114 protein-coding genes and 2 tRNA genes (2 of these 116 only partly in view) are annotated in these 115,343 nt (G+C 48.0%); 63 read left to right on the top strand and 53 right to left on the bottom strand.

The annotated features are described in order from the left end of the window. From C8D98_RS09170 to C8D98_RS09140, 7 genes are all read left to right on the top strand, one after another. Nucleotides 1-1,661, top strand: partial view of a CHASE2 domain-containing protein gene (locus C8D98_RS09170; protein WP_132873831.1) — the 3' portion only. It extends 424 nt beyond the left edge of the window; the window shows 1,661 of its 2,085 coding nt (coding positions 425-2,085); the start codon falls outside the window, past its left edge; it ends in the stop codon at nt 1,659-1,661. A gap of 12 nt (nt 1,662-1,673) precedes the next feature. Continuing rightward, complete coding sequence (pfkA, locus tag C8D98_RS09165) at nt 1,674-2,636, top strand: 6-phosphofructokinase (protein WP_132873830.1); 963 nt, start codon at nt 1,674-1,676, stop codon at nt 2,634-2,636. Next, the gene (locus tag C8D98_RS09160; RefSeq protein ID WP_132873829.1) at nt 2,636-3,133 is read left to right on the top strand and encodes a cob(I)yrinic acid a,c-diamide adenosyltransferase; all 498 of its coding nucleotides are present in this window, start codon (nt 2,636-2,638) and stop codon (nt 3,131-3,133) included. The genes pfkA and C8D98_RS09160 overlap by 1 nt, the downstream gene beginning before the upstream one ends. Next, nucleotides 3,133-3,585, top strand: a complete 453-nt coding sequence (locus C8D98_RS09155) for a GatB/YqeY domain-containing protein (RefSeq protein ID WP_132873828.1) — start codon at nt 3,133-3,135, stop codon at nt 3,583-3,585. Before C8D98_RS09160 ends, C8D98_RS09155 begins: the two co-directional genes overlap by 1 nt. Next, nucleotides 3,572-4,270, top strand: coding sequence for a CvpA family protein (locus C8D98_RS09150; RefSeq protein WP_165871260.1), 699 nt, complete (start codon nt 3,572-3,574; stop codon nt 4,268-4,270). Before C8D98_RS09155 ends, C8D98_RS09150 begins: the two co-directional genes overlap by 14 nt. Beyond that, nucleotides 4,270-6,543, top strand: coding sequence for an endonuclease MutS2 (locus C8D98_RS09145; RefSeq protein WP_132873826.1), 2,274 nt, complete (start codon nt 4,270-4,272; stop codon nt 6,541-6,543). Before C8D98_RS09150 ends, C8D98_RS09145 begins: the two co-directional genes overlap by 1 nt. 62 nt (nt 6,544-6,605) lie before the next feature. Next, the gene (locus C8D98_RS09140) at nt 6,606-7,196 is read left to right on the top strand and encodes a helix-turn-helix domain-containing protein (RefSeq protein WP_132873825.1); all 591 of its coding nucleotides are present in this window, start codon (nt 6,606-6,608) and stop codon (nt 7,194-7,196) included. A gap of 276 nt (nt 7,197-7,472) precedes the next feature. Here the strand turns inward: C8D98_RS09140 and zapE are convergent, their stop codons facing one another. Further along, a complete protein-coding gene (gene zapE, locus C8D98_RS09135) occupies nt 7,473-8,540 on the bottom strand; it encodes an AFG1/ZapE family ATPase (protein WP_132873824.1) in 1,068 nt (355 codons plus the stop codon). A 64-nt stretch (nt 8,541-8,604) separates the two neighbouring features. Here zapE and C8D98_RS09130 point away from each other — a divergent pair, with 64 nt between their 5' ends. Continuing rightward, nucleotides 8,605-9,375: an inositol monophosphatase family protein gene (locus tag C8D98_RS09130; RefSeq protein ID WP_132873823.1), complete on the top strand. Its 771-nt coding sequence runs from the start codon at nt 8,605-8,607 to the stop codon at nt 9,373-9,375. A 410-nt stretch (nt 9,376-9,785) separates the two neighbouring features. Further along, complete coding sequence (locus C8D98_RS09125) at nt 9,786-10,319, top strand: response regulator transcription factor (RefSeq protein WP_165871259.1); 534 nt, start codon at nt 9,786-9,788, stop codon at nt 10,317-10,319. 204 nt (nt 10,320-10,523) lie between these two features. On the opposite strand, the gene wrbA is transcribed toward C8D98_RS09125, so the two are convergent. The 6 genes from wrbA to C8D98_RS09095 form a co-directional block, all read right to left on the bottom strand. Then, the gene (wrbA, locus tag C8D98_RS09120; protein WP_132873821.1) at nt 10,524-11,138 is read right to left on the bottom strand and encodes an NAD(P)H:quinone oxidoreductase; all 615 of its coding nucleotides are present in this window, start codon (nt 11,136-11,138) and stop codon (nt 10,524-10,526) included. Nucleotides 11,139-11,207: 69 nt separating this feature from the next. Then, nucleotides 11,208-12,155, bottom strand: a complete 948-nt coding sequence (locus tag C8D98_RS09115) for a hypothetical protein (RefSeq protein WP_132873820.1) — start codon at nt 12,153-12,155, stop codon at nt 11,208-11,210. Beyond that, nucleotides 12,152-12,793 (bottom strand): ABC transporter ATP-binding protein, encoded by a 642-nt coding sequence (locus C8D98_RS09110; RefSeq protein ID WP_132873819.1) that lies wholly within the window; start codon nt 12,791-12,793, stop codon nt 12,152-12,154. The genes C8D98_RS09115 and C8D98_RS09110 overlap by 4 nt, the downstream gene beginning before the upstream one ends. Next, on the bottom strand, nt 12,790-13,953 hold the full coding sequence (locus C8D98_RS09105; protein ID WP_132873818.1) for an ABC transporter permease: 1,164 nt from the start codon (nt 13,951-13,953) through the stop codon (nt 12,790-12,792). Before C8D98_RS09105 ends, C8D98_RS09110 begins: the two co-directional genes overlap by 4 nt. Further along, nucleotides 13,950-14,192 (bottom strand): hypothetical protein, encoded by a 243-nt coding sequence (locus C8D98_RS09100; RefSeq protein ID WP_165871258.1) that lies wholly within the window; start codon nt 14,190-14,192, stop codon nt 13,950-13,952. The genes C8D98_RS09105 and C8D98_RS09100 overlap by 4 nt, the downstream gene beginning before the upstream one ends. Further along, nucleotides 14,192-15,304, bottom strand: a complete 1,113-nt coding sequence (locus C8D98_RS09095; RefSeq protein WP_132873816.1) for a nitrous oxide reductase accessory protein NosL — start codon at nt 15,302-15,304, stop codon at nt 14,192-14,194. Before C8D98_RS09095 ends, C8D98_RS09100 begins: the two co-directional genes overlap by 1 nt. A gap of 189 nt (nt 15,305-15,493) precedes the next feature. Here C8D98_RS09095 and C8D98_RS09090 point away from each other — a divergent pair, with 189 nt between their 5' ends. From C8D98_RS09090 to C8D98_RS09030, 13 genes are all read left to right on the top strand, one after another. Beyond that, nucleotides 15,494-16,252 carry a substrate-binding domain-containing protein gene (locus C8D98_RS09090; protein WP_165871257.1) on the top strand — a complete coding sequence of 253 codons (759 nt, stop codon included), beginning with the start codon at nt 15,494-15,496 and terminating at the stop codon, nt 16,250-16,252. 110 nt (nt 16,253-16,362) lie between these two features. Beyond that, nucleotides 16,363-19,455, top strand: a complete 3,093-nt coding sequence (locus C8D98_RS09085; RefSeq protein WP_165871256.1) for a PAS domain S-box protein — start codon at nt 16,363-16,365, stop codon at nt 19,453-19,455. A gap of 1 nt (nt 19,456) precedes the next feature. Continuing rightward, nucleotides 19,457-20,497: an HD domain-containing phosphohydrolase gene (locus tag C8D98_RS09080; protein WP_243640949.1), complete on the top strand. Its 1,041-nt coding sequence runs from the start codon at nt 19,457-19,459 to the stop codon at nt 20,495-20,497. 209 nt (nt 20,498-20,706) lie between these two features. Next, the gene (locus C8D98_RS09075; RefSeq protein WP_132873813.1) at nt 20,707-21,264 is read left to right on the top strand and encodes an HD domain-containing protein; all 558 of its coding nucleotides are present in this window, start codon (nt 20,707-20,709) and stop codon (nt 21,262-21,264) included. A 3-nt stretch (nt 21,265-21,267) separates the two neighbouring features. Further along, entirely contained in the window at nt 21,268-22,029 is a 762-nt protein-coding gene (locus tag C8D98_RS09070; protein WP_132873812.1) for a radical SAM protein, read from the top strand. Between the two features lie 221 nt (nt 22,030-22,250). Beyond that, nucleotides 22,251-23,732 (top strand): anthranilate synthase component I family protein, encoded by a 1,482-nt coding sequence (locus C8D98_RS09065; RefSeq protein WP_132873811.1) that lies wholly within the window; start codon nt 22,251-22,253, stop codon nt 23,730-23,732. After that, nucleotides 23,716-24,273, top strand: a complete 558-nt coding sequence (locus tag C8D98_RS09060; protein WP_132873810.1) for an anthranilate synthase component II — start codon at nt 23,716-23,718, stop codon at nt 24,271-24,273. Before C8D98_RS09065 ends, C8D98_RS09060 begins: the two co-directional genes overlap by 17 nt. Beyond that, nucleotides 24,273-25,262, top strand: a complete 990-nt coding sequence (trpD, locus tag C8D98_RS09055) for an anthranilate phosphoribosyltransferase (protein WP_165871255.1) — start codon at nt 24,273-24,275, stop codon at nt 25,260-25,262. Before C8D98_RS09060 ends, trpD begins: the two co-directional genes overlap by 1 nt. A gap of 1 nt (nt 25,263) precedes the next feature. After that, nucleotides 25,264-26,019, top strand: coding sequence for an indole-3-glycerol phosphate synthase TrpC (locus C8D98_RS09050; RefSeq protein ID WP_132873808.1), 756 nt, complete (start codon nt 25,264-25,266; stop codon nt 26,017-26,019). After that, nucleotides 26,016-26,543 (top strand): phosphoribosylanthranilate isomerase, encoded by a 528-nt coding sequence (locus C8D98_RS09045; protein WP_132873807.1) that lies wholly within the window; start codon nt 26,016-26,018, stop codon nt 26,541-26,543. The genes C8D98_RS09050 and C8D98_RS09045 overlap by 4 nt, the downstream gene beginning before the upstream one ends. After that, the gene (gene trpB, locus C8D98_RS09040; RefSeq protein WP_132873806.1) at nt 26,540-27,706 is read left to right on the top strand and encodes a tryptophan synthase subunit beta; all 1,167 of its coding nucleotides are present in this window, start codon (nt 26,540-26,542) and stop codon (nt 27,704-27,706) included. Before C8D98_RS09045 ends, trpB begins: the two co-directional genes overlap by 4 nt. Next, complete coding sequence (gene trpA, locus C8D98_RS09035) at nt 27,703-28,401, top strand: tryptophan synthase subunit alpha (RefSeq protein WP_132873805.1); 699 nt, start codon at nt 27,703-27,705, stop codon at nt 28,399-28,401. The genes trpB and trpA overlap by 4 nt, the downstream gene beginning before the upstream one ends. A gap of 104 nt (nt 28,402-28,505) precedes the next feature. Further along, on the top strand, nt 28,506-29,804 hold the full coding sequence (locus C8D98_RS09030; protein WP_132873804.1) for a metallophosphoesterase family protein: 1,299 nt from the start codon (nt 28,506-28,508) through the stop codon (nt 29,802-29,804). Between the two features lie 124 nt (nt 29,805-29,928). Here C8D98_RS09030 and C8D98_RS09025 read toward each other — a convergent pair whose 3' ends face one another. The 4 genes from C8D98_RS09025 to C8D98_RS09010 all read right to left on the bottom strand — a co-directional run bounded on the left by C8D98_RS09025 (nt 29,929) and on the right by C8D98_RS09010 (nt 32,689). Further along, on the bottom strand, nt 29,929-30,381 hold the full coding sequence (locus C8D98_RS09025) for a MarR family winged helix-turn-helix transcriptional regulator (RefSeq protein WP_132873803.1): 453 nt from the start codon (nt 30,379-30,381) through the stop codon (nt 29,929-29,931). A 122-nt stretch (nt 30,382-30,503) separates the two neighbouring features. Further along, nucleotides 30,504-30,905: a Fur family transcriptional regulator gene (locus C8D98_RS09020; protein WP_165871254.1), complete on the bottom strand. Its 402-nt coding sequence runs from the start codon at nt 30,903-30,905 to the stop codon at nt 30,504-30,506. Nucleotides 30,906-30,965: 60 nt separating this feature from the next. Further along, a complete protein-coding gene (locus C8D98_RS09015) occupies nt 30,966-31,913 on the bottom strand; it encodes a TAXI family TRAP transporter solute-binding subunit (RefSeq protein WP_165871253.1) in 948 nt (315 codons plus the stop codon). Between the two features lie 35 nt (nt 31,914-31,948). Then, nucleotides 31,949-32,689, bottom strand: a complete 741-nt coding sequence (locus tag C8D98_RS09010; protein ID WP_132873800.1) for a pseudouridine synthase — start codon at nt 32,687-32,689, stop codon at nt 31,949-31,951. Nucleotides 32,690-32,744: 55 nt separating this feature from the next. Between C8D98_RS09010 and C8D98_RS09005 the strand changes: the two genes are divergently transcribed. Genes C8D98_RS09005 through tadA form a run of 4 tightly spaced genes read left to right on the top strand, consistent with a single transcriptional unit; the run spans nt 32,745 to nt 35,441 of the window. Next, complete coding sequence (locus C8D98_RS09005; RefSeq protein WP_132873799.1) at nt 32,745-33,521, top strand: 50S ribosomal protein L11 methyltransferase; 777 nt, start codon at nt 32,745-32,747, stop codon at nt 33,519-33,521. Then, nucleotides 33,503-34,273, top strand: coding sequence for a metallophosphoesterase (locus C8D98_RS09000; protein ID WP_132873798.1), 771 nt, complete (start codon nt 33,503-33,505; stop codon nt 34,271-34,273). Before C8D98_RS09005 ends, C8D98_RS09000 begins: the two co-directional genes overlap by 19 nt. Then, a complete protein-coding gene (locus tag C8D98_RS08995; protein WP_165871252.1) occupies nt 34,270-34,956 on the top strand; it encodes an RsmE family RNA methyltransferase in 687 nt (228 codons plus the stop codon). The genes C8D98_RS09000 and C8D98_RS08995 overlap by 4 nt, the downstream gene beginning before the upstream one ends. Further along, nucleotides 34,953-35,441 (top strand): tRNA adenosine(34) deaminase TadA, encoded by a 489-nt coding sequence (tadA, locus tag C8D98_RS08990; protein WP_132873796.1) that lies wholly within the window; start codon nt 34,953-34,955, stop codon nt 35,439-35,441. The genes C8D98_RS08995 and tadA overlap by 4 nt, the downstream gene beginning before the upstream one ends. Here tadA and C8D98_RS08985 read toward each other — a convergent pair. From C8D98_RS08985 to C8D98_RS08945, 9 genes are all read right to left on the bottom strand, one after another. Further along, nucleotides 35,404-35,769: a PAS domain S-box protein gene (locus tag C8D98_RS08985; protein ID WP_132873795.1), complete on the bottom strand. Its 366-nt coding sequence runs from the start codon at nt 35,767-35,769 to the stop codon at nt 35,404-35,406. The two genes, tadA and C8D98_RS08985, sit on opposite strands and share 38 nt — an antisense overlap. Nucleotides 35,770-35,852: 83 nt before the next feature. Continuing rightward, nucleotides 35,853-37,799: a replication restart helicase PriA gene (priA, locus tag C8D98_RS08980; protein ID WP_132873794.1), complete on the bottom strand. Its 1,947-nt coding sequence runs from the start codon at nt 37,797-37,799 to the stop codon at nt 35,853-35,855. Continuing rightward, the gene (locus C8D98_RS08975) at nt 37,796-39,331 is read right to left on the bottom strand and encodes a long-chain-fatty-acid--CoA ligase (protein WP_132873793.1); all 1,536 of its coding nucleotides are present in this window, start codon (nt 39,329-39,331) and stop codon (nt 37,796-37,798) included. The genes priA and C8D98_RS08975 overlap by 4 nt, the downstream gene beginning before the upstream one ends. Beyond that, nucleotides 39,321-39,914 carry a Maf family protein gene (locus tag C8D98_RS08970; RefSeq protein ID WP_165871251.1) on the bottom strand — a complete coding sequence of 198 codons (594 nt, stop codon included), beginning with the start codon at nt 39,912-39,914 and terminating at the stop codon, nt 39,321-39,323. Before C8D98_RS08970 ends, C8D98_RS08975 begins: the two co-directional genes overlap by 11 nt. Beyond that, a complete protein-coding gene (locus C8D98_RS08965; RefSeq protein WP_132873791.1) occupies nt 39,899-40,435 on the bottom strand; it encodes a Gx transporter family protein in 537 nt (178 codons plus the stop codon). Before C8D98_RS08965 ends, C8D98_RS08970 begins: the two co-directional genes overlap by 16 nt. Then, a complete protein-coding gene (locus tag C8D98_RS08960) occupies nt 40,416-40,760 on the bottom strand; it encodes a NusG domain II-containing protein (RefSeq protein ID WP_132873790.1) in 345 nt (114 codons plus the stop codon). Before C8D98_RS08960 ends, C8D98_RS08965 begins: the two co-directional genes overlap by 20 nt. Continuing rightward, complete coding sequence (locus tag C8D98_RS08955; RefSeq protein ID WP_132873789.1) at nt 40,747-41,655, bottom strand: FAD:protein FMN transferase; 909 nt, start codon at nt 41,653-41,655, stop codon at nt 40,747-40,749. Before C8D98_RS08955 ends, C8D98_RS08960 begins: the two co-directional genes overlap by 14 nt. Then, nucleotides 41,616-42,593 carry an AmmeMemoRadiSam system radical SAM enzyme gene (gene amrS / locus C8D98_RS08950; RefSeq protein ID WP_132873788.1) on the bottom strand — a complete coding sequence of 326 codons (978 nt, stop codon included), beginning with the start codon at nt 42,591-42,593 and terminating at the stop codon, nt 41,616-41,618. Before amrS ends, C8D98_RS08955 begins: the two co-directional genes overlap by 40 nt. Before the next feature lie 4 nt (nt 42,594-42,597). After that, nucleotides 42,598-43,572 (bottom strand): polyprenyl synthetase family protein, encoded by a 975-nt coding sequence (locus tag C8D98_RS08945; protein ID WP_132873787.1) that lies wholly within the window; start codon nt 43,570-43,572, stop codon nt 42,598-42,600. Nucleotides 43,573-43,691: 119 nt separating this feature from the next. Between C8D98_RS08945 and C8D98_RS08940 the strand changes: the two genes are divergently transcribed. The 3 genes from C8D98_RS08940 (at nt 43,692) to C8D98_RS08930 (ending at nt 45,789) form a co-directional block, all read left to right on the top strand. Continuing rightward, nucleotides 43,692-44,366: a hypothetical protein gene (locus tag C8D98_RS08940; RefSeq protein WP_132873786.1), complete on the top strand. Its 675-nt coding sequence runs from the start codon at nt 43,692-43,694 to the stop codon at nt 44,364-44,366. Then, entirely contained in the window at nt 44,363-44,740 is a 378-nt protein-coding gene (locus tag C8D98_RS08935) for a Rid family detoxifying hydrolase (RefSeq protein WP_243640948.1), read from the top strand. The genes C8D98_RS08940 and C8D98_RS08935 overlap by 4 nt, the downstream gene beginning before the upstream one ends. Before the next feature lie 107 nt (nt 44,741-44,847). Beyond that, nucleotides 44,848-45,789, top strand: coding sequence for an AEC family transporter (locus tag C8D98_RS08930; RefSeq protein ID WP_132873784.1), 942 nt, complete (start codon nt 44,848-44,850; stop codon nt 45,787-45,789). Here C8D98_RS08930 and C8D98_RS08925 read toward each other — a convergent pair. Next, nucleotides 45,786-46,553, bottom strand: coding sequence for an NlpC/P60 family protein (locus C8D98_RS08925; protein WP_132873783.1), 768 nt, complete (start codon nt 46,551-46,553; stop codon nt 45,786-45,788). The genes C8D98_RS08930 and C8D98_RS08925 overlap by 4 nt on opposite strands. Before the next feature lie 115 nt (nt 46,554-46,668). On the opposite strand from C8D98_RS08925, the gene C8D98_RS08920 reads away from it, so the two are divergent. Together C8D98_RS08920 and C8D98_RS08915 are read left to right on the top strand one after the other, a co-directional pair. After that, nucleotides 46,669-47,343 (top strand): DUF2231 domain-containing protein, encoded by a 675-nt coding sequence (locus C8D98_RS08920; RefSeq protein WP_207891254.1) that lies wholly within the window; start codon nt 46,669-46,671, stop codon nt 47,341-47,343. Between the two features lie 49 nt (nt 47,344-47,392). Further along, nucleotides 47,393-47,464: transfer RNA gene (locus C8D98_RS08915), tRNA-Val, on the top strand. A gap of 44 nt (nt 47,465-47,508) precedes the next feature. Here C8D98_RS08915 and C8D98_RS13750 read toward each other — a convergent pair. Further along, nucleotides 47,509-48,357: a (Fe-S)-binding protein gene (locus C8D98_RS13750; RefSeq protein WP_165871250.1), complete on the bottom strand. Its 849-nt coding sequence runs from the start codon at nt 48,355-48,357 to the stop codon at nt 47,509-47,511. A gap of 47 nt (nt 48,358-48,404) precedes the next feature. Beyond that, nucleotides 48,405-48,827 (bottom strand): MarR family winged helix-turn-helix transcriptional regulator, encoded by a 423-nt coding sequence (locus C8D98_RS08905; protein ID WP_132873781.1) that lies wholly within the window; start codon nt 48,825-48,827, stop codon nt 48,405-48,407. Between the two features lie 102 nt (nt 48,828-48,929). On the opposite strand from C8D98_RS08905, the gene C8D98_RS08900 reads away from it, so the two are divergent. Beyond that, entirely contained in the window at nt 48,930-50,924 is a 1,995-nt protein-coding gene (locus C8D98_RS08900; protein ID WP_132873780.1) for an acyltransferase family protein, read from the top strand. 40 nt (nt 50,925-50,964) lie between these two features. On the opposite strand, the gene C8D98_RS08895 is transcribed toward C8D98_RS08900, so the two are convergent. From C8D98_RS08895 to C8D98_RS08845, 11 genes are all read right to left on the bottom strand, one after another. Further along, nucleotides 50,965-51,408, bottom strand: coding sequence for a hypothetical protein (locus C8D98_RS08895; protein WP_132873779.1), 444 nt, complete (start codon nt 51,406-51,408; stop codon nt 50,965-50,967). 37 nt (nt 51,409-51,445) lie between these two features. Beyond that, a complete protein-coding gene (locus C8D98_RS08890) occupies nt 51,446-52,771 on the bottom strand; it encodes a diaminopimelate decarboxylase family protein (protein ID WP_132873778.1) in 1,326 nt (441 codons plus the stop codon). After that, nucleotides 52,771-53,997, bottom strand: a complete 1,227-nt coding sequence (locus C8D98_RS08885; RefSeq protein WP_165871249.1) for an ATP-grasp domain-containing protein — start codon at nt 53,995-53,997, stop codon at nt 52,771-52,773. Before C8D98_RS08885 ends, C8D98_RS08890 begins: the two co-directional genes overlap by 1 nt. Further along, nucleotides 53,990-54,943 (bottom strand): GNAT family N-acetyltransferase, encoded by a 954-nt coding sequence (locus tag C8D98_RS08880; RefSeq protein WP_132873776.1) that lies wholly within the window; start codon nt 54,941-54,943, stop codon nt 53,990-53,992. Before C8D98_RS08880 ends, C8D98_RS08885 begins: the two co-directional genes overlap by 8 nt. Continuing rightward, nucleotides 54,943-55,365: an S-adenosylmethionine decarboxylase gene (gene speD / locus C8D98_RS08875; RefSeq protein WP_132873775.1), complete on the bottom strand. Its 423-nt coding sequence runs from the start codon at nt 55,363-55,365 to the stop codon at nt 54,943-54,945. Before speD ends, C8D98_RS08880 begins: the two co-directional genes overlap by 1 nt. A gap of 380 nt (nt 55,366-55,745) precedes the next feature. Next, entirely contained in the window at nt 55,746-56,636 is an 891-nt protein-coding gene (locus C8D98_RS08870) for a DMT family transporter (protein WP_132873774.1), read from the bottom strand. Nucleotides 56,637-56,683: 47 nt separating this feature from the next. Next, nucleotides 56,684-58,675 (bottom strand): methyl-accepting chemotaxis protein, encoded by a 1,992-nt coding sequence (locus tag C8D98_RS08865; RefSeq protein ID WP_132873773.1) that lies wholly within the window; start codon nt 58,673-58,675, stop codon nt 56,684-56,686. 188 nt (nt 58,676-58,863) lie between these two features. After that, complete coding sequence (gene pstB, locus C8D98_RS08860; protein WP_132873772.1) at nt 58,864-59,625, bottom strand: phosphate ABC transporter ATP-binding protein PstB; 762 nt, start codon at nt 59,623-59,625, stop codon at nt 58,864-58,866. Nucleotides 59,626-59,642: 17 nt separating this feature from the next. Further along, complete coding sequence (pstA, locus tag C8D98_RS08855) at nt 59,643-60,809, bottom strand: phosphate ABC transporter permease PstA (protein WP_132873771.1); 1,167 nt, start codon at nt 60,807-60,809, stop codon at nt 59,643-59,645. Between the two features lie 9 nt (nt 60,810-60,818). After that, nucleotides 60,819-62,060, bottom strand: coding sequence for a phosphate ABC transporter permease subunit PstC (pstC, locus tag C8D98_RS08850; protein ID WP_132873770.1), 1,242 nt, complete (start codon nt 62,058-62,060; stop codon nt 60,819-60,821). 76 nt (nt 62,061-62,136) lie between these two features. Beyond that, entirely contained in the window at nt 62,137-63,150 is a 1,014-nt protein-coding gene (locus C8D98_RS08845) for a PstS family phosphate ABC transporter substrate-binding protein (RefSeq protein WP_132873769.1), read from the bottom strand. A gap of 222 nt (nt 63,151-63,372) precedes the next feature. Between C8D98_RS08845 and C8D98_RS08840 the strand changes: the two genes are divergently transcribed. Then, nucleotides 63,373-63,446, top strand: a tRNA-Pro gene (locus C8D98_RS08840). A gap of 441 nt (nt 63,447-63,887) precedes the next feature. After that, on the top strand, nt 63,888-64,748 hold the full coding sequence (locus tag C8D98_RS08835) for a DMT family transporter (protein ID WP_132873768.1): 861 nt from the start codon (nt 63,888-63,890) through the stop codon (nt 64,746-64,748). Nucleotides 64,749-64,822: 74 nt separating this feature from the next. Here the strand turns inward: C8D98_RS08835 and hypD are convergent, their stop codons facing one another. The 10 genes from hypD to C8D98_RS08785 form a co-directional block, all read right to left on the bottom strand. Beyond that, nucleotides 64,823-67,177: a trans-4-hydroxy-L-proline dehydratase gene (hypD, locus tag C8D98_RS08830; RefSeq protein ID WP_132873767.1), complete on the bottom strand. Its 2,355-nt coding sequence runs from the start codon at nt 67,175-67,177 to the stop codon at nt 64,823-64,825. 4 nt (nt 67,178-67,181) lie between these two features. Beyond that, entirely contained in the window at nt 67,182-67,961 is a 780-nt protein-coding gene (locus C8D98_RS08825; protein WP_207891253.1) for a glycyl-radical enzyme activating protein, read from the bottom strand. Between the two features lie 58 nt (nt 67,962-68,019). Continuing rightward, the gene (locus C8D98_RS08820; RefSeq protein WP_132873766.1) at nt 68,020-68,736 is read right to left on the bottom strand and encodes an ABC transporter ATP-binding protein; all 717 of its coding nucleotides are present in this window, start codon (nt 68,734-68,736) and stop codon (nt 68,020-68,022) included. A 1-nt stretch (nt 68,737) separates the two neighbouring features. Next, a complete protein-coding gene (locus C8D98_RS08815; RefSeq protein ID WP_132873765.1) occupies nt 68,738-69,523 on the bottom strand; it encodes an ABC transporter ATP-binding protein in 786 nt (261 codons plus the stop codon). 3 nt (nt 69,524-69,526) lie between these two features. Further along, the gene (locus tag C8D98_RS08810; protein WP_132873764.1) at nt 69,527-70,468 is read right to left on the bottom strand and encodes a branched-chain amino acid ABC transporter permease; all 942 of its coding nucleotides are present in this window, start codon (nt 70,466-70,468) and stop codon (nt 69,527-69,529) included. Beyond that, nucleotides 70,468-71,373, bottom strand: a complete 906-nt coding sequence (locus C8D98_RS08805; protein WP_132873763.1) for a branched-chain amino acid ABC transporter permease — start codon at nt 71,371-71,373, stop codon at nt 70,468-70,470. Before C8D98_RS08805 ends, C8D98_RS08810 begins: the two co-directional genes overlap by 1 nt. Nucleotides 71,374-71,514: 141 nt before the next feature. After that, nucleotides 71,515-72,642 (bottom strand): branched-chain amino acid ABC transporter substrate-binding protein, encoded by a 1,128-nt coding sequence (locus C8D98_RS08800; RefSeq protein WP_132873762.1) that lies wholly within the window; start codon nt 72,640-72,642, stop codon nt 71,515-71,517. Nucleotides 72,643-72,755: 113 nt separating this feature from the next. Beyond that, nucleotides 72,756-74,390: an L-glutamate gamma-semialdehyde dehydrogenase gene (pruA, locus tag C8D98_RS08795; protein ID WP_132873761.1), complete on the bottom strand. Its 1,635-nt coding sequence runs from the start codon at nt 74,388-74,390 to the stop codon at nt 72,756-72,758. 30 nt (nt 74,391-74,420) lie between these two features. Beyond that, on the bottom strand, nt 74,421-75,326 hold the full coding sequence (locus C8D98_RS08790; protein WP_132873760.1) for a proline dehydrogenase family protein: 906 nt from the start codon (nt 75,324-75,326) through the stop codon (nt 74,421-74,423). A gap of 15 nt (nt 75,327-75,341) precedes the next feature. After that, the gene (locus C8D98_RS08785) at nt 75,342-75,872 is read right to left on the bottom strand and encodes a helix-turn-helix domain-containing protein (RefSeq protein ID WP_430717334.1); all 531 of its coding nucleotides are present in this window, start codon (nt 75,870-75,872) and stop codon (nt 75,342-75,344) included. A gap of 659 nt (nt 75,873-76,531) precedes the next feature. Between C8D98_RS08785 and fabF the strand changes: the two genes are divergently transcribed. Beyond that, a complete protein-coding gene (gene fabF, locus C8D98_RS08780) occupies nt 76,532-77,803 on the top strand; it encodes a beta-ketoacyl-ACP synthase II (protein WP_222426170.1) in 1,272 nt (423 codons plus the stop codon). An 80-nt stretch (nt 77,804-77,883) separates the two neighbouring features. Here the strand turns inward: fabF and C8D98_RS08775 are convergent, their stop codons facing one another. Continuing rightward, on the bottom strand, nt 77,884-79,095 hold the full coding sequence (locus tag C8D98_RS08775) for an Lcl domain-containing protein (RefSeq protein WP_165871248.1): 1,212 nt from the start codon (nt 79,093-79,095) through the stop codon (nt 77,884-77,886). Nucleotides 79,096-79,263: 168 nt separating this feature from the next. On the opposite strand from C8D98_RS08775, the gene C8D98_RS08770 reads away from it, so the two are divergent. Next, nucleotides 79,264-80,253, top strand: a complete 990-nt coding sequence (locus tag C8D98_RS08770; protein ID WP_132873757.1) for a Fic family protein — start codon at nt 79,264-79,266, stop codon at nt 80,251-80,253. A gap of 165 nt (nt 80,254-80,418) precedes the next feature. On the opposite strand, the gene C8D98_RS08765 is transcribed toward C8D98_RS08770, so the two are convergent. Then, complete coding sequence (locus C8D98_RS08765) at nt 80,419-80,808, bottom strand: winged helix-turn-helix transcriptional regulator (RefSeq protein ID WP_132873756.1); 390 nt, start codon at nt 80,806-80,808, stop codon at nt 80,419-80,421. 73 nt (nt 80,809-80,881) lie between these two features. On the opposite strand from C8D98_RS08765, the gene C8D98_RS08760 reads away from it, so the two are divergent. The 7 genes from C8D98_RS08760 to C8D98_RS08730 all read left to right on the top strand — a co-directional run bounded on the left by C8D98_RS08760 (nt 80,882) and on the right by C8D98_RS08730 (nt 89,774). Next, nucleotides 80,882-81,649, top strand: a complete 768-nt coding sequence (locus C8D98_RS08760) for an SDR family oxidoreductase (protein ID WP_132873755.1) — start codon at nt 80,882-80,884, stop codon at nt 81,647-81,649. A gap of 8 nt (nt 81,650-81,657) precedes the next feature. Continuing rightward, nucleotides 81,658-81,945 (top strand): DUF1330 domain-containing protein, encoded by a 288-nt coding sequence (locus C8D98_RS08755; RefSeq protein WP_207891252.1) that lies wholly within the window; start codon nt 81,658-81,660, stop codon nt 81,943-81,945. A gap of 179 nt (nt 81,946-82,124) precedes the next feature. After that, nucleotides 82,125-83,564, top strand: coding sequence for a diguanylate cyclase (locus C8D98_RS08750; RefSeq protein WP_132873754.1), 1,440 nt, complete (start codon nt 82,125-82,127; stop codon nt 83,562-83,564). An 85-nt stretch (nt 83,565-83,649) separates the two neighbouring features. Beyond that, nucleotides 83,650-84,237, top strand: coding sequence for a TetR/AcrR family transcriptional regulator (locus C8D98_RS08745; RefSeq protein WP_132873753.1), 588 nt, complete (start codon nt 83,650-83,652; stop codon nt 84,235-84,237). A 12-nt stretch (nt 84,238-84,249) separates the two neighbouring features. Beyond that, complete coding sequence (locus C8D98_RS08740; protein WP_132873752.1) at nt 84,250-85,395, top strand: efflux RND transporter periplasmic adaptor subunit; 1,146 nt, start codon at nt 84,250-84,252, stop codon at nt 85,393-85,395. A gap of 9 nt (nt 85,396-85,404) precedes the next feature. Beyond that, nucleotides 85,405-88,494: an efflux RND transporter permease subunit gene (locus C8D98_RS08735; RefSeq protein WP_132873751.1), complete on the top strand. Its 3,090-nt coding sequence runs from the start codon at nt 85,405-85,407 to the stop codon at nt 88,492-88,494. Continuing rightward, nucleotides 88,491-89,774 carry a TolC family protein gene (locus tag C8D98_RS08730; RefSeq protein WP_132873750.1) on the top strand — a complete coding sequence of 428 codons (1,284 nt, stop codon included), beginning with the start codon at nt 88,491-88,493 and terminating at the stop codon, nt 89,772-89,774. The genes C8D98_RS08735 and C8D98_RS08730 overlap by 4 nt, the downstream gene beginning before the upstream one ends. Before the next feature lie 38 nt (nt 89,775-89,812). On the opposite strand, the gene C8D98_RS08725 is transcribed toward C8D98_RS08730, so the two are convergent. Together C8D98_RS08725 and C8D98_RS08720 are read right to left on the bottom strand one after the other, a co-directional pair. Continuing rightward, nucleotides 89,813-90,349 carry a cysteine hydrolase family protein gene (locus C8D98_RS08725; RefSeq protein ID WP_132873749.1) on the bottom strand — a complete coding sequence of 179 codons (537 nt, stop codon included), beginning with the start codon at nt 90,347-90,349 and terminating at the stop codon, nt 89,813-89,815. A gap of 9 nt (nt 90,350-90,358) precedes the next feature. Beyond that, nucleotides 90,359-92,188 (bottom strand): ATP-binding protein, encoded by a 1,830-nt coding sequence (locus tag C8D98_RS08720; RefSeq protein ID WP_165871247.1) that lies wholly within the window; start codon nt 92,186-92,188, stop codon nt 90,359-90,361. Between the two features lie 217 nt (nt 92,189-92,405). Between C8D98_RS08720 and C8D98_RS08715 the strand changes: the two genes are divergently transcribed. Then, nucleotides 92,406-92,798, top strand: a complete 393-nt coding sequence (locus C8D98_RS08715) for a PepSY domain-containing protein (protein WP_132873747.1) — start codon at nt 92,406-92,408, stop codon at nt 92,796-92,798. A 35-nt stretch (nt 92,799-92,833) separates the two neighbouring features. Here C8D98_RS08715 and C8D98_RS08710 read toward each other — a convergent pair whose 3' ends face one another. Continuing rightward, entirely contained in the window at nt 92,834-93,529 is a 696-nt protein-coding gene (locus tag C8D98_RS08710) for a FecR domain-containing protein (RefSeq protein ID WP_132873746.1), read from the bottom strand. A 164-nt stretch (nt 93,530-93,693) separates the two neighbouring features. On the opposite strand from C8D98_RS08710, the gene C8D98_RS08705 reads away from it, so the two are divergent. The 5 genes from C8D98_RS08705 (at nt 93,694) to C8D98_RS08685 (ending at nt 96,987) form a co-directional block, all read left to right on the top strand. Further along, complete coding sequence (locus C8D98_RS08705) at nt 93,694-94,260, top strand: LPP20 family lipoprotein (protein WP_132873745.1); 567 nt, start codon at nt 93,694-93,696, stop codon at nt 94,258-94,260. A 64-nt stretch (nt 94,261-94,324) separates the two neighbouring features. After that, nucleotides 94,325-94,744 carry a hypothetical protein gene (locus C8D98_RS08700; protein WP_132873744.1) on the top strand — a complete coding sequence of 140 codons (420 nt, stop codon included), beginning with the start codon at nt 94,325-94,327 and terminating at the stop codon, nt 94,742-94,744. Then, nucleotides 94,741-95,928, top strand: coding sequence for a murein transglycosylase domain-containing protein (locus C8D98_RS08695; protein WP_132873743.1), 1,188 nt, complete (start codon nt 94,741-94,743; stop codon nt 95,926-95,928). The genes C8D98_RS08700 and C8D98_RS08695 overlap by 4 nt, the downstream gene beginning before the upstream one ends. 4 nt (nt 95,929-95,932) lie before the next feature. After that, entirely contained in the window at nt 95,933-96,571 is a 639-nt protein-coding gene (locus C8D98_RS08690) for an LPP20 family lipoprotein (protein WP_165871246.1), read from the top strand. Between the two features lie 98 nt (nt 96,572-96,669). Then, the gene (locus C8D98_RS08685; RefSeq protein WP_132873741.1) at nt 96,670-96,987 is read left to right on the top strand and encodes an STAS domain-containing protein; all 318 of its coding nucleotides are present in this window, start codon (nt 96,670-96,672) and stop codon (nt 96,985-96,987) included. 35 nt (nt 96,988-97,022) lie between these two features. Here C8D98_RS08685 and cybH read toward each other — a convergent pair whose 3' ends face one another. Both cybH and C8D98_RS08675 read right to left on the bottom strand, forming a co-directional pair. Next, complete coding sequence (gene cybH / locus C8D98_RS08680) at nt 97,023-97,724, bottom strand: Ni/Fe-hydrogenase, b-type cytochrome subunit (protein ID WP_132873740.1); 702 nt, start codon at nt 97,722-97,724, stop codon at nt 97,023-97,025. Nucleotides 97,725-97,826: 102 nt separating this feature from the next. Further along, the gene (locus C8D98_RS08675; protein WP_132873739.1) at nt 97,827-98,402 is read right to left on the bottom strand and encodes an HD domain-containing protein; all 576 of its coding nucleotides are present in this window, start codon (nt 98,400-98,402) and stop codon (nt 97,827-97,829) included. Between the two features lie 99 nt (nt 98,403-98,501). Here C8D98_RS08675 and C8D98_RS08670 point away from each other — a divergent pair, with 99 nt between their 5' ends. The 5 genes from C8D98_RS08670 (at nt 98,502) to fldA (ending at nt 102,274) form a co-directional block, all read left to right on the top strand. Further along, nucleotides 98,502-99,758, top strand: coding sequence for an EAL and HDOD domain-containing protein (locus C8D98_RS08670; RefSeq protein ID WP_165871245.1), 1,257 nt, complete (start codon nt 98,502-98,504; stop codon nt 99,756-99,758). 28 nt (nt 99,759-99,786) lie between these two features. Next, entirely contained in the window at nt 99,787-100,008 is a 222-nt protein-coding gene (locus C8D98_RS08665; RefSeq protein ID WP_132873737.1) for a hypothetical protein, read from the top strand. Next, nucleotides 99,998-101,338, top strand: a complete 1,341-nt coding sequence (locus C8D98_RS08660; protein ID WP_132873736.1) for an NAD-dependent malic enzyme — start codon at nt 99,998-100,000, stop codon at nt 101,336-101,338. Before C8D98_RS08665 ends, C8D98_RS08660 begins: the two co-directional genes overlap by 11 nt. Before the next feature lie 74 nt (nt 101,339-101,412). Next, nucleotides 101,413-101,628 (top strand): hypothetical protein, encoded by a 216-nt coding sequence (locus tag C8D98_RS08655; protein ID WP_132873735.1) that lies wholly within the window; start codon nt 101,413-101,415, stop codon nt 101,626-101,628. Between the two features lie 133 nt (nt 101,629-101,761). Beyond that, on the top strand, nt 101,762-102,274 hold the full coding sequence (gene fldA, locus C8D98_RS08650) for a flavodoxin FldA (RefSeq protein WP_132873734.1): 513 nt from the start codon (nt 101,762-101,764) through the stop codon (nt 102,272-102,274). 152 nt (nt 102,275-102,426) lie between these two features. Here the strand turns inward: fldA and hcp are convergent, their stop codons facing one another. Together hcp and C8D98_RS08640 are read right to left on the bottom strand one after the other, a co-directional pair. Further along, nucleotides 102,427-104,040, bottom strand: coding sequence for a hydroxylamine reductase (gene hcp / locus C8D98_RS08645; protein WP_165871244.1), 1,614 nt, complete (start codon nt 104,038-104,040; stop codon nt 102,427-102,429). Between the two features lie 88 nt (nt 104,041-104,128). Beyond that, the gene (locus C8D98_RS08640; protein WP_243640946.1) at nt 104,129-105,463 is read right to left on the bottom strand and encodes a S1C family serine protease; all 1,335 of its coding nucleotides are present in this window, start codon (nt 105,461-105,463) and stop codon (nt 104,129-104,131) included. A 73-nt stretch (nt 105,464-105,536) separates the two neighbouring features. Here C8D98_RS08640 and C8D98_RS08635 point away from each other — a divergent pair, with 73 nt between their 5' ends. The 9 genes in view from C8D98_RS08635 to glmM are tightly spaced (at most 18 nt apart) and all read left to right on the top strand, a layout consistent with a single transcriptional unit that may run on beyond the window. Beyond that, on the top strand, nt 105,537-107,312 hold the full coding sequence (locus tag C8D98_RS08635; RefSeq protein ID WP_132873732.1) for an ATP-dependent DNA helicase: 1,776 nt from the start codon (nt 105,537-105,539) through the stop codon (nt 107,310-107,312). Continuing rightward, a complete protein-coding gene (locus tag C8D98_RS08630) occupies nt 107,299-108,657 on the top strand; it encodes a glucose-6-phosphate isomerase (RefSeq protein ID WP_132873731.1) in 1,359 nt (452 codons plus the stop codon). Before C8D98_RS08635 ends, C8D98_RS08630 begins: the two co-directional genes overlap by 14 nt. After that, on the top strand, nt 108,641-109,876 hold the full coding sequence (gene tilS / locus C8D98_RS08625) for a tRNA lysidine(34) synthetase TilS (protein WP_132873730.1): 1,236 nt from the start codon (nt 108,641-108,643) through the stop codon (nt 109,874-109,876). The genes C8D98_RS08630 and tilS overlap by 17 nt, the downstream gene beginning before the upstream one ends. A gap of 16 nt (nt 109,877-109,892) precedes the next feature. Next, nucleotides 109,893-110,423 (top strand): hypoxanthine phosphoribosyltransferase, encoded by a 531-nt coding sequence (gene hpt, locus C8D98_RS08620; protein WP_132873729.1) that lies wholly within the window; start codon nt 109,893-109,895, stop codon nt 110,421-110,423. A gap of 18 nt (nt 110,424-110,441) precedes the next feature. Beyond that, complete coding sequence (gene ftsH / locus C8D98_RS08615) at nt 110,442-112,277, top strand: ATP-dependent zinc metalloprotease FtsH (protein WP_132873728.1); 1,836 nt, start codon at nt 110,442-110,444, stop codon at nt 112,275-112,277. Further along, the gene (gene folP / locus C8D98_RS08610; RefSeq protein WP_243640945.1) at nt 112,270-113,118 is read left to right on the top strand and encodes a dihydropteroate synthase; all 849 of its coding nucleotides are present in this window, start codon (nt 112,270-112,272) and stop codon (nt 113,116-113,118) included. The genes ftsH and folP overlap by 8 nt, the downstream gene beginning before the upstream one ends. Further along, nucleotides 113,106-113,891: a diadenylate cyclase CdaA gene (cdaA, locus tag C8D98_RS08605; RefSeq protein ID WP_132873727.1), complete on the top strand. Its 786-nt coding sequence runs from the start codon at nt 113,106-113,108 to the stop codon at nt 113,889-113,891. The genes folP and cdaA overlap by 13 nt, the downstream gene beginning before the upstream one ends. Further along, nucleotides 113,878-114,780 carry a CdaR family protein gene (locus C8D98_RS08600; protein ID WP_132873726.1) on the top strand — a complete coding sequence of 301 codons (903 nt, stop codon included), beginning with the start codon at nt 113,878-113,880 and terminating at the stop codon, nt 114,778-114,780. Before cdaA ends, C8D98_RS08600 begins: the two co-directional genes overlap by 14 nt. Then, nucleotides 114,780-115,343: the beginning of a phosphoglucosamine mutase gene (glmM, locus tag C8D98_RS08595; protein ID WP_132873725.1), read on the top strand. 801 nt of this gene lie beyond the right edge of the window; only the first 564 of its 1,365 coding nucleotides appear in the window; the start codon lies at nt 114,780-114,782; its stop codon lies beyond the right edge, outside the window. The genes C8D98_RS08600 and glmM overlap by 1 nt, the downstream gene beginning before the upstream one ends.

The following is a 115,343-nucleotide window of genomic DNA, read 5'->3' as shown; positions in this document are numbered from 1 at the left end:
AACAGGCCATAGACTATCTTGAGAACTGTGCTTACCTGAACTACGACATTCAGGGGAAATACGTCGGTGTAAAAGAGTTCAAATTTGCTGAGGTCAACATCCCCATTATTGCGGAATCAGGCCTGACCTGCGCCTCTTTCAGCACCGAGCCGGATGTGGACGGGCTTTACCGGAACTATCCGCTGGCCTATATACACAAAGGCTATATATTCCCGCCCCTTGCCGTGCAGATGATGCGCTACGGGCTGGACAAGGATGCCGAACTGGTTCTGAACGAAAAAGGGGTCAAATCCTTTAAAATAGACAACGTAAACCTTAAAAACAGCTCATATTTCCGCCTGAACTATTACGATAACGTTGAATACGTCTCTGCCTATAAGGTTATAAACGGCGAGATACCGCCTTCATTTTTCAAGGACAAGATGGTCATTGTCGGTGTGACAGAGGTCGGCATATATGATATGCGTCCGACACCTGTGGATGCCGTAACCCCAGGGGTTTCGCTTCACTATGCGGCACTCAGCAACCTTCTGAACAATGAATTTCTCACCACATCGGATGCCTACGACTATGCGTCTATAGTGGTTCTGATGCTGGTTATCCTTGCCATAAGCTACCTGCGAAAACAGCACTACAGGCTGATGCTCTATTTCGGATCTTTCACGCTGACAGCGGGAGTGTCCTATGCCATGTTCATCTTCGGAAACCACTGGCAGCATGAGTTTTATACTATGGCTCCGGCAATCCTTATGACTGCGACCCTTGAGTCGTTCGCATTCTTCACTGTCGAGCGGAAGGCGAAAGAGGTTAAAAAGGCTTTCGCATCCTACGTTTCCCCCGAACTTGTCGAGGAGATACAGAAAGACCCCGATAAGCTGAAACTGGGCGGCGAAGAGCGTTTCATAACGATAATGTTCTCGGACATCAGAGGTTTCACTACCCTTTCCGAGAAGCTTTCGGCCACCGAGCTGACATCAATGCTTAACAAGATACACGACCCTATGACAAAGGTCGTTCTTAGCAATAAAGGCATGCTTGATAAATACATAGGCGATGCCATGATGGCTCTGTTCAACACTCCGCTCGATCTGCCCGACCATGCCGACATGGCTGTTAAGACCGCTCTGGAGCTGATACGCACTCTGCACGAGATAAACGGACGCTTCACGGAAGCCGGACTGCCGAATATCGACGTTGGTGTCGGTGTTAACTCCGGTCCCGCCGTATGCGGAAACATGGGTTCCACCGTACGTTTCGAATATACTGCTATTGGCGACAGCGTCAATATTGCATCCCGTCTGGAAGGTCTCTGCAAGGCATATAAGACCCGCATCGTGGTGAGTGAATATACTCTGGCGCACTGCAAAATGCAGTTTCTGACCAGAAAGCTCGACAGCGTAAGGGTTAAGGGTAAAAAAGAACCTGTTGCCATTTATGAGGTCATGGAGAACACGCCGGAGAACAAAGCTATTGCCGACAGGTTCCATGCAGGCCTTGACATGTATTTTGCGAGGAACTTTGAGGGTGCTCTGGCTGTCTTTGAAGAGATGGAAGCGGCGGGAGACGCCACTTCATCAGTTTTCACCGAAAGGTGCAGGGAATATATTAAAGAACCGCCGGAAAGCGACTGGGACGGCACATATACCATGAAAACAAAATAACGGGAGATAAATATGAACAGAATAGCTGTTATGACCAGCGGGGGCGACTGCCCCGGGATGAATGCCGCCATACGAAGCGTAGTGCGCACCGGAATAGCCAACGGGCTTGAGGTGTTCGGCATTGAGCAGGGCTATAAAGGTCTTATGGAGAACAGAATAAAACTCCTTGAAAGCAAGGATGTTGCAAATATGATACAGCGGGGCGGCACATTTCTGAAAAGTGCCAGATCACTTGAGTTCAAGACCGATGAGGGACAGCAGATGGCAGTCGGAAACCTTGAGGCGAACGGCATCGAGGGGCTGGTGGTGATAGGCGGCGACGGTTCGCTCACAGGAGCAAGGATCCTTCACGAGAAATTCGGAATAAAGGTCGTGGGGCTTCCGGGGTCAATAGACAACGATATCTACGGCACGAGCATCTCCATAGGCGTTGATACCGCTCTGAACACCATCTGCCGTGCGGTGGATATGATAAACGAGACAGCCAGCTCACACGACAGAACGTTCCTTATAGAGGTCATGGGGCGCAACTGCGGCTATCTGGCTCTTATGTCGGCCATAGCATCCGGTGCTGAGGCGGTCATAATTCCAGAGGTCAAATATAACATCGAAAGCATAATCAATAAAATAAAGGTCAGATACGTTGAGGGAAAATCCAGAAGTGTGGTCATAGTTGCCGAAGGAGCCGGAAGCGCATACGACATAGGCAAGGCGTTTCAGCTCATCGGCGGGTTCGACACCAGAATAACGGTTCTGGGACATCTCCAGAGGGGCGGTGCACCGTCGGTGTTCGACAGAACACTTGCAACCCGTCTGGGTTCTGCCGCCGTTAAAGGGCTTATCGAAGGCCGCACGGGGGTAATGGCGGGGCTTGGCAACCGTGAGATATCTTTCACTCCTCTGTCGGAAGTTCTCACCAAAAAGAGAGACCTTGACGAGACCATGCTCAAAATAGCCGAAGAGCTGAGCCTCTGATGAGCGTCACCACCAAAGGCGGAGACAAAGGGCAGACTTCCCTTTTCAGCGGCGAGCGTGTTGGCAAGGACGACATCCGCATTGAGACGCTGGGAACCGGAGACGAACTGGTGAGCAATCTGGGTGAGCTGAAATTTATTCTGCCAAAATATGCGGGAACGATTGAACGCATTCAGAAGAATATCTTCACAATTAACTCCCACTGCGCCGATTCATCTGGAGAAAAATTCATCCCCGCTGAGGGCGAGGTGGAGTTTCTGGAAGAGTTCATCCGCAGCGGTGAAAAACAGCTTGATCTTAAAGGTTTTATAATTCCATCCGAAAATATAAGAGCGGCTAAGACCGATATATGCCGCACCATCTGCCGCAGATTTGAAAGACGATTGATTAGTCTTTCGGCATGTGCTAATGTAAATGCCGCTGTTTTAAAATATGTTAACAGGCTGTCGGACTTTTTATATATTCTGGCGAGGCTTGTTGGTAAGGAGAGTTTTTGATGTCACTGAAAGCTAAGATTACGGAAGATATGAAAACGTTTATGAAAGAGAAGAATCAGCTTGCTCTGGATACCGTGCGTATGCTCCGTGCTGAGATAAAGAACGCAGAGATAGACGCCAAGGCAGAACTTGACGATGCCGGCGTTCAGAAAGTTATCGCAACTGCAATGAAAAAACGCAGAGATGCCGCCGACCAGTTCAAGGCCGCAGGCAGAGACGACCTTGCGGACAAAGAGCTTGCCGAGGCAAAATTTCTTTCAGGCTACATGCCTGAGCAGATGAGCGAAGATGAGGTTAAAGCGGTCGTTGCGGCTGCTTGCGAGGGTGTTGACACATCCGATAAAAAGAATTTCGGCAAAGTTATGCAGGCTGTAATGGCTAAGACCGCAGGCAAAGCGGACGGTAAACTCATTAATCAGCTTGTTAAGGATGCTTTTGATGGGAATAATTGACGTTGTAGTCCTTGTAATAATCGGCATAGTCGCCTTCAAAGGCTTTATGAAAGGCCTTGTGATGGAGATCTTCGGCATGATAGCCCTTATGTTCGGCTTTCTTGCTTCGTTCCAGTATTCATCCGTATTCGGAAGCCAGCTTGCGGTTTTCGGCATGTCCGAAAAGACAAATCAGGCGCTGGGCTACGTTGCGGCGTTTCTGGTTTCATACGGAGTTGTCATGTTTCTGGGCACACTTCTGTCCAGATTGTTCAAAGAGGTTAAGCTCGGCTGGCTGAATCAGGGCGTGGGCGCACTCTTCGGCGGAATGAAGGCGGCGGCAATACTCAGCGTTTTCCTGAGCTTCATGCTGACCACCCTTGCTCCCGACAGCAGTGTCAGAGCCAGCATGAAAGACGGCTCGGTCTCCAGAAAACTGGCGGATTTTGCCCCCAGCGTTTACAACCTGATGAACAGGGCATCCACCGTTAAAAGAAACAATCCTTTCGAACTGCCCTCTGCGGAAGAGGTTCAGCAGGCCATAGAGGATGCGAACATGGAGGCTGTGAAACAGTCGGCGGAAGCTGTTAAGAACACTGCGAAAGCGGCTGTTAAAGATGCGGCGAAGGCAAAGGCCGAAGAGACGGTTAAACAGGCTCCAGCGAAGAAAAAGAGCATACTTGAGGAAGAATTCCAGAAAAACTGATGATTCATTTAGACACCTTAGAGTTCGGATTATTCAAAAAATATATGGAAAAGGGGTTCAGCTCAGCTCTGGCAAAGGGCAGGCTGAACGCCCTGAAACCCTACTACGCACTGGACAAGATAGAGAGGTATAAATCGGAGCTGAGCGAAGCTCTGAGCTATGTCTCCGTGTCCGATGTATACATACCGAAGGACGAAGATTTTCTAAATCTTCTTCCCCGTCTTAACGACCCCCTGCTTTTCCTTGAACCGGATGAACTGCTTATATTTGCAGGTTTTTTCAGCGGTGTGAGGGATATCAAAAAAGGGCTTATCGAGTTCGGAGCCAACAGCCTAAAGCTGTATCTGAGTGAGATATCCACCCTTTCGGAGATAACCGACCGGATAGAAGACACTGTGAACGACATGGGCGAGGTCAAAGACGGCGCATCACACAAGCTGTCCGAGATACGCAGTGAGCTGAAATCCCTGCGCAGACAGGTGCAGAGAGAGCTTGCGGGCGTTTTTGCCATGAACTCCGCATCAAAGTTCATTCAGGAACAGGTCATAACCGAGCGCAGCGGACGTTTCACCGTTCCCTGCAAAACCAATTTCAAACAGTATATTCAGGGTATCGTCCACGACCGTTCGGCCAGCGGACAGACCTTTTTTGTTGAGCCGTCATCAACTGTGGGGCTTAACAATGCCATACAGGAGTTTCTTGCCCTTGAGCGTGAGGAGACCGTTCGTCTGCTGAAAGAGATAGCCGACAGCATCTTCGAGGCTCACGGCAGGATAGAGACCACTGTGGAGGCGTACACCGAGGTTGTTTTCCATCTGGAAACGGCCGGATTTTATAAGAATAAAGATTTTGTGTTTCCTGATTTTTCCGATTCCGTGGTTTTCCGTGATGTGCATCACCCCGTAATCTTCCTTGAAAAGGGAAAGGATTCTGTTCCTCTGGATTTTTCCATGAAAGGCGGAGAGTTTACGGCTGTGATCACCGGACCTAACACAGGCGGAAAGACGGCGGCACTGAAATCCATCGGCCTGAACCATATTCTGGGCAAATGCGGGCTTCCGCTGTTCGGAAAATATGCCGAAATAGTCAACTTTAATCATATTCTGGCGGATATCGGCGATAACCAGTCACTTGTGATGGATCTGTCCACCTTCTCCGCCCACATGACGAATATCAGGGATATTCTGAAAACTGCAGACTCCCAGAGTCTCGTTCTGCTGGACGAAGCTGGAACGGGAACCGAACCCAGGGAGGGTTCCGCTCTGGCCGTTGCCGTCTGCCGGAAACTGTCTGCGAAACGGGCAAAGACCGTGGTCACAACCCACTTTTCCGAGCTAAAGACCCACGCTCTGAAAGAGGACGACGCCGTAATTTATGCGGTGGACTTCGACTATACCGATTTTTCTCCCCGCTACAGGCTGCTGAGGGGCGTGTCAGGCAAATCCGACCCCCTTGTCATAGCAAAGCGTCTTAAATTCCCTGCGGACGTTATAGAGGCCGCCAACGACATCATAGAACAGCATAAGAGCGATGCGGAGGTCTCCGTTGAGGAGATAGGCCGCATGCAGGCGGAGATAGTCAGCAAAACCAAAGACCTTGAGATTCTTCAGGCTCAGCTGAAAGAGAAAGAGGAGTTCATCGAACTGCGTGAGCAGGAACTGAACGAAAAACTGGCCAAGAAAGAGTCGGAACTGCTTGAGGAAGCACTCAGGCTGTATCACAGAGCTAAAAAATACGCCGAAAAACCCCACAAGGTCAAAGAGACAGTGGAAGAGGATATTCAGAAGGCGGAGACCAAGCTTGGCAAGGTCAAAAAGGTCATTAAGCCTGTTGAGGGCGTAAAGGTCGGCGATGTTATCCACCTTGAAAAATATGATAAATCCGGCAAGGTCTTAAGCATTGACGGCGACAGCGCCAGAATGGATATCGGCGGACTTAAAATCTCAATCAAGCTGAAAGAGCTTATCGGCAAGAAAATGGACAACAAGGACACGAAAAAGGATGTTCTGGTGTCCAAAAACGTTGCCCCTTCGGCTAAGCACGAGCTTCTGCTGGTTGGCAAGCGTGTTGAGGAGGCTCTGGACATTCTGGACAAGACTCTGGACGAATCTGTTTTGGCGGGACTGAACAGGCTCTATGTGGTGCACGGAAGGGGCACGGGACAGCTTCGAAGCGCTATTCAGGAGTTTCTCAGGAGCGATCCGAGGGTCAGGGCATATAAAACTGCTTCAAACGAAGAGGGCGGTCAGGCTGTCACTGTCATAGATTTTTAAATCTCCGTTGACAATCTAACAATATTCAGTAATACTTAACTCAAGATTTTCTTGGGGGAAGTATGGAAGACATAGAAATCAAGATCGGTGAACGTGTACGAAAAATCCGTAACGAACGAGGGCTGACCCTTCAGGACGTTGCAAACTTCACCGGTTTTTCAAAAGCACTCATATCTCAGATAGAGAACAACATTGTCATGCCCCCCATCAACACCCTTGGGAAAATAGCAAAGGTTCTAAACGTCAAGATGACATATTTCTTTGAAGAAGAAGTTAACCAGAACGATTTTTTCATCGTCCGAAGCGAAGAGAAAAAATTCATCTACAGGGAAGGTGTTAAGCACGGCTATATGTATGAAGAGCTTGCGAAGATAAAGTCGTTCGACTATATGGACTGGCTCCTTGTGACAGTTAAGCCGGAGAAGATGGACGAGAAGCTGTTCAGCCACGAAGGATTCGAATATATGTACGTTGTTCAGGGCGGAATAAAAATGAAGCTCGGCAGTGAAGATATAGACCTCAACGAGGGCGATTCCATAGCCTTCAACTCAAAGATACCCCATGCTGCCGTAACTCTGGACAACAGAACGGCACTTATCCTCAACGCTCACCTTAAGATAGAGAAGCTGACGGAAGCCATTAAGAACGGCTAGAGCAGATTTCGTCTTCGCGAGGAACATTTAATGTGACACTAGCCAAAGGCTGAACGAAACAGCGTAGCTGTGAGCTAAAGCGAACTTCCATGCACAGATACAGCGTAGGCATCATGTATTTGACTTGGAAGACTGCTTCACTCCGTTCGCAGAGACGTTATTTTAGTCACTCTGAGGATTCAGCCGAAGAGTCTCTACGCTTGAGACTCTTCACTTCGTTCAGAGTGACGAAGACAGAATGGTCTTACTCAAACGTTAATTATTACGAAAAATGCATTAGATCTTAAAGAACACCGCAAGCTCATCCAGTCTGGAGAGGCATCTGAGCAGTTTTTTCTGGAAGCTGGACTCTATCAGTTCCGGAGGGAAAATGTCAGAAAGCTGATGAGGGCTTCTGATGAAAAGCTTTGTGTTGTAGTAGTAGCAGTGGTCTATCAGCTGGTTGAACCTCAGCGCATTGTTCAGGTTAGGGAAGGGCATCAGTCCGTCAATGAATATCGCCTCCACCGCTTCAGGGATAACGAAATATTTGAACGGATGGGTGGATTCCAGTATTTTGATCAGATTTTCAAAGGTTATCTTGGATTTTGCCTTGCTTTCCGCAGTATACATAGCGAAAGCGTCCAGAAAACTGTCTTCCGATACGTTTTTCATCCATATCTTATTGCGTTTTCTGTAGTCCTCACCCTCAACTATGATGGTTTCAAAGCTTCCGGCGATATCTCCGAGCTGCTTTGTAAAGTTATCTGTCTGGAATCTCAGCTTTCCCAGTTCGTTGGGCAGGGTGTTGGAGGTGGTGATTATCAGTGTGTTTTTGTTTATCTCTCTGAAAAACTTAGCCATGATATGGGTCATGGCGGGGTCGTCCAGCTCAAATTCGTCTATGAGGAGCAGGCTGAGGTCTGAGAAGTGCTCAATGCATTTCTCAACGCCAAGATAATGGAAATAGTAGTTCATCTCGCCGAAGCTCATAAAAGCTTTGCTGCCCCGCTCACAGGTGTTGTAGCAGGAGCTTAAAAGGTGGGTTTTGCCTATACCGTAGCTTCCGTCGATATATATGTTGTTGGGCTTTTCCGAACCGTTTGAAGTCTTTTTACTTTTGAGGAATCCGAAAAGAGATTTTCCCTGTGTCTGCTGAGCGGGGGAGTATGTTTTCATCTGTTCCAGAGTGTTCTGGAGCAGAGACTTTATCTGCGATTGTGTGGGATAGTTCTCGTCGGGAATATAGTTTTCGAAGGTACATCTTGAGAACTTTGGATGGGGTCTCAGATTTTCAAAACATTGTTCCACTGATATGTCAAAGGATATACCGCTCAAGTCTATGTACTTTTCAGCATTAGTCATGTATAATTTCTCCCGGATGCCCGTCAGGCTGAACGAATATATAAAATAATTGAGAGAAAATCAAATGCTTTCAAAGATTGAAAAAGCTGTTTTAAAAGCAGGGGAGCACCTGCTTAAAGGATTCAACGGAACCAAAGAGGTTTCGCTTAAGGGTAAAATAGACCTTGTTACGCAGTATGATGTGGAAGTGGAGAGGATTCTTCTTAATGAACTGTCGTTCATGGGCGGCGAATACGGATTTGTTGCCGAGGAATCAGCCGCCGGGCGTACTGAGAAGAAAAAGGCTGTGTATATAGATCCTATAGACGGCACTACCAATTTTGTTCACGGTTTCCCCTTCTGCTGTATATCGGTGGGGGTATATAACGGTTCCGAGGGAGAATACGGCATTGTCTATAATCCTGTGATGAACGAGCTTTTCAAGGCAGAGGCCGGCGGCGGCGCATTTCTGAACGGAGAGAGGATACACTGCTCTGTAAAAACAAGGGCGGTGGATTGTCTGACGGCCACAGGCTTTCCATATGGGATTGCAGAAGGGAAGGGCGGCGACATACTGAAAATACTGGAAAGGATACTGGCAAACACCAGAGGCATACGCAGAGCTGGTTCTGCGGCTCTTGATCTGTGTTACACGGCAAGAGGAGTATTTGATGCTTACTATGAATTTAATTTAAGTCCATGGGATATAGCCGGCGGAGCGGTCATTGCCAGGGAGGCCGGATGTGTCGTTTCCGGAATGAAGCAGGGGGAGTCCCCCGATCTCTATGAAAAGTTTATTTTAGCCGCATCAGAAGGCGTTCACGGAGAATTTTTATCCATCATCAAAAACATATAATAATATACTATGGTTTATAAACAAATTATCGCTGAAAACGGTCAAGGCGATAATTTTTGTTTTCTAATAATTCACAAATATTATAATCACATAATGAAAAATAATTAATCTATTTTGATTAGTTAGATTTTTTAAGGAATGAAACTTTCTGTATTACTATGATTTTATACTATATAATAATCATGACAAAACTTTAAGAAATTTCTAAGATTTCACGCTTGGAAATTAATAGATAGTTAGGAGGGTAAGGAGAAATTCTTGAAATGCTAGTGTATTCAGTAAAATACATAATTGACAGTATTTACAATTGTGTTTAATAGCAGTAAAGTTTCGCTGTGTTTAATAATAAGGTGCAATATTATATGAGTTGTGTGCTTGTTTATAGCCGCGGAACTTTATTTCGTGAATGTTTGGCAAAAACCATACTCGATATGAAGTTTGTAAAAGATGTGCGCACGGTTGGAAATCCGGGGGAATTGCCTGATGCCATTAGAGAATTTAAACCTGATTCTCTTGTGGTTGATATCTATTCCAGAAACTACGGTGACGATGTTCTCGGTTCCATTTGCGCAAATCTTGCGCCCGAAAAGATAGTTTTACACACCACAAGAGAAAATAAGCACCTTAATTATTATAATGCGGTTCACGGCATCTGCCATTTTGTTTATGCCGAGGACAGTGTTGAAGTTATCAAATATTCACTGGAAAAATGCCTGTCCGGCGGCAACGGATTTATGGACGACAGCTTTCAGGGGATCCTTACCAACAGAGAGTGCGAGGTTCTTCGCCTGATAGCTCTCGGCAAAACAAGCAGAGAGATCGCCGAACAGCTCTGCATCAGCAAAAACACAGTGGATACCCACCGTAACAAGATGCTCCAGAAACTAAACATGGCCAATTCGGCTTCACTGGTTCAGTTCGCTTATAACACAGGTCTTATATAAAGAAGGCGGGTTTTTAATCCGCCTCAGACTGATGACAAACTGAAGTTTCAGGCACACCACCTTGATGAGACTGCCGCGCTACGCTCGCAGTGACAATTATTTACGTCATTGCGAGGAACGGAGTGACGTGGCAATCTCACAACACTAAGACTTTGTCAACAACCTGAGGCGGGTTTTTAACCCGCCTTAGTTTTGTCAGTGCTTCTATTTCAATTTAGCAGAAATTCTCGCCACATGCTCACCCTGAAATCTGGCTATCTCCAGTTCGTTTGCAGAGGGCATACGGCTTCCGTCCGCCGCCGCAAGGGTTCCGGCTCCATAGGGGCTTCCGCCTGTTATTTCAGACATAATCGTAAGTCCCGGCTGGCTGTAGGGAACACCCACGATAACCATTCCGTGGTGAAGCAGGGTTGTGTGGAAACTGGTTATTGTAGTTTCCTGTCCGCCGTGCTGTGTGCCTGTGGACACGAAAACACTTCCCACCTTGCCAATCAGCCCGCCCTTCGCCCAGAGACCACCTGTTCTGTCGAGAAAAGCACGCATCTGGGAGCTCATGTTGCCGAAGCGGGTGGGTGTGCCGAATATTACAGCGTCTGCATCCGCTAGCTGTGCAGGGTCTATCACGGGTATATGGGCAAACGCCTTCTGAGCATCGTATGCTCCGGCTTTTTTCAGCGTTTCCTCGTCAACTGTTTCAGGAACTCTGAACAGTGTCACTTCCGTATCCGCAACCTTGGCGGCACCTTCTGCCACTGCCTTTGCCATTTCAAAAACGTGTCCGTAAAAACTGTGGAAAACCACATAAACTTTATTTGCCATGATAACCACCTCGTGAAATGCTTATAAGACTAAGATGGTGTGGTTTAATGTTTTGTCAATGAAGAATGGTCACAGCCATGTGCTGTTTCTGAGATAATACGATAGCGGGAAACTGAGGCAGAGGAGCATATAGGCTGTGTTGAAAATAAGCGCATACCGCACAGCCTTTTCGGGTGTTTTTCCGGATATTATCGATATGAATCCCGCTGAAACTCCCAAAGCTGTTCCGGCATAGATAAGGACATAGAACACATATCCTATAAAACCGTATTCCGGCTGGAGAATGCAGAATGGGCATTTATGGGTAGGCAGTTCATAAATATATGGTGATACGGCATATGTCAGAACGGATATTCCCGCCGCAAGGTGAAGCAGGTTCGATAGGATGAGCAATTTTCGGGAGAGTGCAGACAGCGTGAGCAGAATGAAAGCGGCCGCATATATCTGAACTGAGTAATCCGCCGAAAAGGTTTTGAAAACAGAAGTGTTGTTGCCGAAGATGACATTACAGCAGCTAACCGCCACAGTGGGATCTATGGAGCCGAAATGGAGGATAAACAGTATAAGCTCTGACACAAACGAAACGAAAATTAACGGGATCAGTTTTGATTTTAAAGGAGTATATGCCATTGTTTCACTTTTCGAATCAAGACGGTTAAGCGACAGCCATGCGGCATAGAGGATCAGGTTAATTATTTTCACCGTTATCAGATATTTGCCGTAAACGGTGGCATTAACGACCCCTGCGGCGCACATCGCACCCTCAAGATAAGCCGAGAGCTTGTCGTTTGCGAAGATGAACAGCAGAAAAACGGGGATATTGATTATGAAGATATATTTCATCAGCACCGAAATCAGGTATGACTGCTTCTCCAGACCATACTGAACAGCCGAAGAACTGCTGAAATCCCATCGTCTTATGATTCTGATGCTGATAACAAAACCGACGGAAAGAAAGAACATTGAAACAGCGTAGATTATCAGCTGAATAAAGATTTCCGGTATCAGAAAGCTCATTTTTCCATCCGGATTATCGTGTCCGCAATTCCGCTCTCTATGATGGCTCTGTCGTGGGTGGCTATAAGTATGGTACGGCCTTCGGCCTTCATTCCTCTGAATATATCGAGAATGCTGTCGGTGAGTTTCGCATCCAGATTTGATGTGGGCTCGTCAGCCAGAACAACCGACGGGTTGTTTATGAGTGCCCTTGCGATGGCTACCCGCTGCTGTTCGCCGCCTGACAGCTTTTTGACCGTCTCGGCGCTTCTGTCGGCAATTTTCAGCCGCTCCATAACAGCCTGCGCACGTTCTTTCTGCTCTTTAAAGGGTACGCCGGAGGGGAGCAGGGGGATGGTTATGTTGTCGAAAACCGACAGATTGGGTATCAGGTTGTAGTTCTGGAATATTATGCCAACTCTCTGCCGTCTGAAAACTGCGGCAAATTCCTCAGGCAGCTTGGCTATGAGTTTTCCGCAGACCTCGATATCTCCGCTGTCGGGTCTGGTCAGTGCAGCGGCCAGAGCAAGCACGGTGCTTTTTCCGCTTCCGCTCCTGCCGTCCAGAATGACTGTTTTTCCGGCAGGGATATCCATGCTGAAATCTTTCAGCGGCACTATCTCGCCGTAGCTCTTGGTGACGTTGACAAATCTTATCATCTCAGGCTCTCATGGGCATCCGTTACCGATGCCCTCCATGCGGGAATGATGACCGCCGCCGCATAAACAGGTATCACCGTCAGACAGGTCAGCGCCATCTCCCTGGCCGGGAAAACAAACGGAAGGGCAAACTCAGGCCTCAGGTATGAATAGCCTGTGAAAACAGATTTCAGCAGAGGCGCCTGCATCCCGTAAACATAGAGCATGGCCAGCGAAACCGCCGTCAGTATGGCCAACACCGAGATTATCAGTGCTTCGTAGAGCCGCACTGTAATTATGTCGGACGGGGCATAGCCCACCGCCTTCAGAATAGCTGTCTCTCTGCGCTCCTCGGCTGTCAGGCCTGAAGCTCTGTCGAAAACTATTATGAAGAAGGTGAAAAGACTCACGGAGAATATCAGCATGAACACCCCTGATCTGAAATCAAAAAGGTTGCCCTCCGCCGCAAGCCGTTGTTTTTTTGTGGTGACCCTTGTGTCAGGGTACATTCCGGCTATTTTCTGTGCGATATTGTCAGTTTCATCGGGATTTCCGGTGTAAACGGCGATGTATGAAGCTCTTCCCTCAGGTATCCCCAGTATCTGTCTGGCGGAATCGATGTCGGTGAGGATGGCGGATGATGACATCATCTGTGATGCCGGCTTAAAAGTACCTGCCACAGGCAATTCCAGATATTCACCATTCGGCAGGGCGAAGCTGAATGACTGCTTGTTGTACATCGCTTTCAGAGTCTCGGACAGTTTTTCCCCTGTGACCATCCAGTTAGTTGTGGAGGGGAGTTTGGTAACCGCTTTTGAAAAGTCCTCGGAGTATTGCTCTGCAAATGGATCTATCCCGACTATTATGAGGTTGGATTTAAGATATTCAAAATGATACAGCCCCGTATACATGGGTGCGGCATATTCAACACCCGGAATAAGCAGTATCTCCTCCGCATAGGACTCCTTTATCAGCTCTGTCCGGCCGCCTCTGTCCGTGCGGACGGTTATGTCGGCGGCAGCATCGGCACTATAAACGCTTTCGGCTCTCAGCGAGGCAGTTATGAAAAAAACCGATGAGCAGATGAATATCAGCAGAGTGAGTATCAGGAAAACAAAGATTGATTTTGACCTTCGCCCGCTCAGAGAGGAGAGAGCAAGTTCGAAAAGTCCCGCTTTCATCTTCCGTATACCGCAGAGGAAAGGTTGGTATCGGGGGCAAAGGGTTCGTCCGGTAAAGGTTTATGCGTATATTCGCTGTAGACCGCCGGAAGGTATCTGTCGGTAAGTGCAGTGAAGGCCTGTTTTTCGGCCAGAGCTTCACTGTCGGGAGATAAAAGGGCGGTAAAAACTATTGTCTCCGCCGCCGTAAATGCTGTCAATATGGATAATATTATGAGAAACCTGCGTGCTCTCGGCATCACTTTATCTTTGAAGCCTTGATATCCGCATATTTCACGATCTCTTTTCCGTTATGGTCTGTCATGAATGTTTTTGCGTTCTTCTCTGATTCAAACGGGATAAGCTCGTGTCCCATCGGGCCGTAAACATCGGAGCCGGAAACATAAAACGCCGCAGTGCCGTCAATTGCCTTCCCACTGTAATAGTCGGTTACGAGCACCTTAGTTATTTTTATACCCTTATATTTTCCCCATTTTGCAGGGCTCTCTTTGAACTTGATGAGATCCTTCATGCCGTCAAAATAGAGGCTGTTTTCAGCACCTTTTTTGTCTGTATAGGTTATCTGTGCCGCCCATTTGGGATATTTCGCAACAAACATTCCGCAGACTGGGCATTTTGCTTTCTCAGGAACGGATATGACGCTGTAGCCGGGGGCGTTCTTTCTGCTTACCTCCCAGAGGTACAGAGATAGTGCTTGAAGCTGACCCTCTTTCAGTTCGCCGCAGACTGCGTTGTTCTTAATATATGCCTTCATTGCGCTGATGGTTTCAAACTCGGAAGGCTCAACGGGCTTACAGACAGATTTATATATCTTTTCACCCATGGGGTACATCATTTTGGTTTTGCGCTCGGCGGATGCGTCCCTGTCGGTCTGAATGGTGTCCAGAGTTGCCTTCATTACCTTGTCATAGTTGACTATCTCGCCGCCGTATGTCTTCTGGAAGGCCTTTGCATCGTTCAGGGAGGCGAAGGCATATTTGCTGACGTTTGTCATGGTACCGGGAGCGGAGCTTCCGATTACATAGTGAGCTGTTTTAGCATTAGTAAACTTTTCTTTGGCCGCATCCATGGTCAGAATCTCTTTTATGTTTTCGGATATATTGCCGGAATCCTCAGCAAAACACCTTATTGAGCAGTATTGTTTTGCTGTTCCGTTTTTCAGCTTAACGGCGAAATTGGTTTTGTAGTACATGGGCAGATTCATTCCACATACAGGGCACCAGCTCTTGTCTGCTCCGGTCTGCAGAAGTTCGGGAGTGCCTGTTGCGCTTCTGTCGAACTCATCGGCCATATCGGCCGCAAAGGCGAATAAGCTGAACAGAAGCATAACACCTAAAAATAATCTTTTCATATGTATCCCCTTGTGATGAATATATGGAAAATCATATACCTGTTTAACTGCTGGTGCAAGTTAAAAGCGATAAAAATATTCTTTTTATCCATAAATGCAAATTAACTTTCGCAGGTCACTGTTTTAGTGTAATCTTTAATAATTGCTTTCAGTGGTGAGAAGATGCGGATCATCCTTGCGGTTTATACATTGTTATTTTTTTGCCTTGCCGGATGCAGCCCGACTGAGCATCCTTTCGCTGAACAGAACGGCAAAAAGTATATTCTGGTCTACAGTTCACCTGTGCTTTCAGAACCTGTGGCAGAGATTGCGTCCGTTTATGAGAAGAGCGGCGATTGTGCCGTTGACATTCTCACCGGAGGGAGCGCACATCAGTTTCGGGCCATTGAGATAAGCAAAAAAGGTGATCTTTTCTTCACTTCCGTGGGGGAATATGCGGACGGTCTGAAAGAGAAGGGCATGGCTTCAGAGCCGTATACCCTTGGCAGAAACCGGCTAGTTTACTACGTTGCCTACGGAAACCCCATGGGTATTGACGGAAACCTCAGCTGGCTGGAAAATGACAGTATCAGGCTGGTCATCGGTTCGTATCTGACGAGCGGAGCAGGGGAGCAGACCCACAGAACTTTACAGAAAGCCGGTATTCTGGAAAGGGTATCCGAATCTATCGATTTTCTTGCGCCGGATTCAAAATCACTTCTGAAATCTGTAGCGGACAACGAAGCCGATCTCGCAGTCGGATGGGAATCGCTTAAATACAGTACGGTTTCAAAAGGAACCCGGACAATCCCTATCAAATCACCTTATTTCGGCTATGTTCCCGTTAAGGCTGCTCTGCTGAATTTTTCCGTTGAAAAGTCCTGCGCCGAGGATTTCCTGAAAATGGCGGTGTCTCCGCAGGGACTTCAGATATTCTCCAAATACGGCATTGAGAATAAGACCAAATGATAAATTTTTATAAATATAAAAGATATTTTCTATTTTTCGCAGGTTTTCTTCTGCTCTGTGTTACGGCCGTAACTGTTATGTTCGGCATGTATAACTTTGAAAGAGAAAGAATGCACTACCTTAAATCGCTTATGGACAACACCAAGTCCAGAGTCGACATCCACAGATTCATCCGGATCAGGGTCAGCGAGGTTAACAACTATCTCCATCTATACATTGAATCTAAAAAATTCAGCGAGATGGACAGATACGAAGCCAGAATATTTGAAGATCTGGACAGCATCCGTGAAGAGCTGAACGTTCTTGAGAACGGAGGGGTGCTGAACGAGAAACTGCCTTTGGGCGGTGCTTCTCAGGATGTTTTCACCAACGAATACAGATATCTGAAAAATGACGGAAAGCACTATGACCCCAGAATCATAGATATGCGGGCGAAGCTGGAGGAGCTCAGGATAATCGTCAGAAGCTACAGGAACTATCTCATAAACAGAGTTTCTGCAGAGGAGACGGGCTCTTTTGAGCTGGGCTTTGCATCGGAAAAATCCATCAGGGTCATGACCAAGGAGATAGATAACTTCTTTACCGATTTTCAGATGATAACCAACGAGGCCTACGCATCGGGGCTTTCTGACATGAAGGTTCTTAGTGACTATATCAACTCCGAGGGGCGCCGGATGGACAGACTTTCCATGTGGATATCCCTGTTCTTCGGCACAGCCATCGTTCTGTACGGTGCCAGACTGTCGTATGTTATCTGGTCGGTGCTCAAGGACGCTTCGGACATGAAGCGCAGCTACGATGATCTCAGCATGAACTTTGACACTAAGCTTAAATCCCGCACGCTGGAGCTCTTCGGCAGGCTGGACGAAATTATAAAAAGTGAAAGCGACTATAAACTCCGCTACGAACAGATGATGAAAGTGCTGGATTCTATGAACAGCTCTTTCTATGTTATAGACGTAAAAAATTATGAGATAGTCTACGCAAACAGCCATGCATCCGACCGTGAGAATATTCTGGGCAAAACCTGTCATTCCGCAACCCACAAACAGCTGCTCCCGTGCAGCGGAAAGGATCATCCCTGTCCTCTTCAGATAGTCACATCCACGGGGAAACCCGTTACTGTGGAGCATATCCACAGAACAGCCGACGGCACAGATCACTATTTTGAAATACGGGCATACCCGATAAAAGACGAATACGGCGAGGTTGTTAAGATGCTTGAGATATCGGTGGATATCTCCGAGTGGAAACAGACCGAAAAGTTCCTTATCCAGCAGCAGAAGGCACTGGAGGAAAAACTGGCGGACTATTCCAGAATAGCCAATGAGCAGTCAAGACTGAGGCAGAATGCAGAGGTCAGGCTGGAGGACAAGGAAAAGCGGTTCAGATATCTTATTGAGAATATTACGGATGTTATCGTGGTGCTTGATAGCTCCGGCAGAATAAAATATGCAAGCCCGTCTATGGACAGAATTGTGGGCTTTAACAGCAGACAGATACGCAGCAAATTCCTTGAGGATATAATTTTCGATTCCGACCGCCATTTCTTCAACGAATGGATGTCGGATATAAAATCCGGCGGAACGGAGACGAGATACGGCGAGTTCCGTATAGTCAAGCGGGGCGGGGACATAATGTTTGCGGAGGCCTCAGCCGTTAATATGTCCGAAGATCCTGTGGTTGCGGGAATAGTGTTTAACATCCGTGACGTTTCCGCCAGAAAAACAGCGGAAAAAGAGATACGTAAGCTGGCTCTGGTCATGGATCAAAGCCCTGTCAGCATACTGATAACCGATACGGAAGGGGTGATAGAGTACGTCAACCCCATGTTTGAAAAGGTCACCGGATATTCTCAGGCGGAAGCACTTGGCAAAAAGCCCAGCATCCTGAAATGGGACGAGTCTTCCACCCATATTTTCGTTGAGCTTTGGGACACCATTAAAAGCGGACAGGTATGGCAGGGAACCTTCACCAACAAGAGAAAGAACGGCGAAAAATATTATGAATCGGCAGTTATTGCCCCTATAACCAATACGGACGGGGAGATAATCAGCTTTGTTGCCATAAAAGAGGATATAACCGAGCTTCTGCTGGCCAGAAAACGGGCTGAGGATGCGAACATCGCCAAATCCCGCTTCATAGCCAACATAAGCCATGAGATACGCACCCCGCTGAACAGCATAATCGGTTTCAGCGACGTGCTGAAAATAACAGGTCTGAACGATAAGCAGAGGGGCTATCTGGCCACTGTGCGGTCAAATGCGGAGACTTTGCTGGACATATTCAACGGAATAATGGATCTGGCGGACACCGAGAGCGAGGAGTTCTCCATAGACAGCCACATGGTCAACGTGGACGTTATGGCGGAGACCGTAAACAGGGTGCACAGAAGGGCGGCAGAGGTTAAGAAAATATCGTTCCTCAACTACATCGACCCAGCAATTCCTAAAAAACTGAAAGGCGATTCGTTCAGGGTGGGGCAGGTGGTTTCAAACCTGCTGTCAAACGCTGTGAAGTTCACTGAAAACGGCGGCCGCATTGAGCTTAACATCCGCAAAACTGCGGAGACGGAGAACACTGTCAGCGTTGAGTTTGAGGTGAAGGATACCGGAATAGGCATCTCTGAGCAGAAGCTGGCAATAATTTTCGAAAATTTCGAACAGGGCGATTCCGGAGTAACACGCAGGTTCGGCGGTGCCGGTCTCGGCTTAAGCATTGCGGCGAACATACTGAAAAAATTCAATTCAGAACTTAAGGTTGAGAGCAGAAAGGGCGAAGGAAGCCGTTTCTGGTTCGAAATAGAGTTTGAGCGGTTCAGCGAGGAACCCAGACAGAATCAAACAGCGGGCGGGGCGGACTCAAAGCCGCTTTTCCGTTTTTCGCTGAATGAGCTTTCAGGGCAGATAGGGCTTGCGGCTCCTGTTCTGTCGGGGCTTTTGTCCGAGTTCTGCATCAACTCGTCTCAGGAGCTGAAAAAGGCCATGGAGGAGATATCCGCAGGAAACGTCCGGAACGCTTCCGACCTGCTCCACTCCGTTCGGAGTGCCGCAGGAAATCTCAGGCTTGAGATGCTGTCGGAAAAATTGAAAAATGCCGATGAATTTGTTAAGAAGAATAATGTTGATTATGTTAAAGAACTTATTCGGGAGATAACTGCTATGCTTGATCTGATTAAATTTGAAACCGAAAGGCGTGACTGAAATGGGCATTAACGGTAAAATTGTCTCTGTTGACGATAATAAACTGAACCTGATGCTCATAGAATCGATGCTGGAAAGCATGCATCTGGAGATAAAAAGTTTCACAGACCCCAGACAGGCGCTTCACTATATAAGATCATCCCAGCCGGATCTTATCCTTACGGACTACATGATGCCCGACATGGACGGCATATCTCTGATACGCAGTGTGCGTGAGTTCGACCATGACGTTCCCATGGTAATGATAACCGCTGTGGACGATGACGACAGCATCAAGCTTTCGGCTCTGAACGCCGGAGCTTCGGACTTTTTATATAAGCCTTTAAAGCTGTATGAGTTTCAGGTGCGGGTGAAAAACCTGCTGTCGCTCAGAAAAAATCAGCTTCTGCTGAAAGACCGTGCGGCTCTGCTTCAGCAGGAGGTGGAGATGGCCACGGAAAAGATCCGCATGCGGGAGTTTGAAACGCTGACCATTATAGGCCGTGCCAGTGAATATAAAGACACGGAGACAGGAAACCACATCAAGCGGGTTGCTCACTACAGCAAGGCACTTTCCGAGCATATCGGCATGGATCCGGAGTTTACGGATGCCCTCTATTTTTCCGCACCTCTGCACGACATAGGCAAGCTGGGCATACCCGACAGCATTCTGCTGAAACCGGGCAAGCTGGACGTTGAAGAATTTGCGGTGATGAAACAGCACACCACCATCGGCTATAAGATTCTGGCAGATTCCGAAGGTAAATATCTTAAATTCGGTGCTGAGATAGCCCTTTCCCATCACGAACGCTGGGACGGCAAAGGCTATCCGCAGGGGCTTGCAGAGGAAAATATTCCCATATGCGGGCGTATTGTCGCTGTCAGCGATGTTTTCGACGCGCTCCTTTCCAAGCGTACTTATAAAGAAAAATGGCAGTATGATGATGCCAGACAGTTTATAAAGGAGAACAGCGGGGTGATGTTCGATCCTTGTGTGGTCGATGCTTTCGACAAACTCAAGGGAGCTTTTCTGGACATAACCCGCAACTACGAGGACGACTAAATTTTAAGACAAAAAAGGTCTTGACAGAATTACAATAGCTCCTATCGTAGTTTCAAATACTCCTTTTGCAAAAAACGTCAAATATACGATTAGACGGTGCGGGGAAGGCAGACCCTGCACCGTTTTTAATCTACAGACAGCCAAAAAAGACATCTACCCAAAACCAATCTTTTTCATTATCATGTAAGAAAAAATGACCGGAGGACACCATGCAGGTCAACAGGGCTGATGCCTACAAAATTCTTACTGAATACACCAAATCCGATTCTCTCATAAAGCATGCCTTGAGCGTTGAACAGGCCATGAAAAAATATGCTGAAAAATTCGGCGAAGATGCCGAAAAATGGGGAGTTACAGGTCTTCTTCACGATTTTGACTACGAAAAATACCCCACACTGGAAGAACACCCCTACAAAGGAGTGGAAATTCTGCGGGGGATAGGATATCCGGAGGACATTCTGGAAGCCATCATGGGGCACGGAACATCAACGGGTGTTGCAAGGGTCACCCCTATGGCAAAAACCCTTTTTGCGGTGGACGAGCTTTGCGGTTTTCTGCTTGCCTGCGCATATGTAAGACCGGATAAGTCCATTGCAAACGTTGAGGTCAAAAGCGTTAAGAAGAAACTGAAAGATAAGGCGTTCGCCCGTGCGGTCAACCGTGAGGACATCACTCTGGGCATGGAGGAGATGGGGGTTGACGCCGACGAACATATTGCGTTTGTGATATCGGCTCTGGCTGAGATATCCGACGAACTTGGAGTGTAAACCATGAACAGGCTCACCGCTGTTGACTTGCATGACGGTCTGGCGGTGGAGACTGTCGTGTATCCATATGGCACCGTATGCATATCGTCTCAGGCAGGATGCCGCATGGCGTGCCCTTTCTGTGCGTCAGGCCGCAAGGGACTGGTCAGAAGTCTCACCGCAGAGGAGATGCTTTTGCAGGTTGAGACCGCACCGTCCGCAAAGCGGGTCACTGTTTCCGGCATAGGCGAACCTCTGGACAACTTTGATGAGGTGGCGAGGTTCATTGCCCTGTGTCCGCTTCCCGTCTCCGTGACCACTACGGCAAGCAGTACCGAACTGCTGAAAAAACTCCTGCTACTGCCACACAACGGAGTGATGATCTCCATCCACGGCGGCACTGAGGAAGCTCACAAAAAACTTGTGCCCAAGGCTCCTCCGCTAATAGAGATATACAGTGCACTTGCTTCCGCATGGGAGCAGATGTCTGTCAGAGCCAGAAAAAGGGTGGGGCTGAACTATCTGCCCGTGGCCGGAATAAATGACAGCGAAGAGGAGATTGAGCTTTTCGCTCAGGCGGCGTTGAAGTTTCCGGAATCGTCCGTTCATCTGCTCAGTCTCAACAAAGTGCCAAACAGCCCTTTTCAGCCTGTCAGCCATGCCCGCAGGGATGAGATATTTCAGCTTCTCAGGGGACAGGGCATAAACGTCCGCAGGGCTAACGCATTCCGCAGACAGGAGAAAGGAGGCTGCGGAACATTGTGGCTAAAAAAATATATTGACTAGGTGATAAATTTTATGCATTATACGTTCATGAATATTTTTGCAGCTAAATCAAACGTTAAAAATTGGTGGTGGCGTTCATCTTCTGAATAAGAGGTTTTCGCCATGAGTTTGTGTATAACAGCCGTGCGGTGAAAACCGCACGGCTTTTTTGTTGCCTTACAGGGCCGTGTTCTAACAAGACACGGCCTTTTTTTTTGAATTTTAAACCACAAGGAGATAAAATGAACCTCAGACAGCCCGTTTACCCCGACAGGGAATCGTTTCTGGAACTGGCGAAGGAATACGACAGAGTGACTGTCTACCGCGAGATAATGGGCGACACCTTCACCCCTATCTCCCTCCTGCGCAACTTCACCAACGAAGAGAATGTGTTTCTTCTGGAGAGTGCGAATCTGGATAAAACATTCTCCCGTTTCTCATTTTTCGGAAACAACCCCAAAAGGGTCATAACCTTTCAGAACGACACTGTAACAGAGAAATCCGGCGGCAAAAAGAAGACCTTTTCAATGAACCCCATGGACTACATGGCACAGCAATTTTATGCTGAAAAGGGTTACAATGACGGTAAATTCGGCGATTTCGCCGGAGGTTTTGCGGGATTTTTCGCTTACGAGTCCATAAACTACATGGGAGTGCTGAAACAGCCCGTAAAATGCTCAAAGGACAGCAAACTTCTGGGGTTCATGGAGGTTGACGAGTTCTTTGTATTCGACAACCATCTTTCAAAACTCTATGCCGCTGTGAGCATGAAAACCGCAAACGGTGAAGAGGCATACGAAAAGGCTCTGAAACGCACACAGAAAATGGCGGGTGAGCTTAACCGGTTCAACTTCGACAACTTCGATTCCGATCTTGACTGCGAAATAGTTAAGGACATGGAGCAGGAAGAGTTCATGAGAGCCGTTGAGCAGGTCAAGGGCGAGATAACCGAAGGCGAGGGCATACAGATAGTCATAAGCAACGCATACCGCATCAAGGGCAGTCTGAACCCTCTGAGCCTCTACAGAGCACTGAGAAACATCAACCCTTCGCCCTACATGTTCTTCCTGAAATTCGGAAAAGAGGTGCTTCTGGGTGCATCACCCGAGATACACCTTAAAATACGCAACAGAACAGCTACACTTAAGCCTATCGCAGGCACATATCCCATCACAGCGGACATTGAGGCGGCGAAGGCGGCACTGCTGGCGGACACCAAAGAATGTGCAGAGCACCTGATGCTGCTGGATCTTGCCCGCAACGACCTCTACACCTGCTGTAAGCCTGAAAGCGTGCAGGTTGTTCAGGAGTTCATTCCTGAGGTCTACAGCCACGTTATCCATATCGTCAGCGAAGTTCAGGGCGTTCTGGAGGACAGGGCGACACCGCTGGCTCTCTTCATGCGCAGTTTCCCCGCCGGAACGGTTTCCGGTGCGCCTAAGGTTCGTGCGATGGAGCTTATCGAGCAGTATGAAAAATCCGAGAGAGGTTTTTATGCGGGATGCGTGGGCTATTTCGGCTACAGCGGCAACATGGACACCTGCATAACAATCAGAAGCGCATTCGTAACTCCTAAAGAAACGGTGCTCAGAGCCGGTGCGGGGATAGTTTACGATTCAGTGCCCGAAAAGGAATTTAAAGAGGTCGAGAACAAGCTCGGCGCATTATTCGCCGCATACAAAAGCATTGCGGCTGCGGAGGGAAGAGATGTTTCTGTTAGTTGATAACTACGATTCGTTCACATACAACCTGTACGCACTGTTCAGACTGGCAGGCGCAGAGGTTGACGTTATAAAAAACACCGAGTTCAGAGAGGCTGATGGCTATAAGGGGATAATCCTTTCCCCCGGCCCATCAAGCCCCAAAAACTCAGGAACCACACTTAAATACCTAGAGCTTTACACAGGCAAAATTCCCATGATGGGCGTTTGTCTGGGGATGCAGGCAATGGGTTATCATCTGGGCTACGAGGTGCGCAGTGCGAAATCGGTTATGCACGGCAAGACCGACATTATGAAAAAGACCCGTGAGTCGAAACTGTTTGCGGGAATCAAGGACGGGTTCACAGCCGTTCGCTACCATTCCCTTGCGGTGTCCGCTCCCGAAAGCGTTATAACCTCTGTTGCAGGGTCGGACGGCGAATGTATGGCGATGGAGGACGAGGCAAACAAACTTTACGGGGTGCAGTTTCACCCCGAATCGGTGCTGAGTGCCCATGGCGACGTTATGGTCAGAAATTTCATGAACATCTGCGGGGTGAAGTGATGAGCGTTGAACTTGTAAAAAAATCATGCATGGGCGGAAGCCTGACCTTCGAAGAGACGTACAGCGCCTTCATCGACATGATGGACGGCAAGATGGAAGAGGCGGAAATAGCCGGAATACTCATCTCCATGCGCCTGAGAGGCGAGACCGTGGACGAGATAGCCGGAGCCGCCAGAGCTATGAACGAGAAAAAGATATCATTCGACACCGACACGCAGGTCTATGACACCTGCGGAACAGGCGGCAGCGGAAAATCCACAATGAACGTATCCTCCGCCGTTGCGGTTCTGCTTTCGGCGATGGGCTATCCCGTCGTTAAACACGGGAACCGTGCGGTGAGCGGCGTAGTCGGTTCTGCGGATATTTTTGAAATGTCGGGCGTTCCCGTCAGCAGTGAAAAGAACGATATGCAGGGTTATTTCCTGAAACATAATTTCGCTTTCCTCTTTGCGCCGATGTACCATCCCGCTCTGAAATATGCGGGAGCTGTGCGCAGAAAACTGCGTGTGCCCACCATATTCAACTTTCTGGGGCCGCTGGCAAACCCTGCCAACGTTGGCGGGCAGATTGTGGGGATGGCGATGCGCGACAAACTGGCAATTCTGGCCGAAAGTCTTCTGATGCTGGGGCGTGACAGGGTAGCGGTCTATTCGTCTCTGGATGGATACGATGAGATATCCTCTTTCGCCCCCACAGAGGTTCATGAGGTTTCCGCAGGCAGGATAATCAAGCATTTCATCAACCCTGCCGAATATTTTACACCCTTCCACATGCCGATTATAAAGGACAACAAAGAGGCGGAATATTACTTTAATCTGGCGATATCACCGAAGGGCGGTGAATATTCGAAGCTGATAGCACTGAACGCAGGACTTGCGCTCACGGTTTTCGGCAAAGCGGACAACATCCGTGACGGATTCGGACAGGCTCTGGCTGTTATAAACAGCGGCGCAGTGCTTGAGAAACTCTCCAGCCTGAAAGGAAACTGATATGTCTGTACTGGCAAAGATTCTGGAAAACAAAAAGAAAGAAGTTGCGGTTATGACAGTTCCCGCTTTTCAGAGAAAAAAGGCGGTTCTGGATTTTAAAGCCTCTCTGACTGCAAAGCCTTTCATCTGCGAGGTAAAAAAAGCCTCGCCGACACTGGGGGACATAAACGTGGGGGCTGATCCCGTGGTGACCGCCCTGCGCTATGAAAGGATGGGGGCAGGAGCAGTCAGCGTGCTGACGGATAAGGAGTTCTTTAAAGGAAGTTTTGAATATATGCGTGAGGTGGCGGAGGACATAAACGTTCCCGTGCTCTGCAAAGATTTCATTATAGACGAAAAACAGATAAACACAGCATACGTTTACGGTGCGGATGCCGTTCTTCTGATGGCAACGGCACTGTCGAAAGGTCAGTATGCGAGGCTGTACGACTGCGCAAAAACAAAAGGGCTGGCGGTGCTGACGGAGATTCACGAGGAGGAGGAATACGATATCGTAGCCTCCGTAAACCCAGATATTGTGGGAGTGAACGCCCGCAATCTGAAAACACTTGAGATAGATATGGACAAAGCGGCGGGGATAATCTCCCGTCTTGGAGGCGGTCATTTCAGGGTTGCCGAAAGCGGCATGAAGACTGCGGACGATATCAGAAAGATGCGTGCGGCGGGAGCCGATGCTTTTCTGGTTGGCTCGGGGCTTATGTCGTCTGAAAATCCGGAGGCTGTGTTTGCCGATATGGCATCGGGGCTTAAAGCGTGATAAAGATATGCGGGGTGAAAGACCTTGAAACCGCTGAAAAATGTATTGAGCTGGGTGCGGACATCATAGGTTTCGTTGCCCACAGGGCAAGCAGAAGATATCTTTCAGCGGATGACGTTAAAACTATAGTAAACGCTATCGGTGGCAGAGTAAAGACCTGTGCTGTCGGGTTTACTCTGGCCGAGTGCAAAGGCTATGAAACTGACTACGTTCAGGCAAACGATGCAAATTTTGCGGAGAACCACATTCTGAGCGGACATGAGAGACCATCCGGCACTTTCCGATACTTTCTGTTCGACAAGAGCAGCGGAAAGGGCGAAACCTGCGAATATCCGGAATGGACAGCAGAATTTGCAGACAGGCTGATCCTTGCGGGCGGGCTGACGCCTGAGAACGTGGGCGATGTCATCCGCAGATACAGGCCATTCGGTGTGGACGTTTCCAGCGGGGTCGAGACTGACGGCGTTAAAGATATAAAAAAGATAGCAGAATTTATAAAACGGGCTAATGAGGCGTTCAAATGATTAAAAAGGCTTTTTATGGAGAATACGGCGGGCAGTTTGTGCCTGAAACCCTGATTCCTGCTCTGGATGAGCTGGAATTCTGGTTCAATAAGCTGAAAAATGATGAAAAATTCAATAAAGAACTGGATTCACTGCTGAAATCCTATGCGGGAAGACCCACTCCCGTTTATAAGGCTGAGAATCTGTCGAAAGAGCTTGGCTGTGAGCTGTATCTGAAAAGGGAAGACCTGATGCACACGGGTGCGCACAAGGTCAACAACACTCTGGGGCAGGCTCTGGTGACCAAATATATGGGCAAAAAACGTGTGATAGCCGAAACAGGCGCAGGTCAGCACGGGGTGGCAACCGCCACTGCGGCGGCACTGTTCGGCATGGAATGCACGGTCTTCATGGGTGAGGTGGACGCCCGCAGACAGGAGCCGAATGTAAAGCGTATGCAGCTTCTGGGTGCGGAGGTCGTCCGTGTTCAGGACGGTCAGCGCACTCTGAAAGACGCAACAAACGCAGCTCTGCGTGAGTGGGTGGCCAGTGTCGAAACAACACATTACATAATCGGAAGTATCGTCGGCCCTTATCCTTTCCCTGAGATGGTGGCATACTTCCAGTCGGTGATAGGCATTGAGGCGAACGCACAGTGCAGAGAACTGGGGTTCGACCCCGACTGTGTTGTTGCTTGTGTTGGCGGCGGAAGCAACGCCATCGGAATCTTTCAGGGATTTCTGGACAACCCTGCCGTCAGCATCTATGGAGTTGAGGCGGGCGGAGTGTCCGACAAGGACGGTGAGCATGCCAGAACAATAGGCATGGGCAAACCGGGTATACTCCACGGTGCATATTCCTATCTCGTTCAGACCCCCGAGCATCAGGTGGCGGACGTACATTCCATTTCCGCAGGGCTTGACTATCCGGGCATAGGCCCCGTCCATGCCATGCTGAACGATTCCGGTCGTGTCACATACGGCTATGTGCGTGACGACCACGCTCTGAACGCATTCAAACTGCTCACCCGCAGAGAGGGGATAATTCCCGCTCTGGAATCAAGCCATGCTCTTGCGTATGTTATTGAGAACAAAGAGCAGTTCAAAGGAAAAAAAGTGCTCGTGAATCTTTCGGGCAGGGGCGATAAGGACATGGCATCCATCCTTGAAAGGGGGCTTGTATGAGAGGTTTTTATATTGTCGGCGGATACCCCGACAGGGAAAGTTTTAGAAAATGCCTGAACGCACTGGCGGAAGCGGGCTTTGAGTTCATAGAGATAGGCATTCCCTTCAGCGAACCTGTGGCGGACGGTCCCGTTATTGCATCTGCAATACACGAGGCTGTCACAAAGGGAGTGGATATTGAGGCTATCATGGCGGAAGTGCGGGAGATGAAGCAGAAATACCCGTCCGTGTGCGCCACTGTAATGACCTATGCAAACATTATCCACGGCTACGGCGAAAAGAAATTCTCCGAAGATTTCGGCGATATCCTGAGCGGGGTCATAATCCCCGATCTGCCCGCCAGAATGCACTACTGGATGAAGGAGAAGGGGCTGACCATTCCCGTTATCCCTTTTGTCACCCCTGTTTCAAGGGATGAGGACATCGAAGCCATAAAGGATACGGATGCGCCTTTCGTCTACTACATCAGCATCATGGGTGTTACAGGCTCTGACAGGCAGGGTACGCAGAACGACAGGGCGGAGCTGGCGAAAAAACTCACCGGGAAGACCGTTGTGACTGGTTTCGGTATCCGCACTCCGGAGGATGCATCAAAAGCCATAGCGGCAACGGGCGGTTTTGTGATCGGTACGGAAGTGGTTAAAAGACAAGGAAATTTTGAGGAGTTCTCAAAATACATAGCCGATTTCCGTTAAGCGGCATAATCAAATTTGTTCAATATTGAACAACCATCTGATACGCCCGTGAAATAAATAGGTTAAGAGACCTCAGATACTTTATTTATCCGGAGGTCTCTTTTATGTTCAGCATTTCAAGAAGAAATCTGCTCCGCTCCACTGCCGTAATCGGTACAGGCCTTTCTCTGGGTCTTACCACGGGCTGTTCCGATTCCGACACTCAGACACAGGCCAGATTCGCAGTCCTCTCCGATCCTCACGTTTATGACACATCGCTGGGAACAACAGGCACAGCTTTCGAAGACTACCTCGCCCACGACAGAAAAATGCTCGCCGAAAGCACGGAGATAATGGAAGCCATGGCGGCGAAACTTTCGGCTGTGGATAAGCTCGATTTCCTGCTTATCCCCGGTGATCTGACAAAGGACGGCGAAAAAGTGAGCCATCAGAAAATGGCTTCAATACTTGCAACTCTAAACAGTAAAGGGATAGCGACCTACGTTGTCCCCGGTAACCACGACATAAACAATCCCCATGCCGTCTCTTTCAGCGGCAGCACAACAACAAAGGTCGCTTCCGTTACCCCTGCTGAGTTTGCGGAGATACACAAAAACAGCGGCTTTAGCAATGCTATCTACAGGGATTCAAACTCACTGAGCTACATCGCCGAACCCGCTGACAACGTGTGGCTGTTCGCCATCGACTCATGCAAATATGACGACAACGGCACCTATCCGGAAACGTCCGGAGAAATATCCGCCGCAACACTCAGCTGGATCCTTTCCAAGCTGACCGAGGCAAAATCTAAGGGTAAACTCGTGATAGGCATGATGCACCACGGTATAATAGCCCACTTCGCCGCCCAGCCTCTGCTTTTTGCCGAATACGTTCTGGACGAATACACCACAGTGGGTGCGGCTCTCGCCAACGCAGGGATGAACATTGTTTTCACAGGACATTTCCATGCGCAGGACGTTGTTAAATACAGCTTCTCAAACAGCGTGATGTATGATGTTGAGACGGGTTCCGGAGTGACGGCTCCCTGTCCTTACAGAATAATAGATCTGGATATACCCGCTAAGAAATTCGATATCAAAAGCTACGAGATAGATTCAATCCCGTCAAAAACCGATTTTGCGACGTATAAAAAGGACTTTGTGGAGCAGGGGATGCTTGAGCTTTACACGGCTCTGGGACCTTCATACGGTCTGCCGACGGCATATGCTTCTGTGGGTGCAGAGATTCACGTTGCCCACTACAAAGGGGACGAGACCTTCGCCTCTCTCAGCGCACAGTCTCAGGGTGTGGTTCAGGCCATGATGGCAAGCACGGATGCTTCGGCACAGCAGCTGGGATATGCTATGTATGATTTTGCGCAGGACGGGGCACCCGGTGATAATGATCTGATAATTACTCTCTGACGAGATCCTTCAGCTAAGCCTCAGGATGACGGTTGTGTGGTGTCATTCTGAGCGCAGCGAAGAATCTCGCTAACGAGACCCTTCAGTATACAAAAAAAAGGTCATCCTTGGATGACCTTTTTTCTTATTCCAGCTCGATTTTTTTAATGTCCGGATCCAGTGAGTTGATGATAATATCCAGAGTGTTCAGGATATTCTGGAGATCCGCCGGCGACAGCTTATCCTTATCAAAAAAACAATCGTCTTCCATTTGTCTCATCAGCTGCGCCGTATAACTAATACCTTCTTCGGTCGCTTCCAGATAGATAGTTCTTCTGTCTGCGTCTTTTTTAACACGTTTAACAAAGCCCTTGCTCTCAAGTCTGTCAACAATACCTGTCAGGGCGCTGTTGTTCAGGTTGACGGATTTTGTAAGTTCGGTGAGGTTCATCGAACTCCTGCTAGTGATTTCATAAAGACACAGCATCTGCGGAAGCGTAACATGATACTGCTTATCGAGGTGCTTGGAATATTTGTCCAGGAAGCGTGAAAGCTTACGAATCTGGACGATGGTTTGCATGCAGGCATTTTTGCTCATATTACCCACCATAAGTAATGGAGAATCATAGACGAAAACAAAATATAAATCAATGGGCAGTTTTTAAAAGAATGAGAGTAAGATAGAAAAAGGAGTAAAAAAGACGTAAAAAGATTGTCAGATTAAGCGCAATCCGAACATTTGCCGTATACTGTGATTTTACAGCCTATAATATTTCTACCTGAAAGTGAAGCGATTTTTTCTCTGACGTCTTCAGTTTCGATATGAAGGTCTTCTATCTTTCCGCAGTTGTCGCAGATGTGGTGGATGTGCTGGTGTATATTTAGCTCGTATAAGGTTTTTTTACCTTCAACGTTCAGCTCGCTGACTATTCCCGCTTCCATGAGTGAGTGGATATTTTTGTATACAGTTGCAAGCGACAGAGATATTATCTTCTTTTTCAGCCTTGTGTAGAGCGTATCAATGTCGATGTGCCCCGCATCAAGTATCTCTCCGCAGATGAGAAGTCTTTGAGCCGTAGCTCTCAGGCCGTGGCTTCTAAGTATGTGTTCAACGTTATACATATTTTCCATGTCTAATGATATATTTTAGGACAAATTTTGTCAACTATAACCTAATAAAATTTATCTAATCATACCTTTTTCTCTCCAGAAACGGACAGCTCCGTCATGGGGAGGGATAAGCATGCGTTGCTGCTCATAGTTAAGCGGAATTTCAACTGCCGCCGGATGCTGGGTGGTCATATAGCTGACAGACGAAGGGTTATATATCATGTTCAGCATATCCCTGACCTCTTTTTCCGAAGTATAGAGGTTTGTCAGAAGTATAACATCTGATTCTACAGTATCAATATTTTTATTGACCCCGTTGTAGGTCCCTATGGGTATTTTGACCGAACGGTAATATCTGTTTGCGGCCAGAATCCGCTTCATATCGCTTTCCATGCTTATCAGGCGGGCATTGTTGTTGTTCAGCATATCGGTTACCGAGGGATTTGGCACTCCCGCCAGAATCCATACCGCATCTATTATTCCCGCTTTAAAGGCGGCTTCGGCCTGACGATAGCCTATGAAATATTTAGTTGTGCTGTTCCACACGCCTATGGACGAAAGAATCCTCTCCGCACTGCTGGCGGCTCCCGTTCCTGCCTCTCCCACAGCAACCCGTTTGTCAGCAAGATCGTGCAGGGTTTTTATTGTGGAGCTGTTCTGCACCAGAACGTGTGCCTTTGCTGTGAAAAGCAGGCCTGCGCCGTATATTCGGGTATATTTTGTGTTGTCGCCTTTCAGAAGTCCCCGTCTGGCCAGATATGCGTCTTCGGCATAAACAGTGGCAAAGCCAGCCTGTCCGCTGTTCAGCATACGGATGTTCTCTATGGAGCCTTTGGTGGGCACGGGTGTTATCTTCATTCCGTATTTTTCACCCAGTTTTGCTATCCCGTTGGCAAAATACATGAATGTGCCGCCGTCGGGGCCGCCGCAAAATCTGAACTCATTTGGCGCGGCAAAAGACTTCTGCACTGAAAATAAGGTTAAAACTGCGATGAGGGCTGAAAGGATATATTTTTTCATAAGATAAATTAACATCAAACAGTGCGGTTTACAAATCAATTTGAAAATAAGTAAAATGAGTCGGTGAGGCGGCTGTTTGCGGAAAATCCGTTTATTTCGGTGAATGCACAGTGGAGCATGATGCGGCAGTGTTCGGTTCCGCCGTATAGCGTGTCCCCTGCGATGGGGTGTCTGAGGTGTGCAAGAAAGGCTCTCAGCTGATGTCGGGCGGCTTTTTCTATCTCCGCCTGAACCAGTGTGAATCCGTTTTTGTATGACAGAGGGGTGAAGACCGTTCTGTTGCCGCCGGACAGGTCTGTAACTTTAACCTTTGTCCGTTTCCCGGCATCAATCAGATTATCCATGGTGACGGATCCTGTCATTTCGCCTGAAACATAAGCCAGATATATTTTTTTCTGGGAGACAACCTCAACCCCTTTGCGAACTGCGGCTATCACCCCGTCTGTGGTGAAATCCAGTCTTGAGATGAGTTCATGTTCATGTGAATAAGCCGCCAGAATATCCTCCATGGTGACGGGATCGTCTATCCTGTGGCGTTCTGAGTGCATGAAAACCGGCTTATCGAAGAAAATAACGTCGCCGGAATCCGCCAAAAGATACTTTTCCGGCTCTGTTTTCTGCTTTTCGGGTATTTTCAGCTCAAAATCCTCATCGATACAGTCTGTGTCCTTGCGGACTGGTTTTCCGTTAAGGGTTACAAGCCCTTCCAGAATATACTGTTTTGCGCTTCTTGCAGAAATTCCGTATTTTACCGACAATTTTTTTGAGATTTTCATATATTTTTAATCTCACATGCTTTAACTTTTTTCAAGATATGATATAAGGATTTCTATGTACGAATACAGATTTAAACAATTATCGGAGGAATCCGTAACAATTCTGGAAGATATGGGAATTTATCCCATAGAGGAAGACTTCAAAGGTCAGGAACTGTGCTTTGTGGTGTACTTTGGCGACGGGCTGGAGGACATCATTAAAGACGAATGGTATCAGAAGGTTGAGGTTGAAGAGACGGGATGGGACACCAAATGGAAGGAGTTCATCAAGCCCGGCAACCTGACAGACAGCCTGAAATACGTTTTCGACCTTGATGCGGTCTCCGACAGCGGAACAATAATCATCAACCCCGCCATGGCATTCGGCACGGGGACACACGCAACAACACGCTGTGCGGCACGCCTGCTTGAGGACGTGGTCAGCGGCAAAAATGTTGCCGATGTGGGCTGCGGAAGCGGCATTCTGGCCATTGCGGCGGCAAAGAGGGGCGCAAAGGACGTTTATGCGTTCGACATTGATCCTGAAGCCCTTGACAACACACTTGAGAACATCGAGCGCAACCATGTGAACGTTAAGGCATGGACAGGGGATATCGACAGCCTTACAGAGAAGGTTGACGTTATTGTGGCGAACATCATAACAAGCGTTCTGAAGGTCATCCATCCCCCCGTGCTTGAGATGAAACCGGAATACATCGTCTATTCGGGCATTCTGGCAGAGGAATATGAAGAGTTTATGAAAGAGATAGACATAAAGGATTACGATATCGTCCGCACGGTGAACGAGGCGGAGTGGTGCGGGGTGCTTCTTAAATGCCGTTCACAGCAGTAATCGGCGACATCCACGGGTGCATCCGCACTCTGGACAGGCTGATAAACCGCATTGAGGCACGCTACTCGGACGTAAACTACATCTCTCTGGGGGATATAGTCGACCGTGGATTCCACAGCCTTGAGGTCACGGAGCTGTTCATGGAGATGAAAAAGCAGGGCAGGTTCCGCATGCTTCTGGGCAACCATGAGGACATGATGCTGGACTACACTGGTCTGTCCGCCGTTTATGCGCCGAATGCGTGGTTCGGCACAGGCGGAAAGCTCACCGTTTCGTCATTCAGCAGGAAGGAACTGGATAACAAGCTGACTCTGGGAACCGTAACCAACTGGGATTTCAAACCCTATCTGGAGCCGTATCAGGAGTTTTTTGATTCGGCGGAGATGTATTTCGGCTACGACTATCCCAGAAACAAATATATGTTCTCCCATGCCGGCCTCGGCCCCTCAAACGGCAAGGTGGGCAGGGTGACAGAATACAGCCGCCGCAAGGATTATCTTTATATCTGGACAAGGGACACAGAACAAAGCCAGAAGAAGCATTTCGGTTATACCATGGTTCACGGGCACACACCCGTTAAAAAGGTCGATCCCCAGCATAACCCCAGAACCCCGTTCGTTAACAGGAATAAGGCGGGAGAGCTTGTGTCGGTCAATCTGGACACAGGATGCGTCTACGGCTATGCCCTGAGCGCAATGGTGATAGACGATGCGGGGGATTTCGAGTTCGTCAGCGAGAGGTGTATGGATTGAAACGCATATTCTATGAAGGCATGATAAATGATGTTTTCAGCCTTGAAGGCGATGTTTTCCATTATCTGAAAAACGTGGTCAGGGCGAAAGAGGGTGATACTCTCGGAGTTCTGACACCCTCACAATATGCCGAATGCACGATCACCGAACTGGGCAAACGGTCGGCCTCCGTCCATGCGGACATAGTTCGTGAGACTAAAAGGCACGACTACAGGCTGACTGTCTATCAGTGCCTTTTAAAGCGTGAATACATGGATTTTGCCGTTGAGAAATACAGCGAACTGGGAGCGACCGAGATAGTCCCCGTTGTGAGCAGACGAAGCCTGAACGAGCTTAAGGACAAGACCCGTGACAGGTTCACGGACATAGCCGTTAAGGCTGTGCTCCAGTCGGAGAACGAACAGCTTCCAGTCATAGCCGACAGCATCGATATCAGCGATATAACCCCCTGCGGAACTGAGAATATTGTTTTCTACGAGAGAGCAGAGACTATGGGAATGCCTCCCGTTTCAAAGGATATGAGCATTGTCATAGGGCCTGAGGGCGGGTTTACCGAGGAAGAGATCTCAATGCTTGCCGCCAAAGGATTTAAAATCATAAAACCTGTCAGTCAGATATTGAAAGCGGAGACGGCGTCTGTGGTTTTCACAGGCTACGTCCGTATGATGCAGGATAATATATGACCTTTACCGCAGACGATGAAAAATTTATGCGTCTTGCCATAGAGCAGGCGAAACTGGCGGGGGAGGAGGGCGAAGTGCCCATCGGTGCCGTGGTCGTTTATAACGGCGAGGTTATCGGCAGGGGATTTAACCGCAAAAACTCCGGCAGGTCTGCTCTGAAGCATGCGGAGATAGTGGCCATAGAGGACGCATCGAAGCATTTCGGCGACTGGCGGCTTGATGAATGCTCGCTGTATGTCACCCTTGAACCCTGTCTCATGTGCGCGGGAGCCATAATTCATGCCAGGGTGCGCAATGTTATCTTCGGTGCGGCAGAGCCCAAATTCGGCGGCGTTGTTTCACTGGCAAACACATTCGACATAGAGAAGCTCAACCACAGGGTGAACTATGCGGGCGGTCTCTTTGCCGATGAGATATCTCTGATGCTCAAAGACTTTTTCAAAACCATCAGGAGCGCAAAGTCACGTCCCTTATCACAGACGTGAACCCGACGTTTTCGCCGTTTTCTTCGATTATCTGCATTGAAAACTCTATTATCAGCTTTTCGCCGCTCTTCTTTATTGCGGGAACTTTCAGCATTTTTCCTCTGTAGGACGTTTCTCCTGTTTCAAGGACTTTAAACCAGCCTTTCCAGTGTCTGTCTCTGTGCTTTTCGGGGATGATAAGATCGAGGTTCGCTCCCTCAGCTTCGTCCCTAGTAAAGCCGAAAATGCGCTCACAGCCGTAGTTCCAGTATCTTATTATGCCCTCTTTGTCGGCATAGAGAATCCCGTCGTCCGCTTTTTCCGCCATCTGTCTGAGAAAGTCTGTCATGGAGTCCTCCTGTCTTACCCGTCTTTATTAAATAATAGGAGCATAGGTCGTAAATGGCAAATTAAGTTTGTTAAGACAGATATTTACATGAAGAACTGAGGGTCACGGTCGAAACGTACCCTGAGGGTCGATTTCATGTTCTCTTTGAGTGATTTTGAAGCGATGTTTATCAGGCGTGACATTTCGCTGTTTGTCTTGGTTTTGATAACCATGCCGTAGCGGTAGCGGTTTGATATTTTATATACCGGAGCCTGAGCGGGATAGAATATTTCCGCATCACCGCCAACACTTTTAAGTACGCCGTAAATATAATGTGCGGCTTCTTTTGCCGTCTCCTCTTTGGTGTGGGAGAGGGTCACACGGCACATTTTGACAAACGGAGGATAGTTGAAGAGCTTTCTGCGGATGAGTTCCGCTTCATAAAATCCCGTGTCGGTACAGTTCAGATGAGTGAAAACGTCCGTTTCCGGTGCGTTTGTCTGAATTATCACCCTGCCTTTTTTCGATGCTCTTCCGGCACGGCCTGAAACCTGCACCAGAAGCTGATATGCCCGCTCTTTCGACCTGAAGTCGGGCAGACCGAACATGTTGTCTATGTTTATTACTCCAGCAAGTGTAACGTTGGCGAAATCCAGTCCTTTGGCCACAAGCTGAGTGCCCGCCATGATTGAATATTCACCCGTTTCAAAGTCTTTCAGCATTTTTGAAAGCTGATTGTATGTGGTTGCGCTTTCAGTATCCAGACGCAGTATCTTTTTCTCGAAAAGGTTCTCCAACGCTTCGGCGACCTTCTCGGTTCCCGCTCCGTATTCGGATATATCATCACTGCCGCATTTGTGGCACTTCGGTCTGCGAATCTCCTGCGAACAGTAGTTGCACTTGCAAAGCCCTTTGGATTTGTAATAGGTCACTGCCACGGAGCAGTTGGAGCACATTATCATTTCGCCGCATGAACGGCAGTAGAGAGTATGGGAATAGCCTTTGCGGTTTATGAGCAGGATGGCCTGTTCGCCGTTCTCTATGGTTTTGTAGAGTTCGTTGTATAGCCTTTCGGACAGCACACCGCCTATGGGTTCCTCTTTTTTCATATCGACTATCTCGATATCGGGCATGTCGGTGTCGGGACGGCAGGGAATGGTATGCAGTCGGTATCGCCCGCTGACAGCATTCTGCCAGCTCTCAAGTGACGGCGTGGCACTGGCGAGTATGACGGGTATGTCGAGCAGCTTGCCGTAGAGCACGGCCATGTCTCTGAGGTGGTAGGGCGGGGTGTCCTCCTGCTTATAGCTGGATTCGTGCTCCTCGTCTACAATGATAAGCCCTATGTCGTCGGACGGCAGAAACAGTGCGCTCCGTGCGCCCAGCACCATCTTAAGGTCGCCTTTGGCGAAGGCCCAGAAGGTGTCGTTCCGCTTCTTCGGTGTCTTTTTGCTGTGATATGACATAACGTCGAAACCGATCCGGGCTGAGAGCCTGTTCTCAATCTGGGGCGTAAGCGATATCTCCGGCACAAGGTACATAACCTTTTTGCCCTGAGCTATGACCTGCTTCGCCAGTTCAATGAATATCTCGGTTTTGCCGCTTCCAGTTACCCCGTAGACAAGATGCACCGAAAACCCGCTGTTAAGCTCACTGCTGATTGCATCATAAACGGGTATCTGGTGAACGTTCAGGGTGATATCCCTTCTCTCGAAGGATTTCACCTCCGGATTTGTCCGCTGTGACTCAAGAACTGCGCCTGAGAGTATTCCGTTGAGAACGCCGCCGACCTCGACGCAGTAATAGTCTGATATCATACGGATGAATTTCAGATATTTCTCGCCGAACACCGGTTCGTCGTCTTTGATTGTTTTGATTTCTCTGTAGGTTATGTCCGGTCTGGGTTCGATGTTTTCGCCTGTAACGATTCCGCACAGTTCTCTTCTGCCCAGCGGAACCTCCACCCTCTGCCCCGCTTTAAGTTCGGTTTCGCAGATATAGGTGTAGATGCCCCCCGCCGGAACGGGGAGCATAACATCGTAGTATTTCATATATTGAGAACCCGTTTCTTGAGCTCCCTTTTAAGAACTTTGCCTGTGGCTGTCATGGGCATATCCTCGCAGACGTGAACCTGCTTGGGTATTTTGAAATGCGCCAGATAGTTGCGCAGGTAGCCTTTTATGTCCTTTTCGTTAATGGTCATTCCCGGTTTCGGCTTTATGTATGCCACGGGGATCTCGCCGCTGTTTCTGTCGGGCAGACCTATGACCGCCGCCGCATCCACAGCTTCGTGCTTGTGGAGCTGTTCCTCGATCTCTCTTGGGTAAACGTTGATACCCTTAACGATGATGAGATCCTTTTTGCGGTCGACTATGTAGATGTAGCCGTCTTCGTCAATTTTTGCAAGGTCGCCTGTGAAGAGCCATCCGTTGCGCAGGGTCATGTCGGTGAGTCCGGGCATGTTCCAGTAGCCCTTCATCACGTTGGGACCTTTTACGATAAGCTCGCCCACCTGTCCGGCGGGGAGTTCCATTTCGTTTTCGTTGACAACTTTGACCTCAACTCCGTCAAGAGCGGGACCTACGGACATGGGTTTCTGAAAGTCCAGTCTGTTTACGCTGACCACGGGGGAGGCTTCAGAAAGTCCGTAGCCCTCTATGATGGGATGCCTGAACTTTTCTCTGAATTTGACAAGCGTCTCCTCCGGCAGGGGCGCACCGCCGCTGACGTGGAGCTTTATGGGGTAGAAGAACTTGATGAACCATGCGGGCATTTTTGCCTTCAGCAGTGCAGTGTATACCTGCGGAACGCCGAGGAAGAATGTCGGTCGCTGGAACAGCAGAATGTTGCGGAACGATTTCTTTTTCAGGTCGTTCACGCTGCCCAGAATGATGATGGACGAACCCACATATGTGGGCAGAAGAACACACGTCATAAGGGCATAAGAATGGAAAGAGGGGAGGAAAAGAAGGAAAACATCGCTGGTGGTCACATGGAATCGCATAAGGCATGCGTATGCGTTTGCGACCATGTTTCCGTGGGTCAGCATTGCGCCTTTTGGGTGGCCTGTTGTGCCCGAAGAATAGACGAACACCGCAAGATCGTCTGATGTAAGCTCAATGCTGAGTTTTTCATCGGTCATCTTGTTCAGCAGGCGATAGATGTTCTCCGACATGAACTTTGTGTCCTCAAAGGTCATAACGGTTTTAAGGGTCGGGCATTTCTTGCTGATGCTGTCGGCAACTTCGGCAAAATCAGCCGAAGTGATAAAAAGTTTTGCTTCGGAGTCGTTTATTATGTAAGCGACTTCCTCTTTTATAAAGAATGTGTTGATGGGGATGCATACGCATCCGGCTTTAAGAATACCGAAAAAGCTGATGAAAAACTCCGGGCTGTTCTCTAGCATCAGACAGATGCGGTCGCCCTTTTGAAATCCCCTCGTGTTCAATAAATTGGCAAGTTTCTGGGCTTTTGAGTTAATCTCTCTGTAGCTGAATTTGTCCTTGCCGAATGTCAGGTACTTTTTACCGCCTCTTTCGGCGGCATGGGTTTCCAGTGTTTGATGAACCAGTTTAATAGGCATTAAGTCCTCCGGGTCTGACGCCGAACTTTATCAGCCTTTCGAAAAGTTCGGAAACCGGCAGCCCCACTACGTTATCATAACAGCCTTCAATCTTATCAACCATAAGACAGCCCTTGCCCTGAATTGCGTATGAGCCGGCCTTGTCCTTGGGTTCGTCCGTGGCTATGTACCACTTGATAAAACTGTCGCTGTACTTTTTAAAATAAACGTCTGTCGTTTTTGAGAAGCGTTCGCAAACGCCCGCTCTTTTGTTTATGATGGCCACGCCTGTGGTGACCTGATGTTTTTTTCCGCTCAGAAAACGAAGTGCGTCATAGATGTCTTCTTCGCCGTTGGGTTTGCCGAAGATCCTGCCTTCGCAGGAGACAATAGTGTCCGCCGCAATAATGAATGCTTCGTCATAGATACTGGCAACGTCATAGCCTTTCATTGCCGCATTTTTTATTGTGAGGTCTGCTACAGGTGTTTCGGGGTTCATGTCCTCTTTTGCTGTGGATGTGACGTATTGGAAGTTGATTCCCAGACGTGTCATCATTTCCCTGCGTCTGGGTGAGCCGCTGGCGAGTATTATTTTCTGAAACATGTGATGCACCTTTCATCCTCTCGAATATTGTTTATGATTATCCGTGTGATATAGCCCGTAAGGACGCCCGTCAGCACGGAGAAAAAGCAAAAAAACGGTAATAGGTTATAAATCGCATCCGCTTTTATGTAAAGGGTTTTTACTACCAGAAACTGAGTGCAGATGTGAGCAACCGCTCCAAGAGCGCCTATTGACAGCGGTGTTGTGAACCTGCCCAGCACAAACACAAAAATACCCATAACGACTGTTGCCGCAAGGGTGGAGGGGAGTGCAATGGACATTTTTACGATAAGGTTTCCTGTGAGAAGCGGAACCAGAATTGCCTTTGTCACAGCAACATAGAGTGCGGCAGGAAAATCTATCAGATAGAGGCAGAGCATTATGCCGACGTTTGACAGACCGATACGCACACCCGGAACGGGCAGGGCGATAAAAGACTCCAGAACTCCCAGCGCAACAGTCATTGCGGCGAAAAGCCCTGTCATTGCCAGTCTGTTGTGGCTATTGGGAGATTGCGTCATAGTCCTGCTCTTTGCATTCCATAACCAGTGCCAGATGCTTGGGCACACATACGGCGGTATCCCCGCAGTTTTTCACCCAGCCCTGTTTTATGCATACTTTATTTGGGCAGTCCGATTCCAGAAACCTTGCCCCTTCAGCCGTAACCTGTATGATAACATGTCCGTTGTCCAGACTGATGTTTGCGTCTTTCAGTTTGATTTCCTCTTTCTTCTTTGTGTCAATGAGATACAGACGCTTTTCGCCGCCGGATACATTTAGCATGTAAAACAGCGATGCGGCTATAAGTGCAGATATTATGAGGATGTCGAGCTTACTTCTTTTCAAATTTTTCCCATCCGCAGAGCTTCATAAGATTTCCGTTCACGGTGTACAGCAGAACGGGTGTCTTGAGCTTTGCGCATTTCGCCCGCACTTCCGAAGGGTTTATCAGGAAAAACGCAGTGGACAGCCCGTCCGCCTCTTCGGTTGTGGGGGCTATAACACTGACGCTGTGGTAATATTCGGGGTTCTGCCCTGTTGTGGCGTCAAATATGTGGAATATCATTCTGCCGTCGGGAGCTTTGAATGCCCGCTCATAGTCGCCGCTGGTGGCGACCGCCATATTCTCAAGGTTGACTATTGAGATATAGTCTCTGCTGTTTTTGGGATCCTGAATGGCAACTCTCCAGTCCCTGTCGGGTCTTTTGCCCAGAGCGTAAAGGTCGCCTCCGGCGTTCACCATTGCGGTTTTTATTCCGGCCTCCTTAATGGTGCGGATGGCCTCGTCGACAATCCAGCCCTTCGCATAGGCTCCCAGATCAAGACTAACGTTAGTCCCTCTGCTTATGTTGTCAAGGGCTGTGTCCAGTTCGCTCTGGTCGGGCACACGGTATGCACCTTCGGGAAATCCATAGAGCTTGGAGATGGTTGCCGCATAGACGCTGAATCTTCCGTCGGTGATAAGTTCGTATGAACTGCCCCTTTCGATAAGTTCTGCAACTGCGGGTCTGGGTTTATATCTGGGGTTGCGGTTAAACTTTTCCGTATCCTCTTTAACAGCCGCCTCCAGAGAGGTTATCTTGCTTCTGGCGTTGACTATTATGTCTGCGTTCTTCTCCGGAACGGTTATGGAAACGAACGTGCCCATTGCGTAGAACTGTTCGGTTTTATAGGATTCCTTGCATCCGAACAGAGCTACAATCAGAAGACAGCATAAAATTTTCGCAAACAGGCTGGGCATGTGTTTTTATCCGTGAGGCAACAGGTTTCGTAGCCGTTGCGCCTTATCAGAGTGTGTCCGCATCCGGCACACACAGTGTCAGTGAATCCGCAGTCGCCACGGTTGCCTATATATATGAAGTTAAGATATTTTTTAGCCTTTTTTGCGTATTCGGTCAATGTATTGTTTGGGGTGGGCGGAAAGTCGTATTTGTATTGGGGAAAATAGCCTGAGATGTGCAGAGGTATCTCAGGGCTTATGTTCGCCAGAAAGGAACACATTCTCTCAAAATCCTCTTCTCTGCCGTTCTTTTCGGGGATAAGAAGGTTAGTCACCTCCAGATGCACACCGCCTCTGAAAAGAGCCTCTATGGTGTGTTTAACTGTTTTCAGCCGTCCGCCGTGTTCCTGATAGAACTCCTCGGTGAAGCCTTTCAGGTCAATGTTGGCGGCATCCAGAAACGGTATCAGTTCCCTGAGCGGTTCGGGGTTTATCATGCCGTTGGATACTATAACGTTTTTAAGCCCCGCCTGACGGAACGCCTTTGCGCAGTCCATCACAAACTCGAAGTTGGTGAGGGGTTCATTGTAGGTGTAGGCTATGCCGATGCTCTTTGCATCCAGAGCTGTTTCGATAAGTCTTTGGGGTGACGCTTCCTGAGTTGCCGTTTCCCGTGTGCTGATCTGCCAGTTCTGACAGAAAAGACAGGACATGTTGCACCCGTTGAACCCAATGGAAAGGATGTTTGACGCCGGATGAAAGTGATAGAGAGGTTTTTTTTCTATGGGGTCAACAGCGGCGGAGGCAACACGGCCGTATGCGGATGCGGTCAGCACACCGCCGATATTTTTCCGTATCAGGCATTTGCCTGATCTGCCGTTTTCGATCATGCATGTATGGGGACAAAGCACACATCTGACACACTGATTATCTTCAGCCTGCCAATATCGTGCTTTCATAGGCTTATTTTTCCCGGGCTACCATGTAGTCGGCGAGGAAGTCAAGCGCATCCCTGTAGGGCGATTCGGGGAAGAGTTTCAGGTTTGCCTTGGCGGCTGAGATGTATTCGTCAACCACTGCCTCGGAGCGTTTTTTCACGTCATATTTTTTCATCAGGCCGAGGATGTATTCAAGGTTTTCGTCGGTGGCTTTTTCATCGACGATTATCTCTCGGATACGTTTCTGCTCAGCCTCTGTGGATGCTTCAAGCAGTTTGAGAACCGGAAGGGTTATCTTGCCCTCGTTCAGGTCGGTTCCGGGTTTTTTGCCCGTTTTTTCGGGATCGCCCAGATAGTCGAGGATATCGTCCGCCATCTGGAATGCGATTCCAAGCTTCGTTCCGTAGTCTCGCATTGCGGCCTGTCTTTCGTCGCTCACGCCGCCGAGGATCGCTCCCGTTTCACAGCATGCGGAGAAGAGAACCGCCGTTTTTGAGTTTATGATTTTAAGATAGTCTTCGAATTTAATTTTAACGTCAGCGGTCTTAACCAGCTGGAAGACCTCGCCCTCGCTCATTGTTCTGGCTGCAACCGCCAGAAGCATCTGGATGCGGCTGTCGCCGTCTTTCACAAGGTTCATGAACGCACGGGAATAGAGGAAGTCGCCGCAGAGAACGGCTATGTCGTTTCCGAACACCCTGTTTGCGCTCTCTTTGCCTCTGCGGAATTTAGCTCCGTCGATAACATCGTCATGGAGCAGTGTTGCCGTGTGGATATATTCGACAACGCCTGAAAGCGTTGCGGTTCTTTCGCCTTTATAGCCGGACATCATGGCAGACAGAATGAGAAACACGGGGCGAAGTCTTTTGCCTCCGCTTTCAAACACATAGGAGGCCACTTCGTTCACCATCTTGACATCGGAATCCAGATTGGCCAGAAGTTCCTTCTCAACAGCGTCCCTTTCTTTGTCCACCAGAGCCAGTACATCGTTAATATTCATTCGAGAGATCTCCGCAAAATTTGGTTGTCGATTTAGAAAATCAGAGTATATTGTTACCCACGCACAAGTATTTTAACAATATACGATAATTAAACGCGTGTAAATAAAAAGGTAATGCTTTGAACAGAAGACAGACTGAAGATTTACAGATTATTTACTATAAACTGCTGGACGGCCTGTTTCTGAAACCGGGAGGGAAGGTCTGCGAATCTTCTTTCAATAACTTTTTCACTGCGAAATATCTGGCAGATAAAAAAATATTCGACACCGTCAATGCGCTGACATACGATATGTCGTCTGTTCCGGAGAACATAAACCCCATGAAGGTTGAGATGTCAGTTTCCCAGACCATGCGCAGGGCGAGGGTGGACACCCACGTATCCCTCGGCGGCTCTTTCGTTTTTCAGCCTATTCACGATGTCGTATACGCTCTGCACGGTTCATTGAACGTCGGCGGGCGGCTGGTGCTTTCGGTTTATCCGAAGATATACGATTCTCAGGGCAGGGACGTTCTGGCTATGCTGTCTGATGCGGCTCAGCTTCCTATAAAGGACAAGCTCAGCAGATGGTCGGTCACCGTCAGCAACGCAATCCACAACCTTTTCATGAACATTAAGACCGAAGAGCTGATATGCGATTCTTCAGTGAGCGAGGTTCAGTCCCTTTTCGGCAGCGACGTTTTCAACAGATATCTTTTCAAAAACGAAACCGAACATGAAATGTTCTTCGAACCTATGAGCGAAGAACAGAAATATTATATGTCATGGACTATCATCAGGGGGTTGAGAATATGAACATACCTTTTCAGACAGACAGAGCACCTTCGGCCATAGGACCCTACAGTCAGGCTATTATCTCCGGTAACATGCTTTTTGTTTCCGGTCAGATACCCCTTGACCCTGAGAGCATGAAGATTGTCGAGGGCGGCATAAAGGAACAGGCGAAAAGAGCTATCGACAGCCTGCTGGCAGTTGTTGAGGATGCCGAGTTCGGTAAAAAGAGCATAGCTAAGGTCACGATCTACATTAAGAACATGGACGATTTCGGCACTATAAACGAGATATATTCCGAAGCAATGGGCGACCACAGACCCGCCAGAGCTGTTGTTGAGGTGGCCAGACTGCCCAAGGACGTTCTGATAGAACTCGACTGCATCTGCGTCAGATAGCAGTTCAGATGCACAATGCCGTCATCCTTCGCTCACGCTCGGGATGACATTTGCTTTTTTATCAATCCGAACCCTCCGTTGCGGAGGGTTTTTTTATAGGAAACACAATGAGCTATTCCGGTATTTTTGCTATTCTTCTTCCTTACATGGCGTTCGCCTTTCTGGGCGGTGCAACAAACAGGCTGGGCATCACCAGAGGCCGCCCCGAAAAACTGATACTGAAGTTTTATATCAATGTTCTTGTTCCCGTTCTGATAGTTAACTATGTGGTGGGAAACGATGCCCTGAAAGATATCGGAAACGTTATTGCCGCTCCGCTGGTGGGTTTCTACGGCATCGTGATAGGCTACATTGTTTCTCTGGCGACGGTGAAATATTTCGGCATCAGAGAAAAAGCCTCCGCCGCATCCTTCGCATTTACCGTGGGTATCTATAACTACGGCTTCATATCAATCCCCCTGACAGAGCATATTCTGGGCAAAAGCGCAGTGGGGCTTCTTCTGGTTCACAACATAGGGATAGATACTGCCTATTGGTCGGTTGGAATAGGGATGCTTACGGGATTTTCCATCAAGAACATGAAAGCTCTTCTGAAAAATCCGCCGCTGATAGCTATTTTCGCATCTCTTGCGGTCAACTTTGCGATAGGCGGGGACGTTATTCCCGAATGGGCAAGAAAGATAATGCATCCGGTAGTGGTAGCAGCGATACCTATAGGTATTTTTGTGAGCGGCGCAACACTGGCCGAAAACGCTTCCGCACTGATAAAAAAGGGCGGATGGCTCGTTTCTTTCGGTGCAGTTCTGTTGAGAATGTTTGTTATTCCGGCTCTGATGGTGCTGACCGTAATGATATTGCCCGTGTCCCACGAGCTTAAGATGATAACTGCCGTTCAGGCGTCTATGCCTGCGGGGATGCTGAGCATCGTTATTGTTAAATATTTCGGCGGAGATGTGGAAACGGCGGCGCAGACAATATTCACTACCACAATAGCGGGAATGTTCACCATCCCCCTCTGGATAGCGTTTTTTATGCGGGTACTTTCTTAGAAGTAGCTTCTGCCGCCTCTGTATGATCTTACGAAGTAGTCGAGGTCGAGTCTTTCAACACGAACGTGTTTTCCTCGGCTGGGCGCATGAACAAACTTGCCGTCGCCAACATATATCCCGACGTGGGATACTCTGCCGAGGCGTCTTGTGTCAAAGAAAACAAGGTCGCCGGGCAGGAGCTCATCTCTGCTGACATAGCTTCCCTCTTCGAACTGTTCTTTGGAAACTCTGGGCAGATCAAGACCGTTCAGTCTGTAAACAGCCATTGTAAGTCCGCTGCAGTCGAATCCCGCATCAGAAGTTCCGCCCCACTCATAGGGCACGCCGATGTATCTCATGGCGGTTTCAACTATAGCCTTGCGCAGACCTGAAACGTCGCCCAGATATTCGGGTTTTGCCGCTTCATACTCTTCCGGAGCAACAACATAGAAAACGTCGATTGAGCCTGCACGCTGAAGCTTTTTGGCTGTGGCAACAGCTTCCGCTCTGGTGCGGAAGTTTCCGAAACGCACCTTATAGAGTCCGTCCTTGTCGAGGAAGTGGTAGGTATCCAGTCCGTTGCTGTCCAGTTTGGCTTCGAGGCGTTTTGCGTTGTTAACGTCGCCGAAGGCTCCGGCCTGAATGGTATATTGCATCGATTTAAGTCGTCTGTTCTGCTGGTTAAGGTTTATAGTGTCCGGTGAATCTGTGAAGCTGGGGGCTGCTATGGAGCATGCGTAGGTCATGAACATGAGGGCGAAAAAGAGAAGTTTTATTTTTATCATATATTTACCGTTATTATCAATTATTGGAATAAAAAAATAAACACTTCTAAAGACTTGAAAGTGTTTATCATGTATACTAGATTCAGATATTAACCAAATTTTTCCGGAGATGAAAGTGAAAAAAGAAGAACTGCAAAATTTTGATGGAAAGGATGGTCGGAAGAGCTTTGTATCAAACGAGGGCAGGGTCTATGACGTTACTGAGAGCAGACTCTGGAAAAACGGGAAGCATGCCGGCAAACATTTTGCGGGAATGGATCTGACCGAGGCATTGAAATCAGCCCCCCACGGTGTGGAGGTTCTTGAGCGTTTTTCACATGTGGGCGATGTTGAGTCCATGAAAGAGGCGAAAGAGAAGACCGAGCAGGAGTCCGGCCTTAAAGAGACCATCAGAAGCCTCTACCGCATTTTTCACCCCCACCCCATGCTTATTCACTTTCCTATGGGACTCATCAATTTCACGGTGATAATGCAGCTGATGTATTACATAACCGGCTATCCGTCGTTCTCCACAGCGGGGTTCTATTCTCTGGTGACGGCAACTGTTTTCATGGTGCCGACAATAGGTGCGGGCTTTGTCAGCTGGTGGGTCAACTATGGCATGACAAAAAACAAACTCTTTATGACAAAGATCATTTTTTCATTCATTCTCCTTGCCATGTGTCTTCTGGAGATAGTTTTATATTTTTCCGCAGGTGACGACGGCGCACTTTACAACGTTCTGCTCTTTGCAAACGTGCCTGTATTGGGGATCATAGGTTTCAACGGCGGAAAACTCAGCTGGGGTTGAAAAAAGTTGTTGAAAAAGTTTTTATGAATATGTATTATCTCACTTCCACAGGCACGTAGCTCAGTGGGAGAGCATCGCCTTGACGTGGCGAGGGTCGCTGGTTCAATCCCTGCCGTGCCTATATATTAAGGCCATACTGATAACTAGTATGGCCTTTTTGTTTTTCTAAGCTATCTTTGCCATTGGATTTCGGAACTCGCAGGGGACTTTCGTCTGGCACAGTCCGCATCCGCTTCCCGCCTTCTCCAGTCCGCCTGCCTCAACAGCAAACTTTTTCGATGCCTCTCCGTATACAAACATGTAACATTTCATCTTGTCGTGGCCGTCTTTTGAGATAGCATCCGCTGGACATCTTTTTATGCATGCCCCGCAGAGTCCTTTTGAGAGGAAAAGACAGCTGCGGGTATGGCTTCCTTCCTGACGCACGTCCGGCTCTATCACAAGGTCGGTGACAATGGTCATGATCCTGATGCTCATCCCTTTGTCGCTGATAAATCCGTCGTTCAGCCCGAAGGTGCCTGCTCCTGCGGCATATGCGGCGTGGCGCTCCGACCAGTTTGAGGTCAGGTCTCTTTTGTTCCGCATAACTCTGAACCAGTCTGAAAGCCATGGCATCACAGCCTTGTACCCTTCCTCTTTCAGCTGTCCGGCTATCTCTTTGATGCGGGTTTTCAGAAAAATCTCATCACCGTAAGCTCGGCTCATAGCCCACTCTGCAGAAGCCATTTCCGTGCGGCTGCGGTTGCTTTTCCGCACGTCCTCCTGAATGGCCTGAACAATTACAATGACGGTTCCGCCGCTGTAACTGCCTTCGCCATATTCCAGTTCTATTATCTCTTTTGGGGTCAGATGTTCCGGCGAGACCACATCTTTAAATTTTTCGAATATGGGGTCGTCTGCGGAGGCGAAGAAAACATCCGGTTCGTCATAAAACTTTTTACCTGTGGCGGGGTGCAGATTTTCCGGATGGTTGAATAAAAAGTCTTTTATCCTTTTGATTAGCTGCTGTTTCATATATCCTCCTGAAAAACGTGTATATGCACGATTATGGTTAAATAAAATCAGGGCGTGAGGGATTCCAACTTTGAAAGGAGAGAGACCAGATCTTTCAGAGTGTCCTTGCCCATATGTTCTTCCAGATGTTTTTGAGCCGCCTGCCACATGGGTTCTGCCTCAGCAAGAACATTGTGACCCTCAACTGTCAGTTTCAGGCTTCTGCTTCTGGTTCCCGCATCGGATGTGTCGGCGACATATCCCTCTTTTTCCAATATCTTCAGCCCTCTGACAAGGGTGGTTCTGTCCAGACGCATCTTCTCAGCCAGTCTGCTGACATTAACAGGCTCCATGTAGCTGATGTGTCTCAGCATGGAAAACTGGCCGATTTTCAGACCGCTCTCCGAAAGATATCCGTCATAAATTTCTGTGACTGCCTGCGATGCCCTGCGGATGTTTACGCAGTTGCAGACCGAGCTTTCTTTTTTCATAATAGTGTATATACACTTTAATCTGGGGATTTCAACGGTTTTCTTGTGTTTCGCCGGATTTGATAATATAATCCCCACTGCAAATAACAATGGCGGTGCAGGGTGCAGTACAGAAAAGACGTTGACGGACTCAGGTCGATTGCCGTTTTGCCGGTGATTCTCTATCATGCGGGGATATCAGCTTTTTCCGGCGGCTATGTGGGCGTGGACATCTTTTTTGTAATTTCCGGCTACCTCATAACGGGGATAATCTCCGCTGAGATGGCGGAGGGCACTTTCTCCGTTTCAAACTTCTATGTGCGCCGTATCAAGCGTATCTTCCCTGCGCTCTATTTCATGATGTTTGCCACCATAATCATGTCGTGGTTTCTGCTTCTGCCGGAGCATTTCCGCAATTTCGGAAAGAGTGTTGCCGCAACGGTGTTTTTTGGCTCAAACTTTTTTTTCTGGAAACAGAGCGGCTATTTTGACGAGGCGGCGGAGACAAAACCCCTATTGCATACATGGTCGCTGGGAGTTGAGGAACAGTTTTATATTCTTTTCCCGCTGTTTCTTTTCTGGCTCTACAGAAAGCGGAAAAACGCAGGATTCGCCGTTACGGCGGTTTTTGCCGTGTCCCTTCTGCTCAGTGTTTTTCTGACCTACCGTAAGCCTGAAATGTCTTTTTATCTTCTGCCCACAAGGGCTTGGGAGCTGATGCTCGGCTCTATGCTGGCTCTGGGGGTTTTCAGACGCACCGATAACTATGCAGTGCTTAACGTGCTTTCTGCGGCAGGTTTCGGGATGATAGCGGCATCCGTGGTGCTTTTCAATTCCGCAACTCCTTTTCCGGGCTACAGTGCGCTTATTCCGTGCGTGGGTACTGCACTGGTGATATACGCAGGTGAGAGGGGTATCATAAACCGCATCCTTTCCCTCCGTCCGATGGTGTTCATCGGTCTGCTGTCATATGCGCTCTATCTGTGGCACTGGCCTTTCATAGCGTTCCGTAATTATTATAAGAATCTGGTGGGTGACGTATTTTTCGTTTCCGACTGGTTTGCAATAGGGCTTACTTTCCTTCTGGCAGTTATATCGTTTTATCTTGTGGAACAGCCTTTCAGGCGGATGAAGTTCACAAGCCCCCGCAGGCTGTTCATCGGCACAGCGGCGGTGATGGCTCTGTTCACTCTGGCGGGTGCTGTGGTCTATAAGACAGACGGAATGCCCTCTAGGATGCCCGAATCCGTAAGCGTTGTTACAGACGTTCAGGAGAGCACCTACAGAAGCACCGAATGCTACTACCGTGACCCAATGAAAGCCAAGATAAGCAATCTCTGCCGCATGGGCGACAGCGACAGACTGCCCAGCTTCATAGTGTGGGGGGATTCCCATGCGCTTTCGCTGACAGACGGAATGAACAGATACGGTCAAGAGAACGGCATTACCGGAGTTTTTGCCGGAAAGTCCTCATGTCCGCCTCTGCGTCTGGTGCGTATTCTGCTGAACGATGTTCCCACCAACTGCCGCCAGTTTAACGATATTATCTTTAATGAAGTGACCGCCGATGCCGGAATAAGGGATATCTTCCTTGTTGGCAGATGGGAGGTTTACTCCGGAAAACCCATGCTGGGCAACGATTTCGGCACCGAGATAACTCTGGACAGTGCCCTTACCAAAAACGTTATAGAGAAGGACAATCTGAAAGTTTTCGAAGAGGCGCTCATCCGCACAGTGGGTTCTCTGGAGCGGGCGGGCAAGAACGTTTATTTTGTTATGGACGTTCCGGAAGTGCCCTATGACGTGCCTTCGGAAATGGGTAAAATAGAGTATTTTAAACACGTTTTTCCTGCGCTGACCTCATTCGTGTCCTCAACTCTTCCCTACAGCCATTATGAAGAGCGGAACGAGGATGTTTTAAAGGTTCTGGAGCGTGTGAGGCAGAAGACAAACGTAAAAGTCATAGATATTCAGAACGTATTTTGCAAAGACGGTGAATGTAGGCTTACCGAGAGCGGAAAATCCCTTTATGCGGATGACGACCATCTTTCAATTTACGGTTCGAAATATGTTGTGGAGCAGGGGAAATGGATTTTTGACGATATTTTGAAAAAATAACGCCGCACTACTTTGAAAGTACGGCGTTTTATTTGATTTATCAGTCTTTTTTGTGACCTTTTTCTTTTCCGTGCCCTTTATCTTTTTTTCCTTTTTTCATATGACCATAGGGCACTTTCTCATATCTCCAGGGTTTGCCGTTCCATTTGCCTGACTTATACTCCTTTCTCCAATCCGGTTTTACAGTGGTGAAGAATTGGGGTGTGCCCACAAACACCTGCCATCCGCTGTTTGCACTCTCGGATTTGAACCATTTTCCGTTCATGGATTTCCACCAGAAACCGTTCCATAAAAAGATATCTTCCTGGGAATTGTCCACAAAATATACGTCGGGTGTGTCCGGTATAAGAACAACGGTTGCGTCAGCGGAAACGGATACCGAAGGCATACCGTTTATGTCGATATTTACGTTTATGTCAGCTTTTGCCGCTGTTGAGGAAAGAACGACGAAAGAGAAAAGAAACAATATTGCAGATTTTTTCATAAGACCTCCTATTTCAGGCAGTCTAACTGTAATCTTTTTAAAATGAAGTGCAATTTACCCCGTTTATGTTTTTGCCGTCAAAAACAACGCTTTCTGGTACGGATTTAATGAAATTCTGCCTGAGGCTGTAGGTGTATGCCCCCTGATTGGGAATCACCAGTACGTCGCCGATTTTTACGCCGCCGCCGTGGAATGTGTGTCCCCAGATGTCGTGGGGCGTGCAGAGAGAACCGAGGATCATCATAGGGTGCTCGGTCATGGAAATATCTGAAACGTTCACCACCGGAAAGTAGTCCATCTCGAACCTTTCCCAGCCTATCATATTCGTGCCGCCGTCGGTTATGGCGATATCCGGAAGTTTTATATCCTCAACCCTCAGAAGAAGGTGGATTGACTCGTGGCAGACCCATCTGCCCGGTTCGGCATATATTGCACATTTCAGGTGCGGTCTGATATGAGTTTCCACTGCCGCCCAGACTGCATCCGCATAGATATCTATGCCTGTTGAAGGCACACAGCGGTGATCCAGCGGGTCGCAGGGATTCTTTAACAGCTGTTTGTTCAGCTTCATCTCCTCTGCGGAATCAGCCAGAAGCCATTCGCCGTCCTCCGGCCAGTAGCCCCCGCCTATGTCCATGAACTCAATCATATTTCTCAATTTTTCCGGCAGTTCGGCTATTGTTTCGCCGATGAGTTTTATAAGCGCCGTGTGGTTATCCGGTGTGAGGTTCCAGCTTGAGTGGAACTGCACCCCGCAGAAGCTGATATGTTTTATCTCCGCGGCGGTCATGATGAATCTTTGCAGCTCATCCAGCGGTATCCCGAACTTGCGCCACAGAGGGTTATTTTCAGTGGTGAGCCGCACGCCTATGCGCACGTTTCTGCCCAGAGAGGACAGCTTGTTAAGCTCGGTGAAGCTGTCGCAGAGTATGGTCACTCTGTCCGAATATTCCGCCGCCAGTGAAAGTTCTTTCAGCGTTTTTGCGGGGCCGCTGAACACTATTTTTTCTGCTCCGCAGCCTATGGCCGTCTGAAGCTCAACGCCGCTTGAAACGTCTATTCCGAAACCTGCTTCCGCCAGAGTTCTGATAATATACGGATGATTACAGCTTTTCATTGCGAAATAGGGCGTGAAGTCGTCAAATTTTGACGAAAAAGCCGATCTGAAAAGGTCTGCGCTGTTTAAAAGTGCCTGTTTGTCTATAAAATAGAGAGGGGAACCGAATTTTTCGGCTGCCGAAAGGAAAACATCCGCCATGGAATGTACTTTTGCAACGCATTTATTCAGAAGTTCCTGCGGCAGGGCAGGGGTGCGGTGTTTCAGGAGGTGTTTCAGCGCCTCCGAGTGTTCTTCAATATACATCAGGCGTATTCCACCGAAATTTTAGAACGTATCTCCCGTATCTGCTCGTGGACGCATTTTTTCTCATCGGGGCGGAAGACCACATGGCCTATGATCCGTGAGAAATAGTTTTCGGGGGGCAGGACAATTTTGTGACCCTTTTCCCGCTCGATGCGGGTGAAGATAATCCTTTCATCAGGCTGAATATCAACTCTGTCCAGCGAGCCTTTTCTGTCTGCTAGAATCCGCACGGATGCGGTTGTCAGCCAGAGGTCGGGGACTGAGATTTCGCCGTCTGCGGCATAGTCCAGAGCCGCACGGAAAATATCGAATCCGGCGGATGCCATTACGGTGTCGGGCAGGCAGTCGCCGCCGAAACGGGGAGTCATTTCTATGAGATAAATCTCACCGTCCTTCACCAGAAAGTCGGTCATTGCTATCATTTCGCTGAAACCGAGGGTTCTGGCTCCGTTCACCAGTATCTTTTTGAGCTTTTCGGTGTCCAAAGGCTTTGAGGGGGGAACAATGTATGCCAGAGCCGTTCCGAAGGAGAGGGAATCATCCCGCACCTTTTCGGCGATGCGTATTATCTCCGCCTGTCCGTCTTTCATCACCCAGTCGCAGCTGAACTCGTCCCCTTCGATATATTCCTCAAGGGTGCATCCGCAGGTGGGGTACATGCGCTGATTCGGGTGACAGCCTATTCTGTCGGTTATGTACAGATATTTTTCTGCGGTCTCCGCTATATCCTTAACAAGAAACACAAGCTCGCTGCCGCTCCCTGTGGCTGGTTTTATAACGGCGGGGAACTTTGCGGTCTTTTCCGCCTGCTCAACGTCGTCAGGGGAAAAGAGCTTTATTGTGTGCGGGCATGGGATGCTCTTTGTCTGCCAGATGAGGTGTGAGCCTGCTTTGGAGCGTGCGTTTTCGATGGCCGCCAGGGGGGAGAATCTGAGTCCGAGCCTCTCAGCTATGCGGGCGGCAAGGGGCAAAGCCTCGCAGTCGAAGCAGGTTATGCCCGAAAAGCCTATGTTGTGGGTCTCTGCGTGTTTAATTATCGCCTCAACGGCTCCTGAAATATCTCTCAGGTCGAACAGGCATTCATCCTTTTTAGGCGGTTTGAATCCGTTCCATTCTGCGCTCTGGTTCTTGTCGGTGAGAAATAGGGTCTCGCTTCCGTAACGCTGGTGGATTATCTCGTTGTAGTCGGGTGTTGAACCCGTCACCAGAACACGCATTTCACGCATGGCAGGCCTCCGCAGATTTTTCGAAGACGGATTCGTCGGTGTTTGACAGTTTATAAAGCGGGCGTGGCTGAAGGTGGAACATGGCTTTCCAGCCGAAATCGCCGCAGAGAAAATCCGCATGGTCAAAATTCATTTCGCATGAGTATTTCAGATGGAGCGTGTTTATAAATTTGGCTATGCCTCTGAATTTAGGTGATGTGCCGCCTGCAAGGAGCGTGTAAACGTTTTTATAGATGCTTCCGGCATCCACAGCGGCAAACTCGCCGTCTACCAGAACAGACGTTACCCTAAGCATTCCGTTTCTGTTCAGATAGCTTGCAAGATTCCTGAATCCGTCTGCGAATCTGGGATCTGAAAAATAGGAGTCAGTGCCGAAATTGTCGGTGTTCATTTTGATGAGCACTTCGAAATCCTCCGCCCTGTCATAAACTACGGTGACGGATTCTTCATATACCGATGATTCCTTTTTCATTTTTTTGGCGTTTTTTCCTGAAAAAGAGGAGTAATACCCCTCCATTGAACATGAATGGGCTGAGGGAACGAAGATATATCCCGTTTCGTCCTCAACGTCTATTGAAAGTCCGTTGTCGGGCAGAAGGTAGCGTATGTGATATCCTAGGCCGTGCTTTTCGCAGGCGAAATCTATCATGGCATTGAGTGTCTCTCTGCTGTCGGCAACTGTTCTGTTCTGTTCCAGCCAGGTTTTGCCGTGCCATGTTTCGCCCGGAAAATAGGCTAGGGTGGAGGTTTCGGGAACTATGCACAAGGGCAGAAAGCCCACTGTCAGTCCGTCCTTCTCAGCGGTTACAAAGCATAGCCTGCGCCCGAACGCCCTGTGAAAACAATTGCGCACGTCCCACAGATCAAAAATTACGTTTTGCGGGATGAAACGTTCCCAGAGTTTGCGGCATCCGTCGTAGTCGTCTGTAACTGAAAGGGTGAGCATCAGTACCTGAGATTAACGTTTGTATTGCAGCGTGAACCGCCGAAAAACTTTGTGGCAAAGGCTTCCACCACAGAAGGGTCATAGGGTTTGCAGCTGAAAACGTCCAGATATACCGTGTTTGTAAGGTTAGCAAAATGCGCCGAAATGAGGGATGTCTCAATCAGCTGGGTCATGGAGAATCCGGCGACCTTTTCGTCTTCGCCGAAGTGAACCACAACGGTTTCTCCGAAACGTTTCATTTCTATGAGATCGCAGAGTTCGAGAACGAACTGTTTTATGGCTTCTGCGCTTCTTATCGTGTCGGGATTGCAGTCGTAAATATCGAAACTGGAGGCTATGCCCCAGACCTTTGCCTGAACCGCTTCGTCAACAAGTTTTTTCCACCTGTCGGGCTCCGCGGAAATTGTTGTCTGTTCTGCCATTTATCTGACTCCCTGACCCGCGGCGGAGCTGGTTTTTTCAGCGTCTGCGGCATCATTATTAGATTGTTGACAGTTATTATTCTGAAAGGTTTAAATAGTCAATAAAAAAATATGTTTCGACCCGAAACCCTGAGATTTTTTTACTTTAATATATAAATTTGATATGCATGTATTTTGCATGATGAAAGCATATCTCTTAAGTTACTGTTGTTTAGTATGAATATTATATCTGTTCAATCCGGCTATACAATGCTGTGATGTGGATGTGAGCCTAAAAACAGGGCTTGATATTGGATATTTCAGTAAACAACATCAAAAAACAGGCTGTAAAATATAAAATTCAGGCTATTTTGCAGAAATCACCCGAAAATACGCCTTTTTCAGGGCTGTTTACGCCTGAGTCTGAAATAGGTTCCCAGCTCGGCAACCAGAATTGCAATGACGATAAACGCCGCTCCCATATACTGTTTCAGCTTTAAAACCTCGCCGCCGATGAAAAAGCTGAAGAATGCCGAGGAAATCGGCTCCATGGTGAACATTATTGCCGCTTTTGTGGGGGTTGTGTACTTCTGCATCGCAGTCTGGATGAAAAAACAGAAAACTGTGGCCACTGTGGCGTTAAAAAGGAGCGACCAGAAGACGAAAGGGTGCTTAAGCTGGCTGAAATCAGGGTTTTCAAACATCAGCGAATAGAGCATGGACATAACTGCCACAACGCCTATCTGGACTGTTGTCAGAAGCATTGCGTCATATTTTCTGGAATATTTGTCGGTAAGGATTATCTGAACGCCGATAAAAAATGCGTTTGCCAGAGCCAGAATCTGCCCGCCTGACAGGTTTATGCTGTCGGCAACGGTTATCATCAGCATTCCGGCTGCGGAGAGCAGAACTCCTATCCATGAGAACAGGTGAGGATTCTTTTTCAGAAACACAGCAGAGAGGATCGGCACGAACAGAACGTATGTACCGGTCAGGAAGCCCACTTCGGTGGCTGTTGCATATTTAAGGGCGAGGGTCTGGAAGGTGAACACCAGAAACAGTGTGAATCCCAATTTTATGCCGTCTTTCAGCAGGGGAATGCTGAAAAGCTCACGCCTGAAATAGCAGAAAACCATCATGATAGCCAGTGCGAGGGAGAAACGCAGACCCACGAATGTGATGGGTTCGAAAAGCTCCACCGTCTGCTTTATAACAATGAACGTACTGCCCCATATCAGTGATATGAAAAGGAGTGAGCTGTCCGCAAAATACTCTCTGAACTTCTGCTGCATGTTTAAAAATCCTTAGCGTGTAAATATAAGCTTTGGACTTTACACCTCTAAACTCTGTTATTCAACCTGAATTTTTGCACGGCACGGCCGAGGCTTTCTGCAAGTCCGTTCAGAATGTCCGCCTGACTGCTGTTTGACTGGGCTATCTGTGCGTTCTTTTTGGAGAAGGATGCTATGGTGGCCGAGTTTTCTGATATCTCACGGCTGGACCTGTTCTGCTGTTCCATTGCGGAGGATATGGACTGGATGCGGTCGGAGACGCTTATCACGCCGTTTATTATCTCTTCCAGAGCGTCTTTCAGCCCTGTCACCATCTCCTCTCCCTCTCTGGCGAGTTTTGCGCCTTTTTCAAAGTCATTTACAGACACGTCAACCTGTCTGCGGATGTTCTCTGTCATGCCGGATATCTCCTCCGTTGCGCTTCTGGTTCTTTCCGCCAGCTTGCGAACCTCATCCGCAACAACGGCGAACCCTCTGCCGTGTTCTCCGGCTCTTGCGGCCTCAATTGCGGCATTGAGCGCAAGGAGGTTTGTCTGCTCGGCAATGTCGGTTATGACCTTCAGAATCTCCGTTATGTGTGTGGACGAACTGCCCAGACTGTCCATGTTCTTCGATGTGTTCATTACTGTGGCTGTCAGGGTGCTGATGCCTGAGACGGTCTTTTCCAGTGTGTTCTGACCGCTTGCCGCACTGCTTCTTATCATCATGACCTCGCTGCTGACGCTTTCTATGTTCTCCGTTATGTTGGTGAACGATATAAGTATCTCACGCACAGCCTGTTCGACCTTGGCGGTTCTTTCGGACTGGGTCTTTATGGCCTCCGAGAGGACAGTGCTGGATTGCAGAAGCTCGTTTGAATGTCTGCTTACGTCGTCCGCCGCATAGCTGACATCGTTCAGCGTTGTGCTGAAGTTCTCAACCATGTTGTTGACGTGTTCGCCCATCTCGCCTATCTCGTCCCTTCGGTTTATGTCATATCGGGATGTCAGGTCGCCGGATGCCACCTCTTCCAGATAGCCTCCAAGCCTGTTTATGGGCTGTGAGATGTTGCTTTTGAAGAGAATGTTCATGAATACAGATGCCGCAACGATAACCAGAACGGCTATTACGGCGAATTTCAGAACGATGCTGCCGATTATTCCGCCGATAAGCTCACCCGCAGGTGCGCCGCCCACCAGAATGCAGTTCAGCGGGTCTATGTAGGCATAGCTTGCCAGATGTCTCTGGCCGTTCTGGCTGTATGTAACCGAGCCCTGCTTCTTTTTCAGCATCTCTTTTACATAGCTCTCTTTTGAAAGGTCTTTGCCCGCCATCTTTTTGTCAGGATGCAGAAGCACTTTCCCTTTCATGTCTATTACGAAGTATGATCCTGTTTTGCCTATCTTCTGGGTCATGACCATGTTTTCGAATGATTTTTTTGCGTAATTGTCGATGTAGATAGAACCGGAGGAGGCCTCCTTCTCCGGCAGGGCGGCACAAAGGAGCCACTGGTATTTATCGCTCCAGCTGCAAAGGGCATACAGGTTATCACCCATGCGTGATTTTATCACCGAAACATCGCTCCTGCCTTTCAGAACGCCCGACAGTGAGTCTTCATTCTCCAGTTTAACGTTTGGCATTACTGTCATAAAACCGTCGGCATCTATGGCAAATGTGAAGCCTGATTTGCCTATGCGCTTTTTGTCTATGATATCCATTATCCTGAATTTTATTGATTCAAAATCCTCTCCGGCAATGGTGTATGCACCGGATATCCGCTCAGCAGTGTCGTTGACCGAGGCAAGCTCGTTCTCAAGTATCATGCTGATGTCGCCCCTGTTGCTCTCCGCCAGTTTTGCCGAAAGCTCGTCAAACCCTTTCAGTCTGTCTTTTAAGGAGTTTGCCTGAAAGGTCAGCAGGGTCTCTATCTGCCTGAAAAGCTGTGTCTCAATGGTGCTTATCACCGACCAGCCCGTAACGGTTATGCTGAAAAGAATACAGATTGCGAAGAGTATGAGGGTTTTTGTTTTTATCCTCATATTTTTAATGTTTAAGGTCATTTTTCACCGCCATGAATAATAATGGGGAAATTCTAAGGCGGCTTATCATATCCGTCAATTGTTAGATTGGTGTATTTGATAATATTAAGAATAGTTTGCAAGATTATGACAGCTGTCTGACATCCTGTGCAGGCCACAAAAAAAGGCGGCCTTGTGAGCCGCCATTGGGGTTGTATAGGGAAACGGTATTAACCGAAACGTCCGGTGATATAGTCCTCTGTCTTTTTTACAGTGGGGTTTGTGAAGATGGTGCTGGTGTCGCCCACTTCGATAAGCTCGCCCATGTAAAAGAACGCCGTGTAGTCGGAAACCCTTGCAGCCTGCTGCATGTTGTGGGTAACGATGATAACGGTGAGCCTCTCTTTCAGCTCGTATATCAGCTCCTCGATCTTCTGGGTTGCGATGGGGTCAAGAGCCGATGCGGGTTCGTCCATAAGGAGCACTTCGGGTTCCATTGCCAGAGCACGGGCTATGCAGAGCCTCTGCTGCTGACCGCCTGAAAGTTCTGTCGCCTGAGACCTGAGCCTGTCCTTAACCTCTTCCCAGAGGCCTGCCTTTCTGAGTGAGCCCTCTACGAGGTCGTCCATCTCACTGCCTTTTGAAACAAGACCGTGGATTCTGGGTGCATAGGCAATGTTTTCGTAGATGGTTTTGGGAAAGGGGTTGGGCTTCTGGAAGACCATTCCCACTCTGCGGCGCAGTTCCACCACGTCCAGTTTGGAGTCGTGGATCTCCTGATCGTCAAGGAATATTCCGCCCTCGACACGGATGCCTTTGATAAGGTCGTTCATTCTGTTGAAGCATCTGAGATAAGTGGATTTTCCGCATCCCGAGGGGCCTATAAGTGCCGTCACCTTTCTTTCGGGGAAAGTAAGGTTTATATCCTTTAATGCTTTGAAGTCTCCGTAGTAAAAGTTGAGATTTTCAGACTTCATTTTAATGTTTTTCATTGTCTATAAGCTCCTGATTACCATTTACGTTCGTATTTATTTCTTAAAAGCACTGCGGTAGCGTTAAGCACCAGAAGAACCGTAAGCAGTACTATGATGCAAAGTGCGGTTCTTTCGGTGTAGGCTTTCAGCGAGTCGCCCGACCATGTGTATATTTGTGCCGGGAGCACTGTTGCAGCCTCGGTCATTGTTTTGGGTGCTGACGGGATGTATGCAAGCATACCCACAATGAGCAGAGGAGCGGTTTCTCCAATGGCTCTTGCCATACTTATAATAGCTCCTGTCATGATTCCTGGCAAACTTAAAGGAAGGATATGGTGCCAAACCACCTGCCAGGGTGATGCGCCAACACCTTGAGCCGCCTGACGTATTGTGTCGGGCACGGAAGAGAGAGCCGCACGTGTGCTTATGATGATAACGGGAAGTGACATAAGCGAAAGGGTGAGACCGCCCGCCAGTGCGGAAGAACGGGGTACACCGAAAAGGTTTATGAATATTGCCAGACCCAGAAGACCGAAGATTATCGAAGGTATGGCCGCAAGGTTGTTGATATTAACCTCAATTATGCGTGTGAACCAGTTGTCCGGAGCGAACTCTTCAAGATAGATAGCCGTCATGACCCCGATAGGAGCCGAAAAGAGTATGGTCAGGAAGAGCACATAAAGCGAACCGACCACGGCGGAAGCGAGACCCGCCATTTCGGGCAGTTTGGAGTCTCCGTTGGAGAAGAACCACTTGTTGAACACCAGCTTGGCCTTGCCCTCTTTTTTAAGGGTGTCCACAAGTGCTATGTCATCTTCGGAAAGCCTGTTTGGCTTGCCTTTCATATACTGGTCAACCTCGGAATCCGCCAGAACCCATTCGGTTTTGACGGTGTTCATCAGCTTGGGGTTCTCTTCCATCTGCATCGGGATGAGGCGGAGGAAACCGCGGCTGACGAGAAGCTCCATCTCCTCTGTGACCGCCATCTGCGGAACTTCCATTGAATCGGCGCTGTATGTCACCTCTGTCTGAATGACTGTCTGTTTTGCTGCTGTGTAGCCTGTGCGGATTATATCCGTCATGAAGAACACAAGGAACGATGCCGCAACCACGATTGCCGAAACAGCCAGAATACGGAAGAGGATCTCGCCTCTGTATCTCTGTCTTATTCTTTTCTGACGTCTTAATTCTTTATTATCCATCTGTAAGTCCTATACGTATTGTTTGCGGAATTTTCTGATGATGACGCTGGAGACGATGTTCAGTATCAGGGTGATTATCAGAAGTACAAAGCTGAGACCGAATGCCGAAAGCGTTTCAAGGCTGTCGAACGACTGGTCGCCTGTGAGCGCATCGACAATCTTTACCGTTACTGTGGTCATTCCGTCCAGAGGGTTTGCGGAGAGTTTCGGCTGAAGTCCTGCCGCCATCACCACGATCATTGTTTCGCCTATTGCCCTTGAAAAGGCCAGAAGCACAGAAGAGATGATGCCGGGCATTGCCGCAGGCAGCAGAACGTGCTTCATTGTCTCTGAGCGGGTCATTCCCAGTGCAAGGGAGCCTTCTCTCATGTTCTGAGGGATGGCGTTTATAACGTCGTCGGAAAGGGACGATACGAACGGGATTATCATGATGCCCATGACGAGTCCGGGGGTGAGGGCGTTTGTGTAGTCCGCCTGAAGTCCGAAAAAGTTTGCCGCATGAACGATGAGCGGGCTGACAGTGATTGCGGCGAAGAAACCGTATACCACCGAAGGGATGCCCGCAAGAATCTCAAGGACAGGCTTCACCCAGCCTCTGACCCTTGACGATGCGTATTCGCTCATGAAAATAGCGGAAAAAAGACCTATCGGCACCGCCACTGCAAGAGCGATAAGGGTTATCATCAGGGTTCCGGCAAATATCGGAACAGAACCGAACTTCGCCTCTGCGGCGTGGGCTGCGTCTCTGCCTGCTCCCTGAAGGAATGCAGTGTCAGGATCCCACTCTGTGCCTGTTATGAAGTTCCAGAAGCTCACCTGAGAGAAGAACTTCATAGACTCGAAAAGGATTGAGAACACAATCCCTATTGTGGTTAATATTGAAACAAGGGATGCGGCTATGAGCGTCACCTTGATTGTCTTCTCTATAAAATTCCTTGCCTTGAGGTTTTTGGCTATCTTTTTCTGCGAATACCACAGGCCAAAAGCCGCAATGAGCAGGATTGTTGTCAAATGCATTGTGAAAGGGACTTTGAATATTTTAGTGGAACCGATAATGGTGAAGGCAAAAGAGATTACCAATGAGGGAACAGCCATCCAGATTACGCTGTACCACCCGTAGTGAGCGGGTCTGGAGTGAAACCTTTCTCCCGATTCAAGCTCGCCCGTTCTGGCTTTTTTACGCCCAATGTAAAAAGCGGCGTAGCAGAGGGGCAGCACACCGATGAGAAAGTATAAAAGAATTTTGAGCATCTGAAAAACTCCAAACAAAATTTAAAAAAGGCCTGCCGCCGTATCAGCGGCAGACCATGTATCTTAAGAACCGTTGTTAGTTAAGGTCGCTGAGCTTAAGAGCAGTTTTCTTGCCCCATTTTGCTCTTTCTGCGTCTCTTTCAGCTTTGGGAAGGGGGATCAGACCGATTCTTTTCAGAAGGCCTCTGTCGCCGATCATTTTTTCGCTGAGGAAGAGGTCAACATATTCCTGAATTCCGGGCACTTTGCCGATGTGTTCCTGTTTTACATAGAAGAACAGTGAACGGGAGATCGGGTATTTGCCTGTGGAGATGTTTGCAGGTACGGGAGCGAAACCGTCTACAGTTGCACCCTGAAGTTTGTCCATGTTCTCTTCAAGGAAAGAGTAGCCGAAGATACCGATTGCGTCGGGGTCTTTCGCCAGTTTCTGAACGATAAGGTTGTCGTTTTCACCTGCGGGGATGTATGCACCGTCCTGACGGATCTTGCTGTAGGCCTTTTTGCCGTATTCATCCATTTTCGCAGTTGTTTCCTGCATTACCATCTCTTCGAATGCATCTCTTGTGCCGGATGAGCTGGGGGGGCCGTAGATAACTATTTTTTTGTTGGGAAGAGCAGAGTTAATGTCTTTCCATGTTTTGTAGGGGTTTGCAACGAGTTTGCCGTCAACGGGAACCTCTGCTGCGACTGCAAGCAGAATGTCTTTTCTTGAAAGAGACATGGGAGCCGCTTTCCTGTTGAAGGCGATTGCGATGCCGTCGAAACCTATCTTAACTTCGGAGATAAGTTTGTTGCCCACTTCCATGTTTTTGTTGAACTCGCTGTCCTTCATTCTTCTGGAAGAGTTTGTGATGTCAGGAGTGTTCAGGTCTGAGCCTGATGCGAAAAGTTTGTGGCCGCCGCCGGAACCTGTGGACTCGATGATGGGAGTCTGAAACTTGGTTGTTGCGCCGAACTCTTCAGCAACATAAGAAGAGAAGGGATACACTGTGCTGGAACCAACGATTCTGATCTGCTCTCTGGCATGAGCTGAAACTGTGAGACCTGCAAGTGCTATTATTGAGAGCACAAGCGTGAAAAGCTTTTTCATTTTATCCTCCTGTCTTTTGGATAATCATTTTCTGCCTGAGTCAGATTTACTATGAATATGTAAAATACTTGTTAAGCCGATGTCAAAATTTCATTAAAGATATGGAGTGCCTCTGAAAAGGCTTTAAATAGGGCTGTTCAGAGGGGATGAAATTTTTTTCGTAAAACTCCTTGACACTTAGTATCTACTTTGTTATATAACATTCTCCTGTTAGACAGGTTTCGGGATGTAGCGCAGACTGGTAGCGTACACCCTTGGGGTGGGTGTGGTCGCAGGTTCAAATCCTGTCATCCCGATTTGAAAAAAAGGGCATTAGCCGTTTGGCTGATGCCCTTTTTTAATATGCAGGATGACAGGATTGCCCGAACTTGCTTCGGGCTCAATCATAGTGTGTGTGAGAGTTCAGTTCTGCAGTCTTTGCATTAGAGCATAGTTCAGAATGATTAACGTATTGATTGTATTCGTAAAACGTCACCCTGATAACTCCACTCACGTCACTCTGAGGCGAAGCCGAAGAGTCTCTGCTCAAACTGAGATGCTTCACTGCGTTCAGCATGACAAATTCAACCCAAGCATTGGATTAAGCAGTGTACGACAGATATTATGGAAAATGCATCAGCCGTTAGTCTGATGCTTTTATTATATTCAAAATTGCTGTATATTCTTTAATGTTGCTTTTAATTCTTAAAGAGCATATTCTCCTAATATTACTAATTATTTAAATTAAAAGGTATTTTATGAGCAAAGGCGTTTTCTTTATCATAGCGGCGGCTGTTCTCTGGGGAACCACAGGCACTGCGCAGTTTTTCGCCCCTGAGGGGGCATCCCCTATGACGGTGGGGGCTTTCAGGCTTCTGGTCGGCGGAACAGGTCTTCTTCTGCTTGCTGTTTTTTCAGGCAGCTTCAAGGGCGGTGCGCCTTGGAACAGGCTCCATGTGCTTTTGGGCGGGCTTGCTGTTGCGGCATATCAGGTGACTTTTTTCACAGGGGTCAAGCTTACCGGCGTTGCTGTCGGAACCATAGTCGCAATCGGTTCTGCGCCTGTCAGTGCGGGGATACTCGGATATTTCATTCTTCATGAAAAAATCAGGATGCGTTGGTATATCTCATCAGCTCTCGCTATTCTCGGATGCGCTCTCCTTGCCCTTTCAGGCGGGGGGGACATACAGATCAGCCTGCCGGGGATAATATGCGCCTTCGGGGCGGGATTTTCCTATGCGCTTTATGCGCTGCTCACCAAGATGCTTATAAAGGATCATAACGGAACAGCCGCAGTGGGTTTAATCTTTTTTCTGGGAGCTGTGCTTCTTTCTCCGATTCTTTTTGTTTCGGAAACAGGCTGGATAATGAGCTGGCAGGGTGCTGCGGTTGCTGTTCATCTGGGGCTTATAACCACTACTGTGTCATATGTGCTTTTTGCGAAGGGGCTGAGAACCGTTTCGGTCTCCGCAACTGCCACACTTTCACTGGTGGAGCCGCTTACGGCCACTATTCTGGGCATATTCCTTGTCGGTGAAAGGATTAATTTCATGGTCGGAATGGGGATCACCTGTCTGTTTCTGGGCATAGCCATACTTATCATGAAGGGCAGAGGCTAGAACATAAAAAACCTCCCGCTTGCGGGAGGTTTTCTGTTTTTTTTTAATAATACTGCGTTCAGTATGACGTTACATCAATGCTGATGTTCAGTTCTTCTTATGATCTCTTCCTGCAGTTCATCCGTTATATCAACGAAGTAGTCAGAGTAGCCTGCAACCCTTACTATGAGGTCTCTGTAGTTCTCAGGGTGAACCTGAGCTTCTCTGAGGACTTTTTCATCCATAACGTTGAACTGTATGTGGTGTCCGTCCATACGGAAATATGAGCGGACGAGTCTGCAAACGTTGTCTATGCCTTCGTCGGTGTACATAAATTCCTTAGCGAATCTCTGGTTAAGCAGGGTGCCGCCTGTGCGCAGGTGGTCGATCTTCGAGGCGGATTTGATAACAGCCGTGGGGCCGTGTCTGTCCGCACCCTGAACAGGGGATATGCCTTCCGAAAGGGGGATGCCTTTCTTGCGTCCGTCGGGCAGTGCGCCGATCACGCTGCCGAAATACACATGAGATGTGGTGGGCAGAAGGTTGATCCTGTGCACTCCGCCTCTTGTGTTCGGTCTGCCGTTTACGGATTCAAAGAAGATTTCAAAAACCATGCGCATCAGATCATCCGCATAGTCATCGTCATTGCCGTATTTGGGAGTATTCTCAAGGAGCTGAGCACGCAGTTCGTCATATCCTGCGAAGTCTGCGTCCAGAGCCTTCTTCATTTCATCAAGGCTGATTATCTCCTGATCGTAAACATTATATTTCAGCGACGCGAGTGAGTCTGTCACAGAACCGAGACCCACGCCCTGAATATATGTGGTGTTGTACCTTGCGCCGCCGTCGTTGTAGTCCCTGCCGTTTTTGATGCAGTCCTCTGTGAGTATGGAGAGGAAAGGAACGGGGATGTATTCAGCGAAAAGGCGCTCAATAACTATATTGCCACGTATTTTAATGTCTATGAAGTAGTTAAGCTGCTTTTTGTAGGCTTCCGTAAGCTCTTCAAAAGATTTGAAGTCAGCGGGAATATCAAGCCCTATCTGCTTCTGCGTATATTTGTCATATCCGCCGTAGATGGTAAGCTCAAGGATTTTGGACAGGTTGAAATATCCGGAGAGGATGTACGCCTCTGTTCCGAATGCACCTGATTCAACACAGCCTGATGCGCCGCCGTTTCTGGCGTCAACTATGTCCTTGCCCTGACGCATAAGCTCCTGAATGATTGCATCAGTGTTAAATATGGAAGGCTGTCCGAAGCCTGTTTTTACTATATTCAGAGCCCTTTTCAGGAATCTGTCGGGTGTTTTTTTGGATATCTGCACCATTGAGCTGGGCTGGAGAAGCCTCATCTCCTCGATAACATCAAGGAGAACGTATGAGAGGTCGTTTACTCCGTCGGAACCGTCCTCTTTTACGCCGCCCACGTTTATAAGGGCGAAGTCGGTGTAGGTGTTGGATTCTTTGGCTGTTATACCCACTTTAGGGGGGGCAGGGTGGTTGTTGAACTTGATCCAGAATGAGTGGAGCAGTTCCTTAGCACCTTCCTCGGTGAGTCTGCCGGCTTCTATATCCGCCTTGTAGAAAGGATAAAGATGCTGGTCAAGCCTGCCGGGGTTGAATGCATCCCAGGGGTTTGTTTCAGTTATAACGCCGATGTGGACGAACCAGTAAAGCTGTAAAGCCTCCCAGAAGTTTTCCGGTGCGTTTGCGGGCACTTTGGAGCAGATAACGCTCATTTCCTGAAGTTCGAGCTTACGTTTCAGGTCTGTTTCCATGTCTGCCATCTGTTTCAGAGCCAGAGCATTGCGCTCGGCAAAGTTTATGACGGCATCTGCGGCGATGATCATCGCCTTGAGCTCTTCGTTTTTATTGAATGCTTCGGGATCGTTGAAGAAGTCCAGCTCTTTAATAGCCTGTGCGGCTTCCTCTTTCAGCCCGTTAAGCCCTGTTCTGAATATTTTTTTGCCCAGAACCGTATGTCCGGGCGCTCTCTGTTCCTGAAACTCAGTGAAAACACCTGCTTCATAGGCTCTCATCCATTCTTCGGTCATGTGCTCAAGAACTTTTTCCCTGTGGGATTTGCCCGACCAGAACGGAAAGACAATATCATCGTGGAGTTTTCTGTTTTTCTCATCGACCTTGAAGGAGACCTTCGGTCTTGAGTGGAGGATTTCGAAATCCTCTTTGGAATGTATACACACCTCAGGGTAGGTGGGGGTTGCTTTGGGTGCAGGGCCTCTTTCGCCGACTATGAGTTCGCCGTCCTGAAAGTAAAGCTCCTTGTTTGCCATTATGTAGTGGAAGGCTTTTGCCCGCTGAACAGGAACAGACAGACCGTCCGCCTCACCGCTTTTAAAAAACTCTGTTAACAAAACTCCCCTTTCAGAAGAAATTGTGGGGACTGCGTCAAGGCTCTCTTCACGGAGTCTTTTGATCCTGTCAGTCATATGCTTAGCCTCCTATTTTGGTCTTTATGCCGTATTCGCTGAAGAAAGCGGCAATCAGGTGCATGTATTCGTCAGACGGCTTTTCAATGTCGTCCATAAGGTATTTTTGTCCCAGCCTGCGGTATTTGTCCTTTCCGATCTTATGATACGGAAGGAGATCCAGAGGAACTCCGGGGAACTGTGCCGTGAACTCCGCCGTTTTTCTGAGGTTTATCTCCGTATCCGTTATTGTGGGGATAACAGGGAACCTCAGTCTTACTTCCGTGCCGCTTTCGAATATGACACGGAAGTTATCAAGTATTTGTCCGTTCGGCACACCGCAGTATTTTTTGTGTAGCTCATCATCCATGAGCTTGATGTCATAAAGAAACAGGTCTGTGAGAGGAATGGCCTTTTCAAGTATGTTTCTGTTAACATATCCTGATGTGTCCACGCAGGTTTTTATCCCTTTTTCCTTACAGCTTTTAAGCAGAGCCAGCAGAAATTCATGCTGGGCAAAAACCTCGCCTCCGGAGAAAGTTACCCCGCCGCCTGATTCCTCATAGAAGAGAATGTCTTTTTCAATCTCCGCCATGACTTCCCTGACGGTCATCTCTTTTCCTACGGTCTCCATGCTTTCCAGAACTTTTCCGTCAAGCTTCAGTTCTTTCTTTATCTGCTCAATGGCAAAGCCCTTGCTCTCCGGGTTGTGACACCATATGCAGGAGAGGGGACAGCCCTTAAGAAACACAGTCGAGCGGATTCCGGGGCCGTCATGGATTGCGTATTTCTTTATGTCAAACACTATACCTTTTATTATACACCTCAAATGAGACTAAAACAATCTTAAAATAACAATTATTCTATTTTTTCTTACCGAGATATGCTTCCTGAACCTTGGGGTCGTTGAGCAGATCTGAGGAACTGCCTGATATCGTCACCCTGCCCACGTCAATAACATAACCTCTGTCGGCAAGCTTGAGTGCAGCTTTTGCGTTCTGTTCAACGAGGAGAACTGTAACGCCTGTTTTCGAGATTTCTTTGATGGCGGCAAATATCATTTTAACGAGTATGGGTGCTATGCCCAGTGAAGGCTCATCCAGAAGAAGAAGCTGCGGCTTGGACATAAGTGCTCTGGAGATGGCCAGCATCTGCTGTTCTCCGCCGGAGAGAGTTCCGGCAAGCTGTTTGCGTCTTTCCAGAAGTCTGGGGAAGAGGGCGTATATCCACTCAAGAGTGTCTTTATCCACGCTTTTTTTAACAAATGCGCCTATTTTTATGTTCTCTTCCACTGTGAGTGTGCCGAAAACCTGACGTCCTTCGGGAGAGTGGGAAACACCTTCTCTAACTATTTTATGGGCAGGCATTTTAGCAAGATCAACGTCCTTATAAAGAATCTGTCCTGATTTCGGCTTAATAAGTCCGCTCAGTGTACGCAGGGTTGTTGATTTGCCTGCGCCGTTAGCACCGAGGATTGAGACTATCTCCCCTTTGTTTACTGAAAAGCTGATGCCTTTTATTGCCTGAATACTGCCGTAGTTTACGATGAGGTCTTTTACTTCCAAGAGTTTTTCTGCCATGTTAGTTTTCCTCCTCCTCCTCATCATCATCATCACTGCCGAGGTATGCTTCAATAACCACGGGGTCATTCTGAATGTATTCAGGATCTCCTTCGCTTATTTTTTTACCGAAGTTTATTACGGTTATCTTGTTTACAAGCTTCATAACCATATCCATATCATGCTCGATGAGGAGTATGGTGATGCCTTCGTCTTTAATTCTGTTGATGAGTTCCATCAGTTCCAGAGTTTCCTTCTCGTTCAGTCCCGCAGCGGGTTCGTCAAGGATGAGAAGTTCCGGTTCGGTGGCAAGCGCCCTGCCTATCTCCACACGTCTCTGTATGCCGTATGCAAGTGACTGAGTGGGGATTGTGGCGTATTCGGAAAGCCCCATGATCTTCATGATATCTTTCACTTTCAGCCAGTTTTCCTTTTCATCCTTTCTGTAGAAGGGTGTGCTTAAGAGCCCCTGTAACCATGACTGTTTCGATTTCTGATGGCGGCCGGAGATAATGTTCTCCGCAACGCTCATCTTTCCGAAGAGCCTGATGTTCTGGAATGTGCGCACAATGCCTTTTCCAGCTATGTCGCAGGGGTGCATTCCGGCTATATTCTCGCCTTTCCAGATGATTTCGCCTTCCTCGGGTTTATATATCCCTGTGATGCAGTTAAAAGCTGTGGTTTTTCCCGCACCGTTGGGGCCGATTATTCCGTATATGTCCCCCTTTTCAACTTTGAAAGAGAGCTTATCCATGGCGACAACGCCGCCGAATACTTTTGTAACGTTTCTAAGTTCAAGCAGACTCATTGCTTAGTCCTCCGTGACGTATTTCGGCAGTCTGCCGTATTTGGCGGGGAACATGCCTTCCGGGCGGAGAACCATTGAAACAACCATTGCAAGGCCGAACACGAAGTATCTGGCTGTCGCAAATTCCCTGAAAATTTCGGGGATGACGAACATTATGAAGGTTCCTGCCAGAATGCCGGGTATTGATGCCTTGCCCCCCACGAGGATGATGGCAAAGAATATAACCGATGTCATGAAGTTGAATGCCTCAGGGCTGACTGCGGCGTACTGTATGGAGAACACAAAGCCAGCGAGACCCGCAATGGCGGCTCCCAGAGCGAAGGAGAAAACACGGTAGAACCTTGTGCTGATCCCCAGACTCTCTGCGGCGATGGGGTCTTCCTGAATATAATGCAGGGCTCTGCCCACTTTGCTTCTTTCAAGGTTTCTGATAATCAGGAGTGTGGCCAGAAGAAGGAAAAACGCTATGTAGTATATCGTGACGCCGTCATCCAGATAAAATCCGAATATTTTTGCCTCGATACCGAATATTCCGTTAGGGCCGCCAGTGAGACCTAAAAGGTCATTCTTAAGAGCCTGTTCGAACACGATGTTCATACCTATTGTCGCCACAAGGAGATAATCGCCTCTGAGGTGGACAATGGGCATTGAGAGCAGAATGGCAAAAAGAGCAGGGACAATTATTACTACCGGCACTGCAAAAAGAATGTTAAGCCCGAAATGGACGTTCATTATTGCTGTTATATAGGCTCCGAGACCGAAGAAGAGGGCATGACCCATGTCAAACATTCCGGCACGGCCGAGCACTATGTCAAGGCTGAGCGCCACAACTGAATAAATGCAGAAGGTTGACACAACGGTAAGCCATCTGGGGTCGTTCAGCAGGGGGAAAAGAGCCAGGGCTGCGAAAAAGATTGCGTATCCGATTACAGATTTGTTTTTCATTACACCTTCTCCGCTACACGCTCACCAAGGATACCTTTGGGGCGCACTATGAGTATGAGTATAAGCAGAATGAAAGTGAAAGCTTCTGCCCATGTGGAGGAGACATATCCTGCTATGAGAGCGGTGAAAAGACCAAGGAGGTATCCGCCCACCATGGAGCCGGGAATGTTTCCTATACCGCCGAGAATCGCCGCTATGAAAGCGTTGAGACCGTAGATCCATCCAAGGTTGAAGCTGATTCCTCTGTAGTACATTCCTATGAAAAGACCGCCAACGGAGCCGAGAATTGCGCCGACCACGAAGATGATCATTATTATCAAATTCACGTTTATGCCCATCAGCTTTGCAACATCCTGATTGATGGCGCTGGCTCTGATGGCTGTTCCCATTTTGGTGTAGTTGATGAAAAGTGTCAGGGATACCATAAGAATCAATGTGATTATTATCATTGTAGCCTGAACAAAGGTTATTGTGATGCCGTAAACTGTCCAGCTTGCTGCGGGAAGAATGTCAGAGGGGAATATTGTTATGTTGGGACCCCAGATAAGCATTATGCCGTTCTGGATCATCATTGACGCACCGAGTGCGGAAACAACTGCCGAAAGCCTTGAGGCATTGCGCAAGGGTCTGTATGCAACCCTTTCCACTAACAGCGCAACAGCGGCCGCGACAATTGCCGTCAGCACAAAGACCATAACAACGACCATTGACTGAGGAATTATGCCCATACCTATAAGCTGCGTATAAAACATGAGGCCGACATAGGCCGAAAAGGCAACAAGATCGCCGTGCGCAAAGTTAATAAGCTTCATAACGCCGTAAACCATTGTGTAGCCTAGGGCTACCAGAGCGTAAATACTGCCGATTATTAAACCGTTAACTACCTGCTGAAGAAATATATCCATAAGCTCTTCCTTAATATTTCGTCATTCTAAGTATAGGGAAGCGAGTATCTTTCCTTTACCTAGAAAGATGAAACCCCCTATGGGAATAATGAGTAAAAAGGGCGGCGGTATGCGCCGCCCTGTGTTTCTTGTAAATATCTGTTACTGTTTGGGATATGCAACACCGTAGCTTCCGTCAGCTTTGATGTTGTAAACCATGAAGGTAGAACCAACGCGCTCTCCTCTTGTGTCCCATTTAAGTTTGCCTGAGTAGCCGTTAAGTGTGTTTTTGTGCAGCCAGTCAGAGACTTTTTTGGTATCTGTTGTCTTAAGTTTTTCCATTGCAGTAAGGAACGCAAGCATTCCGTCAGCATTCAGCAGAGACCATATAGAGGGGATTTCTTTTCCGTATTTTGCTTTGTATGCAGCGAGGAATTTTTTCGCACTGTCATAGGGAAGCATGTCGGGAGTGGGAACGTTGATGATTTTCGCATCTTTCGCAGCTGCTCCGGCAAGTTTAGCGAAGTCAACGTTGTCGTTAGCGTCGCCGCCGATGAATTCAGCATTTATGCCGAGCTGTTTCTGCTGAGCACGGATAAGACCGCCGTCAGAGTAGTAGCCTGCGAAGTAGATTACATCAGGGTTAAGAGCTTTTACACTTGTGAGAACAGGTGTGAAGTTCTGGCTGTTTGCTTTGATTTTGCCGGCATAAACAACGTTGCCTTTAAGTTTTTTCACTTCAGCGGTAACAGCGTCAGCAAGTCCTGTAGCATAGCTTGAGTGGTCGGAGATGATAGCTATACGTTTGAATTTTGCAACTTTTACCATGTATTCTGCTGTGAAAGTGGCAGCGGCTGAGTTGGGGTTGGAGTTTCTGAAGAAAGTCCAGTAGCCTTCTTTTACGAGTGAGTCGCTTGTGCCGTCAGTTGTCTGAAGAACGCCTGCGCGGTAGTAGGTTCTCTGTGCAGCTTCAGCAGCGCTTGAAGTGTAAGAACCGATAACCATGATAACGCCTTTTTCAACAAGTTCTTTGGCGCAGATAGCTGCTTTCATTGCCTGACCTTCATCATCGCATGTGAAAACTTCAAGCTTTTTGCCGAGCAGTCCGCCTTTCGCGTTGTACTGGTCTGCAAGAAGTCTTGCAGCGTTGTCAATACCTTGTCCTTCGTTTGCGTACTCGCCTGTGATAGGTGCCTGTACTCCGACTTTGATGGTGTCAGCGGCAAATGCCGTAACTGCGAAAATCGCACTTGCCATCAGCATAAGTGACAGACTAAACAGTTTTTTCATAGCTTCCTCCTGTTAACTAGTGTTGTATTCTATCCATCGATAGCCAACTATCGACTAGAATATCATTTCACAAAAATTCCTTTTCTCAAAGCTCTATTTGAGTAAACAATAAGTTACTCTGCTTCCATATGAGGATAGCCTATTGCAAGGGGCGGAACAAAGGTTTCTTTCACTGTGCGGGTGTTAACCCAACGGATAAGGTTGAGGTAGCTGCCTGCCTTATCGTTTGTGCCCGAGCCTCTGCCGCCTCCGAAAGGCTGCTGTCCCACAACTGCTCCTGTGGGTTTGTCGTTTATGTAGAAGTTTCCTGCTGCGTCCTCAAGCAGTTCAACCGCTGTGATTATCGCTTCCCTGCATCTTGCGAATATTGAGCCGGTAAGGGCATATTCGTTGCCGGAGTTGCAGAGTTTCAGGTATTCTTCGTATTTTTCGTCTTCATAGAAGGTAACTGTCAGAACGGGTCCGAAGATCTCCTCTCTGAAAGTTTTGAACTCAAGGTTCTGAGTTGTGATTACAGTGGGTTCAATGAACCAGCCTTTTGACTCGTCATATCCTCCGCCTATCACTATCTCGGCGTCTGATGCCTGTTTAGCATAGTCGATGAAGGCTGTGATTGACTTATAGGCTCTTTTGGAGACAACTGCTGTCATGAAGTTTCTGAAATCCATGGGTGAACCCATTTTGATTTCGCCGACAAGCTCCTTCATTCTTTTGAGGTAAGCGTCTTTCATGCTCATGGGAATGTATGCTCTTGAAGCGGCGGAGCATTTCTGTCCCTGATACTCAAAAGCACCTCTGACTGAAGCTACAGCCAGTTCATCAAGGTCGGCAGATTTGTGAGCGAAGATGAAGTCCTTGCCTCCGGTTTCGCCGACAATTCTCGGATATGATTTGTATGTGTAGATGTTTTTGCCGATTGTTTCCCAGATATTTTTGAATACGCCTGTGCTGCCTGTGAAGTGGATACCGCCGAAGTCGGGGCTGGAGAATGTTGCCGCTGATATGTCCTTCGCATCGGAAGGTACATAGTTGACAACGCCGTCAGGCAGTCCCGCTTCCTTGAATATCTTCATAAGAAGATTCGGAACATAAGCGGCGTCGCCTGATGGTTTCCAGAGAACCACATTGCCCATCATCGCAGGGGCGAGGGGCAGGTTGCCGGAAATCGCCGTGAAGTTGAAAGGCGTAACAGCGAGTATGAAGCCTTCAAGAGGGCGGTACTGAAGAGAGTTCCACACGCCTTTTGAGTTATGCATGGGCTGCTCTCCGTATATCTGCTGCATAAAGTGAACGTTGAAGCGGAGGAAGTCGATAAGCTCACATGCGGAGTCGATCTCAGCCTGAACAGCGGTTTTGCCTATGGAAAGCATGGTTGCCGCATTCATCTGCGCACGGTATTTGGTGGAGATCAGCTCTGCGATTTTGAGGAAAATGCCTGCTCTGTGAAACCAGGGCATTTTGCCCCATGCTTCTCTGGCTGCCATTGCGGCGTCTATTGCCTGCTGTATTTCGGGCTGGCCTGCTTTATGGTATTTGCCGAGTCTTATTGAGTGGTCAAAGGGAGCGGTTATTTCAACAGTATCTCCTGTTTTAACTTCTTTGCCGCCAATAACAACAGGTATTTCTATGTATTTTTCAGAAAGTTCCTTAAGGGCTGCTTTGAGCTCTTTTTTCTCTTTACTGCCTTCACGGTATTCGAATACCGGTTCGTTCTGGGGAAATGGCACTTTAAAAATGCTGTTATTCATTTTCTCCTCCTATATGTCTTGTATTATATGTTATCTTCCGCCAGTGAGGATGCCTTTGATAGCCGAACCGACTATGGCGGGGTTTTCTTTCAGTCTACGGATGCTGTAAGGCAGCCAGTCTTCTCCGAAAGGAGTATAGATGCGGAGCCTGTGTCCATCGGCAAGAAGTCTTTTGCGAAGCTCGGAACGCACTCCCAGAAGCATCTGGAATTCGTATTCGTGTTTTTCGAGCTTATATTTTTTGATCAGTTCCATGGCGCCGTTCACAAGAACATCGTCGTGTGTGGCTATGCCTACATATGCCTTTTTCTGGAAAAGAAGCTCAAGGCACTCAAGGAAGTTGTCCTGAACTTTCTTTCTGTTGTTGTATGCTATCTCATCTGGCTCTTTGTAAATGCCTTTGCAGAGACGGATGTTTGCCTGCTCTGTTGAATCTGCGATGTGCTTGATATCGTCAATGGTGCGCTTGAGGCACGCCTGGAGAACAGTTCCGCAGCTTTTGGGCATTTCCCTGCTGAGTGTGAGGTAAAGATCGATCGTGTAGTCCGTGTAGGGGTGGTTTTCCATGTCTATGCGGACAAAGATGCCTTTGCTGTGTGCATAGCTTATAACTTCCGTCATGAACTTGGTGGATGTTTCCTCGTTAAAGAGGATTCCGAATGCAGAGGGCTTAATGGATATGTTTGTGTTAAGTTTCTGCTTCTCGATGTTGTCGAGTACAAGCTTGTACATTTCGACCGTTTGTTTGGCCTTGTTGATGTCGTCAGTAAACTCCCCGAGTAAATCAATAGTTCCCATGGCCCCTTCAGCGTTGAGAGCTTTGGTCATGCTGAAAGCGTCCTCAGGCAGTGCTCCTGCGACGTATCTTTTCGCAAAGAACCCGACCATAGCTTTCGGCATGTAAGGCATGGAGTTGGCAATGAATGTGTTAAACATTTTTTTCTCCGATTTTTAAAAAGTCGGCGGAGTATTGACCCATAGGAGTGTGGTCTCACCGTCATAAGTGTTTCTCCATCTATGTGGAATGTTGGAATTGTATACTGCGCTGTCCCCCTCGTTAAGAAGCATTGTCTTATTGTCCAGCGTTATCTCCACCTGACCGTGGAGTACGTATACAAACTCCTCCCCAACATGCAGATTGTAGTCGCTCCCGCTGTACGCACCTTTTTCAAGGATGTGGTAAAGCGGTTCGAGAACAGAGTTGGCTCCCTTAGGTTTAAGGGATTCATAAACAACTTTGGATGCCTTGGAAGTTAACGTAACCCGTTCGTTTTTTCGAACGACTACAGAGTCTTTTTCCCCTTTGGCAACATCAAAGAAAGAGGTGATGGTAACTCCCAGCGCTTCCGATATTTTGCGCAGGCTGGCAACAGTGGGCGAAACAAGGTTACGCTCAACCTGTGAAAGAAAAGATATGCTGCATCCGCTGACTTTAGCTAAGTCACGGAGAGACATTTTGCGTTCCTGTCTCAGGTCCCTCATTTTCTTGCCGAAGTCCAAAATATACCTCTTTTTTATTTAATCATGCTGTTCATTATACTGAACATTGATAAGATGTCAATGGATTTGGATGATGCAAAAGTTAACTGAGGGGGATAGATCAATGCCGCATTGCCATTGTAATATTTATTACAAAGTGTATTTTTTTCTGTTTGTAAGATAACAAATGATACTGGCGGCTGTATTTTAAATAATAAAAAAAGGATAGTGTATATTGAACAAATGCCGCTTTTTACACAGTTTTTCGGGATATCGGAAATAAAAAAATCTTAGCATTTTATCGATTGTGAAAACTTAAACTCATGTTTTTCCAAAACGCTGTTTATTGTCAGCCATGTTACAAAGGGTATTTTTGAAGCAGAAGATTGCCGCCGGAAATAGTGAAAAAATTGAATCCTTTTGTTTTTTATACGAAACGGAAGGTCGATAAAGTAAAATATATTTCGCAAATTTGAATAACGGACAGAGGCGGTTTTCATATCACGGCGATCAGACTGAAATAAGTTACATGTCCTCTTTTATAAGATCATATATACTAGTCTTTTATTTCTTTTTAGTTGACTAGATTAAATATTATTCCTAAATTTGTAACCATCAGTATGTGATGTTCTATTTTAATGAAAAATACAAACGAGGAATATATGGCTAAACAGAAAACTATTACTTTAAAAAGAGTTGTTGTAACCGGACTTGGAGCTGTAACCCCTCTGGGAAACAATGTTGCCGACACATGGAAAAACCTTGTGAACGGTGTCAGCGGTGCGGGACCTATCACGAAGTTTGACGCATCAGGCTTTAAGACCCGCTTTGCATGCGAAGTCAAAGGATTTGATCCTCTTCAGTATTTTGATGCCAAAGAGGCTCGCAGACTGGATCTTTTCTCTCAATACAGCATCGCCGCAGCAGACGAGGCATATAAAGACGCCGGACTTGACAACGCAGAGTTCAACAAAAACCGTGCGGGCGTGATCTGGTCGTCGGCAGTGGGCGGGATGTCTACAATGGACGAACAGCTTATAGACTATGCAGAGCACAGGGGCAAACCCAAGTTTTCTCCTTTTCTTGTTCCTAAAATAATCACCGATATAGCCGCCGGACATATCTCTATAAGATTCGGCCTGCACGGGGTCAACTTCTGCCCCGTATCCGCATGCGCATCATCAACAAACGCCATCGCCGATGCATTCAACTACATCAGGCTTGGTGTGGCAGATATAATCGTTGCGGGCGGAGCCGAAGGCGCAATATGCGAATCATCCGTGGGCGGTTTCAGCGCAATGAAAGCTCTTTCCGAGAGGAACGATTCCCCTGAGACAGCCTCACGTCCTTTCGACAGGGACAGAGACGGTTTCGTTATGGGTGAGGGCGCCGCAGGGCTTATTCTTGAAGAATACGAGCACGCAAAGGCCAGAGGTGCGAAGATCTACGCTGAGGTTCTTGGCGTTGGTTTCGGTGCGGATGCATACCACCTGACAGCCACACACCCCGAAGGTCTGGGGGCGTACCTCGCAATGACAGGTGCCCTTGAGGATGCGGGTCTGACTGTTGACGACGTTGACTATATAAACATGCACGCCACCTCCACTCCCGTTGGTGACGACAGTGAGATAAAATCCATCGTAAAACTTTTTGGTGAAACTCCCAAAAAACTGTCTGTTAGCGCAACAAAATCCATGACAGGTCACCTGCTGGGTGCGGCGGGAGCAATAGAATCGCTGATATGCGTTATGGCTGTGAAGGACGACATAATCCCCCCCACCATAAACACTGTGAATGTCGGGGATGAGATAGCAAAAGGCATCGACCTGACACTTGGCAAGGCCAGAAAGAAGACTGTCAACGTTGCGATGAGCAACACTTTCGGTTTCGGCGGTCACTGCGCCATTGCGGCATTCGGAAAACTCAGAGATTAATCATAAAAAAGGCCGTGCCCCAAATGGAGTACGGCCTTTTCTCCTACTGTCCCGAGGATTATGAGATGTTGAAGAAAGTCTTATTGTCCGCCTCTGACACACTTCAGATAGCCCGAGCCGGTTTTGGCCGAGGTCATTCCCTTTCCTGTAGTGAAATCAACTCCCCATGCAGACGTTTTTGTTATCTGATAAGTTGTTGAAGACCAGAAAAAGCTGTTTGCCGGATACTGAAATGCCGTGCTGATTGCGGGAGATGCGCTTGCTCTGTATGATATCGAGTTCAGCTCTCTTACGTTCGGAAGCCGCCAGTCGGAATAACCGCCGTATGTCAGACTTCCGCAGTATGTAAGTGCGTCTGTCCATGTTTTTGAAACCAGCGACTGATCCGCCCATTCAAGCCCGGTTCTGGAGTCGTAGACTATTCCGTTGGAAGAGTCTCTGGTGAATGAACCCAGAGTGGAATTACTGCCTGAAACACATCTGTAATAGTTGTAATTATCTTTGATATCGGTATTCTGTACTCCTGTTCCGAAGTTAAGCACCCAGAAATAGCCCGTTGTGCCGTATGACTCTCTGGATGTCCAGTATGAACCCGAAGCGTAGTTTGTGAAAGAGTTGTTGAGGTAGGGTGCGGAGGATTTTCCGTAATCGGCGGTCATCTCAATGTCGCTGATGTCGGGCAGTCTCCATGTATTACTGCCTATGGCGGAGTTTTCGCAGAGGGTGTTAGCCGCTGCGTATGTCTGTGTTGTGGGGGTGGCGAGGTTGTGCCAGATCATTCCGTTAACATTGTCGGTGACGGTGCTGTCGGATGTGTTGGTTACAAAATCGGGTGCGGCTCCGGTTTGACTTTCACCGTCCTGATAGGTGCTTGCGCAGGAGACGGACGTTCCTGCGGAGTTCCAGCATCCGGTCTGTCCTGTTTTAAGCAGGAGCAGTTCGGCGGCGGCAATTTCGAACGCAGGAAGTGATGCCGTGTCCTCTCCGTCGGAAGCGGTTATTATTATGTCTCTGTAAAAGCCTTGTGCGGGAGTTCCTGATAAGGTTCCCGTTGAGGTGTCGAACGATGCCCAGTCAGGCTTATTGGTTATGCTGAATGTTACAGTATCCCCGTCGGTGTCTGTTGCGGCAGGTGTGAAAGTGTATGCTGTTCCGGCTTTCAGAAAGGTTTCCGGCGAGCCTGATATCTGCGGCGGGTTGTTTGTGTCCTTGTCGCTGTCCTTTGAGGACGATCCGCCACCGCATGCGGCAACAGAAACCAGCACCAGCAGTGATAAAATCATATGTTTCATGACCATATTCCCCTCATAATTCATTAAGTGCATAATACGGTATAAACACACTGGAATGTGTTGGTATTATTGTGTTAAATATGAGGATGAAATGTGTCGTGAGGATTATGGACTTTATTAGGTTGAGTTCGCAGACGAACGGCCGATTATTAATTTTAGCGGTGAACTATGCTCTATGTATTACTTGAAAAACGAATAAAAATTCTGAAAAAACTCGGCGGGCTGACAAAACCTGCCATATACAGTTCCGAGTGGACGGATATCCTGACCGAAGAAGCCCGCAACTCGGTGATGATTGAGGGCGTTTATATCCCTGCCAGGGATGCCGAAGCGGTGCTGGTGCACAAGGAGCAGGTGAAAAATCCTTATGCTCCGAAGGTGCAGAGCTATCATAATGCATCGATAACGTATTATGAGCAGGCATATGCCAACAGAAGCAATTTCAGCATCGGATTCCGTTTTGAGGACTTCCGCAAACTGAACGGCCTTCTGGTGCTGGATGAAATGACCTATCCCGGCCTGAGAAGGGATAACAATGCAACTAATCCGGAATATGGGGATCTTCCTGATTTTGCGGAACTTCCTCAGCTGCTGGATATATATCTGGTGTACATCAATTCCCGTGTGGATGCCTACCGCACCGGACGGATAAACCTGAAAGATTTCATAGGATTTCTGGCAAAACAGCACGGCTATTTCGAGTCCGTTCATCCGTTTGAGGATGGAAACGGCCGTTCAGGCAGGATACTCACGAATTACATTCTTATCGCCAGCGGACTCCCGCCTATCATAATGAAAGGCGAAGAGGACAGCAGTGAGCATTATTTCTCTGCTATCAAAGAGTTTAAAGAGCAGATGGGGTTCACCCTCACTCTGCCTCAGTCATACCACAATATCCCCGACAAGCTGACGGAGATTGTTTCGGAAAAGATGACCTCGCTTTTTGCGGAGCTTGTCTGCGAAAGTCTGGATATGTACCTGTGCCGACTTCTGGAAGCTAAGAAGAGTTATAAGCTGAAACCGCTGGGGCGTTTCGGACTGGGGCTTTCGCTCTCCAATCTTAAGATGCTCATGGACAGGCGCAACTTCATTGCGGTTATGCGCAACGGCGAGTGGATGAGTCACGAAGATTTTGACCTGCGGAAAGATATCCTCTAGAGCGTTTAACGAAATTATTAACGTATTAGTTGTATGCGCAAAACGTCACCCTGAACGGAGTGAAGGGTCTCTGCTCAAACTGAGATGCTTCACTGCGTTCAGCATGACAAACTTAATACCTCGAATGGGATTAAGCAGTGTACGATAAATATTTCGTTAAATCCTCTAATAGTGGCCGTATTCCGACTTTGGGTTTCTCTGTGCCGCCCACTTCAGGAGTGCATCCAGTGCAGGACACAGTTCTTTTCCTGTTTCCGTGAGCGAATACTCAACCTTCGGCGGAACCTGCGGGTAAACTATTCTGCTGACGATACCGTCGTTTTCCAGAGCCCTCAGCTGCTGAATCAGCATTTTCTGTGTCACATCCGGAATGGATTTTTCAAGCTGAGAGAACCTTAGTGTTCCATATGCGAACAGATTCATTATTATCAGCAGTTTCCATCTTCCTTCCAGAATCCGGATGGCATCCTGAATACCTGTAGCCGCTGCATCGGGTGTTATCTTAACATACTTACTTTCGGGTAAGTACCCTACTTTATCGTGTGTACTTGACATAATCTCAGTGTAATCTGTATCTTAGAAAAAATCAACCGCAGGCCTCGGTGAACAATTTAAAGGAGAGACTTTCATGTATAATTTTGAAGGTAAAAAAGCGTTCGTAACCGGAGGCACAAAAGGCATGGGCAGGGCTATAGCTATGCGTCTGGCGGAGCTTGGGGCTGTTGTTGCTGTTACTGCCAGAGAGATCCCTGCGGATTTTCCGCTGAAGGGTGTTTCTGCCGATATTTCGGAGCGGGAAGGGGCATTGAAAATAACTGAATATGTGAAGAGTGAGTTCGGCTCAGTGGATATTCTGGTGAATAATGCCGGAGGGTCAAAATCTCCGATGGGAGGGTTTGCCGCCCAGACGGATGATGAATGGCAGAGGATGTTCGAGTTCAATCTTTTCGGCGCAGTCAGGCTGGACAGGGCTTTGCTGCCGGACATGATAAAAAAGGGCAGCGGGGTCATAATCCATATCTCGTCAATCCAGAGTCACAAACCCATATACGAATCCACTCTGGCCTATGCGGCGGCAAAGGCCGCCCTGAACAACTACAGTAAAGCGCTTTCTCTGGAAGTTGGCAGACACGGGTTGCGGGTTAATGTGATATCCCCCGGTTTCATAGAGACAGAATCCGCCGGAACATATATAAATCAGATAGCGCAAGATAAAAACATAACCGAATCTGAGGCCAGACAGCAGATTGTGGATTTCATCGGCGGGATTCCTCTCGGCAGAACAGGCAGTCCGGAAGATGTGGCCGAGCTGGCTGTGTTTCTGGCTTCGGACAGTGCGAAATGGATAACAGGGGTTGAATACCGCATTGACGGCGGAACCATACAGACATTATAGGAGGCAGTATGTCATACTACATTATATTTATCAAAGAAAGGCTCAGAGACGAGGCCGAGATTGAGGAATACAGAAAGCTGGTTCCTGCGGCGGCCGAAGGCAGAGACATGAAGAGGCTTGCCCTTTACGGGGATATAGAGACTCTGGAAGGGCCGGAAGCCAAGGGGGTTGTTCTTCTTGAGTTTAAGACCAAAGAGGAGGCTCTTGACTGGTATAACAGCGATGAATACAAAAAAGCCCGTGCCCACAGATTCTTAGGTGCGGATTATAGAGTTGTTATGTTCGAAGGCGCATAAAAAATATCAGCCTGCATTGTCAATGAACGGTGCAGGCTTTTTTAATTTATTTCACAAAATCCTTAGCATTTAATTCTATCTCTGACTTAAAATTTAATATATAATTGTTTCAATAAAGACAGTCCCAATATTATTTTTATCCTAGCCCGGAGTATTTGCTGTTGAAGATAAGAAGGTATATGCCAAGGATTAAACTTTTTGTATTTATCAGTATCTTGCTGTTTTCCGGCTATGTGACGACAAATATAGTCAGTTATCAGGCCGCAAAGGAAAGTCTGCGCAGCAGTATCATCAATACCTCTCTGCCTCTCACCCGTGACAACATCTACTCCGAGATCCAGCGTGACCTTATGCGCCCCATTTTCATCTCTTCGCTCATGGCAAACGATACCTTTCTGAAGGACTGGGCCATCGACGGCGAACACGATGTTGAGAGGGTGAAAAGATACCTCCTTCATATAATGGAGAAATACAAGTTCTTTGCTTCTTTCTTTGTTTCCGAATCCACCGGAAACTATTACTATTACAACGGAATACTCAAAAAGATATCTGAAGACGTTCCCCGTGACAGGTGGTATTACAAATTTACTGCAAAACCTGAACCCTATGAGGTCACAGTGGATACGAATCAGGCCGCCAGAAACACCATGACCATCTTCATAAACCACCGTGTGCTGGACTATGACCATAAACTTATCGGTGTTACAGGTGTGGGGCTGGAGTTTGACCGTATAAAAAACATGCTTTCCGAATATCGTGTCAGATATGATCGTGACATATACCTTGTTGATACCAAAGGAAACATTCAGGTCGGAGCCCGCAGCGGGGGGATAACCGAAGCAAACATAAAAAAAGCCGAAGGGATAGCCGAGATAGCCCCGCAGATTTTGCAGGTGAACTACGTATCCGGCAATTTCGAATATGACTACAAAGGGGAGCACATGCTCCTCACATCCAGATATATACCCGAACTGGACTGGTATCTTCTGGTGGTTCAGAACCAGAACGCCGCCCTTAAGAGCATCTGGCAGAACTTTGTGAAAAACACGATGATAGGTTTTGTGCTGACCCTGCTCATTCTGGGAGTGATAATCTCCATGCTTAATTACTATCAGAACAGGCTGGAGTGTATCACTGAGACAAACCTTGTTACCGGAAGCTACAACCGGAGCGATTTTGTGCGAACCTTTGAAACAAAAGCCGGGGAAGCAAAAAGGAACAGGAGCAGTCTGTCTGTTGTTATAATGGATATCGATGATTTCAGAGGAATAAACGACCGTTTCGGCCACATCTGTGCCGATAACGTCCTTGAGCGTGTTTCCCTTGTGATAGCCGCCGAACTGAGGCAGAATGACATTATGACCAGATGGGGAGGAGACGAGTTCATCGTTCTCACCGCATGTTCCGCAGAAGAGGCGAACCATCTTGCAATGAGGATTCAGGACAGGATAAACAACGACAAGGACATTCTTAAACTCACGGAAAAAGAGACTGTTTCAGTTTCCGTGGGCATTTCCGTTCTGGCCGAGGACGACAACGAAGCCAGCATAACCTACCGTGCCGAAACCGCTCTTTCAGACGCAAAGGAAATAGGCAGCAATACCATCCGCACCCTTTGACAGCATAATAATTTCCATGACAATTTCAACCTTGACATCCGTTTATTTTTATTATTTACTTACCGATAGGTAGGTGAGCCGGAAAATGGATATAAAACAGGACGACGCAAGGCAGAGGCTTTTGGATGCGGCGCTGAAAATCTTTATGACAAAGGGCTATGCGGCCGCTTCCGTCAGTGAGATTGTTCAGGCGGCAGGGGTCACAAAGCCCATGCTCTATTATTATTTCAAGAACAAAGAGGGAATATACACCGAGCTTATGATGCTCTCTTTCAGAGAGTTCGATGCAATGCTCGCCAGATATTCCGAACCGAAAAGCCCTATAAAAGACACCCTTATGAATATGTTCAACGAACTGATGGTTCTTCAGGACGAGCGCATGGATTATGTACGGCTTATCTATGCCATGGTATACGGTCCTGCGCAGGGTGCTCCCGCTGTTGATTTTGAGGTGTTCCACACCAGAATGGCCGCCAAAATAGCTGAAATGATTCAGGCGGGTATCGAAAGAGGCGAATTTGAGCCGGTGGATGTTGCGGATTTTTCTACACTGCTTATATCCGTGCTTTTTTTCTGTATGGATTCAAGGGTGATAGACTGCGCCGTGTCAATGTCGGCGGAGGACATGAGCCGGATTATCGGAAAAGTATTCAGTAAAATATTGATAAAATAGAGGGTTATTTTTATGAAGAAAAAACTGATCTATATAGCGGTTGCGCTGGTGGTGGTGCTGGTCATTGCTGCCGCCGCAGGAAAAAAGAAAACCAAGCCCGAGGAGGCTGCAAAGCCTGACGAGGGTATTTCCGTTCAGACGCAGACAGTTCAGGCTCAGGACGTTGAGAGTTTCATAGATGCCACAGGAAACCTCACGGCGAAAAACCGTGCCGAGGTTCGTTCCGAGGTCTCTTCTGTTATCAGAGAGGTCTATGTTCATGACTGGGTCAAGGTCAAGAAGGGCGATATGCTCGCCAGAATAGATTCGGAAGAGGTTGCGGCTGTTGCGGCGAAGGCAAAAGCGGCGGCAGAGACTGCAAAGGCGGCATATCTGGAATCGCAGACATATCAGAACCGTGCCGAGCGTGAATATGAGAGGATGCAGAACCTCAGCCAGTCAGGGCTTGCCACACGTCAGCAGATGGATGACGCCACTACTGACAGAGCGGCTGCAAAGGCAAGAGTTGCCTCCGCACTGGCACAGGTTAGAGCTGCGGAAGAGGACTACAGACAGGCTTCCGTCCGTCTGGGTAAAACTGCGATAACTGCTCCCATATCGGGCACACTGGCTGCCCGCAACGCAAACGTGGGCGATATGCCCGGCGGTGACAACAGCCCTGCGCTGTTCATTATAGTTGATGATTCCATATTCGACCTGAACGTAAGCATCCCCTCGGTGGACATAGCCGGAGTGGGTGTCGGCAGCAGGGTTGAGTTTACGGTGGACGCTTTCCCGTCGAAAATCTTTGACGCAAAGGTGGCGCACGTCAACCCGCAGGTGGATTCCGCCGACAGGTCGGTCAAGGTGAATATAGAGGTTAAAAACGAGGAGAACCTGCTTAAATCCGGTTTCTTCGTCAAAGCCAGAATTTACACAGGAAACAGGATCAAGGCTGTTCTTCTGCCTCAGTCGGCTGTTTTCGGAACAAACACTGCGGAGCGCAAAGCCAAGGTATATGTTGTTGAAAACGGTGCGGCGAAGCTGAAAGAGGTTTACACAGGTAACACATATAACGGTCTGATAGAGATCACCGACGGTCTGAAAGACGGCGAACAGGTGGTTGTAAGGGGCGGTTTCACAATCAAGGACGGGGATAAAGTCTCCGTTGGAAAATAGGGGGAATGAATGTTTCTCTCCGACTTATCGATAAAACGTCCGGTATTCGCCACGGTCATAATGCTGACTCTGGTGGTTCTGGGTATATTTTCATACAAAAGGCTTTCGGTGGAGGAGTTTCCGAACGTTGAAATTCCCGTTGTATCCATCGTAACCAAATACGAAGGCGCATCCGCTCAGTCTGTGGAAACAGAGGTCAGCAAGAAGATAGAAGAGGCCGTTAACCCCATTGCGGGCGTTAAAAAAGTTTTTTCATATTCATCAGAGGGAGTTTCCACGGTGGTTGTGGAGTTCGAGCTTGAGGTGGATATCGACTCGGTTAACCCGGAGGTCAGGGCGAAGATAGGCACCATAAGGGGCGATCTGCCGTCTGACATTGAGGAACCCATTATCCAGAAGCTGGACTTCAACGCAATGCCTGTTGTGTCAATTGCGGCTGAGTCCGACGTGCTCTCCTCAAGGGAGTTGACGGACGTGGTGGACAAGACCATCAAAAAACGCCTCGAATCCATTCAGGGCGTGGGTAAGGTGGATATTGTCGGTGCGGCTGAAAAAGAGGTCAACATAGTCATCGACCCTTTGAAACTTGAAAGCCTCGGAGTTTCTGCCGCCGCCGTTATGAACGGTATAAAGCAGGAGAACATAAACACTCCCCTCGGCCGTATGACAAAGCAGGACGGAGAATACAGCGTCAGGGTTTCCGGTAAGAGTGAATATGTGGATCAGCTGAACAGGCTGACAGTGACGGCTCTGGACGGCAGACCCGTCAGGCTGTCGGAAGTTGCCGCCATCGTTGACGGCATAGAGGAGAAGCGCACCACATCGCTCTATAACGGCAAACCTGCGATATCTCTGGATATTCTTAAACAGTCCGGCGCAAACGTTGTTCAGGTGGTGGACGATGTTCTCGCCCGTGTGGAGAAGATAAAGACGGAACTGCCTGCGGACGTTCGTGTTACTGTTGTGCGTGATGCATCCCAGCAGATCCGTGACTCGCTCACAGACGTTGAGCACACGCTTATCATAGGCGGCTTTCTCACCGTGCTTATAGTATTTCTTTTCATAAACTCATGGCGTTCAACGGTTATCACGGGACTTACCCTCCCCATATCCGTTATATCCGCCTTCATAATAATCTACGCTCTGGGGATGAGCCTTAACGTTATGACGCTCATGGCGCTATCCCTAGCCATAGGTATGCTTATTGACGATGCAATCGTTGTGCGGGAGAATATCGTCCGGCACGTTGAGATGGGCAAGGATCACATGACGGCCGCCCGTGAGGGTACGGCGGAGATCGGCCTTGCGGTCATGGCTACAACCCTTTCGGTCATGGCGGTTTTTGTTCCCGTGGCTTTCATGAAGGGTATAGTGGGAAGATTCTTCTTCTCATTCGGAATGACAGTGGCATTTGCCGTTGCAGTCTCCCTTCTGGTCTCCTTCACCCTTGACCCCATGATGTCGTCACGATGGCACGACCCCGCAATAGAAAACCCGCAGGGAACTTGGCTCGGCAGGCGAATCCATAAATTTAACCAGTTATTCGACAGAATAGCCGAAAGTTACAAGGGGATAATACGTTGGGCGCTTCAGCACAGGATAACCATATCTGTGGTGACAACGGTGTCATTCTTCTTCGGAATATTCCTGTTCGGAACCCTTCAGGCCTCCTTCATGGCGGACTATGACAAGGGCGAGTTTCAGGTCAGCTTTACAACCGCCCCCGATGCATCGATTTATGAGAGTGAGAACAGGCTGAAAGCCATGCTTGATTCCATAAAGAATATTCCGGAGGTTGAGCACACCTACGGAACCATAGGCTCAGGCGACAACGGAGTTGTCCGCAAGGGTGTTCTGTATGTCAAACTTGTGGATATGGACAAACGGGAGAAGACCCAGAAGGAAGTGGAGCAGATATTCCGTGAGCGATTCAAAACCGTTGCGGGTGTGAGAACCTCAATAGAGGAGGCGGGCGGTCTCAACAGCTCAAACAAGCCTCTGGTGGTCACTCTGCAGGGTGATGATATCGAACAGCTTAAAAAGACCTCCGCAGAACTGAAAGCAAAAATGCGTGAAGTGAAGGGGATCGTGGATATAGATACTTCTCTTGAGGACGATACCCCTGAATACAGAATTAAAGTGGACAGGGACAAAGCCGCCGCTCTGGGGCTTAACTCTCAGGATGTTGTGAATACCGTCGGTATACTTTTCGGCGGCAATCTGGCATCCACATTTGAAGAGAAGGATGGAGACGCAGTTGATATCAGGGTCAGACTGGACGAAAAATACAGACAGAACCCCGAACAGCTTATGAATCTGAAACTTGTGGTTCAGAGCCAGAACGGCGGAAACGTTCTGGTTCCGCTGAGAAACGTTGCCACATATGAGGTGGACAACACCCCTTCACAGATAAACAGACAGTCCCTTTCCCGCAAGGTGGACGTGACTGCGAACCTCGACAATCTGCCCATAGGCACAGCTGTGAACCTTGTTAAAAAAGAGATCGAGACAATAAAAACGCCTCCCGGCTACACATTTTCGTTCGCAGGCGAGGGCGAGGATATGGCCGAATCTTTCGGATATATGGCCGAGGCTCTGATTCTGGCCGTTCTGATGGTTTATCTGGTGCTTGCGGCACAGTTCGAATCCTTCATCGAACCGTTTGCGATCATGTTCTCTCTGCCCCTTTCAATCGTGGGTATGGCGGGCATGCTTCACCTTACAGGCGACACCATAAACATCATGTCGCTCATAGGGTTGATAATGCTGATGGGATTGGTGACCAAGAACGCAATCCTGCTGATAGACTATGCCAAGCATCTTCGGGGAACCGGAATGGAGAGAACCGAAGCACTGGTTCAGGCCGGACGCACAAGGTTCCGCCCCATCATGATGACCACGCTGGCAATGATATTCGGTATGCTCCCGCTGGCACTGGCAATCGGTGCGGGTGCGGAGATGAGAGCCCCCATGGCGAGAGCCGTTGTGGGCGGACTTATCACGGCCACCGTACTTACGCTGGTGGTGGTTCCGGTCATGTACACCATTCTGGATGATATGGCTGTGAAAGTGAAAAGGATTTTCGGAGGTCATGCATGAGAAAACTTCTGATAATACTCGCACTGATGCTCCCTGCGGCGGTATTTGCGCAGGATGCCAGAGTTCTGACCCTTGACGAGGCGGTGGCCATTGCAATGGAAAAGAACAAAAGCATTGAGCAGGCGAAAGAATATATGACCTATCTGCAGGGTATCTACGTTGAGGAGCGTTCGGCGGCACTGCCCAAGGCAACCCTTTACGGCGGTGTATCCAGAAACAGGGACGCATCCACGGGGTCGGCTGTCAACTCCGACGTTTATAACTCCTATAACGCCGGAGTCTCAGTTAAGCAGGCTCTTTTTACATGGGGACAGGTCGGTGCGGCCATTCGTGCGGCAAAGATAGGCCTGCGCACGGGTGACGAACAGCTCAGGCTTTACAGGCAGGCGGCGGTGCGTGACGTAAACGTTGCTTTCACCGATATCCTGCTTACAAAACAGCTGCTTTTCATAGCAGAAGAGAACGTAAAACAGCGTCAGAGACATCTGGACGAGGCGGAGAAAAAATATAAGCTGGGAACGGCAACCGATTATGATGTGCTGTCAGCCAGAGTTGCACTTAAAAACGCACAGCCGGATGTTATCTCATATAGAAACAGCCTTACGGTTGCCAGAGACAACCTGAAATTCATCCTTGGGGTGGATTATGAGGTTGAGGTTCAGGGTGAGCTGAAACCTGCGGATATCAAACCCGCAGACTATGATTCCGCCCTTAAATCGGCACTGGCGAACAGGCCTGAGATACTGGACAAGAAGCTTATGGTGGATTTCAACAGAGAGCTTGTTCAGGTCAGCAAGGCAGGGGACAAGCCCAGAGTGGATTTTTCAGGTTCATTTGACAGGATAAAACTGGACGGCGAAGACGAAAAGAACCTCACAAACTGGAGCGCAGGGGTTAACCTCAGCTTTCCTTTCTTCGACGGAATGGCCACAAAGGGCAAAATAATTCAGGCGGAGAGCGACCTGAGAAGGACTAAACTTCAGCAGCTTCAGGCGGAGGATTCGGTCTCTCTGGATGTAAGACAGGCCGTCAGCCGTGTTAAAGAGGCTGTGGAGGTCATAGAGGCTTCAGAAGGTACGGTTTCAGAAGCGGAAAAACTGCTGGATATGGCCGAAAAGGGCTACAGATTCGGAGTTAAGACCAAACTGGACGTTGACGATGCCGAATATAACCTCAGAAGCTCCCGTGTGCGGCTTGCGCAGGCCTGGCGTGACTACAGGGTTCAGTATGCGAACCTGCTCTGGTCGGCGGGCATAATAGGCGAGAAAAAAGATATGTAAAAGATAAAGGCTTCCGGAAGGAAGCCTTTTTTAATGCTCTATATTTCGTTCGTGCTTTTCACTGTGCTGTAAAAGTGGTTCAGAGCGGCGAGGAAAGACTTCTGCACCTCTTCGGCCTTAACTGTGTCGCCGTCTATTATAAGGTCTCTTGTGGCGCATGCATCCCCGACCACAACCGTGTTGTAGCCCATATCCCTTGCGGCTCTGACAGTGGCATCCACACACATATGGGTCATCATGCCGACTATCGTGATATCAGTTATTCCCATACTGTCCAGATGCTCCTGAAGGCCTGTTCTTATGAAGCTGTTGGGAAAGTGCTTTACGATGACTTTCTCATCTTCAAGGGGCTTTACACGCTCGTTTATTTTCACTCCCTCTGTATCCGGCAGAAAAAATCCGGCCTCGGGTCTGGATGCAACGTGCTGAATATAGATAACGGGAAGCTTCTCTCTGCGGAACTTGCTTATGACCGTCTTTGCGTTGTCGGCGGCTTTTTCTGCGCCGACAAGCTCCATAAGCCCGCCTTTGAAATAGTCGTTCTGAATATCGATCACCAAAAGAGCCTGTTTCATGTTTCCTCCCTAGCTTTTAACTGACGGCAGCTTTATTTCGAACACCGCACCGCCGTTTTCGTTGCGGACGGTGAAATCACCGCTGTGTTTCTGAATAATTTTTTTACACATATAGAGTCCGAGTCCCGAACCCTCTTTCTTCTTTTTGGTAGTGAAATAGGGGGTGAAAATCTTTTCCACTATCTCAGGGCTTATGCCGCCTGCGTTATCCCCGATGCGCATATAGCATGCACCGTCCTTCTCCTCCATCTCGATGGATATCCTGCCCACAAACATCTTATCCTTTTCCTTAACTTCCATGATTGCATCTTTGGCGTTGTTCAGCAGGTTGACCATCACATGTTTGAACTCGTTGGGATTTGCGGATGCAAACACGCTCTTTTTCCCTCCGGAATCCACTGATATTTCTATTTTTTTCTTTTGCAGTGCCGGCTGGAGCAGTTTAAGAACCTCGTCCGCAGTGCGCACCATATCCATTTTCATGTCAAGACTGTTGGAAGGTTGAATGAAATCCATGAAATCGTTTATGGTTTCGCTCATGAATGTTATCTGAGCCATACATTTTTCGACTATGTCTTCTCGGCGGGCCTTCTCTTTTTCGTCAACTTCTTCATCCGTCATGTTCTGAACGTACATGGCAAGGATGTTAAGCGGCTGTTTCCACTGGTGTGCCAGTGCGCTGAACATTTCGCCCAGAGTGGCCAGCTTTGACTGCTGAAACAGCATCTGCTCTTTTATATACAGCCTGTTTTCGTGCTCTTTCAGTTTTTCATCCAGAACAATTCGGAGCATTTCCGACTTATAGCTGTTCTGCATCGCAAGAAAGACTGTTCCGAATATCAGAAGAATTGTCACCGAACCTATGAAAAGTGCGAGCTGATACAGCCGGACTATATAGCTGAACTTGTTGTCACGTGACATTTTTATGAAATATGCGACCTGCTGGTCGAGAATATTACTTATGGGAAGAAATGACGCCGTTATCTCTTTGCCGTTTATGACGGTGTGCTCAGAAAAGGGCTCTCCGGAGGTGAGGCGGTTCTGAATTATGGGTTTGAATATCTCACAAGCGTAAAGATATTCCTCAATGCTGCCGAAAACCGCCGCATTATCCTGAAGGTATTCATAGCTCACATTCTCTCTCAGATAGTTTTCCGCCAGTTCCGACTGGGCGTAGCTGAATCCGGGTTTGCGTGATGAGTCTGCTCCAACGGCTGTCTTTTTAACGATGAAATCATATGTTCCGGAGCCGAAGGAGTTCATGTTCTCAGCAAGGTAAACGGCTGATACCCCAAGCTCCAGACTGCCGATGTGAACAGAGTTGTAAACCAGAGGATAGACAAACCTGACCCCGTTGAAAGTGCCTCCCTCTTCAAAAGCTTCTGTGTAGCGCACCATACGGTTTGCTGTTTCAACAGTCAGCTTGGAAGAGATCACAGGACCGCTTCCGTTCACATCAACGCTCATCAGAAGAAAGTTGTCCGAATCTCTGGTGTGGAATTGCAGCTGTTTCAGCCCCAGTTTAACCTGCTGTTCGTAAATGGAGCGGAGCTTCTGCTGCATCAGTCTCTTTATTTCTTCTTTCCGCTCTGGTGATGCTTTGTCAGCCTCCGCAAAAAGCTGAAGAATACCGTGGTCGCTGTTTATAATTACGTTGTAAAATGCGTTTGAAATGTTTCTGGCGTTGGTTATGCCGGATGTATATGATGATGAAAGCAGAGCTGTCTCATCTTTCAGATGCTGATTCAGAAATATATCCCGTGCTTTTCCCAGTCCGAAAAAGAATATGAGTTCGCACGCAATCAGAGTAATGATTATTATTACGGTCTTTGTTTTCATTAAGTTTTTTCCTGAATCATGCCTTATTTTTAATATTACCATAACCTTTAACTTGTTTTTGTGCAAATCCTGCACACTGTTGAGAAATGATTATACTCCCTGTTTTTGTATATTATCAAGTTAATACTTTATTACAAATGCTTTGCATAAATATAAATCTTGGCATGCATATTGGTATTATAAATGGCATCAAGACACGTTCAGGAGGAAAAGAACGATGAAACGTACAGTAATTTTTACTTTAGCACTGATGCTGGCAGCCACAATGGCATTTGCATACGGCGGCATGGGAAGAGGCAACGGAATGATGGGAGGTTATGGAATGATGGGCGGCGGATGCGGTCAGTGTCAGCAGTTCGGTCAGCCCGGACAGCCCGGACAGCCCGGTCAGCCTGCTGTGAAAGCGATCACCAAGGAAGAGGCTCAGAAAAAAGTGGATGCATATATCGCTTCGAACCTGAAAGGCTACAAGGTAGAAAAGACTCAGGAATTCCAAGGCCGCATGCATACTATGTATAACTTCTTCGTGAAGGATGCTTCCGGCAACCAGTTCATCCTCAGAGTCAACCCCTGGGGCAACGTGATGGGACCTTTCGTAACTCAGAAATAAATAATTAAGGCGGGGTTTTGCCCCGCCTTTTTCATTTACATATCAAGCAGTTCAAACTCTTTTAAAGTCTTCTCGTCAAAGTCCAGAGTGTTAACATCCTGCCCGTCGATGCTGATTGCCTGACCGGGCTTCATTGTAAAGGTTTTAACATATTCAGTGTACTGCTTCTGAAGCTCAGTAACATATTTGTCATATTCGCCCATCATCTTGCGGACATAGGCCTCGTATTCGTCCATTACAACCTTGCCGTGCTTGCGGAACTCGCCTTCAACGGAATCAACGGATATCTCTCCGTCTTTCAGATAGACTTTCGCTTTGCCGTCTTCTGCCACGTCGATAAGGAACTCGGTTCCTTTAACTCCGATAACTGCGGTTTTAAGCCCCACTATAACGGTTCCGGTTTCAGCACCTCTCTTTTTAATGCTGAAAACCACCCTGCCGCTTTCCGGTGAATATTTGTTGTTTTCCGAGAAGGATACCACTGCATTTTCGGAAAGGGCTATTTTGTCGCCTGAATTAAGCACAACCAGAGCTGTAGAGGCTCTTTTGGAGGCAACCTTGTTTTTTATGTTCAGTGCAGTGTCGGGAGCGTTAAGCATAACCGGACGGGGTGAGGATCCGTCGAATACTTCGATGCGTCCTGTATATTTCTTCACTGTGCCTATGCCTTCTGCGGCAAGGAGCGAGCAGGGGATTAATAAGCAAATAATGATGAGTGTGATGTTTTTCATATGAATCTCCTATCCGATATTAGCGTATTCCACATTCATAGATAAGTGAAAAATACCTCATAATCAATGTTATTATATATCATTCTGCGCAAAATTATATGGAAACATTTGACTCCGTGTGTTAAATTCTACATAAGAGTCAAAGGATAGTCGGAGGTAATCTTATGAAAAAACTCATCCTGTTAATGTCTGTGCTTGCTTTTGCGCTTGTGGGCTGCGGCGACAAACCCCAACCCCCTCAAAAACTGGCAGATCCCTGTTTTGTAGGCGCTCCTTCATGGGTTCTTATGCCTAATGTTGAAGGCACTATCGCCGCTGTAGGCTCTGCTGCTAAATCAGCTGCCGGAATGCAGTTCACCAGAGATTCTGCAATGGCTAACGCCAGAAGCGAACTTGCCAGAATGATAGATGTTAAAGTCAATACAATGATGAAGGATTTCACTCAGGTGACAGGCGTGGGCGATGCTCAGACAGTCGACAAAGTGACCTCTTCAGTTTCCAAGCAGATCGCAAGCCAGTCTCTGCAAGGCTCAACCCAGAAAGACATCTGGATGTCTCCTTGCGGCGAAATGTATGTTCTGGTTGTGCTTGATGCCAAAAAAGTTGCTGACCTGACTAAACAGCAGGTTACATCCAGCCTGAAAAACGATGCCGCTCTGTGGCAGCAGTTCCAGGCACAGAAAGCTCAGGACGAGCTTGATGCGGCCATCAACAAAGAATTTGCAAAGTAAGATATCAAAATCTTAACACTGATAAAGGGCAGCTCGTCACTGCCCTTTTTTTATAGGTAACTTTATGAAACGAATCCTCATTTCCATTCTTTCCATGCTTCTTCTCCTCGTCTTTGCCGGATGTCAGGCCGAAAAATCTTCCGGCATAAATCTTATAAACGGAAAACCGGAGTGGTTCTTTGCGCCTTCAAAAGAGGGCAGAATAGGCGGAGTGGGTGTCAGCGGAGTGCATGTTGACGGTAAGACAGGTCAGAAGTCGCTGGCCACTCAGAGAGCACTGGAGGAGATTGCAAGGCAGATGGGAGTTAAGGTTCAGAGTTTTTCTTCTCTGAAATCGGTTTCCGACACTTCCTCAGGAACAACAACCAGCGGTGAGACCAGCTCCTTTTTCACCGTTGACGGAACCGAGGTCAGAGCCAGAATAGAGGCGATCTGGGAAGATCCCTATACTCAGGAGCTTTATATCTGGATGGTGGCACAATGATAAAACTCTTTCTGTCTGTTCTGCTTCTGGTTTCCTTTTCGGCATTTGCCGACAGCTTTGAAGATTATAAAAAGATGCAGGACGGCGGTTTTCAGGGCAGCAAAAACGAATGGACAGCCTATAAGGCGGATATCCAGAAAGGCTTTGAAGCCTATAAGAACATTATGGATAAAGAGTTTGCCAAATACAAAAGTGATATTCTCAAGGTTTGGGATGTTGCGGAGGTTTCGGACAACTACAGATGGGTCGAATATCTGAATAATTATAAGATAAAGAAGATAGTGGATTTTGAAAAGGGAACCGTAACTGTTCAGGTGGTTTCCGACGGCAAAAAGCCCGACTTCACCCCTGTGGTCAAAGACCTGCTAACCGAGGATTCCGCAACGGCCTTCGGGCGTGACCCTGTTTCGGTGAACACCGATAAACAGCTTAAAGAACAGGTGCCCGGCACAGTCTCTGATAAAGTCAAACCTCTGCCCATAATGCAGAATCTTTACTCGGACAAACCCATGAACGACAATCAGGTGAACGGTTTGGCCAAGCAGCTTGTTTCTGGTGCGGACTATTCACAGAAGCCGTCTGAAAAAACGGGCGGAACCGTATACAGCATGACAGTGAAACTCCCTGAAGATATCTATAAGAAGGGAGCGGAAGAGGTCAGGCCGCATGTTCAGACCTATTCGAAACAGTTCCAGCTCGATCCCGCTCTGGTTATGGCTGTGATATACACTGAGAGCAGGTTTAACCCCATGGCGAAATCATATGTTCCCGCTTACGGACTGATGCAGATAGTTCCTCAGTCGGCGGGGCTTGATGCCACGGAGTTTATGGAGGGCGAAAAGCGTATCCTTGCGCCTTCATACCTTTATAACCCCGAAAACAACGTCAAAGTTGGCACAGCATACTTTTATCTCCTTTATAACAAATACCTCAAAGGCATAACCGATCCGAAAAGCCGCCTCTACTGTGCAATTGCCGCATACAACACAGGGGCGGGCAACGTTGCCTATGCATTTAACGACCCGAATCTGAAAAATAAATATAACGTCAACACAGCTCTTCCGGCCATAAATGCAATGTCTCCGGATCAGGTGTATAATCACCTTAGAAACAACCTGAGATATGAAGAGGCCAGAAACTATATTGTTAGGGTCTACGGTAAAATCAAGGATTATACGGAGTAAGCATATGAAAGCACTGATAATTCCAGTTATAGCCGCCGCAGTGGCATTCGGCTGTGCGGCAGAAAAAAAACCTGTTACCCCTGTTAAGCAAAGCTCGGCAGCTGTTCAGAGAGCAAACGCCGAAGCCGCCCAGCAGGAGATGGACGAGGATATAAAATCAGGTGTGCCGACCCTCCGTGAACCTGTGATAGCGGCACCTCAGGCGGTTATACGCCCAAAAGAGGAACCGAAAGTGCCCCTGCCCGAAAAGACAGTCGCAACAGTAAGCTCGCTTAAGCCGGTTTCAAAATATCCCATGAAAAACGGCTATCCGGAATGGTTCTACACTCCTGTTTACGACGGCTATATCGGCGCTGTGGGCATAGCCAAAAAACAGCCCTCCGGCGGCATGTCTGCTCAGAAGAGGGTAGCCAGATCCATGGCTCAGAAAGATCTGGCAAAACAGGTGGAAGTGCTTGTTACATCAGAACTTACGCTTGAAACGCTGAACGTTGACAGACCTACGGTGAAATACTACAGAGAGAAGCTCAGCAGTCTCACCAGAGAAAATACAGATCAGTTTCTGACCGATTTTAAAGTTCAGGACGAATGGCTGGACGAGCGCACCGGTGAGTATTACATATGGATGGTTCTGTCAAAATAGTATAATATTAAACAGAATGATAATTATATTGGGCTTGCTTTTTTTGACAGAATACACTTAAATGTATCTAAACAATCTTAAATTAGCAAAGGTTGGTCATGAAAATCACTGTAGAAGATAAAGGAACGGCAAAGGTCATCAGACCTTACGGCAAAATTGACATCCTGACCTCATCCGAACTTCGCTCGACTCTGGGCGAACTGACGAAGAAAAAGGTCATGAAGATCATAGTAGACCTTGCTCAGGTGACCTATCTGGATTCGTCCGGTCTGGCAACCCTGTTGGAGTCTCTTAAAAACCTTAAAGAATACGAAGGCAAGATGCAGCTGGCGAACGTTCCCGAAAGGATTCTGAAGGTTCTTTCGCTTATGAAGCTGGATCTCATTTTCGATATAATTCAGGACGATACTCTCTGATAAAAAAGCCCGCTTAAAAGCGGGCCTTTTTGTTTCTAGTCTTTAATATCCGTTTTCCATCCGCTGAAAATCGAGCTTATGTCGCCTGAATGGGTTCTGAAGTCAACCAGAACTGCCGCATAAAGGTGAACAATCAGGAAGCTGGCTATAATATACACCATGAAATAGTGCAGATAGCGAACCCACTGGTTTGACATGATGCCGAAAATTGAACCGAAAAAGGCATAGAACGCACCGTCGGGGTGAATCTGTGTCCAGAGGGCATAGCCGGAGAACATCTGAAACATGAACACCAGGAAAATACCTATGTATGCATACTGTGCCATAGGGTTGTGCGTCAGCAGATGGGGCGGTTTGTGCTCAAGAAAGGTGTAATATTTTGCAAAGGTTATTATCATCTTTCTGTCTTCTTTGTTGAACGGGTTATAAAATGTTCTGAAACTGGCGTATTTGTTGCCAACGACACCCCACCAGATTCTGGATAATACGCTTATGGAGAAAATTATCCCTGTCAGATAGTGAATATAGCGTGCGTATCCCATCATATAGGGGAAGTCAACAGGATTGGGTTTCAGAAAAGGATAGTGCATGTAGAGCCCAGTCATTACGAGGATGATTATGCACAGGACATTGACCCAGTGAGTTATGCGCACTGCGGCCTGCCACACATAAACAAAACCTCTGGCGGGCACTGATTCATAGCGGCGAACGTCTGCTTCTGCTGTTGCTGCTGACATGGTGTCCTCCTGTTCTTATTTCATACATAAGTTTATAACTATTTTTTACAAAAGTCCATTAAACCTGTGTTTGAAACAAAAAAACCGGAAGAAAATCACATGTTAAATTATAGCGTCAATCTCCGGCAGGATAACATCCAGAAAATATTTAACGCTCACCAGATCGCTTCTTGAGCATTTTTCTTTTATTTCCTGATATTTGTGTTTGAACGGCGAGTTGTTGCCCAGCTTAACCTCGGTCAGACATTCAAGCATTGCGTCAATGTAGTCGGCATATTTCAGAATGCGTCCTTCAAGGGTTTCGTCCTTCCCGCTGAAAAGCATGTTCTTGTATATTTTCTTATACGGTTCCTCAAGTTCTGTGAAGAGCAGTTCGTCGACTATCATATTTTCAATGTCGGCAACGGCGGCTTTCATCTTGGGAGTTTTGTTCTTAACATGACTGAGTATGTCCCCTGTGAAAGCCTCTATAACGTCGTGGTTCAGGGCTTTTTTATAGAGTATCTCCCAGTTGACGCTGTTTCCGTGTTCCTCTTCGATGATGCCCAGCATCTGGGCGATCTGGGTGACAAGGAACGAGTGTTCCGAAACGGAAGAACGGACGTGCATGAAATCGCTCGCCCATCTGCTGATGTGGTTCAGCCTTCTGGCTGCATGAAGATATTGTCCGAGTCCCATAACGCCTCCTCTTTTAGTATCGGAAAAAAAATATATATGTTTAATAGTGATTTTTTGTTTACCGGATGTTATATTAAAGAAAAACAAGTGTGCAGGAATATGATATTTGATAATTTCCTTGTGGGACGTCAACCTATTCTGGACAGAAACGAAGAGGTCTTTGGTTATGAATTTTTGTTCAGAAAGGCCGGCGACGTCGAAAACAAAGCGGAAATATTCGATTCAGTTGTCGCCACCTCCCGTGTGCTTGTAAATATCTTTCAGAATTTCGGCATAAAAAGCCTCACCAACGGTAAATACGCATTCATAAACATAGATGAAGAGATAATCGAGCAGGACGTTCTGGACGTTCTTCCCAAAGATAAGGTCGTTTTTGAGATAGTGGAGACCACTAACGTCAAGAAAGAGGTGGTGGAGAAGGTGGCCGCCTACCACAGAGACGGCTATATGTTCGCTCTGGATGATTTTGTTCTAAGCTCCGAATATTTTGCAATGTTCATGCCGCTGTTCCCCTACGTTGAATACCTCAAAGTTGACATGAAGGAGAACTGTCTGGTTAAGATGGAGCGGGTGGAGAAGATATTCAGCGGGCGGCATATGATGCTGCTGGCTGAAAAGGTTGAGACCAGAGGGGATTTCGATTTCTCCAGAGACTGTGGATTCGAGCTTTTTCAGGGGTTCTTTTTCGAAAAACCCACAGTTATGAACAAGCGAAACGTCGAACCGGGCAAAGCTGTCATTCTGCGGCTTCTGTCACATCTTTCCCAGAATGCCGAACTGGACAAGCTGGAAGCTGAGTTTCGCATTCAGCCGGAGCTTTCGCTCAAACTTCTTAAGCTCATAAACGCCTGCCAGTATTGTCTGCGGACAGAAATAAACAGTATACGCCATGCGCTGACCCTCATAGGCCGTGAAAATATGCGCAAATGGCTCACCATAATGCTCTATGCCAGTACAGGCGGAAAAATATTCAAGTCCACACTGCTGGAAACGGCCATGCTTCGTGCCCACACTCTGGAACTTTTATCCATAAAGGTTTTCGGAGAGAACTACACCGGAAGGGCGGATGCCTTTTTCATAGGGCTTTTGTCCTATGTTGATGTGGTTCTCGGAGTATCGAAAGAGGATCTTATGGAATCCATCAACGTTAAGCCGCTGATAAGAGAGGCTGTGCTGGAGAGAAAGGGCGAGCTGGGAAATCTTCTTGCAATACTCGAAGATGTGGACGATGCTAATTCCGAGATAAAACGGAACAAACTGGCTGCGCTGAGGCTCACCGAAGAGGACATCAGCGATGTTAAATTCCGGGGGCTTGACTGGCTGGCGGAACAGCAATCCGTTTACAACAGCATCTGAAACTACTATATTGTGCTTAAAGGCGGATATGGCAAAACCATCAAAGAATACAAATATCATAGTAGAGGACTCGAAATGCGCCCAGTGTGTGCATTTCAGACGTCTTCTCATCCCCGAAATGAAGACCTGCTTCAGCCTCAAATGTGCGGCTGAGGACAGGTATATTAAATCTCCCAAGAAAACCTGCTCAATGTTCCAGCCGGAAACCTGGGAGAAATTTCTCGATATTGGAGACGAAGATGAGGATTGAATATTCCAACAAGGTCATAAGGACTCTGACTGTCAAAGTTACCGATAAACCGGGATTCCTCGGAAAAATAACCACCGCCATAGGCGAATGCGGCGGACTGATAGGTGAAATTTCCACAACCCACGTCGGAAAGGGATATAAGATCCGTGCTCTGGACGTCTACGCTGAAGATGAGAACAACCTCAACGAAATGCTCCTTGCGCTTAAAAACATTGAAGGCAGCGAGCTTGTTTCGGTAACGGATGTTGTTGAGGAGAATCACATGGGTGGAAAGATCGAGATACGCCCCACTGTGGATATCAATTCTCTGGACGACCTCCGCATAGTCTACACGCCCGGTGTGGCCTCAATCTGCCACAAGATTCAGCAAAACCCCGAACTTGCCAGAAAATTTACAACTATCAGCAACAACGTTGCGATAGTCACCAACGGAACGGCTGTCCTCGGCCTTGGCGACATAGGTGCAGTTGCCGGAATGCCCGTTATGGAGGGCAAAGGCATGCTGTTCAAGATTCTGGCGGATATCAACGGCATCCCGATACTTCTTGATACCAAAGACCCTGAAGAGATAATCAACACCATAAAGCATATAGCTCCAACATTCGGAGCAATCAAGCTGGAAGACATAAAGGCTCCGGAGTGCTTCGAGATTGAGGAGAAGCTGGATGCAATGCTTGATATTCCGGTTCTGCACGATGATCAGCACGGAACAGCGGTTGTTGTTCTGGCGGCACTCATAAACATTGCCAAATATACGTTCCTTAACCTCCGTGAGTCCAGTGTTGGCATAATCGGCCTCGGAGCCGCAGGAACGGGAATAATGAAGCTCCTTAAGGCCTACGGAGTTAAGACGTTTAACGGTGTGGACCTTGATGTGTCCGCCATGGAGCGTTTCGAAAGCCTTGGCGGAACCAGAAAAGACCTGAGAGGGGTTGTGTCGGAATCCAGAATTGTTATCGCAACCACAGGCTGTCCGAACCTCATAACACCGGATATGATTCAGGAGGGGCAGGTTATCCTTGCGCTCTCTAACCCTAATCCCGAAATAGATCCTGACCTTGCCGTTAAGAGCGGAGCAATATTCGCCGCAGACGGTAAATCGGTTAACAACGCACTTGCGTTTCCCGGACTTTTCAAGGGTGCTCTGATTTCAAACGCCAGAACTATAAACGACCAGATGAAGATCGCAGCGGCAAAGGCAATCGCTTCCTTCGCTCTGGACGGCGACCTTGTGCCGAATATTCTCGACAAGAACGTCCACAATGCGGTGGCGAAAGAGGTTGAGACAGCGGCCTACAGATCCGGCTCTGCCAGATACACAGAGGAATAATGTGCTTTATACGGGTTTCCTGTTGCTAAAAAAGCAAAAGATGAATAGTGTATCCGAAACAGAAGGGGGCATAGATGCTTAACAAGGAACTGGTATTCATTCTTGAGAACGGAAAGAACGCTCTGGTGATAAACCTGAATAATTTCAACACTATAGAGTTTGACGACACCAAGCTTTCCGTTATGATAGACCACGGAACTTCAGAGAGAAGCGTGGACTTTGACAACAAAAAATCATACAGCGATTTCAAGGCGCAGATTGTCGGCGCACTGATAGAGGAAGAGCAATAAGCCTTTAAACAGGCATTTTCAGAGGCGGGGCGATGCTCCGCTTTTTTTGTGCCCATTCATAAAACGATATTGACAATCATTATCAATTATGTAAGATGAGCCTGTCACAATATTAACCCTAAGGAGAAATTGTATGGGCAGCATCGGACTTTTTTACGGATCCAGCGGCGGAACGACAGAGGGCGTAGCACAGAAAATAGCTGCGGCTCTTAATGCAAAAGGCTTTGTGGTGGATGTCATCAACATTGCTAACGCAAACAAGGCCGTTTTTGAAAAGTATGACAAATTGATCCTCGGCTCTTCCACATGGGGCATGGGCGACCTTCAGGATGACTGGGAAAACTTCATGGGCGAACTGGAGGAGATAGATTTCAACGGTAAGACTGTTGCCTTTTTCGGCACAGGAGATCAGGACACATATTCGGATACCTTCCTCGATGCAATGGGAATCCTTTATGAGAAGGTGGTGGACAGCAAAGTGAACATAGTGGGCACATGGCCTGTTGACGGATATAATTTCAGCGATTCTAAGGCTGTTATCGACGGCGAGTTCATAGGGCTTGCCATTGACGATGATAATCAGGCTTCCATGACAAAAAAGCGCATAGCTGACTGGGCAGATATGCTGACAGGTCAGATGGCGTAGAATTTTTCAGAAACAGCTTCTGAGCTTAGAATATTTGATAACATCGTAAGCCAAAAAAAGCCCGGGTATTCCCGGGCTTTTATATTTTGTCATTCTGAATGAAATGAAGAATCTCTCTTCTCTACCTCATTATGACGATGGTATATAATCGATTATGCACCGACCATTATTTTGGCTACGTCGCCTTCAACATCGCCGATGGGCTTGATGTCGAAGTTGTCAACGAGGACTTTTGCCACGTTGGGTGAGAGGAAAGCGGGAAGGGTCGGTCCGAGGCGTACGCCTTTAACACCGAGGAAGAGCAGGGCGAGGAGCACCGCAACTGCCTTCTGCTCGTACCATGCGATATCGAATGACAGAGGAAGTTTGTTGATGTCGTCCAGACCGAATACTTCTTTCAGTTTAAGGGCGATGACTGCCAGCGAGTAGCTGTCGTTGCACTGACCTGCGTCAAGCACTCTGGGGATACCGCCGATGTCGCCGAGATTCAGCTTGTTGTAGCGGTATTTTGCACAGCCTGCCGTAAGGATGACTGCATCCTGGGGAAGGTTTTCGGCAACTTCTGTGAAGTAGCTTCTTTCCTTGTGGCGGCCGTCGCATCCTGCCATAACAACGAATCTTTTGATTGCGCCTGCTTTAACAGCCTCAACCACTTTGTCTGCAACAGCCATGACCTGAGCGTGTGCGAAACCGCCGACGATCTTGCCTGTTTCGATCTGAGTAGGAGCGGGACATGTTTTAGCCAGAGCGATAACTTCGCTGAAGTCTTTCTGACCGCCTTCTTTTCTGTCGGCGATGTGTTTAAGACCGGGGTAGCCTGCCATGCCTGTTGTGAACATTCTGTTCTTGTAAGATTCTCTCACGGGCACGATACAGTTAGTTGTCATAAGGATAGGACCGTTGAAGGATTCGAATTCCTTGTCCTGTTTCCACCATGCGTTTCCGTAGTTGCCCACGAAGTTTTCGTATTTTTTGAATTCGGGGTAGTAGTGAGCGGGGAGCATTTCGCTGTGGGTATATACATCCACGCCTGTGCCTTTAGTCTGCTCAAGCAGGTCTTTAAGGTCTCTCAGGTCGTGACCGGAGATAAGGATGCCGGGTCTTGCGCCGACACCGATGTTAACTTCAGTAACTTCGGGGTTGCCGTATGTGGATGTGTTGGCTTTGTCCAGCAGAGCCATAGTGGTTACTGCGGATTCGCCTGTTTTCATTATCATAGCCACCAGTTCATCAGCGGACAGGTCTTTTGTTGTTGCTGCCAGAGCTTTGAACATGTGGTTGTAGATTGCTGTGTCTTCATAGCCGAGAACATATGCGTGGTCAGCGTAGGCTGCGATGCCTTTCAGACCGTAGATGAGCAGTTCGCGCAGAGAGCGGATGTCTTCGTTTTCCTGAGAGAGAACGCCGAAGGAGTTGCCTTTTGCGATTGCATCAGCCATGCTTGAGGGGATCCAGTTTGCGCAGTCGCAGGTGACGTTTGCGCCGGAGATCGCTTTGAGTTCGTTGCGGAGTTTAACGCCTTCAAGGATAAGCTCGTAGATACGGGCATCGTCGAAGTTTGCGTTGGTTATTGTGGCGAAAAGCGCCTGTGATACAAAACGGCCGTATTTTTTGTCGGCGTTTGTGTTTTCTGCATAAAGAGAGATGCCTTTCAGCGTGTGGACAAGTGCATCCTGAAGAGCGGCGCAAGTATCGGTTTTACCGCATACGCCTTTAACGGTACAGCCTGTTCCTTTGGCTGCTTCCTGACATTGAAAACAGAACATACTCATTTGGTGTCCTCCTATGTTTTGGTTCATGAAGGACAATAGAGTAATTTTGACTCAATTAAATTGAGCTAAGTCAAAAAAAACATCAAAGCTGAAATTTAACTCTGAAAAGCTGACCGTAACGGAACAGGGTCATGACTATCTCCCTGCCCATATTGTCTATTATGTAAGTGTTCAGCTGTTTTATATCATTGATTTCGCTGTCGTTCATTGCCATCAGAACATCCCCCTCCTGAACAGTGGTGGAGATCCCTCTGGATTCGATTATCAGGTGGTTGCCCTTTTTGCCGAAGATCAGCCCGTAGGTGTTTTTGAGGGAATCTATGCCGTAGTTTTCGGGATATTCCGTCAGAAGTATCTGACCTTTGAAGGTCTTTGAACCTCTGCCCACTATCAGCTCAATGGCGGAACCGGGGGGATAACTTCTCAGCATGTTGCTCATGGCCAGCAGTGACGAAACCGGATATCCGTTTATCTGCAATATTCTGTCGCCGACCTTCATATCAATCTTTTCAGCATTGGAACCTTTTTCAACTCTGGTGACAACGAGGCTGACACCATCAGGCTCTTTCTGTTCTCTGGCTGCGAATCCCATGTGTCCGGCGGTCACCTTGCCGTTTTTAAGTATTTCCGGCAGAACACGCATTGCGGTATTGATGGGGATTGAGAATCCGATTCCCTGAGCCTCCTGAACCATAGCGGAGTTTATTCCCACAACCTCGCCGTCGAGGTTTATCAGCGGGCCTCCGGAGTTTCCGGGGTTTATGAGTGCGTCGGTCTGGATGTACATTGCGTAGCCGTTGCCGATGTTTATAACCCTTTTAACCGAGCTTATGACGCCTGTTGTGATGGAGCTGTTCAGCCCCAGCGGGTTTCCCATGGCAATGACTGTTTCGCCCAGCATGGCGTTGTCGCTGTTGCCGACTTTGGCGGCCGGATATTCTCCCGCCTGAATTATCTTGAGCACAGCAATGTCGAGAATCTTGTCGCCGCCAACAAGCCTTGCTTCATAGCTTTTGTTGTCGGTTGTGATAACGTATATTTTTGTGGCTGATTCGATAACGTGGTAGTTGGTGATTATGGTTCCGTCCGGTTTAACAATGAAGCCCGATCCAAGACTCTGGGTCTTGTATACCCTGTCCTGCCCGAAAAAGTCGTTTATGTAGTTCTCTCCGTGGAGAGTTTCCTGCCCGAAGGGGCCTACTGAAGTGCGGATGAGTTTTTCAGTACGGATATTGACAACCGAGTTTTCTATAAGTTTGATGGCGTTGACCACCGGAGAATATCTGTTGCTGCCCTGCGGGGGTGCGGCCGGTGCGGAGGATTGACTCTGTTCGGGAGTTTTTATTTCCTCAGGCTTCTCTTTTCCGCAGCCGAAGATCATAAGCATCACAGTTATCAGCAACAGTAATTTTTTCATCAGCCACCCTATAAATTTAAGTTATTTTAAGAATATATTTGAACCCCCCGATTAATTCAAGTATTCTGTTTTAATGTCCGTTAAACATTATTTTGAAGACGGCGGGGCAATGTCCGATGCTCTGCCGAGATATCGCAAAAGGCAGGCGCAGATAGATGCTGCGGAGTTCATCTATGAGTCCATGCAGAGCCACACGCCTGCTGTTCTTGAGGCTCCCACAGGCTCCGGAAAGACAATGGCATACCTTGTGCCGTCCTTCGAGCTTAACCGCCGCATCATAATATCCACCAAAACAAAACAGCTTATGTCCCAGATTGCGGGCAAAGACATAAAATCCGCCAGAAAGATATTCGGCAAGGATAAATACGTTGCCGTACTAAAGGGCAGAAAGAACTATTTCTGTCACCTTAGGTTCTTCAAACTGGTATATCCGCACCCCGGCAGATACGAGAACGTTATCCAGTGGTACGAAACGGTTGCCAGAGAAGAGATAATAGAGATGCCCGTTGGCGCATTCAATATGGGAGAGATTGAGAACATCACCACGGATTCGTGGATGTGTCCAGCATCCAAATGCGAGTTCTATGATATCTGCTCTTTTTACAGAGCCAAGCAGAACGCCAACGATGCTGACATAGTAATAACAAATCACTACCTGCTGATGAGCGATTTTGCCCTGAAAGCGGAGAGCGAGCACGCAAGTATATTTGATTTTGCCGACCATATAATAATGGACGAGGCACATTCAATTCCCGATATTTTCCCCCGTTTTGCAGGAACAGAACTGTCTCTGCGCAGTTTTCTGCGGGTGATGAACGAGAACAGACCCGTTTTTGACCCCAGAGAGATAGAGATCGCCGCTGGTCTTCTGTCAGGTCTTCTGGAGGATATCACCGAGCGCAGATACACTTCCGAGATAAAGGAACGGCTTCTCGGATATATATCCTTTGTTAACAAGGCCATAGGCGAAAAGGACGTTGACGACCTTAAGCAGATGCACAAGCGGCTGAACGACAAGGCCGAGAGCGTCATGGGCGACAGCGAGGGCGTGCGGTTTGCGGAGGTTGAGCGGGGCGACATAACGCTCCAGTATATACCGTTTGACGCATCGGAGAAACTGAGGGAAGGGCTGAAAAATTCCTGCCTGTCTCCTGTGTTCATCAGTGCAACCCTTTCGGTTAAAGGAACATTCGACTATTTTCTGAATGAAACCGGATATAAAGAGGATGAGGTGTCCTCGAAAAGCCTTGAACCTGTATTCAATATGGAAGAACAGGGCAGGCTGATGGTCAAGGACTGTGACGATGCCTTTTATGAAGAGCTTGCTCTCAAAGCGAAAGGCTCGGTGCTGATAATCTGCAACAGTGTGTCCCGAATGAACAGGGTCACAAAGCTTCTTAAGCAGATAATCCCCGACAGGGTGTTTGCTCAGAGTGAAATAGACATAAGCGACACAGAGGGGCTGATCGATACGTTTTTTGTGGGCTGTGCAGTGTTTCGGGAGGGGATGGATTTTGCACATACGGGTATTTCCTATGTGGTGCTCGATAAGCTCCCTTTCGAATATTTCGAGGATATAGTTTTGAAAGAGCGTGCATCTTCTTTGAAAAATAAAGGACTTGACCCTTTTAAAGACTATTTTTTGCCCCGTGCTGTGATATACTATCGACAGGCAGTGGGAAGGCTCCTCAGACACGAGGACGACCACGGCATTTGGGCTGTTCTGGACACCAGAATGGAGACCAAAAGTTATGGAAAGTATTTCCGTGATGTGTTAAATAATGTACCGAAGATAGATTCCATTGATGATGCGGTTCGTTTTCTGGAGGTAACTGATGAAGCGGATTAGAGTCGATTACAATTATGTGATGGACAAGTACATCGCCGGCGGTCTCAGCGAGGAACAGCTTGAAGAATACAAAGAGAAGGCAAAGCTGGGGCTGTCCCGTCTGCTTCGAATGTATGACAACGGAGACGCAGGGTTCATCGGGCTTCCTTCCCAGAGCACCGCACCGCTGAAAAAATTTGCCAAAGAGATAAACGGCAAGTTCAACGACCTGATAGTTGTTGGCATAGGCGGCAGCTCTCTTGGAGTGGAAACCGTTTGCAACGCAATGCTGCCCTTCGGCTATAACGCCCGCTCGTTCGCAGAGAGGGGATGCTTTCCCCGTGTGTGGGTGGCGGACAACGTTGACCCCAGCAAGATAAACTCCATTCTGTCAGAATGTCAGCCGGAGGATACCTTCGTCTGCATCATCACAAAATCCGGAAGCACGGTTGAGACAGCCGCAAACTTCGGGGTTATCTACGAATGGCTTACAACTAAAGTTAAAAATCCGAAAAAACAGATATGCGCAATCACCGATCCTGAAAAGGGCTCGCTGAGGGCTATGGCTAACGACAAAGGCTTTGTTTCGTTCGATGTTCAGCCGAACGTGGGCGGACGCTTCAGCGTTCTTTCTCCCGTCGGGCTTGTTCCTGCGGCCATTCTGGGGCTTGATATAGACAAGCTGCTTCAGGGGGCAATGTCGGCCAACAAGGACGGATATGAGCAGATACTCACCCTGTCCGCAATCTATATGTATTTCATGGATAAGGGTAAAAACATAAACGTAATGATGCCTTATTCCTCAAGGCTGATATCCTTTGCGGACTGGTTCTGTCAGCTCTGGGGCGAGAGCCTCGGCAAGAGCAAAACTAAGAACGGTCAGCATATCTCTTTCGGAACAACCCCTGTGCGTGCCACAGGAACCATAGATCAGCATTCTCAGGTTCAGCTGTACAAAGAGGGACCTAACGATAAAGTATTTACATTCATAGAGGTTCTGAACCATGACAAGGACAAGAAGATAGTTTCGCCCTATGAGGCATATGACTATCTGAACGGTCACACACTGGGTAAGCTCTGCAACATCGAGCTGATGGGAACGGAAGCCGCCCTTAAGACCGCCGACAGACCCTCGGTCAAGATATCCCTTGATATAGTTGACGAATACACCATCGGCGCACTGTTCATGCTTTGGCAGTACATAGTTCCGGTGATAGGCCTTGCATACGACATCGATCCGTTCGACCAGCCAGGTGTTGAAGAGGGCAAAGACTACGCCTATTCAATGCTCGGCAGAAAGGGTTATGACTCCACGAAAGATATACTGACGGAGATATACAAGAAGCAGAATGACTTTATCGTTTGAGAAGAAACTGTCGGCAAGACTTGGTGAACTGAACGGTAAACGACTGCTGGTTGCTTTTTCCGGCGGCAAAGACTCTGTGTCGCTGCTGCATTTCTTAAAAAAGAATGAAGGGATAAAAGGTTATCAACTTTCCGCCTGCCATGTGAACCATATGTACCGCAAAACCGCATGGTGGGATGAGAAGTTCTGTTCCGATTTCTGCGAAAAATATTCGATACCTTTTGTTTCGTTCCGGTGCGATGTGCCCAGATACTGTGCTGTGAAGAAAATGAGCTTCGAGCACGGGGCGAGGGTGATACGCTATCGTGCGCTGAACGACGCTGCGGCAGGGTTTAACGCCGATATGATACTCACGGCGCACACCAGAGACGACCTTGTGGAGACCTTTTTCATTCAGGCCGTTCAGGGGGCTTCGCCGTTTTCGCTGAAAGGCATCAGAGAGCAGGACGGAATGCTTTGCAGGCTGATGCTGGATATTACTTCCGAAGAAATTTACGAATACCTGAACAAATACAACGTATCCTATGTCATTGATGAGACCAACAATGACGAAAACTTTCTGAGAAACTTCATCCGCAAAAACGTCACGGCGAAACTGGCGGAGTTCAGAAAAGGATATGAAGAGAACATTATATCTTATCTGAAAGACAGCGTCAGGTTTGATAGTTATTTAGCAGAAAAACTTGAACCGATGATTGAGAATCATCAGGCGGACGTTCTGGCTGTTAAAACCGATGTTTTCGAATCGCTGAACGAACTGGAGCAGGAATACATCCTCCACAGGATGGGTTCCGCCTGTTTTCGTTTCGAACGCAGACATCTGGCTGAGATGCAGAAAATTCTGGATAACGAGTTTTCGGTAAGGGCGGATATGCCCGACGGATACAAATTCGAGAAGAGCGATAAGTTCATAAGGCTTTATCACGGCAGGAATATCGCATATTTCGAACTGACAAAACCGGCCGGAGCCGACAGCCTTTATGTTCCTCAGACAGGGAAGACCTTGCGGTTCAAAGGCGGATGGAAGGATGAGGAACTAACCGTGCGCAACAGGCGTCCGGGAGACAGAATAAAGATGAAAAAGGTCAAAGATGTCTTCATAGACAGGAAACTTGACCTATACACAAGGGATACCGCATTAATAATTCTTGAAAAAAATGTCATCGTATGGGTTGAAAATATCTCACATGATGCTAGTATAACCCTTTATGTGAAATAAAACCGGGGAGTTGAATTTGAGACCGCATATTCTTAAAGAAATGCTGAGCGAAGAAGAGATTCAGAAGAGAGTGAAAGAGCTGGGCAAACAGATAAGCGCAGACTATGCAGATAAGAACGTGCTTGCAGTGGGCGTTCTGAAAGGTTCGGTGATATTTATGGCCGACCTTGTCAGAGAGATGGAAGGTTCAAACGTTGAGATAGGCTTTCTGGCTGTGTCAAGCTACGAAGGTACTGATTCATCCGGTTCCGTAAGGCTTCTGTTCGATCTGGACAGGCCGCTGGAGGATACCCATGTTCTCATCGTTGAAGATATACTGGATACCGGAAACACATTGTCATATCTTACCAATATGCTTTCTCTGCGTAATCCGGCATCCATGAAGCTTGTTGCTCTGCTGGACAAGCCAGAAAGACGCAAAGCGCAGATAAATCTGGACTACAGAGGATTCCAGATTCCCGACAGGTTCGTGGTTGGCTACGGACTTGATTACGACGGATATTACCGCAATTTAAAAAATATATGCACGGTCGAATTTACCGACTGATGTTGGAGAAAGGTGATTATGAATAACGGATTTTACAAAAATCTGGCTTTATGGCTGGTCATCGCTTTTATCATGGTGTTTCTGTTCAACGTGATAAGCGGGACTCAGGCGGTCAAAAAGAACATAAGCTATTCCGAGTTCACCACACAGGTGATGGCGAATAAGGTTAAGTCTGTGACCATAAAGCAGAATAAAATCGACGGAGTTTTCGTTGAGGGCGGACAGTTCGAGTCCTATTCCCCCGACGATATTGAACTCATAAAGATGCTGAGAGAACACAAGGTTGAGATCACAGCTCAGCCGCCCGACAAGAGCCCCTGGTATATGCAGGTTCTCGTTTCGTGGCTGCCTATGATAATCCTCATCGGTATATGGATTTTCTTCATGCGCCAGATGCAGGGCGGAGCCGGCGGCAAAGCCTTCAGCTTCGGCAAATCAAAGGCAAAGCTACTCACTCAGGATCAGCACAAAGTTACGTTCAAGGACGTTGCAGGTATTGAAGAGGCGAAAGAGGAGCTTGAGGAGATCATAGATTTCCTGAAAGACCCCCAGAAGTTCCAGAAGCTCGGCGGAAAGATCCCTAAGGGTGTTCTGCTTGTGGGCCCTCCCGGAACAGGTAAAACACTGCTGGCAAGAGCCGTTGCAGGCGAGGCCGGAGTTCCTTTCTTCTCCATATCCGGTTCGGACTTCGTTGAGATGTTCGTCGGTGTTGGTGCGGCCCGTGTGCGTGACCTTTTCGAGCAGGGCAAGAAGAATGCTCCCTGTATAATCTTCGTTGACGAAATAGATGCCGTGGGCAGACACAGAGGCGCAGGCCTCGGCGGCGGCCACGACGAAAGGGAGCAGACGCTTAACCAGATGCTGGTTGAGATGGACGGCTTCGAGTCAAACGAAGGCGTAATTATGATAGCGGCGACCAACAGACCCGACGTTCTCGACCCTGCGCTTCTGCGCCCGGGACGTTTCGACCGTCAGGTGGTTGTTCCCAGACCCGACATGAACGGCCGACTTGAAATTCTCACCGTTCACTCGTCTAAAGTGAAAATGGAAGAGGGTATCGACCTCGAAGTTATAGCGAAAGGTACCCCCGGTTTTGCCGGAGCCGAGCTTGCGAACCTTGTTAACGAAGCGGCTCTGATAGCTGCCCGCAAGAACAAGGAAGCGGTTCAGATGATAGACTTTGAAGAGGCCAAAGACAAAGTTATCATGGGTAAGGAACGCAGAAGCATGGTCATCAGCGACAAAGAGAAGGAGAACACCGCATACCACGAGGCGGGACACGCAATCGTTGCGAAGCTTATTCCTGAGGCCGACCCCGTTCACAAAGTCAGTATCATCCCCAGGGGGATGGCGCTTGGTGTTACAATGCAGCTCCCTGTTGATGACAGACACATGTATACCAAAGACTACATGGAGAGCATGCTTGCAGTGCTTATGGGCGGACGTGTTGCCGAAGAGGTTATCTTTGACAGGCTGTCCACAGGCGCAGGCAATGACATAGAAAGAGCCACGGGCATCGCCAGAAAAATGGTCTGCTCATGGGGTATGAGCAAGAAGATGGGCCCCCTTGCATACGGCAAGAAGGACGAGCAGGTTTTCCTCGGCAAAGAGATAGGCCATGCGAAGGACTACAGCGAAACAACTGCAATCGCCATTGACGATGAGGTTAAGGCTTTAGTAATGGATGGCTATAACAGAGCCAGAAGAATACTTGAAGACAATACAGAGCTTTTGCACAGTGTTGCCAAACTCCTCCTTGAAAAGGAGACCATCGACGGACACGAGATCGACAAGCTTATGAGCGGGGAAGCTGAAAGCGAACCCGAAGCCAAAGCGGAAGAGACGCTTGTCTAAGATATTAACTTCGTCCCGCGGGGATCTGTCGCTTGAGTTTCCTCTTCTGATGGGGATACTGAATGTGACCCCCGACTCTTTCAGCGACGGCGGCAGTTTCAACAGTGCCGACGGACTGATCAGCAGGGTGGACGAATTTCTGTTCCATAAGGTGGATATAGCCGATATCGGCGGAGAATCCACCAGACCCGGTTCCGATGGGGTCAGCACCGAGGAGGAACTGAAAAGAGTTGTTCCGGCGGTGATGCTCTCTGCCGCAAACGGGCTTTACGTTTCTGTGGACACCATGAAGCCGCAGGTGGCCTATGAGTCACTGGCGGCCGGTGCGGCAATGATAAACGATGTGTCGGGGTTTCGTGATCCTGATATGGTCGCTGTCTGTGCCGAGTTCGGCTGTTCGGTGTGCATCATGCATATGCTGGGCGAGCCAAGAAGTATGCAGGATAACCCTGTTTACGGCGACGTGGTGGAGGACGTGAAAAAATATCTGCTGGATGCGGCCGAAAGGTGCATCAGGGCTGGCATTAAGGAATCGTCAATCTGTATCGACCCGGGCTTCGGCTTCGGGAAGACACTTGAAGATAATTATAAACTGCTGGCAGGTCTGGAAAACATCAGATCTGCCGGCTTTCCCGTTCTTGCGGGAATGTCCCGTAAGTCCATGATAGGAAATGTTGTTAACAAACCTCCTGTCAAGCGTCTTGCAGGAACTCTGGCTGCCCACACGGCGGCTGTTCTCAACGGAGCCGATATCATCAGAGCACATGATATCGAGGAGACCTCCGACATGCTGAAAGTGCTCAGAATGCTGAAAATTGCGGGTGGCAAGTGTTTGAGATAATCAAATCCATAGGATTATTCGACATCATCGACATGGCGATAATCGCCGTTGTGGCGTATAATCTCCTTCTGCTCATCAAGGGCACGAGGGCACTTCCCATGCTCATGGGCATCCTGCTCATTGTTTTTGTATCTTTCGCCGCCAGATATCTGGGGCTTAAGACCACAAGCTGGGTTCTGGACAACTTCACAGGTTATCTGTTCATAATCATAGTCGTTCTCTTTCAGCAGGAGATACGCCGTGCTCTGGCATTCATCGGCGAAACCAAGGTGTTCGGCACACAGGCCAAGGCGAAATCCGTCATTCTGGACGAGATAGTAAAGGCCGCAACAGTCCTTGCCAACAGGCAGATAGGCGCACTTATCGTTCTCCAGCGCAACACCGACCTTGAGCACTTTCTGGACGACACAGGCCAGAAGCTCGACTGTATGATATCAAAAGAGATACTTATAAGTCTTTTTATCCCTTATTCTCCGCTCCACGACGGTGCGGTGATAATTTCGAACGGCCGCATAACAACTGCAGGGAGCATCCTGCCCCTTACACGCAAAACAGACCTCGGAAAAAACTACGGAACACGCCACAGAGCGGCTGTAGGCGTTACTGAGGAGACGGATGCGATCGCCATCACTGTCAGTGAGGAGAAGGGTTCCATCACTGTGGCGCAGAACGGACAGCTCAGCGAGGAACTTAATGCGGATAAACTCCGTAAGATGCTCGATTCCATATTTAATCAACCTGCAAAGGGCGTAGCGAAAAATGATAATAACTAACACACACTTAAGAATTATCAGCGTCATTCTGGCCGTTTGCCTCTGGTTGTATATAGTTACGGGGGAGTTTCAGGAAATATCGCTCTATGTGCCTGTGAAACTTACTAATATCCCCGAAGGATCCGTAGCCGTTACCGATGAGAACCTGATAAACGTTATGGCCAAAGGCCCCAAGTTTCTCGTTAATAACAAGCAGTTTAACAAGGTTCAGATAAGTCTGGACGTTTCAAAGATAGAATCCGGCACAAAGAGCGTCTATATCAATCCTGAGGACGTTCAAATGCCCGCCGGAATTGAAGTTACGAACATTAATCCCAAGTCGATAGACGTTACGGTGGACTCTCTGGTTAAAAAACCTCTCAAGGTGTCGCCTACGTTTGTCGGTGAGCCTCAGCCGGGTTACAAGATAGGCTCGGTAATGGTTAAGCCGGAAATTGTGGAGGTCAACGCCGCCACATCGAAAATAAAGGGAATAAAATCCCTTGAAACCATGCCTGTTAACCTTTCCGGCAAGAAAGACCCCATAACCTACAGCATCGGTCTGAAGTTTTATGAGGGCGTTCAGAAGACCACCCCCGAAGCGGTGGAAGTTTTTGTTGTTTTTAAAGAAGATATTCAGGACAAAACAATACATCAGCTTGATGTCAACCCTATAGGGCTTCCTGTGGGGCTGAAAGCAAGGGTGCTGACGGATGATGTCACCCTGAGGGTGAACGGAAGGGTGGATCTGCTGAACGAGCAGACCATTGCAAACGTTCTTAATCCCCGTGTGGATCTTTCCGATGTGAATGCGCCAGGAGTTTACAAGCGCAGTATTGTTTTCAATGATTCAAAAATAATTAATGTGCTCAATGTAAAACCAAGCAGAGTGCGTGTTGAGGTTTATTAATGCGTAAGTATTTCGGAACAGACGGTGTAAGAGGCCTTGCGAACCAATTCCCTATGACAGCCACTTTTGCGCTGCGTCTTGGTCAGGCGGCAGCCCGACAGTTTTACACCGACGGAAAGAAAACTCATAGAATAGTTATAGGAAAAGATACCCGTATTTCGGGATATATGTTCGAATCGGCTCTGGTCGCCGGAATAACCTCCATGGGAATGGATGCGGTTATGGTGGGAGTTCTCCCCACCCCTGCGATAGCTTTTATTACCAGAAGCCTCAGGGCGGATGCCGGAGTTGTAATATCCGCATCACATAATCCTTATTACGATAACGGCATAAAGTTTTTCTCCGGTACAGGACACAAGCTCCCCGACCAAGTGGAGCTTCAGATAGAACAGTTCACCGACCAGATGATAGAAACGGGCGACGTTCCGCTTTCTGCTGACAAGGTCGGCAAAGCATACAGAATAGACACGGCGATCGGGAGATACGTTGAGTTTGCGAAGAACACCTTCGACAGGGACGTTGACCTTGTGGGGCTTAAGATAGTTGTGGACTGCTCAAACGGC

Origin of the sequence: Seleniivibrio woodruffii (assembly GCF_004339245.1) — a bacterium.
Classification (GTDB): Bacteria; Chrysiogenota; Deferribacteres; order Deferribacterales; family Geovibrionaceae; genus Seleniivibrio; species Seleniivibrio woodruffii.
This window is presented reverse-complemented; position numbering and strand designations above follow the sequence as displayed.

Coding starts and splice junctions, on each gene's coding strand:
- pfkA (WP_132873830.1), top strand. CDS start 1,674: ATGAACAGAATAGCTGTTATGACCAGCGGGGGCGACTGCCCCGGGATG.
- C8D98_RS09160 (WP_132873829.1), top strand. CDS start 2,636: ATGAGCGTCACCACCAAAGGCGGAGACAAAGGGCAGACTTCCCTTTTC.
- C8D98_RS09155 (WP_132873828.1), top strand. CDS start 3,133: ATGTCACTGAAAGCTAAGATTACGGAAGATATGAAAACGTTTATGAAA.
- C8D98_RS09150 (WP_165871260.1), top strand. CDS start 3,572: ATGGGAATAATTGACGTTGTAGTCCTTGTAATAATCGGCATAGTCGCC.
- C8D98_RS09145 (WP_132873826.1), top strand. CDS start 4,270: ATGATTCATTTAGACACCTTAGAGTTCGGATTATTCAAAAAATATATG.
- C8D98_RS09140 (WP_132873825.1), top strand. CDS start 6,606: ATGGAAGACATAGAAATCAAGATCGGTGAACGTGTACGAAAAATCCGT.
- zapE (WP_132873824.1), bottom strand. CDS start 8,540: ATGACTAATGCTGAAAAGTACATAGACTTGAGCGGTATATCCTTTGAC.
- C8D98_RS09130 (WP_132873823.1), top strand. CDS start 8,605: ATGCTTTCAAAGATTGAAAAAGCTGTTTTAAAAGCAGGGGAGCACCTG.
- wrbA (WP_132873821.1), bottom strand. CDS start 11,138: ATGGCAAATAAAGTTTATGTGGTTTTCCACAGTTTTTACGGACACGTT.
- C8D98_RS09115 (WP_132873820.1), bottom strand. CDS start 12,155: ATGAGCTTTCTGATACCGGAAATCTTTATTCAGCTGATAATCTACGCT.
- C8D98_RS09110 (WP_132873819.1), bottom strand. CDS start 12,793: ATGATAAGATTTGTCAACGTCACCAAGAGCTACGGCGAGATAGTGCCG.
- C8D98_RS09105 (WP_132873818.1), bottom strand. CDS start 13,953: ATGAAAGCGGGACTTTTCGAACTTGCTCTCTCCTCTCTGAGCGGGCGA.
- C8D98_RS09100 (WP_165871258.1), bottom strand. CDS start 14,192: ATGCCGAGAGCACGCAGGTTTCTCATAATATTATCCATATTGACAGCA.
- C8D98_RS09095 (WP_132873816.1), bottom strand. CDS start 15,304: ATGAAAAGATTATTTTTAGGTGTTATGCTTCTGTTCAGCTTATTCGCC.
- C8D98_RS09085 (WP_165871256.1), top strand. CDS start 16,363: ATGCACTACCTTAAATCGCTTATGGACAACACCAAGTCCAGAGTCGAC.
- C8D98_RS09080 (WP_243640949.1), top strand. CDS start 19,457: ATGGGCATTAACGGTAAAATTGTCTCTGTTGACGATAATAAACTGAAC.
- C8D98_RS09075 (WP_132873813.1), top strand. CDS start 20,707: ATGCAGGTCAACAGGGCTGATGCCTACAAAATTCTTACTGAATACACC.
- C8D98_RS09070 (WP_132873812.1), top strand. CDS start 21,268: ATGAACAGGCTCACCGCTGTTGACTTGCATGACGGTCTGGCGGTGGAG.
- C8D98_RS09065 (WP_132873811.1), top strand. CDS start 22,251: ATGAACCTCAGACAGCCCGTTTACCCCGACAGGGAATCGTTTCTGGAA.
- C8D98_RS09060 (WP_132873810.1), top strand. CDS start 23,716: ATGTTTCTGTTAGTTGATAACTACGATTCGTTCACATACAACCTGTAC.
- trpD (WP_165871255.1), top strand. CDS start 24,273: ATGAGCGTTGAACTTGTAAAAAAATCATGCATGGGCGGAAGCCTGACC.
- C8D98_RS09050 (WP_132873808.1), top strand. CDS start 25,264: ATGTCTGTACTGGCAAAGATTCTGGAAAACAAAAAGAAAGAAGTTGCG.
- trpB (WP_132873806.1), top strand. CDS start 26,540: ATGATTAAAAAGGCTTTTTATGGAGAATACGGCGGGCAGTTTGTGCCT.
- trpA (WP_132873805.1), top strand. CDS start 27,703: ATGAGAGGTTTTTATATTGTCGGCGGATACCCCGACAGGGAAAGTTTT.
- C8D98_RS09030 (WP_132873804.1), top strand. CDS start 28,506: ATGTTCAGCATTTCAAGAAGAAATCTGCTCCGCTCCACTGCCGTAATC.
- C8D98_RS09025 (WP_132873803.1), bottom strand. CDS start 30,381: ATGAGCAAAAATGCCTGCATGCAAACCATCGTCCAGATTCGTAAGCTT.
- C8D98_RS09020 (WP_165871254.1), bottom strand. CDS start 30,905: ATGTATAACGTTGAACACATACTTAGAAGCCACGGCCTGAGAGCTACG.
- C8D98_RS09015 (WP_165871253.1), bottom strand. CDS start 31,913: ATGAAAAAATATATCCTTTCAGCCCTCATCGCAGTTTTAACCTTATTT.
- C8D98_RS09010 (WP_132873800.1), bottom strand. CDS start 32,689: ATGAAAATCTCAAAAAAATTGTCGGTAAAATACGGAATTTCTGCAAGA.
- C8D98_RS09005 (WP_132873799.1), top strand. CDS start 32,745: ATGTACGAATACAGATTTAAACAATTATCGGAGGAATCCGTAACAATT.
- C8D98_RS09000 (WP_132873798.1), top strand. CDS start 33,503: ATGCCGTTCACAGCAGTAATCGGCGACATCCACGGGTGCATCCGCACT.
- tadA (WP_132873796.1), top strand. CDS start 34,953: ATGACCTTTACCGCAGACGATGAAAAATTTATGCGTCTTGCCATAGAG.
- C8D98_RS08985 (WP_132873795.1), bottom strand. CDS start 35,769: ATGACAGACTTTCTCAGACAGATGGCGGAAAAAGCGGACGACGGGATT.
- priA (WP_132873794.1), bottom strand. CDS start 37,799: ATGAAATACTACGATGTTATGCTCCCCGTTCCGGCGGGGGGCATCTAC.
- C8D98_RS08975 (WP_132873793.1), bottom strand. CDS start 39,331: ATGCCTATTAAACTGGTTCATCAAACACTGGAAACCCATGCCGCCGAA.
- C8D98_RS08970 (WP_165871251.1), bottom strand. CDS start 39,914: ATGTTTCAGAAAATAATACTCGCCAGCGGCTCACCCAGACGCAGGGAA.
- C8D98_RS08965 (WP_132873791.1), bottom strand. CDS start 40,435: ATGACGCAATCTCCCAATAGCCACAACAGACTGGCAATGACAGGGCTT.
- C8D98_RS08955 (WP_132873789.1), bottom strand. CDS start 41,655: ATGCCCAGCCTGTTTGCGAAAATTTTATGCTGTCTTCTGATTGTAGCT.
- amrS (WP_132873788.1), bottom strand. CDS start 42,593: ATGAAAGCACGATATTGGCAGGCTGAAGATAATCAGTGTGTCAGATGT.
- C8D98_RS08945 (WP_132873787.1), bottom strand. CDS start 43,572: ATGAATATTAACGATGTACTGGCTCTGGTGGACAAAGAAAGGGACGCT.
- C8D98_RS08935 (WP_243640948.1), top strand. CDS start 44,363: ATGAACATACCTTTTCAGACAGACAGAGCACCTTCGGCCATAGGACCC.
- C8D98_RS08930 (WP_132873784.1), top strand. CDS start 44,848: ATGAGCTATTCCGGTATTTTTGCTATTCTTCTTCCTTACATGGCGTTC.
- C8D98_RS08925 (WP_132873783.1), bottom strand. CDS start 46,553: ATGATAAAAATAAAACTTCTCTTTTTCGCCCTCATGTTCATGACCTAC.
- C8D98_RS13750 (WP_165871250.1), bottom strand. CDS start 48,357: ATGAAACAGCAGCTAATCAAAAGGATAAAAGACTTTTTATTCAACCAT.
- C8D98_RS08905 (WP_132873781.1), bottom strand. CDS start 48,827: ATGAAAAAAGAAAGCTCGGTCTGCAACTGCGTAAACATCCGCAGGGCA.
- C8D98_RS08895 (WP_132873779.1), bottom strand. CDS start 51,408: ATGAAAAAATCTGCAATATTGTTTCTTTTCTCTTTCGTCGTTCTTTCC.
- C8D98_RS08890 (WP_132873778.1), bottom strand. CDS start 52,771: ATGTATATTGAAGAACACTCGGAGGCGCTGAAACACCTCCTGAAACAC.
- C8D98_RS08885 (WP_165871249.1), bottom strand. CDS start 53,997: ATGCGTGAAATGCGTGTTCTGGTGACGGGTTCAACACCCGACTACAAC.
- C8D98_RS08880 (WP_132873776.1), bottom strand. CDS start 54,943: ATGCTCACCCTTTCAGTTACAGACGACTACGACGGATGCCGCAAACTC.
- speD (WP_132873775.1), bottom strand. CDS start 55,365: ATGGCAGAACAGACAACAATTTCCGCGGAGCCCGACAGGTGGAAAAAA.
- C8D98_RS08870 (WP_132873774.1), bottom strand. CDS start 56,636: ATGCAGCAGAAGTTCAGAGAGTATTTTGCGGACAGCTCACTCCTTTTC.
- C8D98_RS08865 (WP_132873773.1), bottom strand. CDS start 58,675: ATGACCTTAAACATTAAAAATATGAGGATAAAAACAAAAACCCTCATA.
- pstB (WP_132873772.1), bottom strand. CDS start 59,625: ATGAAAAACATTAAAATGAAGTCTGAAAATCTCAACTTTTACTACGGA.
- pstA (WP_132873771.1), bottom strand. CDS start 60,809: ATGGATAATAAAGAATTAAGACGTCAGAAAAGAATAAGACAGAGATAC.
- pstC (WP_132873770.1), bottom strand. CDS start 62,060: ATGCTCAAAATTCTTTTATACTTTCTCATCGGTGTGCTGCCCCTCTGC.
- C8D98_RS08845 (WP_132873769.1), bottom strand. CDS start 63,150: ATGAAAAAGCTTTTCACGCTTGTGCTCTCAATAATAGCACTTGCAGGT.
- C8D98_RS08835 (WP_132873768.1), top strand. CDS start 63,888: ATGAGCAAAGGCGTTTTCTTTATCATAGCGGCGGCTGTTCTCTGGGGA.
- hypD (WP_132873767.1), bottom strand. CDS start 67,177: ATGACTGACAGGATCAAAAGACTCCGTGAAGAGAGCCTTGACGCAGTC.
- C8D98_RS08820 (WP_132873766.1), bottom strand. CDS start 68,736: ATGGCAGAAAAACTCTTGGAAGTAAAAGACCTCATCGTAAACTACGGC.
- C8D98_RS08815 (WP_132873765.1), bottom strand. CDS start 69,523: ATGAGTCTGCTTGAACTTAGAAACGTTACAAAAGTATTCGGCGGCGTT.
- C8D98_RS08810 (WP_132873764.1), bottom strand. CDS start 70,468: ATGAAAAACAAATCTGTAATCGGATACGCAATCTTTTTCGCAGCCCTG.
- C8D98_RS08805 (WP_132873763.1), bottom strand. CDS start 71,373: ATGGATATATTTCTTCAGCAGGTAGTTAACGGTTTAATAATCGGCAGT.
- C8D98_RS08800 (WP_132873762.1), bottom strand. CDS start 72,642: ATGAAAAAACTGTTTAGTCTGTCACTTATGCTGATGGCAAGTGCGATT.
- pruA (WP_132873761.1), bottom strand. CDS start 74,390: ATGAATAACAGCATTTTTAAAGTGCCATTTCCCCAGAACGAACCGGTA.
- C8D98_RS08790 (WP_132873760.1), bottom strand. CDS start 75,326: ATGTTTAACACATTCATTGCCAACTCCATGCCTTACATGCCGAAAGCT.
- C8D98_RS08785 (WP_430717334.1), bottom strand. CDS start 75,872: ATGAGGGACCTGAGACAGGAACGCAAAATGTCTCTCCGTGACTTAGCT.
- fabF (WP_222426170.1), top strand. CDS start 76,532: ATGGCTAAACAGAAAACTATTACTTTAAAAAGAGTTGTTGTAACCGGA.
- C8D98_RS08775 (WP_165871248.1), bottom strand. CDS start 79,095: ATGAAACATATGATTTTATCACTGCTGGTGCTGGTTTCTGTTGCCGCA.
- C8D98_RS08770 (WP_132873757.1), top strand. CDS start 79,264: ATGCTCTATGTATTACTTGAAAAACGAATAAAAATTCTGAAAAAACTC.
- C8D98_RS08765 (WP_132873756.1), bottom strand. CDS start 80,808: ATGTCAAGTACACACGATAAAGTAGGGTACTTACCCGAAAGTAAGTAT.
- C8D98_RS08760 (WP_132873755.1), top strand. CDS start 80,882: ATGTATAATTTTGAAGGTAAAAAAGCGTTCGTAACCGGAGGCACAAAA.
- C8D98_RS08755 (WP_207891252.1), top strand. CDS start 81,658: ATGTCATACTACATTATATTTATCAAAGAAAGGCTCAGAGACGAGGCC.
- C8D98_RS08750 (WP_132873754.1), top strand. CDS start 82,125: ATGCCAAGGATTAAACTTTTTGTATTTATCAGTATCTTGCTGTTTTCC.
- C8D98_RS08745 (WP_132873753.1), top strand. CDS start 83,650: ATGGATATAAAACAGGACGACGCAAGGCAGAGGCTTTTGGATGCGGCG.
- C8D98_RS08740 (WP_132873752.1), top strand. CDS start 84,250: ATGAAGAAAAAACTGATCTATATAGCGGTTGCGCTGGTGGTGGTGCTG.
- C8D98_RS08735 (WP_132873751.1), top strand. CDS start 85,405: ATGTTTCTCTCCGACTTATCGATAAAACGTCCGGTATTCGCCACGGTC.
- C8D98_RS08730 (WP_132873750.1), top strand. CDS start 88,491: ATGAGAAAACTTCTGATAATACTCGCACTGATGCTCCCTGCGGCGGTA.
- C8D98_RS08725 (WP_132873749.1), bottom strand. CDS start 90,349: ATGAAACAGGCTCTTTTGGTGATCGATATTCAGAACGACTATTTCAAA.
- C8D98_RS08720 (WP_165871247.1), bottom strand. CDS start 92,188: ATGAAAACAAAGACCGTAATAATAATCATTACTCTGATTGCGTGCGAA.
- C8D98_RS08715 (WP_132873747.1), top strand. CDS start 92,406: ATGAAACGTACAGTAATTTTTACTTTAGCACTGATGCTGGCAGCCACA.
- C8D98_RS08710 (WP_132873746.1), bottom strand. CDS start 93,529: ATGAAAAACATCACACTCATCATTATTTGCTTATTAATCCCCTGCTCG.
- C8D98_RS08705 (WP_132873745.1), top strand. CDS start 93,694: ATGAAAAAACTCATCCTGTTAATGTCTGTGCTTGCTTTTGCGCTTGTG.
- C8D98_RS08700 (WP_132873744.1), top strand. CDS start 94,325: ATGAAACGAATCCTCATTTCCATTCTTTCCATGCTTCTTCTCCTCGTC.
- C8D98_RS08695 (WP_132873743.1), top strand. CDS start 94,741: ATGATAAAACTCTTTCTGTCTGTTCTGCTTCTGGTTTCCTTTTCGGCA.
- C8D98_RS08690 (WP_165871246.1), top strand. CDS start 95,933: ATGAAAGCACTGATAATTCCAGTTATAGCCGCCGCAGTGGCATTCGGC.
- C8D98_RS08685 (WP_132873741.1), top strand. CDS start 96,670: ATGAAAATCACTGTAGAAGATAAAGGAACGGCAAAGGTCATCAGACCT.
- cybH (WP_132873740.1), bottom strand. CDS start 97,724: ATGTCAGCAGCAACAGCAGAAGCAGACGTTCGCCGCTATGAATCAGTG.
- C8D98_RS08675 (WP_132873739.1), bottom strand. CDS start 98,402: ATGGGACTCGGACAATATCTTCATGCAGCCAGAAGGCTGAACCACATC.
- C8D98_RS08670 (WP_165871245.1), top strand. CDS start 98,502: ATGATATTTGATAATTTCCTTGTGGGACGTCAACCTATTCTGGACAGA.
- C8D98_RS08665 (WP_132873737.1), top strand. CDS start 99,787: ATGGCAAAACCATCAAAGAATACAAATATCATAGTAGAGGACTCGAAA.
- C8D98_RS08660 (WP_132873736.1), top strand. CDS start 99,998: ATGAGGATTGAATATTCCAACAAGGTCATAAGGACTCTGACTGTCAAA.
- C8D98_RS08655 (WP_132873735.1), top strand. CDS start 101,413: ATGCTTAACAAGGAACTGGTATTCATTCTTGAGAACGGAAAGAACGCT.
- fldA (WP_132873734.1), top strand. CDS start 101,762: ATGGGCAGCATCGGACTTTTTTACGGATCCAGCGGCGGAACGACAGAG.
- hcp (WP_165871244.1), bottom strand. CDS start 104,040: ATGTTCTGTTTTCAATGTCAGGAAGCAGCCAAAGGAACAGGCTGTACC.
- C8D98_RS08640 (WP_243640946.1), bottom strand. CDS start 105,463: ATGAAAAAATTACTGTTGCTGATAACTGTGATGCTTATGATCTTCGGC.
- C8D98_RS08635 (WP_132873732.1), top strand. CDS start 105,537: ATGTCCGTTAAACATTATTTTGAAGACGGCGGGGCAATGTCCGATGCT.
- C8D98_RS08630 (WP_132873731.1), top strand. CDS start 107,299: ATGAAGCGGATTAGAGTCGATTACAATTATGTGATGGACAAGTACATC.
- tilS (WP_132873730.1), top strand. CDS start 108,641: ATGACTTTATCGTTTGAGAAGAAACTGTCGGCAAGACTTGGTGAACTG.
- ftsH (WP_132873728.1), top strand. CDS start 110,442: ATGAATAACGGATTTTACAAAAATCTGGCTTTATGGCTGGTCATCGCT.
- C8D98_RS08600 (WP_132873726.1), top strand. CDS start 113,878: ATGATAATAACTAACACACACTTAAGAATTATCAGCGTCATTCTGGCC.